This is a genomic window from Ensifer sp. Root142, from assembly GCF_001426785.1.
Lineage (GTDB): Bacteria > Pseudomonadota > Alphaproteobacteria > Rhizobiales > Rhizobiaceae > Ensifer > Ensifer canadensis.
This window is the reverse complement of sequence record NZ_LMFK01000047.1, coordinates 170,618-282,274: the sequence shown is the minus strand read 5'-3', so window position 1 is coordinate 282,274 and position 111,657 is coordinate 170,618. Positions and strand designations below refer to the sequence as shown.

The 111,657-nt window shown below is 62.1% G+C and carries 107 protein-coding genes and 2 pseudogenes (2 of these 109 only partly in view); 57 read left to right on the top strand and 52 right to left on the bottom strand.

The genetic code is table 11. The features are described from left to right. The 5 genes from recO to ASD52_RS33460 form a co-directional block, all read left to right on the top strand. Positions 1-704 carry the 3' portion of a DNA repair protein RecO gene (gene recO, locus ASD52_RS33480; protein WP_038576811.1) on the top strand. 43 nt of this gene lie to the left of the window's left edge, so the window shows 704 of its 747 coding nt (coding positions 44-747); the start codon falls outside the window, past its left edge; its stop codon occupies positions 702-704. A 63-nt stretch (positions 705-767) separates the two neighbouring features. Next, positions 768-1,277: a PaaI family thioesterase gene (locus ASD52_RS33475; RefSeq protein WP_057211453.1), complete on the top strand. Its 510-nt coding sequence runs from the start codon at positions 768-770 to the stop codon at positions 1,275-1,277. Positions 1,278-1,530: 253 nt separating this feature from the next. Then, positions 1,531-4,359 (top strand): DUF2339 domain-containing protein, encoded by a 2,829-nt coding sequence (locus tag ASD52_RS33470; protein ID WP_057226546.1) that lies wholly within the window; start codon positions 1,531-1,533, stop codon positions 4,357-4,359. Positions 4,360-4,368: 9 nt separating this feature from the next. Beyond that, entirely contained in the window at positions 4,369-5,025 is a 657-nt protein-coding gene (locus ASD52_RS33465; RefSeq protein ID WP_025426403.1) for an HD domain-containing protein, read from the top strand. 79 nt (positions 5,026-5,104) lie between these two features. After that, positions 5,105-5,953 carry an MOSC domain-containing protein gene (locus tag ASD52_RS33460; protein WP_025426404.1) on the top strand — a complete coding sequence of 283 codons (849 nt, stop codon included), beginning with the start codon at positions 5,105-5,107 and terminating at the stop codon, positions 5,951-5,953. A 29-nt stretch (positions 5,954-5,982) separates the two neighbouring features. On the opposite strand, the gene ASD52_RS33455 is transcribed toward ASD52_RS33460, so the two are convergent. Beyond that, complete coding sequence (locus ASD52_RS33455) at positions 5,983-6,906, bottom strand: phytanoyl-CoA dioxygenase family protein (RefSeq protein WP_038576814.1); 924 nt, start codon at positions 6,904-6,906, stop codon at positions 5,983-5,985. A gap of 129 nt (positions 6,907-7,035) precedes the next feature. Between ASD52_RS33455 and ASD52_RS33450 the strand changes: the two genes are divergently transcribed. The 5 genes from ASD52_RS33450 to nadC all read left to right on the top strand — a co-directional run bounded on the left by ASD52_RS33450 (position 7,036) and on the right by nadC (position 13,108). Beyond that, positions 7,036-7,902 (top strand): AraC family transcriptional regulator, encoded by an 867-nt coding sequence (locus ASD52_RS33450; RefSeq protein ID WP_025426406.1) that lies wholly within the window; start codon positions 7,036-7,038, stop codon positions 7,900-7,902. 106 nt (positions 7,903-8,008) lie between these two features. Then, a complete protein-coding gene (locus tag ASD52_RS33445; RefSeq protein ID WP_025426407.1) occupies positions 8,009-9,247 on the top strand; it encodes an MFS transporter in 1,239 nt (412 codons plus the stop codon). Positions 9,248-9,416: 169 nt separating this feature from the next. Beyond that, entirely contained in the window at positions 9,417-10,496 is a 1,080-nt protein-coding gene (gene nadA / locus ASD52_RS33440; RefSeq protein WP_025426408.1) for a quinolinate synthase NadA, read from the top strand. 55 nt (positions 10,497-10,551) lie between these two features. Next, complete coding sequence (locus ASD52_RS33435) at positions 10,552-12,150, top strand: L-aspartate oxidase (RefSeq protein WP_025426409.1); 1,599 nt, start codon at positions 10,552-10,554, stop codon at positions 12,148-12,150. A gap of 49 nt (positions 12,151-12,199) precedes the next feature. After that, a complete protein-coding gene (nadC, locus tag ASD52_RS33430; RefSeq protein WP_025426410.1) occupies positions 12,200-13,108 on the top strand; it encodes a carboxylating nicotinate-nucleotide diphosphorylase in 909 nt (302 codons plus the stop codon). Positions 13,109-13,221: 113 nt separating this feature from the next. Here the strand turns inward: nadC and ASD52_RS33425 are convergent, their stop codons facing one another. The 9 genes from ASD52_RS33425 to ASD52_RS33385 form a co-directional block, all read right to left on the bottom strand. Next, positions 13,222-13,464, bottom strand: a complete 243-nt coding sequence (locus ASD52_RS33425) for a hypothetical protein (RefSeq protein WP_025426411.1) — start codon at positions 13,462-13,464, stop codon at positions 13,222-13,224. Between the two features lie 256 nt (positions 13,465-13,720). Further along, the gene (locus ASD52_RS33420) at positions 13,721-14,701 is read right to left on the bottom strand and encodes an NAD regulator (RefSeq protein ID WP_107028447.1); all 981 of its coding nucleotides are present in this window, start codon (positions 14,699-14,701) and stop codon (positions 13,721-13,723) included. A gap of 1 nt (position 14,702) precedes the next feature. Then, positions 14,703-15,242, bottom strand: coding sequence for a tyrosine phosphatase family protein (locus tag ASD52_RS33415; protein ID WP_057226535.1), 540 nt, complete (start codon positions 15,240-15,242; stop codon positions 14,703-14,705). Between the two features lies 1 nt (position 15,243). Then, positions 15,244-15,852 (bottom strand): HD family hydrolase, encoded by a 609-nt coding sequence (locus tag ASD52_RS33410; protein ID WP_025426414.1) that lies wholly within the window; start codon positions 15,850-15,852, stop codon positions 15,244-15,246. Further along, positions 15,849-16,694, bottom strand: a complete 846-nt coding sequence (locus ASD52_RS33405) for a folate-binding protein YgfZ (protein WP_025426415.1) — start codon at positions 16,692-16,694, stop codon at positions 15,849-15,851. The genes ASD52_RS33410 and ASD52_RS33405 overlap by 4 nt, the downstream gene beginning before the upstream one ends. Positions 16,695-17,035: 341 nt before the next feature. Further along, positions 17,036-17,806 (bottom strand): hypothetical protein, encoded by a 771-nt coding sequence (locus tag ASD52_RS33400; RefSeq protein ID WP_025426416.1) that lies wholly within the window; start codon positions 17,804-17,806, stop codon positions 17,036-17,038. A gap of 16 nt (positions 17,807-17,822) precedes the next feature. Beyond that, positions 17,823-18,092: a hypothetical protein gene (locus ASD52_RS33395; RefSeq protein ID WP_025426417.1), complete on the bottom strand. Its 270-nt coding sequence runs from the start codon at positions 18,090-18,092 to the stop codon at positions 17,823-17,825. 159 nt (positions 18,093-18,251) lie between these two features. Next, positions 18,252-18,704, bottom strand: a complete 453-nt coding sequence (locus ASD52_RS33390) for a TIGR02301 family protein (RefSeq protein ID WP_025426418.1) — start codon at positions 18,702-18,704, stop codon at positions 18,252-18,254. Beyond that, positions 18,704-19,174, bottom strand: a complete 471-nt coding sequence (locus ASD52_RS33385) for an NUDIX domain-containing protein (RefSeq protein ID WP_025426419.1) — start codon at positions 19,172-19,174, stop codon at positions 18,704-18,706. The genes ASD52_RS33390 and ASD52_RS33385 overlap by 1 nt, the downstream gene beginning before the upstream one ends. 58 nt (positions 19,175-19,232) lie before the next feature. Between ASD52_RS33385 and ASD52_RS33380 the strand changes: the two genes are divergently transcribed. After that, positions 19,233-20,012 (top strand): SOS response-associated peptidase, encoded by a 780-nt coding sequence (locus ASD52_RS33380; RefSeq protein ID WP_038576820.1) that lies wholly within the window; start codon positions 19,233-19,235, stop codon positions 20,010-20,012. Between the two features lie 13 nt (positions 20,013-20,025). On the opposite strand, the gene ASD52_RS39195 is transcribed toward ASD52_RS33380, so the two are convergent. Further along, positions 20,026-20,172, bottom strand: coding sequence for a hypothetical protein (locus ASD52_RS39195; RefSeq protein ID WP_162174732.1), 147 nt, complete (start codon positions 20,170-20,172; stop codon positions 20,026-20,028). 522 nt (positions 20,173-20,694) lie between these two features. Between ASD52_RS39195 and cysS the strand changes: the two genes are divergently transcribed. From cysS to rarD, 8 genes are all read left to right on the top strand, one after another. Further along, on the top strand, positions 20,695-22,086 hold the full coding sequence (cysS, locus tag ASD52_RS33375) for a cysteine--tRNA ligase (RefSeq protein WP_025426421.1): 1,392 nt from the start codon (positions 20,695-20,697) through the stop codon (positions 22,084-22,086). Positions 22,087-22,196: 110 nt separating this feature from the next. Then, entirely contained in the window at positions 22,197-22,577 is a 381-nt protein-coding gene (locus tag ASD52_RS33370) for a VOC family protein (RefSeq protein ID WP_025426422.1), read from the top strand. Between the two features lie 12 nt (positions 22,578-22,589). Continuing rightward, positions 22,590-23,081 (top strand): GFA family protein, encoded by a 492-nt coding sequence (locus ASD52_RS33365; protein ID WP_025426423.1) that lies wholly within the window; start codon positions 22,590-22,592, stop codon positions 23,079-23,081. Continuing rightward, on the top strand, positions 23,078-23,554 hold the full coding sequence (locus ASD52_RS33360; RefSeq protein WP_057226533.1) for a GFA family protein: 477 nt from the start codon (positions 23,078-23,080) through the stop codon (positions 23,552-23,554). The genes ASD52_RS33365 and ASD52_RS33360 overlap by 4 nt, the downstream gene beginning before the upstream one ends. After that, positions 23,551-24,048, top strand: a complete 498-nt coding sequence (locus ASD52_RS33355; protein WP_025426425.1) for a GFA family protein — start codon at positions 23,551-23,553, stop codon at positions 24,046-24,048. The genes ASD52_RS33360 and ASD52_RS33355 overlap by 4 nt, the downstream gene beginning before the upstream one ends. Positions 24,049-24,050: 2 nt before the next feature. Further along, the gene (pip, locus tag ASD52_RS33350) at positions 24,051-25,013 is read left to right on the top strand and encodes a prolyl aminopeptidase (RefSeq protein WP_025426426.1); all 963 of its coding nucleotides are present in this window, start codon (positions 24,051-24,053) and stop codon (positions 25,011-25,013) included. A 26-nt stretch (positions 25,014-25,039) separates the two neighbouring features. Then, positions 25,040-26,656, top strand: a complete 1,617-nt coding sequence (gene cimA / locus ASD52_RS33345; RefSeq protein ID WP_025426427.1) for a citramalate synthase — start codon at positions 25,040-25,042, stop codon at positions 26,654-26,656. A gap of 234 nt (positions 26,657-26,890) precedes the next feature. Further along, the gene (rarD, locus tag ASD52_RS33340) at positions 26,891-27,829 is read left to right on the top strand and encodes an EamA family transporter RarD (RefSeq protein WP_025426428.1); all 939 of its coding nucleotides are present in this window, start codon (positions 26,891-26,893) and stop codon (positions 27,827-27,829) included. 176 nt (positions 27,830-28,005) lie between these two features. On the opposite strand, the gene ASD52_RS33335 is transcribed toward rarD, so the two are convergent. After that, on the bottom strand, positions 28,006-28,626 hold the full coding sequence (locus tag ASD52_RS33335) for a TIGR00730 family Rossman fold protein (protein ID WP_025426429.1): 621 nt from the start codon (positions 28,624-28,626) through the stop codon (positions 28,006-28,008). 243 nt (positions 28,627-28,869) lie between these two features. Between ASD52_RS33335 and ASD52_RS33330 the strand changes: the two genes are divergently transcribed. The 4 genes from ASD52_RS33330 (at position 28,870) to pssA (ending at position 34,449) form a co-directional block, all read left to right on the top strand. Continuing rightward, positions 28,870-30,636, top strand: a complete 1,767-nt coding sequence (locus ASD52_RS33330; protein ID WP_025426430.1) for a LysM peptidoglycan-binding domain-containing protein — start codon at positions 28,870-28,872, stop codon at positions 30,634-30,636. A 219-nt stretch (positions 30,637-30,855) separates the two neighbouring features. After that, the gene (locus ASD52_RS33325) at positions 30,856-32,748 is read left to right on the top strand and encodes an ABC transporter ATP-binding protein/permease (RefSeq protein ID WP_025426431.1); all 1,893 of its coding nucleotides are present in this window, start codon (positions 30,856-30,858) and stop codon (positions 32,746-32,748) included. Positions 32,749-32,862: 114 nt separating this feature from the next. After that, positions 32,863-33,561 carry a phosphatidylserine decarboxylase gene (locus ASD52_RS33320; protein WP_025426432.1) on the top strand — a complete coding sequence of 233 codons (699 nt, stop codon included), beginning with the start codon at positions 32,863-32,865 and terminating at the stop codon, positions 33,559-33,561. A gap of 9 nt (positions 33,562-33,570) precedes the next feature. Continuing rightward, positions 33,571-34,449 (top strand): CDP-diacylglycerol--serine O-phosphatidyltransferase, encoded by an 879-nt coding sequence (gene pssA / locus ASD52_RS33315; RefSeq protein WP_025426433.1) that lies wholly within the window; start codon positions 33,571-33,573, stop codon positions 34,447-34,449. 240 nt (positions 34,450-34,689) lie between these two features. Here the strand turns inward: pssA and ASD52_RS33310 are convergent, their stop codons facing one another. From ASD52_RS33310 to alr, 5 genes are all read right to left on the bottom strand, one after another. Next, on the bottom strand, positions 34,690-35,430 hold the full coding sequence (locus tag ASD52_RS33310) for an SDR family NAD(P)-dependent oxidoreductase (protein WP_025426434.1): 741 nt from the start codon (positions 35,428-35,430) through the stop codon (positions 34,690-34,692). 12 nt (positions 35,431-35,442) lie between these two features. Then, entirely contained in the window at positions 35,443-36,933 is a 1,491-nt protein-coding gene (gene purF / locus ASD52_RS33305; RefSeq protein ID WP_025426435.1) for an amidophosphoribosyltransferase, read from the bottom strand. Between the two features lie 144 nt (positions 36,934-37,077). Continuing rightward, positions 37,078-37,701, bottom strand: a complete 624-nt coding sequence (locus ASD52_RS33300; protein WP_025426436.1) for a CvpA family protein — start codon at positions 37,699-37,701, stop codon at positions 37,078-37,080. 134 nt (positions 37,702-37,835) lie between these two features. Beyond that, positions 37,836-39,239, bottom strand: coding sequence for a DNA repair protein RadA (gene radA / locus ASD52_RS33295; protein WP_025426437.1), 1,404 nt, complete (start codon positions 39,237-39,239; stop codon positions 37,836-37,838). Between the two features lie 158 nt (positions 39,240-39,397). After that, positions 39,398-40,537 carry an alanine racemase gene (gene alr, locus ASD52_RS33290; protein ID WP_025426438.1) on the bottom strand — a complete coding sequence of 380 codons (1,140 nt, stop codon included), beginning with the start codon at positions 40,535-40,537 and terminating at the stop codon, positions 39,398-39,400. Positions 40,538-40,691: 154 nt separating this feature from the next. On the opposite strand from alr, the gene ASD52_RS33285 reads away from it, so the two are divergent. From ASD52_RS33285 to ASD52_RS33275, 3 genes are all read left to right on the top strand, one after another. Beyond that, positions 40,692-41,549: an AraC family transcriptional regulator gene (locus tag ASD52_RS33285; protein WP_025426439.1), complete on the top strand. Its 858-nt coding sequence runs from the start codon at positions 40,692-40,694 to the stop codon at positions 41,547-41,549. 123 nt (positions 41,550-41,672) lie between these two features. After that, a complete protein-coding gene (locus tag ASD52_RS33280) occupies positions 41,673-42,326 on the top strand; it encodes an AzlC family ABC transporter permease (protein WP_051509157.1) in 654 nt (217 codons plus the stop codon). Then, the gene (locus ASD52_RS33275) at positions 42,323-42,628 is read left to right on the top strand and encodes an AzlD domain-containing protein (RefSeq protein ID WP_057226531.1); all 306 of its coding nucleotides are present in this window, start codon (positions 42,323-42,325) and stop codon (positions 42,626-42,628) included. Before ASD52_RS33280 ends, ASD52_RS33275 begins: the two co-directional genes overlap by 4 nt. 18 nt (positions 42,629-42,646) lie before the next feature. Here ASD52_RS33275 and ASD52_RS33270 read toward each other — a convergent pair whose 3' ends face one another. Beyond that, positions 42,647-44,149: a replicative DNA helicase gene (locus ASD52_RS33270; RefSeq protein ID WP_025426442.1), complete on the bottom strand. Its 1,503-nt coding sequence runs from the start codon at positions 44,147-44,149 to the stop codon at positions 42,647-42,649. Between the two features lie 328 nt (positions 44,150-44,477). Here ASD52_RS33270 and ASD52_RS33265 point away from each other — a divergent pair, with 328 nt between their 5' ends. From ASD52_RS33265 to ASD52_RS33255, 3 genes are all read left to right on the top strand, one after another. Continuing rightward, on the top strand, positions 44,478-44,921 hold the full coding sequence (locus tag ASD52_RS33265; RefSeq protein ID WP_025426443.1) for a MarR family transcriptional regulator: 444 nt from the start codon (positions 44,478-44,480) through the stop codon (positions 44,919-44,921). Between the two features lie 137 nt (positions 44,922-45,058). Then, entirely contained in the window at positions 45,059-46,627 is a 1,569-nt protein-coding gene (locus ASD52_RS33260) for an MFS transporter (RefSeq protein ID WP_234907722.1), read from the top strand. Positions 46,628-46,645: 18 nt separating this feature from the next. Then, positions 46,646-47,710 (top strand): HlyD family secretion protein, encoded by a 1,065-nt coding sequence (locus tag ASD52_RS33255; RefSeq protein WP_025426445.1) that lies wholly within the window; start codon positions 46,646-46,648, stop codon positions 47,708-47,710. Between the two features lie 73 nt (positions 47,711-47,783). Here ASD52_RS33255 and rplI read toward each other — a convergent pair whose 3' ends face one another. From rplI to ASD52_RS33225, 6 genes are all read right to left on the bottom strand, one after another. After that, positions 47,784-48,359, bottom strand: coding sequence for a 50S ribosomal protein L9 (gene rplI, locus ASD52_RS33250; protein WP_025426446.1), 576 nt, complete (start codon positions 48,357-48,359; stop codon positions 47,784-47,786). Positions 48,360-48,392: 33 nt separating this feature from the next. Beyond that, complete coding sequence (locus tag ASD52_RS33245) at positions 48,393-49,346, bottom strand: hypothetical protein (protein ID WP_057226528.1); 954 nt, start codon at positions 49,344-49,346, stop codon at positions 48,393-48,395. 195 nt (positions 49,347-49,541) lie between these two features. Further along, entirely contained in the window at positions 49,542-49,790 is a 249-nt protein-coding gene (gene rpsR / locus ASD52_RS33240; protein WP_025426448.1) for a 30S ribosomal protein S18, read from the bottom strand. A gap of 27 nt (positions 49,791-49,817) precedes the next feature. Next, complete coding sequence (gene rpsF / locus ASD52_RS33235) at positions 49,818-50,264, bottom strand: 30S ribosomal protein S6 (protein WP_025426449.1); 447 nt, start codon at positions 50,262-50,264, stop codon at positions 49,818-49,820. Positions 50,265-50,548: 284 nt separating this feature from the next. After that, positions 50,549-51,061 carry a ClbS/DfsB family four-helix bundle protein gene (locus ASD52_RS33230; RefSeq protein ID WP_025426450.1) on the bottom strand — a complete coding sequence of 171 codons (513 nt, stop codon included), beginning with the start codon at positions 51,059-51,061 and terminating at the stop codon, positions 50,549-50,551. A gap of 14 nt (positions 51,062-51,075) precedes the next feature. After that, complete coding sequence (locus ASD52_RS33225; RefSeq protein ID WP_057211451.1) at positions 51,076-52,119, bottom strand: aldo/keto reductase; 1,044 nt, start codon at positions 52,117-52,119, stop codon at positions 51,076-51,078. 249 nt (positions 52,120-52,368) lie between these two features. Between ASD52_RS33225 and fabD the strand changes: the two genes are divergently transcribed. From fabD to gmk, 7 genes are all read left to right on the top strand, one after another. Then, positions 52,369-53,313 (top strand): ACP S-malonyltransferase, encoded by a 945-nt coding sequence (fabD, locus tag ASD52_RS33220; RefSeq protein ID WP_025426452.1) that lies wholly within the window; start codon positions 52,369-52,371, stop codon positions 53,311-53,313. Between the two features lie 27 nt (positions 53,314-53,340). Further along, positions 53,341-54,078: a 3-oxoacyl-[acyl-carrier-protein] reductase gene (fabG, locus tag ASD52_RS33215; RefSeq protein ID WP_057211450.1), complete on the top strand. Its 738-nt coding sequence runs from the start codon at positions 53,341-53,343 to the stop codon at positions 54,076-54,078. A gap of 336 nt (positions 54,079-54,414) precedes the next feature. After that, the gene (locus tag ASD52_RS33210; protein ID WP_003531676.1) at positions 54,415-54,651 is read left to right on the top strand and encodes an acyl carrier protein; all 237 of its coding nucleotides are present in this window, start codon (positions 54,415-54,417) and stop codon (positions 54,649-54,651) included. 221 nt (positions 54,652-54,872) lie between these two features. Further along, positions 54,873-56,138: a beta-ketoacyl-ACP synthase II gene (gene fabF, locus ASD52_RS33205; RefSeq protein WP_025426454.1), complete on the top strand. Its 1,266-nt coding sequence runs from the start codon at positions 54,873-54,875 to the stop codon at positions 56,136-56,138. A 366-nt stretch (positions 56,139-56,504) separates the two neighbouring features. Further along, positions 56,505-57,695: an endolytic transglycosylase MltG gene (gene mltG, locus ASD52_RS33200; protein ID WP_025426455.1), complete on the top strand. Its 1,191-nt coding sequence runs from the start codon at positions 56,505-56,507 to the stop codon at positions 57,693-57,695. Between the two features lie 103 nt (positions 57,696-57,798). Continuing rightward, a complete protein-coding gene (locus tag ASD52_RS33195; protein WP_025426456.1) occupies positions 57,799-58,686 on the top strand; it encodes a YicC/YloC family endoribonuclease in 888 nt (295 codons plus the stop codon). Positions 58,687-58,689: 3 nt separating this feature from the next. Then, the gene (gmk, locus tag ASD52_RS33190; RefSeq protein WP_025426457.1) at positions 58,690-59,349 is read left to right on the top strand and encodes a guanylate kinase; all 660 of its coding nucleotides are present in this window, start codon (positions 58,690-58,692) and stop codon (positions 59,347-59,349) included. A 202-nt stretch (positions 59,350-59,551) separates the two neighbouring features. On the opposite strand, the gene rsmA is transcribed toward gmk, so the two are convergent. The 6 genes from rsmA to lptF all read right to left on the bottom strand — a co-directional run bounded on the left by rsmA (position 59,552) and on the right by lptF (position 67,145). Next, positions 59,552-60,379: a 16S rRNA (adenine(1518)-N(6)/adenine(1519)-N(6))-dimethyltransferase RsmA gene (gene rsmA / locus ASD52_RS33185; RefSeq protein WP_025426458.1), complete on the bottom strand. Its 828-nt coding sequence runs from the start codon at positions 60,377-60,379 to the stop codon at positions 59,552-59,554. Further along, positions 60,379-61,407: a 4-hydroxythreonine-4-phosphate dehydrogenase PdxA gene (pdxA, locus tag ASD52_RS33180; protein WP_025426459.1), complete on the bottom strand. Its 1,029-nt coding sequence runs from the start codon at positions 61,405-61,407 to the stop codon at positions 60,379-60,381. Before pdxA ends, rsmA begins: the two co-directional genes overlap by 1 nt. Positions 61,408-61,422: 15 nt before the next feature. Further along, positions 61,423-62,364, bottom strand: coding sequence for a peptidylprolyl isomerase (locus ASD52_RS33175; protein ID WP_057226526.1), 942 nt, complete (start codon positions 62,362-62,364; stop codon positions 61,423-61,425). A gap of 184 nt (positions 62,365-62,548) precedes the next feature. Then, complete coding sequence (locus ASD52_RS33170) at positions 62,549-64,897, bottom strand: LPS-assembly protein LptD (RefSeq protein ID WP_025426461.1); 2,349 nt, start codon at positions 64,895-64,897, stop codon at positions 62,549-62,551. Continuing rightward, entirely contained in the window at positions 64,897-65,979 is a 1,083-nt protein-coding gene (lptG, locus tag ASD52_RS33165) for an LPS export ABC transporter permease LptG (protein ID WP_025426462.1), read from the bottom strand. The genes ASD52_RS33170 and lptG overlap by 1 nt, the downstream gene beginning before the upstream one ends. Next, on the bottom strand, positions 65,976-67,145 hold the full coding sequence (gene lptF, locus ASD52_RS33160) for an LPS export ABC transporter permease LptF (RefSeq protein WP_025426463.1): 1,170 nt from the start codon (positions 67,143-67,145) through the stop codon (positions 65,976-65,978). The genes lptG and lptF overlap by 4 nt, the downstream gene beginning before the upstream one ends. A 325-nt stretch (positions 67,146-67,470) precedes the next feature. On the opposite strand from lptF, the gene ASD52_RS33155 reads away from it, so the two are divergent. Together ASD52_RS33155 and ASD52_RS33150 are read left to right on the top strand one after the other, a co-directional pair. Continuing rightward, positions 67,471-68,961: a leucyl aminopeptidase gene (locus ASD52_RS33155; protein ID WP_025426464.1), complete on the top strand. Its 1,491-nt coding sequence runs from the start codon at positions 67,471-67,473 to the stop codon at positions 68,959-68,961. Between the two features lie 41 nt (positions 68,962-69,002). Next, the gene (locus ASD52_RS33150) at positions 69,003-69,452 is read left to right on the top strand and encodes a DNA polymerase III subunit chi (protein ID WP_025426465.1); all 450 of its coding nucleotides are present in this window, start codon (positions 69,003-69,005) and stop codon (positions 69,450-69,452) included. Between the two features lie 76 nt (positions 69,453-69,528). On the opposite strand, the gene ASD52_RS33145 is transcribed toward ASD52_RS33150, so the two are convergent. After that, the gene (locus ASD52_RS33145) at positions 69,529-70,455 is read right to left on the bottom strand and encodes a Gfo/Idh/MocA family oxidoreductase (protein WP_025426466.1); all 927 of its coding nucleotides are present in this window, start codon (positions 70,453-70,455) and stop codon (positions 69,529-69,531) included. Between the two features lie 329 nt (positions 70,456-70,784). Between ASD52_RS33145 and ASD52_RS33140 the strand changes: the two genes are divergently transcribed. Beyond that, positions 70,785-71,627, top strand: a complete 843-nt coding sequence (locus ASD52_RS33140) for a GNAT family N-acetyltransferase (RefSeq protein WP_025426467.1) — start codon at positions 70,785-70,787, stop codon at positions 71,625-71,627. Positions 71,628-71,666: 39 nt separating this feature from the next. Here the strand turns inward: ASD52_RS33140 and ASD52_RS33135 are convergent, their stop codons facing one another. Next, a complete protein-coding gene (locus ASD52_RS33135; protein WP_057211449.1) occupies positions 71,667-73,556 on the bottom strand; it encodes an ABC-F family ATP-binding cassette domain-containing protein in 1,890 nt (629 codons plus the stop codon). A 324-nt stretch (positions 73,557-73,880) separates the two neighbouring features. On the opposite strand from ASD52_RS33135, the gene ASD52_RS33130 reads away from it, so the two are divergent. The 3 genes from ASD52_RS33130 to ASD52_RS33120 all read left to right on the top strand — a co-directional run bounded on the left by ASD52_RS33130 (position 73,881) and on the right by ASD52_RS33120 (position 75,075). Next, on the top strand, positions 73,881-74,168 hold the full coding sequence (locus ASD52_RS33130; protein WP_025426469.1) for a hypothetical protein: 288 nt from the start codon (positions 73,881-73,883) through the stop codon (positions 74,166-74,168). 69 nt (positions 74,169-74,237) lie between these two features. Further along, entirely contained in the window at positions 74,238-74,516 is a 279-nt protein-coding gene (locus ASD52_RS33125; protein ID WP_025426470.1) for a hypothetical protein, read from the top strand. An 88-nt stretch (positions 74,517-74,604) separates the two neighbouring features. Next, positions 74,605-75,075: a MarR family transcriptional regulator gene (locus tag ASD52_RS33120; protein WP_025426471.1), complete on the top strand. Its 471-nt coding sequence runs from the start codon at positions 74,605-74,607 to the stop codon at positions 75,073-75,075. Positions 75,076-75,097: 22 nt separating this feature from the next. Here the strand turns inward: ASD52_RS33120 and ASD52_RS33115 are convergent, their stop codons facing one another. After that, positions 75,098-76,183 carry a GGDEF domain-containing protein gene (locus tag ASD52_RS33115; protein WP_025426472.1) on the bottom strand — a complete coding sequence of 362 codons (1,086 nt, stop codon included), beginning with the start codon at positions 76,181-76,183 and terminating at the stop codon, positions 75,098-75,100. Between the two features lie 248 nt (positions 76,184-76,431). On the opposite strand from ASD52_RS33115, the gene ASD52_RS33110 reads away from it, so the two are divergent. Then, positions 76,432-79,098, top strand: a complete 2,667-nt coding sequence (locus ASD52_RS33110) for an AMP-binding protein (protein ID WP_025426473.1) — start codon at positions 76,432-76,434, stop codon at positions 79,096-79,098. On the opposite strand, the gene ASD52_RS33105 is transcribed toward ASD52_RS33110, so the two are convergent. Further along, the gene (locus ASD52_RS33105; RefSeq protein WP_025426474.1) at positions 79,039-79,551 is read right to left on the bottom strand and encodes a DinB family protein; all 513 of its coding nucleotides are present in this window, start codon (positions 79,549-79,551) and stop codon (positions 79,039-79,041) included. The genes ASD52_RS33110 and ASD52_RS33105 overlap by 60 nt on opposite strands. Before the next feature lie 141 nt (positions 79,552-79,692). Between ASD52_RS33105 and ASD52_RS33100 the strand changes: the two genes are divergently transcribed. Together ASD52_RS33100 and ndk are read left to right on the top strand one after the other, a co-directional pair. After that, complete coding sequence (locus tag ASD52_RS33100) at positions 79,693-80,382, top strand: glutathione S-transferase family protein (protein WP_025426475.1); 690 nt, start codon at positions 79,693-79,695, stop codon at positions 80,380-80,382. A 103-nt stretch (positions 80,383-80,485) separates the two neighbouring features. Next, positions 80,486-80,908, top strand: coding sequence for a nucleoside-diphosphate kinase (gene ndk, locus ASD52_RS33095; protein WP_025426476.1), 423 nt, complete (start codon positions 80,486-80,488; stop codon positions 80,906-80,908). A gap of 74 nt (positions 80,909-80,982) precedes the next feature. On the opposite strand, the gene ASD52_RS33090 is transcribed toward ndk, so the two are convergent. Together ASD52_RS33090 and ASD52_RS33085 are read right to left on the bottom strand one after the other, a co-directional pair. Beyond that, positions 80,983-81,495: a hypothetical protein gene (locus ASD52_RS33090; RefSeq protein ID WP_038575989.1), complete on the bottom strand. Its 513-nt coding sequence runs from the start codon at positions 81,493-81,495 to the stop codon at positions 80,983-80,985. Further along, complete coding sequence (locus ASD52_RS33085; RefSeq protein ID WP_025426478.1) at positions 81,492-82,049, bottom strand: CGNR zinc finger domain-containing protein; 558 nt, start codon at positions 82,047-82,049, stop codon at positions 81,492-81,494. Before ASD52_RS33085 ends, ASD52_RS33090 begins: the two co-directional genes overlap by 4 nt. A 68-nt stretch (positions 82,050-82,117) precedes the next feature. Between ASD52_RS33085 and ASD52_RS33080 the strand changes: the two genes are divergently transcribed. Then, the gene (locus ASD52_RS33080; RefSeq protein ID WP_025426479.1) at positions 82,118-83,014 is read left to right on the top strand and encodes a branched-chain amino acid ABC transporter permease; all 897 of its coding nucleotides are present in this window, start codon (positions 82,118-82,120) and stop codon (positions 83,012-83,014) included. A gap of 2 nt (positions 83,015-83,016) precedes the next feature. Here the strand turns inward: ASD52_RS33080 and ASD52_RS33075 are convergent, their stop codons facing one another. From ASD52_RS33075 to ASD52_RS33055, 5 genes are all read right to left on the bottom strand, one after another. After that, the gene (locus ASD52_RS33075) at positions 83,017-83,481 is read right to left on the bottom strand and encodes a molybdenum cofactor biosynthesis protein MoaE (protein ID WP_025426480.1); all 465 of its coding nucleotides are present in this window, start codon (positions 83,479-83,481) and stop codon (positions 83,017-83,019) included. Between the two features lie 4 nt (positions 83,482-83,485). Continuing rightward, positions 83,486-83,746 (bottom strand): molybdopterin converting factor subunit 1, encoded by a 261-nt coding sequence (gene moaD, locus ASD52_RS33070; protein ID WP_057211447.1) that lies wholly within the window; start codon positions 83,744-83,746, stop codon positions 83,486-83,488. Next, positions 83,743-84,330, bottom strand: coding sequence for a CDP-diacylglycerol--glycerol-3-phosphate 3-phosphatidyltransferase (gene pgsA, locus ASD52_RS33065; protein ID WP_025426482.1), 588 nt, complete (start codon positions 84,328-84,330; stop codon positions 83,743-83,745). Before pgsA ends, moaD begins: the two co-directional genes overlap by 4 nt. A 230-nt stretch (positions 84,331-84,560) precedes the next feature. Next, on the bottom strand, positions 84,561-86,585 hold the full coding sequence (gene uvrC / locus ASD52_RS33060; RefSeq protein WP_025426483.1) for an excinuclease ABC subunit UvrC: 2,025 nt from the start codon (positions 86,583-86,585) through the stop codon (positions 84,561-84,563). Beyond that, a complete protein-coding gene (locus ASD52_RS33055; protein ID WP_025426484.1) occupies positions 86,582-87,346 on the bottom strand; it encodes an SDR family oxidoreductase in 765 nt (254 codons plus the stop codon). The genes uvrC and ASD52_RS33055 overlap by 4 nt, the downstream gene beginning before the upstream one ends. A 363-nt stretch (positions 87,347-87,709) precedes the next feature. Between ASD52_RS33055 and ASD52_RS33050 the strand changes: the two genes are divergently transcribed. Then, positions 87,710-88,348, top strand: coding sequence for an outer membrane protein (locus ASD52_RS33050; protein ID WP_025426485.1), 639 nt, complete (start codon positions 87,710-87,712; stop codon positions 88,346-88,348). 50 nt (positions 88,349-88,398) lie between these two features. On the opposite strand, the gene ASD52_RS33045 is transcribed toward ASD52_RS33050, so the two are convergent. The 4 genes from ASD52_RS33045 to ASD52_RS33030 all read right to left on the bottom strand — a co-directional run bounded on the left by ASD52_RS33045 (position 88,399) and on the right by ASD52_RS33030 (position 91,181). Further along, a complete protein-coding gene (locus ASD52_RS33045; protein WP_025426486.1) occupies positions 88,399-88,989 on the bottom strand; it encodes a glutathione S-transferase in 591 nt (196 codons plus the stop codon). Positions 88,990-89,095: 106 nt separating this feature from the next. After that, positions 89,096-89,812, bottom strand: a complete 717-nt coding sequence (locus ASD52_RS33040; protein WP_057211525.1) for a ribonuclease T(2) — start codon at positions 89,810-89,812, stop codon at positions 89,096-89,098. A gap of 2 nt (positions 89,813-89,814) precedes the next feature. Then, the gene (locus tag ASD52_RS33035) at positions 89,815-90,261 is read right to left on the bottom strand and encodes a hypothetical protein (protein ID WP_025426488.1); all 447 of its coding nucleotides are present in this window, start codon (positions 90,259-90,261) and stop codon (positions 89,815-89,817) included. A gap of 47 nt (positions 90,262-90,308) precedes the next feature. Continuing rightward, the gene (locus ASD52_RS33030) at positions 90,309-91,181 is read right to left on the bottom strand and encodes a 23S rRNA (adenine(2030)-N(6))-methyltransferase RlmJ (RefSeq protein WP_025426489.1); all 873 of its coding nucleotides are present in this window, start codon (positions 91,179-91,181) and stop codon (positions 90,309-90,311) included. A gap of 69 nt (positions 91,182-91,250) precedes the next feature. On the opposite strand from ASD52_RS33030, the gene ASD52_RS33025 reads away from it, so the two are divergent. The 5 genes and pseudogenes from ASD52_RS33025 (at position 91,251) to ASD52_RS33005 (ending at position 99,041) form a co-directional block, all read left to right on the top strand. Next, on the top strand, positions 91,251-93,386 hold the full coding sequence (locus ASD52_RS33025) for a molybdopterin oxidoreductase family protein (protein ID WP_025426490.1): 2,136 nt from the start codon (positions 91,251-91,253) through the stop codon (positions 93,384-93,386). A 21-nt stretch (positions 93,387-93,407) separates the two neighbouring features. Next, positions 93,408-94,298: pseudogene (locus ASD52_RS33020) on the top strand (cation diffusion facilitator family transporter); the annotation flags it as partial. Positions 94,299-94,349: 51 nt separating this feature from the next. Next, positions 94,350-94,946 carry an NUDIX domain-containing protein gene (locus ASD52_RS33015; protein ID WP_025426492.1) on the top strand — a complete coding sequence of 199 codons (597 nt, stop codon included), beginning with the start codon at positions 94,350-94,352 and terminating at the stop codon, positions 94,944-94,946. A 103-nt stretch (positions 94,947-95,049) separates the two neighbouring features. Then, positions 95,050-97,659, top strand: coding sequence for a bifunctional lysylphosphatidylglycerol flippase/synthetase MprF (gene mprF, locus ASD52_RS33010; RefSeq protein ID WP_057211446.1), 2,610 nt, complete (start codon positions 95,050-95,052; stop codon positions 97,657-97,659). After that, positions 97,656-99,041, top strand: coding sequence for an AcvB/VirJ family lysyl-phosphatidylglycerol hydrolase (locus ASD52_RS33005; RefSeq protein ID WP_025426494.1), 1,386 nt, complete (start codon positions 97,656-97,658; stop codon positions 99,039-99,041). The genes mprF and ASD52_RS33005 overlap by 4 nt, the downstream gene beginning before the upstream one ends. 7 nt (positions 99,042-99,048) lie before the next feature. Here ASD52_RS33005 and purN read toward each other — a convergent pair whose 3' ends face one another. Both purN and purM read right to left on the bottom strand, forming a co-directional pair. Continuing rightward, on the bottom strand, positions 99,049-99,720 hold the full coding sequence (gene purN / locus ASD52_RS33000; protein ID WP_025426495.1) for a phosphoribosylglycinamide formyltransferase: 672 nt from the start codon (positions 99,718-99,720) through the stop codon (positions 99,049-99,051). Further along, positions 99,720-100,790 carry a phosphoribosylformylglycinamidine cyclo-ligase gene (gene purM, locus ASD52_RS32995; RefSeq protein ID WP_025426496.1) on the bottom strand — a complete coding sequence of 357 codons (1,071 nt, stop codon included), beginning with the start codon at positions 100,788-100,790 and terminating at the stop codon, positions 99,720-99,722. Before purM ends, purN begins: the two co-directional genes overlap by 1 nt. A 260-nt stretch (positions 100,791-101,050) precedes the next feature. Between purM and ASD52_RS32990 the strand changes: the two genes are divergently transcribed. The 4 genes from ASD52_RS32990 to ppx all read left to right on the top strand — a co-directional run bounded on the left by ASD52_RS32990 (position 101,051) and on the right by ppx (position 106,676). After that, the gene (locus ASD52_RS32990) at positions 101,051-102,172 is read left to right on the top strand and encodes an AI-2E family transporter (protein WP_038575993.1); all 1,122 of its coding nucleotides are present in this window, start codon (positions 101,051-101,053) and stop codon (positions 102,170-102,172) included. A 27-nt stretch (positions 102,173-102,199) separates the two neighbouring features. Then, a complete protein-coding gene (gene hdaA, locus ASD52_RS32985) occupies positions 102,200-102,889 on the top strand; it encodes a DnaA regulatory inactivator HdaA (protein WP_025426497.1) in 690 nt (229 codons plus the stop codon). Between the two features lie 65 nt (positions 102,890-102,954). Then, complete coding sequence (locus tag ASD52_RS32980; RefSeq protein ID WP_025426498.1) at positions 102,955-105,141, top strand: RNA degradosome polyphosphate kinase; 2,187 nt, start codon at positions 102,955-102,957, stop codon at positions 105,139-105,141. Positions 105,142-105,152: 11 nt separating this feature from the next. Beyond that, entirely contained in the window at positions 105,153-106,676 is a 1,524-nt protein-coding gene (ppx, locus tag ASD52_RS32975; RefSeq protein WP_025426499.1) for an exopolyphosphatase, read from the top strand. 59 nt (positions 106,677-106,735) lie between these two features. On the opposite strand, the gene ASD52_RS32970 is transcribed toward ppx, so the two are convergent. The 3 genes and pseudogenes from ASD52_RS32970 to ASD52_RS40500 form a co-directional block, all read right to left on the bottom strand. Next, on the bottom strand, positions 106,736-108,094 hold the full coding sequence (locus tag ASD52_RS32970; protein ID WP_025426500.1) for an esterase-like activity of phytase family protein: 1,359 nt from the start codon (positions 108,092-108,094) through the stop codon (positions 106,736-106,738). 206 nt (positions 108,095-108,300) lie between these two features. Then, positions 108,301-108,666, bottom strand: a complete 366-nt coding sequence (locus tag ASD52_RS40505) for an AraC family transcriptional regulator (protein ID WP_244497544.1) — start codon at positions 108,664-108,666, stop codon at positions 108,301-108,303. Positions 108,667-108,740: 74 nt separating this feature from the next. Further along, positions 108,741-109,196 (bottom strand): annotated as a pseudogene (locus ASD52_RS40500) (AraC family ligand binding domain-containing protein); the annotation flags it as partial. Between ASD52_RS40500 and ASD52_RS32960 the strand changes: the two are divergent. Then, positions 109,195-109,602, top strand: a complete 408-nt coding sequence (locus tag ASD52_RS32960; RefSeq protein WP_057211443.1) for a DUF2000 family protein — start codon at positions 109,195-109,197, stop codon at positions 109,600-109,602. The pseudogene ASD52_RS40500 and the gene ASD52_RS32960 sit on opposite strands and share 2 nt — an antisense overlap. Positions 109,603-109,605: 3 nt before the next feature. Here ASD52_RS32960 and ASD52_RS32955 read toward each other — a convergent pair whose 3' ends face one another. Further along, on the bottom strand, positions 109,606-110,652 hold the full coding sequence (locus tag ASD52_RS32955) for an adenylate/guanylate cyclase domain-containing protein (RefSeq protein ID WP_025426502.1): 1,047 nt from the start codon (positions 110,650-110,652) through the stop codon (positions 109,606-109,608). Between the two features lie 172 nt (positions 110,653-110,824). Then, positions 110,825-111,657, bottom strand: the 3' portion of a protein-coding gene (gene rnd, locus ASD52_RS32950) for a ribonuclease D (protein WP_038575996.1). It continues 319 nt past the right edge of the window; only the last 833 of its 1,152 coding nucleotides appear in the window; its start codon lies beyond the right edge, outside the window; it ends in the stop codon at positions 110,825-110,827.

Below are 111,657 nucleotides of genomic sequence, written 5' to 3'. Positions count from 1 at the left end.
ACGGCGAAAGCTCGGCCATCGCCGAAGTCATGACTGCGTCGCGGGGCCGGCATCTTGGCATGGTGCGGTCCGGCCGTTCGCGCACCATGCAGCCCGTCCTTCAGCCGGGAAATACCGTCGAATTGACCTGGCGCGCGCGGCTCGATGAGCATATGGGCGAGTTCCGCATCGAGCCGCTCGAACTCCGGGCGGCGCGGCTGATGGAGGCGGCCACGTCAGTCTATGGCATCCAGGCGCTGGGCGCGCTTTTACGCCTGCTGCCGGAGCGCGATCCGCATCCGCATCTCTATGAGGCGCTGGCCGTCATCGTCGATCACCTCGAGGATCCGGCCGATGCCGGTGAACTGTTCGTGCGCTTCGAACTTGCCGTTTTGAACGATCTTGGTTTCGGGCTTGATCTGACCGAATGCGTGGCGACCGGAACGCGCGAAGACCTGGCCTTCGTGTCGCCGAAGTCGGGCCGGGCCGTCTGCCGCGCAGCCGGCATGCCCTATGCCGACCGCATGCTCGCGCTGCCGGAGTTTCTCGCCGTCGAAGCGCGAAGTGCGGCCGACTATGACAGCCTTGCCGCCGCCTTCCGCCTGACGGCCTTCTTTCTCAACCGCCATGTCTATGAGCCACGCGGCCTCAAGGTTTCGTCCGCGCGCGATGGTTTCGTCAATGCGGCGCTCAAGGCATTGAGGCCTTCTTCTTCAGCCGCGTGATCGACAGCGCCGCGCGTCCGATCGGGCGTGTGAAAGAGGCTGTCACACCTCAAGGGAGTTTGCATGTTTCAAGAACTTTTCCCCGGCATGCCTGTATCCGGCATCGGCGTGCTTCCGCTGGATCGCGTTGCGCGCGACGGCGGCCTCAAGGTCATGCAGGATCTTTTGAAGGGCGACCTGCCGGCGCCGCCGATGTCGGCAACGCTCAAGTTTGGCCTGACCGAGGTCGAGGAGGGGCGGGTGGTCTTCAAGGGGCTGCCGACCGAGGAGCATCTGAACCCGCTTGGAACCGTGCATGGCGGCTGGACGGCGACGGTGATGGATTCGGCGCTGGGATGCGCAGTGTTCACGATGATGAAGCCCGGCGAGGCCTACACCACTGTCGAATTCAAGGTAAACCTGGTGCGGCCCTTGCTGCCCGGCATGGGCGAAGTCTTCTGCGAAGGCAAGATCGTCCACCGTGGCCGCACCATCGCCACGTCGGAGGCCTGGCTGCGTGATGCTGGTGGCAAGCTTCTGGCGCACGGGACGGAAACCTGCGCGATCTTCCCGATCGACAATCTGCGCCGATAGCAGCCGCCCTTTCCCCGACGCTGCAACGATCGTCGGCGCTCACATGGGCGCCGGCGGAAGTCGCATACGTGAGTGGGATGCCGTTGGCTGTGCCTCATAGCTGCTCGGCTGTCGCGACGCCGGCGCATCACGTGAATGAAACTTATACATTTCCGCGAAGAGATTGGGGCTCTCAACCGTCTATGCCTTTGGCGGTCGTGCAAAACTCTGTATGGTCGCGATCGGCCTGCGAATATTGCCGCCAGGGGAAAACATGATTGAAGTTATTGCCTTAGTCGCTTTTGTTCTGGCGCTCTCCGCCTTTTTCGGCGGCAGGAAGACAGCAGAACGGTTGGACAGCGAAGTCGCCGCGCTCAAGAAGGAGATCGCGCGATTGACGGCTGCGGCCGGGCTCGCAGCGCCGGAAGGCGATATCGCGTCGGAGCAGGCGGCAGCGCTTTCTGAACGCTCCGCCGATGCGGTGACCGACGATGATGAAGGCGTCGATGGGCTCTCGGCGAGCGCTCGCGAAGGCGCAAGGATCTTCGGCAATGCCGAACCGACCGAGCCCGAAACCGCATCCGACGAAGCCGTGGCCGCGAGCGTCGAGGCGACCTCCGTCGATGCAGCGCCATCCCGGCAGGTGGAAAGCCTGGAAAGCCGTCTCGGTGCCCGCTGGGCCGTCTGGGTCGGCGGCATCGCACTGGCGCTCGGTGGCGTCTTCATGGTCAAGTATTCGATCGACGCCGGTCTTCTGAGCCCTGCCGTCCGGCTGACGCTGGCCGCACTCTTCGGTTTGCTGCTGGCTGCGGCTGGCGAGGTCATTCGCCGTCGCGCCGTGCCCGTTATCGCCAACGAATTCCAGAATGCGATGATCCCCGGCATCCTCACTGCCGCCGGTGCCGTCACGTTGTTCGGGGTCGCCTATGCGGCTTATGACATCTATGGCTTCATCGGCACGGCGACGGCCTTCGTGCTGCTGGCGATGATTTCGCTCGCAACCGTCGGCCTGTCGTTGCTGCATGGGCAGGCGCTGGCCGGCCTCGGCTTGCTTGCCTCGCTGATCACACCGTTGCTGGTATCGAGCGATGAGCCGCGCCCCTGGGTTCTCTTCGGCTTCCTGTCGGTCGTGTGGCTCGCGACCTTATTGGCGTCGCGGTTGCGGCGCTGGATGGTCGTGCCGACGCTCGCCAATGTCGGCATCGGGCTCTGGGGGCTTGCCTATGTCACCGCGGTATCGCCCTTCGACGCGCTGCCGGTCGCCTTTGCGCTGCTGGTGATGATCCTGGGTGTCGGGCTGGTCTGGCCGGGTGCGATGGACACCGATGCGCCCAGTGAGCCGTTGCCTGAGCCGACGAACCGCCCGATTGCGGTTGCCGGCCCGTGGGAGAAGCTCTTCACGCCGGCCTATGCCGCCATCAGCGTTTCCGCGGCCATTGCCGCGACCGTGCTCGCTCTGATCTTCATCAGCCCGGCCGTCAGCGCCGTGGAATATCCCGTCAAGGAGTTCTTCGTCGTGGTCGCGGCCCTGGCCGCACTCGGCGCATGGCGGACGAATGCCGTCTATCCGGCCCTGCTGTCTGCCCTCGGCGCGATCGTCGGCATCGGCAGCCTGACGGCGCTGAGCGGCGTCCTTGCCTATCTCGACTCTTCGCTTGCCGGTGTTGCGCCGGAGATCGTTCTGCCCAGCCGAACCGCGACGCTGACGGCCTTGCTGCTGGCAACGCTGTTCGTGCTGTTCGGCGCATTCGTGCTCACCCGCCGCCTGCGCGAACACCCGCAGTTCGCTATCCTGTGGGCCGGCATTGCCGCCGTCGTTCCGGTTGCTCTGACCACGATGTCATTCCTGATGACCGGCAACTACACCTTCGATCTGCCGCACGACCTTTTCGCGCTCGTTGTCGGTGGTGGTCTGCTGGCGCTTGCCGATTGGCTCTATCGCCGTGACGGCGAAGCAGAGGGCGTGGATATCGCCTCGAGCCTTCTGGTTACCGGCTCCTTTGCGCTCTTCGTGATCGCCTTGCATGCCTGGACCGATGGCCTCGTCACCACCCTGGCGATTGCGCTGCTTGGGACTGCCTATGCCGGCGCGACCCGTGTTCGGACCTGGCCAATCCTGCCCTGGATGACCGGCGCAGCGGCGATCGTCGTTCTTGGCCGTATCGCCTGGGAGCCGACGATCGTCGGCGCTGAAAACCTCGGCACCACGCCGGTGTTCAATGCGCTGTTGCCGGGCTACGGCATTCCCGCGCTCTTGCTTGTCGCCTCTGCCTATCTCGTCCGATCCTGGCCGGATGTGCGTGTGCGCAACCTGCTGCAGGCCCTGGCGAGCCTCTTCGTGCTGTTGACGCTGGCGATCCTCGTTCGCCATGCCATGAACGGTGGCGTGCTCGACAGCGCCGTACCGACGCTTGGCGAGCAGTCGATCTACACGTTGCTGGCGATCGGTGCCTCGGGTGTGTTCATGACGCTGGACATGAAGTCACCAAGCCCTGTCTTCCGCTACGGCGGCATGGGGCTTGGCGTGTTCTCGATGCTCTCGGTTCTCTCAGCGCATCTCTTCGGGCTCAATCCGTATTTCAGCGGCGAACTCTTGGGGGCCATCCCGTTCTTCGATCTGCTTTTGATCGGCTATCTCCTGCCGGGCATCGGTTATGCGGGCCTTGCCTGGTATGCGCGCGGCAAACGACCATTGCCCTACGTCATGGCGCTCGCCGTCAGTGGCGCGATCCTCGCTTTTGCATGGGCAACGCTTTCCGTCCGGCGCCTCTGGCAGGGGGAGAACATCGTGGACTGGAAAGGCTTCCTGCAGGGTGAGACCTACACCTATTCGGTCGTCTGGCTGGTGCTCGGCGTGCTGCTTTTGGTGTTCGGCTCGCGCTTCAATGCCAAGAGCATTCGCATCGCCTCGGCCGTGCTGGTCTTCATTGCCGTTCTGAAGGTCTTCCTGATCGACATGTCCAATCTCGAGGGCTTCCTGCGCGCGCTCTCCTTCATCGGGCTCGGCGGCGTTTTGATCGGCATCGGGCTGTTCTACCAGAAGATCCTTTCGGGCGTCGGCGTGACGCGGCAGTCGTCTGCTGCGCCGACACAGCCGCAATAGGTTGATGCCATGACTCGTAATTTTGCATTGGCGGCGGCATTCGCGCCGCATGCTGATCTCGCCGCCGTTCTCCTGCCGCATGCTTTTGCGGCAGATGACGGTTCGCATGATGCATCCCACCTGATCCGGGTCTGGAAGAACGCCGCCCGCATCCATGCCGAAGAGGGTGGTGACGAACGCGTGCTCTCCGCAGCCGTGTTGCTGCACGATTGCGTTTCTGTCGAAAAGAACTCGCCGCATCGCACGCAGGCCTCAAGGCTTGCGGCTGAAAAAGCCGCCGACATCCTGCGCGATCTCGGCTGGTCGGCTGAAGCCATATCGTCCGTCGCCCATGCAATTCTCACCCACAGCTTTTCGGCCAGCATCACGCCCGAGACGATCGAGGCGAAGATCCTGCAGGATGCAGACCGACTGGATGCGATCGGCATGGTCGGCGCTGCCCGCTGCTTCTACATCGCCGGGCGCATGGGCAGCGGCCTTTACGATCCGCTCGATCCGCTGGCAGAGGATCGAGAGCTCGACGACAAGGCCTTTGCCATTGACCATTTCGAGACCAAGCTGTTCAAGCTGGCCGATGGATTTCAGACGGCTACCGGTCGCAGGCTGGCGCTCGAACGCCAGCAACGGCTGCGCGATGTGCTTGCCATGATGCTGGATGAAATCTAAGCCTTTCAATCCATTACCGCCGTCCTGTGAATCAGATCGCGAACGGCCTGAATCTGTTTCTCAACGTGGAGCGTTTTCGATGAAGGTGACCGGACTGAACATTCATCCGCTGAAGAGCGGCCGGGCGATCCCGCTTGAGACGGTCACCGTCAATCTCGATGGTTTCGAGGGCGACCGCCGTTTCATGCTGGTGGAGCCGGATGGGCGTTTCATCACCCAGCGCGAGCTGCAGACGCTGGCACAGGTCGAGGCAAACCACATTGATGGCGGCGTGCAGCTGAAGATGGGCGACAAGGCACTCATCGTGCGCTTCGATCCTGACCAGCGGCTCGACGTGCGCGTCTGGGCAAGCGACGTCGATGCGGCAGTGGCCGACGATGCAACAAACGAGACGCTGTCGGGCTGGTTCGGCCGGCCCGTCAAGCTTGCCCATATGGATGCTTCGGCGGAGCGTTTCGTCGGTGCCGAGTGGGCCGGCACGGCAGCACCCGTCGGTTTTGCTGATGGCTTTCCGGTGCTGATCACCACCACAGGCTCGCTTGCCGATCTGAACCGTACACTTGCGGAGAAGGGGCAGGAGCCCGTCGGCATGGACCGGTTCCGCACCAACATCCTGCTCGATTGCGATGAGGCCTGGGACGAGGATTTCTGGGAGAGCCTGGAGATCGGCGGCATCCGCTTCGATTTCGTCAAACCCTGCGCCCGCTGCATCATGACCACCCAGGACCAGATCACCGGCGAACGCATCGGCGGCAATCCGATCCAGGGCCTCGCCGAAAAGCGCATGTCGGCCGACCGCCGCGTGGCGGGCGTGCTGTTCGGTTGGAACGTCGTGCCGCGCGGCGAAGGAACCTTGAAGCTCGGCGACGAGGCGCGGATTGTCGACCGGCGCCGGGAGCGCTGGCCGATGAAGGTGCGCGCTTCCTGAACCGGCGGAAGCCACCTACGATCTCCGCCTCAGAACCAGGGCGTTACGCCGAGCAGCTTTGCCCCGAGGTCCGAGAGGTTGGCGGGCGTGGCGTTGTGCTTTTCCCATTCGCGCGGATCGCCCGGAAAGGCGTCGCGCTTCGGATGGTCGAGCTCCCGCCAGAGCCGCACGCGTTCTTCGCGTTCCGCTCTGTTGTTCCACTTGGCTGGATGCATGGAGATGTACTGTGCCATGCGAACCCTGCCATCGGAATGGTTGGGCCGGACGCCGTGGGCAAGCAGGCTGTTGAAAATCATCAGGTCACCTGCCTCCATCTCGATATTGACGGTCGAAAGGCCTGACATGTCGGGGTGCATGGGGTCTCTGTCCGCCGGTTGGGTCTTTTCCCAGGTGGCGAAGTTTTCAAACAGCTCAGGAACACACTGAAAGCCGCCGACATCGCCATCCTGCTTCTGCAGGCTGAGCACGCCCTGGACGCCGATCGGCAGCGGACGGATCGAGGTGTCGACGTCCCAATGAATGAAACCGTTGGGATTTCCCTTGACCCTTTTCGGCGGGTTGAGGTTGGCGCGGTCGATCGTCACCCAAAGATCCTCCCGGTCCCAGATATCGACGAAGGCACCATAGATGCGCGGTTCCTGGCGATTGTCCCAGAGATATTGGTGATTGTAGATCTCCAGCATGCCGGTGTTGTTGAGTTCCTTCATCTTGTGTTCGCGGCGCTGCGGCGCGTACCAGGTCGAAGGGTCGGCTGGATCCTTCTCGTCGAAGCGCCAGAGCAGTTCGACGAGCCGCTCGACATTGGCTGCCGGCACGGCCTGCCGGACGATCACGTAACCCTTGGTGATCCAGTGCTGCCAGTCCTCCTCCGAGAGCACGCGCAACGGGAGGCGCTTCTTGATGTCCTTCAGTTGGGTTTCGGCGGCGGCTGTGGGGTGGCTGTCTCTGAGCATGCGCAAGGCCTCCTGTGCATCTGCGTCTTTCTGTCGATGCAGGCAGATTAGGCGTTCCGTGGCTGGCATGTTGCCTTCGTACGGCAAAGATTGGTACTAATCTGGCGTCATGATCCAGATGAGCGCAATATGAAGGCCGTTCTGCAGAAGATCCCAAGGCCCACGGAAGCATCCTCCATCCTTCTCGACCGACGGCTTGACGATTGCATCCCGTTTCAGTGGCATCACCATCCGGAATTCGAGCTGACCCTTACGCTGAACTCGCGCGGCCAGCGTTTCGTCGGCGACCACATCGGCACCTATGATGATGGCGATCTCGTGCTGGTCGGGTCGAACCTGCCGCACACATGGCATTCCGCGTCCAAGGTCGATGAGGGGGCGCCCCATGTGGCGCTGGTACTCTGGTTCCACCCGGAATGGGTGGAGCGGATGCAGGACGGCTTTGTCGAGCTCGGTGGCGTGCGGGCAATGTTCGATCGCTCCGCGCCCGGCCTGCAATTCTCGCAAGGAGCAGCCCGTCGCGTTCGGCCGCTGTTCGAGCGCCTGCGTACGCTCGAGCCTGAAGAGCGGTTGCCGGATGTCCTTGCGCTGCTGACGATCCTTGCGCGGGACGAGCATGTAACGCCATTGTCTAACCGGGTCGTCGCGCCCTCGGGCAGGGCCGTCGATCGTGGTCGCCTCGACCGCGTGCTCGATCACATCCACCTCACCTATGCCGAAAGCCCTTCGATGGACGAGCTTGCGGATATTGCCGCCCTCAGTCTCTCGGGCCTGCACCGCCTGTTCCTGCGCCATCTCGACATGCCGATCTCGGAGTATCTGATGCGGCTGAGGATCGGCGAGGCCTGCGCGCTTCTATCCGGCTCCGGAAAATCCATCGCTCATGTGGCCGAGGCGGTCGGCTATCGCTCGATCGCCAATTTCAACCGGCAGTTCAGGGTCCAGAAGGGTATGACGCCACGACTGTTTCGCCAGCGGTTTCAGCATGTCCGATGAGTGGCTTCCGGCCTCATCAATTCCGGTGATCGCGTCGTCAATTTAATTGGCTTTTATCTATTTTAGCGTCCGCGTAGGGTCGCGCTTCGTCATCAGGAGAAAACCCATGTCCGCCATTTCGGGAGCATCCGCGCCGTCGAGCGTTCGCCAGGAAATGCCTTGGCTGATTATTGTCGCCGGCTCGCTCGTTGCGATGCTCACCTTCGGTCCTCGCTCGGCGATGGGCTTCTTCCAGCTGCCGATGCTTGCCGAGACCGGTTGGGACCGCACGACCTTCGGTCTGGCAATGGCGTTGCAGAACCTCTGCTGGGGGCTGAGCCAGCCCTTCTTCGGCGCGATCGCCGACAAGTTCGGCACCTGGCGCGTGCTGACCATGTCGGGGCTTCTCTACGCCTCCGGCCTGTTCATCATGGCCCACGCCAATGCGGCGATCTGGTTGCACATCGGTGGCGGCGTCTTGATCGGCATGGCTGTCGGCTCCGGTTCGTTCGGCATTCTGCTCTCCGCATTCGCCCGCAACGTCACGCCGCACCAGCGCTCCATGGCCTTCGGCATCTGCACGGCGGCAGGGTCCGCCGGCATGTTTCTGTTCGCGCCTCTGAGCCAGGGGCTGATCTCCGCCTATGGCTGGTCGGACAGCCTTGTCTATCTCGGGGTGTTGATGTTGCTGGTGCCGTTGTTCGCCATTCCGTTGCGTGGAAACGCTTCCTCCGGCCGGCAGACGGAAGCGCAGTACAAGCAGTCGATCGGTCAGGCGCTGAAGGAAGCGCTCGGCCACAAGAGCTACCTGCTACTGGTCTCCGGTTTCTTCGTCTGCGGCTACCAGGTGGCCTTCATCACCGCGCATTTCCCTGCTTATATCGGCGACATCGGCATCGACGCCCGCTATGCGGTAATCGCGCTGGCGCTGATCGGGTTCTTCAACATCATCGGCTCGCTGTCGGCCGGCTTCATCGGCCAACATTATTCCAAGCCCTATTTCCTGGCGCTGATCTACATTGCCCGGTCGGTCGCGGTCACCGCCTTCCTGCTGCTGCCGCAATCGCCGACCTCGGTCATTGTCTTTGCAATCGTCATGGGCTTGCTCTGGCTTTCGACCGTGCCGCCGACAAACGCGCTCGTTGCCATCATGTTCGGGACACGCCATCTCGGCCTGCTCGGCGGCATCGTCTTTCTCTCGCACCAGGTGGGTTCGTTCCTGGGCGTGTGGATGGGCGGATACCTCTATGACCGCTTCGGCTCCTATGATCCGGTATGGTGGCTAGGCGTGGCGCTCGGCCTGTTTGCGGCCGTCGTTCATTGGCCGATCGAGGAGAAAGCCGTTCCCCGGCCTGCCATGGCCTGAAGAAATCCGTGAACGGGGCGTCGCAAAATGCGACGTTCCGTTCTTGAATTCTGTCACAAAACTTTCTAAATCAATCCATGCGGCTTTGCCGCTTTTGTTTTGGTTCAATTATGCTCATTTTGAGCATAATTGAAGAGCCGCCCAGGAGAGGGGCGGAGAGGAGATCTCGATGACGCGCCTTGACACCCGCACGCAGGCCGTGGCGAACCCGGTTCTTGTAAGCGCCGCCCAGCGCTTCGGCGTCATCGAAAGACCCGAGCTTGCTTTCACACCCGCAGTCGCGCGCGAGACGGAGCATCTTTACGAGAAGGTGAAGGATTTCATTCCGGCGATCGAGTGGCCGGTCTATGCGCCTTACGTTCACGCCATCAACCGGCTGAAGAAAGAGCGCAACGCCGTCATCCTCGCGCATAACTACCAGACGCCCGATATCTTCCATTGCGTCGCCGATATCGTCGGGGACTCGCTGCAGTTGGCGCGCGACGCCAGCAAGGTCGATGCCGAGATCATCATCCAATGCGGCGTTCACTTCATGGCGGAGACCTCCAAACTGTTGAGCCCGGAAAAGACCGTGCTGATCCCTGATGGAAAGGCCGGCTGCTCGCTGTCGGAATCGATTACCGGCGCGGATGTACGGTTGCTGAAGCAGCGTTACCCCGGCGTTCCCGTCGTCACCTACGTCAACACCTCCGCCGACGTGAAGGCCGAGACGGATATCTGCTGCACCTCGTCGAACGTGCTTGCGGTCGTTGAGAGCTTCGCATCGGACACGGTGCTGTGCATCCCGGACGAATATCTGGCCATGAACGTCGCACGCCAGACCAACAAGAAGATCCTGACCTGGAAGGGCCACTGCGAGGTGCATGAGCGCTTTACCGCCGCCGAACTGCTGGCCTACAAGGAAGCCAATCCGGGCATCGAGATCATCGGCCATCCCGAATGCCATCCGGATGTGATTGCCGTTTGCGATTTCGCCGGCTCGACATCGGGCATGATCAACTACGTCAAAGACCACCGGCCGTCGAAGGTCCTGCTCGTCACCGAATGCTCGATGGCATCGAACATCCAGGCCGAGATCGAAGGCGTCGAGTTCATCAAGCCCTGCAATCTCTGTCCGCACATGAAGCGCATCACGCTGCCGAAGATTCTCGACAGCCTGCTCACCATGACGGAAGAGGTTCTGGTCGATCCGGCGATCGCCGATCGGGCGCGCCTTGCAGTCGAACGCATGGTCAACCTCAAGCAATAACACCTGCCGGGCGAAAGGCCCGGCATACAAGCATGCGCTGGAGGAGAGCCGCACCATGCTGAGAGATCATTTCCGTCCGCAATCCTTCAACGGGATTGACGATATCGTCATCGTCGGCGGCGGCCTTGCCGGCCTCTTCTGCGCGCTGAAGCTCAGCCCCCGGCCGGTAACCATTCTCGCCGCCGCACCGATCGGCCACGGCGCCTCGTCGGCCTGGGCGCAAGGGGGGATCGCTGCGGCGATGAGCCCGGGCGACACTTTCGAGAAACACGTCGCCGACACGTTGACGGCGGGGGCCGGCATCGTCGACGAGAAGATGACGCGCATGATGGTGGCCGAAGGTCCCGCGCGCATTCACGATCTGCTGGAATATGGCGTACCCTTCGACCGCGATCTCGAAGGCAAGTTGATCCTGTCGCGCGAAGCTGCCCACTCCGAACGCCGCATCGTGCGCGTCAAGGGCGACATGGCCGGCAAGGCGATCATGGAAGCGCTGATCACGGCTGTGCGCAACACCCCGTCGATCCGCATCATCGAAGGCTATGTGGTCGAAGAGCTGGTGCGCGAAGGCCGCTTCATCTCCGGCGTCATCGCCCGGCCGGATGCCGGCCAGGCGAAGAAGCGCGTTTCGTTTCCGGCGCGGGCCGTGGTTCTGTGTTCCGGTGGCATCGGCCACCTCTATGCGGTGACAACCAACCCTTGGGAAGCTTGCGGCCAGGGTCTCGGCATGGCGGCGCGGGCAGGGGCGATCATCGCCGATCCGGAATTCGTCCAGTTTCACCCGACGGCGATCAACATTGGCAAAGACCCGGCGCCGCTTGCGACCGAGGCGTTGCGTGGCGACGGCGCCCAGCTTATCAACTCGGCCGGGCATCGCTTCATGCTTGACATTCACCCGGACGGCGAGCTTGCCCCACGCGACATCGTCTCGCGCGGCGTGTTCGCCGAGGTCCAGGCCGGTCGCGGCGCCTTTCTCGATTGCACCAAGGCGGTCGGCAAGCATTTCCCGGACATGTTCCCGACAGTCTATGCCTCGTGCATCGGTGCCGGCATCGATCCGGTGACGCAGCCGATCCCGGTCGTACCGGCGGTGCACTACCACATGGGCGGCGTGCTGACGGATGCTGAGGGCCGCACCTCGATCGACGGTCTTTGGGCAGCCGGCGAAGTGACGTCGACCGGCGTGCACGGCGCCAATCGGCTGGCCTCCAATTCGCTGCTGGAAGCGGTGGTTTTTGCCGCCCGCATCGCCGAAAACATCAAGGGCACCCTGCCGACGCCGCAGCTTACCCAATGGGGCGACAATGCCGGCGAAAACGACGACCCGGTCACGGTCGAAGACAGCCCGCAGCTCACGATCCTGCGCAGCCTGATGAGCGACTGCGTCGGCGTGGTGCGCACGCGCGAAAGCCTGTTGCGGGCGATCCGCGAAATTTCGGCGCTCGAGCGCGACAACACCCGCATGCGCTTCACCAACATCATCACCACCGCCAAGCTGATCGCCGTCGGCGCCCTTCGCCGCACCGAGAGCCGTGGTGGCCACTACCGCGCCGATTGCCCGACGGAACAGCCGGAATGGCGGCGCAGAACCTACCTGACGCTTGCGGAAGCGAACCGTCTGGCGGCCGACGTCGCGGAAGCCGAAACGGCCTGAGCATGGCGCGCAATAGTCACTTGAGAATAGAGACAGGACCAACGACCAGATGACTGCAGCCCTTCGCCCCGAACTGCCCGCCCTCATGGTCGAGGATCAGGTGCGTGCCGCCTTGCTCGAAGATCTCGGTCGCGCCGGCGACATCACCACCCTGTCGACGATCGGGCCGGAACTGTCGGCAACGGCTGGCATGAACGCCCGCGATCCCGGGGTGATTGCCGGGCTTGAGCTGGCGCGGACAGCGTTCCGCTTCGTCGATCCGTCCATCGTCTTCGAGGCTCTGGTTTCGGACGGAGATCGTGTGACACCGGGAACGGCGATTGCCCGCATCTCTGGTCGCGCCCGCGGGCTTCTGTCGGCCGAGCGCGTTGGCCTGAACTTCCTCATGCATCTCTCGGGCATTGCCACCTACACCGCGAAATTTGCCGACGAGATTGCCCACACGCGCGCAAAGGTCTGCTGCACCCGCAAGACGATCCCTGGCCTGCGCGCGCTGGAGAAATACGCCGTGCGTCTCGGCGGTGGCTCCAATCATCGCTATGGCCTCGACGACGCCGTGCTGATCAAGGACAATCACATCGCCGTCTCCGGCGGCGTTGCCGGCGCCGTCCATGCGGCGCGCGCCTATTGCGGTCATCTGGTCAAGATCGAGATCGAGGTCGATGGCCTCGACCAGATGCGCGAGGCGCTGACTGCGGCACCGGACGTCATCCTGCTCGACAATATGGGACCGGTGCGCCTGCGCGAAGCCGTCGCCATCAACGCCGCCCATTGGCAGCTTGGCGACGAGGCCTATGCCGCAGACCCGCGGCGCACGCGCCTGGAAGCTTCCGGCAACGTCAGGATCGACACGGTACGTGCCATCGCCGAGACCGGCGTCGACTATATCTCGACCTCCAAGATCACCATGGCCGCTCCGACGCTCGACATCGGTCTGGACGTAGCGATCAAGCACTGAGGCGCTCCGACGCGTAAGCGCCGCGATAATGCTTGAAGCGCGCCGCATAGGGCCCTGAATCGATTCCGGTTTAAGGAGTTGTTTAGTGGCCGTCGGCGCAGTTGAGGCCGACGCTAGCGCTGCATGATGAAGGGGCAGACGACGCGTTTGTCGATGGTGATCTCCGTGCCGCAGTCATAGCGACAGATCTTGAACTGCCCTCGCATGTCCTGGCCGTTGAGGTTGCAGATCGTCACCTGGCCGCGGCCCATCTGGTTGTTCTTGAAATAGTCGGGGATCGCCTTGTTCCCCTGCGGGTTCGGCAGGAGAGGCTGGTCCGTCAGGAGGCTGGTGAGCAGCGCAAGCGCAAGCAGCATGTGTTCTTCCCTAAAGCATTTCCAGAAAAAGTGCGGAGCGATTTTCCGTTCGGAAATGCGTTAAAACAAAGAGGTAGAGTGCTTCTTTGACTCCGTTTCAACCGGAAGCGCTCTAGCCGGCCACAGAGCCGGCACCATATCCAATTGAACGAATGTAGCGCGCATTGGCCGAAGTGTTAGATGCAGTCCGCACATTAAACCCGCCGCAACGATGTCATCGCCAGCATAAATCCCCAGTCGTTTCTGCCTGCGCGTTTCATGCGGAGGATGAGCGGCCGCCCACCTTGAGGCCGGGTGCGGGCCGTTCGTCGAGGATTTGCCGGCGGAAGCGGAACAGCGCCGCAGGCCTGCCGCCGGTCGACGCCAGCGTCATGCCGGTCGGCTCGACCAGCTCCGCACCTTCGACCAGACGCCGAAAATTCTGCTTGTGCAGGTGGCGGCCGGAAATGGCCTCTACCGTTGCCTGCAGATCGGTGAGGGTGAATTCGGGCGGCATCAGTTCGAAAATGACCGGCCGATATTTGATCTTGCCGCGCAGGCGGGCGATCGCCGTTGCGACGATGCGGCGGTGGTCGTGGCGCATGGCCTGCCCGGCGGCAGCGTTGTCCTGCTCCCGGCTGCGGCCGTCAATCACCGCTTCGCGCACGAGACCGGCCTCGTAGAGCAACTCGTAACGCTCCAGCACCCGTTCCTCGTCCCAGGGGAAATCGTCGAGGCCGAAGGCAAGCCGGATGCGTGCGCGCCGCTGCGCGCTTGGCGCCATGCGCTCGTCGTCTGATGTGGCAAGCTCCCACCGCGAGAGCGCGGGCAAAATCAGCTGGTCGAGGATGGCAGGGCGGCCCTGCCGCCAATCCTCCCACGGCAGGTAGCCGTACCAGTCGCGCCAGTGCGCGCCGGCCTCGGCCAACCGCTCGGTGTTCTCGGTATCGGTTCGCGTCAGGGCGAGATAGCCGACCGAGACCATGTGCTTGCCTTCTTCGCCCGGCAGGCGCTGCCGTCCGCGGTCGCCGAAGGTGTAGAGCTGCTCGATATAGCCGAGCTTGAGCGCCGTGCGTTTTTCCACGCGGTCGCGCAGACTGGTCTCGAAGGTGCGGTGAAGAGCAGGGTCGAAGGGGCCGAAGGGCAGGCTGTCCCTCGCGTCGCCATCCGCCTCGTTGACGGCCAGGATGCGCGGGCTGCGGCTGACGACGGCAACGATGGCCGCGTTGAGACCGATTTCGACGGTGACGGCCCGCATCTCAGTCGCCAACATTGGCTCCCTCGGCTACAAGCGGCAGCACGAAGGGAACATTGCCGTCCGTGTCCGCACCGCGGCCGATCGAGCGTACGGCAGCGACCAGCCGCCCGCCGCGCGACAAGACAGTGTCGCCGATTTCGACAAGCCGCGTATTCGGCGTCGCATAGGGAGAGGCGAACCGCAGCCGCTCGACCAGTTCTCGGTCGTCCTGCTCAGGCTCCACCGCAAGGGCGGCGATAAGGGCAGCGGCCGGCGACCTCGAAACGCCCATCCAGCAATGAACGAGCATCGGCCGCGAACGGTCCCAGCCCTTGGCGAAGACGACGATCTGCTGGACGTGCTCTTCCTGCGGAGCGATGAGCCCACCGGTACCGGCGAAGCTGATATCGTTCATTCCCAGCGTCAGGTGCCGCGCCTTGGCAATGACGGCCGGACGGTGGAAGTCCTGGCCCTTGGCGACCAGGCTCAGCATCTCGGTGCAGCCGTGGCGCACAGCCATCTCGGCGATGCGGGCAAGCGGCGATACGACGATCTGGGGCATCTCAGGCATCCACCTTCGCAGCGGCGCGTTCCGCCTCGAGCGTGGCAAAACGCTCGGTAAACAGACGCTGGGCCTCTATGGCCGGCAGGGGGGCGATCAGCAGGCTGTCGCGGGTGATGCCGCGCGGCTGCCCGAAGAACTTTCGCGCCTCCTCGGTCGAAAAGCCGGCAAGCGCAGTCGCCTCGAAATAGGCGGCAATATGATCTGCCTTCTTGATCCGGTCCTTCAGATCCTTGGCGCAATGGGCAGGCAGACCGAAGCGCAGGTGAATGGCGCTTTCCAGCCTCTTTTCGACCAGCTTGTAGCCGCCGCCGACCACGGCCTTGAAGGGGGAGATCATATCGCCGATCACATACTCCGGGGCGTCATGCAGCAGCGCCATCAGGCAGTCGTCGGCGTTGCACTTGTAGCTCCGGCGAAAGATGTCCTCGACGATGAGGCTGTGCTGGGCGACGGAGAAGGCGTGGTCCCCGGCCGTCTGGCCGTTCCACCGGGCAACGCGGGCAAGACCGTGGGCGATGTCGGTGATCTCGACATCGAGCGGTGACGGGTCGAGCAGGTCGAGCCGCCGGCCGGAGAGCATGCGCTGCCAGGCGCGTGCCGAGGTCACGCGCTTGCCTCGTCGGCGGTGGTTGGGAAGGCAAGCCCGGTCCATTCCGGCAGGGTCAACGTCACAGTCACGTCGCCCGCGAGCAGGTCGACGCCGTTGGCCATCGCTTCGCCGGCCTTATCGATGCGCACGATCGCGAGGGCCGAAGTGCCACGCACTGTGCCGAGCGTGCCGATCGACTTGCCGTCTGCCGTTATCGCTGTGCCGGTCGGCGGGAGCGCCGATGCACCGGCGACGATTACGACGCGACGGCGCTGCGTGCCGCGGTGCTGCATGCGCGAAACCACTTCCTGACCGACATAGCAGCCCTTGCGGAAGGAGAGCGCACCATTCTTGTCCATTAGCACATCATGCGGGAAGGCGTCCTGCAGCGCATAATCGGGGCCGGAAACGGCAATGCCGGAGACGATCCGGAGTTGGTCGAGGTCGGCATTAGAGGCTGAGTCCGCTTCGCTCTCACCATAGAAGCGGAAAACGGTGGCGCCGGCCTTCTCGAAGCGGTGGTCGCGAAATCCCTCGGCCAGCGGCTCGTCGAAGGCAATGACAGTGGGTGTGGAGGTGTCGAGCGACAGGGTCACCGCCGAGCGCAGCTTGTACATGGTCAGCCGCTTCAGAAGCGCTTCGGCCTGATCCGCAGTCGTTTCCAGCCTGAAGCCGTCGCCGTCGCGGGAAATCATGAAATCGAACAGGATCTTGCCCTGCGGCGTCAGCAGCGCGCCTGGCCTCGCCTCGTCAGGGGCGAGGGCATCGAGATCGGTGGTGATCAACCCCTGGAGAAGATCTTCCGCATCCTTGCCGGAAACGGAGACGATCGCGCGGTCGTCGAGGCGAACTCTGGGCATGGCTCGATTCCTGTTCACATTGCCGAACAGGTAGGATGTTCAGGGATGAACGGCAAGCGTATCGCCGGCGCTTAGAGCACTTCATCTTTAAACGGAAGCAATTCTGTTGGCTCAAAACGGCCGTTCCACACGAAGGATGGCGCTGAGCGATGCGGATCCATCGGGCAAGCCATCCGACACAGTGGGCGGCCGTTTTCAGCCAACCCTAAGGGCCGGATGAATTTCGGCCATTACCGGCGGCGGCCGTCTCGACCGCAGCTTCTGCTGCGCTCTTTGCCAGCCGCCTTGGTCCTGGCCGAAATTCCTTCCGGCAGAATGCTTCTGTTTAAAGATGAAGTGCTCTAGTCGCCGGCGATGAAAAATTTCCACTTCCCGTCGGGCATGATGCCGACACGATAGAAGTTGTAACTGCCGAATTCTTCCATGTCCGCGAAATCGCCTGCCGTCACCAGCCGGAAGAGGTCGACTTTCTCAGGGGCGGTCAGCGAGGCCAGCGGCTTTTCGGCGAAATAGGGCCAGACATAGGCTTCCTGTGGCGTACCTTTGTCGACCTGGACGAAGCTGGTCGAAAGAACGTCGAGCAGGATTGCCAGGATCTCGACGCCATCCTGGTCGCCCGACAGGCTTTTCAGGATCGCGATCGGATCTTCATCGGCGCTGACGCCAGTGACCTGGGTCTGGGTCGGGCCTTTGCCGAGCAGGGGCCGCAGCCGCTCGATATCGCCGGAGGCAGCCGCCTCGACGATCAACTCGCGCATGCGCGCCACAGGCGCCGGTATCTTGGAGACGTCGCTGAGCACTTCTACGGGTTCGACCGTCTTCGGCTCTTCGGCGGCCTGATCTTCCTTCGTTATGGTAACCGTCTTTTTGATCAGCGGGTCCGGCATCGGGATTTCGAGCGGGAGCTTTTCTTCCTGATCCGGTTCGTCGTCCACAGGTTCGGCTGGCGGAGGAGGAGTATTCTGGTCGCTTGCGACTGCGTTGGGCGCTTCCTGCAATTCGCTGAGCGCGAATGCGGGCGACATCATAACCGGAACGCAGAGAGCGACACCGGCCAGAAGCAGCGTAACAAGGCGAACCGGAGAGGTCCGGTTGGCATGGTTCCGGCTCATAAGGGCAGTCCTGATATTACTGAAGCGAGCGTTGGGGCGAAAATTCACCGGCGAGCATGCGCTCGCGAAGCGAATTGAGCATCGCTTCCGCACCTTCTTCACCATGAAGCCGAACGGTTTCCCGCATGGCTAGAGCGATGGCCGCATCGGCGATGATTTCTGGCTCGATGCCATCAGCCATGCCGTCCGCCCAGGCCTCGTTCTGGTGTTCCAGCGCTGCCTGCATTTTCTCGTGGACGATCATGTCATCGATGTCGGTCAGGCTTGGTTCCATCATTCGTTCCATGCGACTTCCATTGCTGCAAGTGGCTCACTTTAACGTCGTCCGGCTGAACCCCAACTGAACGACTGTGACCCGGTTGTCACTTCTTACCACTCTCTTAACGAACTTAGCAGCCTTTTCCCGAAACGACACGGGGTCGTGAGAAAAGAGGTTAATTTATTGCTAATTTCCAAAGCGAGCGACGATTTCTGACGCAAGTGTTGCTCCTTCGGCACGATATCGCTGTTCCGCGACGATCGCCGGCTGCGTGCAGGTCGTGTAGACAGAGGCAAAGGTGCGATACCCCCGGTTGAAGGCGGCGGTCATCCGCTCGCGCCTTTTTTCCTCGTTGGCCGTTTCCTTGTCGATCAGCTGCTGCATCGAGCGCCGCCAGACATCCTCGGGCTCTTTTACGCAGAGATTGCGCAGATAATGGACCGATCCAAGCACCTCGGCGAGGCGAATCAGCCGTTGGTCATAGGGTGTCGGCTTCTCCTCGACGACAGCAGGTGCGGGTGCTTGCGTCTGCGTCTTGTCCTGCGGAGGTGCAGCCGTCTTCTGCGACGCAGCGGCCGTCGCCGTGGCAAGCAGCAGTGTTGTCACAGTCAGGCGGATGATGGTCGGGCCGAATGTCATCATCCCTTCAAGTCCGAATCGACGGCTGTTTCAAGGCATCCGCCCGTCTTTGCGTTGGCTGCAGCCTGGGCGGCCAGTTTTTCCACGCATTCGCGAACACTGTCGGGAATGGGAAGCGCAAAGATCTTGTCCGGCGTGAACCATCCGAGGCCGGCTGCGTCGTCGCTGGCAACAGCGACAGCCTTCGCGTCCGCCTGCGCCTTGAAGACGGAGAGGAAGAAATGCCGACCCTCGGATTCTTTGCCCGGCAGATCGTAGGTTTCAAACAGCACGGGGTTGTCGGCACAAATGCCGGTCTCTTCCTGCAATTCGCGCAGGGCCGTCTGCTCCGGCGTCTCTCCCGGCTCGGCCCGGCCGCCGGGAAAAGCGTACATGTCGGCCGACGGCGGATTGGCGCGCCGCACAAGCAAGTAGCGGCCATCGCGTTCGAGAATGACGGAGGAGGCGAGTTCGGGCTGTTTCGGCATGATGGAATCAATTTCGATCGGTATCGTTGACCCATCCTACGTGAAGTGCCACATCCATGTCATGTGCGGACGTTTTGCGCTGACGGCGACCCCGGAAGAATTGATGGAGCTGTTCGGCCTGCTGGAAAGCGACGACTTTCCGGTGCGCTTCAATATTGCGCCGACGCAGCCGATCATCGTCGTGGTCGCCGCGGATCGCGCCGGGCCGGGCAGCAATCTGCCGGAGCGCAAGGCCCTTCTCGTTCGCTGGGGCTTCACGCCCGGCTGGGTCAAGGACCCCAGGGACTTTCCGCTGCTGATCAATGCCCGTGCCGAGACGGCGATCGAAAAGGCATCGTTTCGCGCCGCGATGCGCCATCGGCGCGTTCTCGTCCCGGCATCCGGCTTCTATGAATGGCATCGCCCCGCAAAGGGCAGCGGCGAGGCGTCGCAGGCCTATTGGATCCGTCCTCGAAAAGGGGGCATCGTCGCCTTTGCCGGCCTGATGGAGACCTGGTCTTCCGCCGATGGCTCCGAAGTCGACACTGCTGCAGTGCTCACCACCAGCGCCAATCCCGCGATTGCCCCCATACATGACCGCATGCCGGTGGTGATCCAGCCGGAAGATTTCGCCCGCTGGCTGGATTGCAAGACGCAGGAGCCGCGCGACGTCCTCGATCTGATGGTGCCGGCGTCGGAGGATTATTTCGAAGCGATCCCTGTATCCGACAAGGTCAACAAGGTGGCGAATGCGGGGGCCGATATCCAGGAGGCGGTCATCCCGCAACTGGTGCCGAAAGCGCCCGTGAAGGACGACAAGAACGGGGACAAGCCCGACGACGGGCAGATGTCCCTATTCTGAATCTCATGGGTACTTAGGCCGTCTGCTTCTTCAGCTTGGCGGTGGGCTTTGCCTTCACCTGCAGGGCAGCGGCCAGCACGGCCTTGAGACCAAGCGGACGGTACTGTTGAACCAGATCGGCGGGTGTCTTGGCGATGTCGGTGGTCTTGGCGGTCTTCACGTGCATGCACTCCTTGATGCTTTTCCTGGACCGGAAACGCCTCGTTCTCGCTTGCCTACTGCATGTTTCCTTAAATCGTATCCGATTCAAGGATAAGAACATGCAGCAATTCAAAGGGCTACAGCGACCTTGGCGCGTCCGATAAGACGCGCGGCGCTGTAGGCGACAACGACGCTCCTCCTCATTTTCTCCGGAGACAGGAACCGTGGCGCAGGGCCAAGCTGCACCGCGAATCTCTTTCCCGCGTGGCGATCCCAGATAAGCCAAATCGTGACAAATCCATGACCATGCCTCAGCTTGGATAGTTGGCTGTGCTTCGCATGCGGCTCACCACTTGACCGGCGCCATGCGACGCGCGATAAGTGTGGCCATGAAAACGGTTACCTGCATTATCTGCCGGAAGATTATTCGCTAGCGCTTCGCTGGCCTGGCCGTTTTCGTCTCCCGAAATCCAAGATGACAAACGTGCGGGCCTCCCGGGCGCCGTATTTCTGACGGTCGCATGCGTATTGGAGATTTGGAATGGGCGGAGTGCCGACACTTAAGCTGTACAACACGCTGACGCGGGAGAAGGTCGATTTCCGGCCGATCGATCCTGACAATGTCCGCATGTATGTCTGCGGCCCGACCGTCTACGACTATGCCCATATCGGCAATGCGCGTCCGGTCATCGTTTTCGATATCCTGTTCCGGCTGCTGCGCCATGTCTATGGGCCGCAGAGGGTGACCTATGTTCGCAACATCACCGACGTCGACGACAAGATCAACGCGCGGGCCCTGCGCGACTATCCCGGCCTGCCGCTGAACGAGGCGATCCGGCATGTGACCGAGAAGACCGAGACGCAGTTCCTCGAAGACGCCAAGTCGCTCGGCTGCCTTGATCCTGATGTCGAGCCGCGCGCCACCGACAATATTCCGCAGATGATCGACATCATCGACAAGCTGATTGCCAAGGGCCATGCCTACAAGGCCGGTGGCGAGGTGCTGTTCGATACCAGATCGATGCCGGATTACGGGCAGCTTTCCAAGCGCAATCTCGACGAGCAGCAGGCCGGTGCCCGCGTCGCCGTCGAGGTGCACAAGAAACACCCGGGCGATTTCGTGCTCTGGAAACTCTCGGCCGACAACGAACCGGGCTGGGAAAGCCCATGGGGCAGGGGGCGTCCGGGCTGGCACATCGAGTGCTCGGCCATGAGCGGGCGTTATCTGGGCGAGGTCTTCGATATCCACGGCGGCGGGCTCGATCTCATCTTCCCGCACCACGAGAACGAGATTGCCCAGTCGCGTTGCGCTCACGGCACGGATGTGATGGCGAATGTCTGGATGCACAACGGCTTCCTGCAGGTCGAAGGCCGCAAGATGTCGAAGTCCGAAGGCAACTTCGTCACCATCTACGAATTGCTGCACACCGAAAAATTCGGCGGCCGGAAGTGGCCGGGCGACGTGCTGCGCCTTGCCATGCTGATGACCCACTACCGCGAGCCGATCGATTTCTCGATCAAGCGCCTGGAGGAGGCCGAGCATCTGCTGTCGAAATGGCCGGTGCCGGGCGACGCCAAGGGCGAGGTCGATCCGGCCATCGTTACGGCGCTGTCCGACGACCTGAACACGGTGGCGGCGGTTCAGGCGCTGCATGCGCTGGCGCAGAAGACCGCCAGCGATCCAAGCCTGAGGGGCAGCTTTGCCGCCAGCGCGTCGCTGCTCGGCATCGTGCCGCAGGCGGTCGAACTCGACGAGGCCGTCGTGCACGAAGTCGATGGCCGCGTCAGGGCACGTCTCGAATTGCTGAAGGCCAAGGATTTCGCTGCGGCCGACAGAATCCGTGACGATCTGCTCGCCCAGGGCATCCAGTTGAAAGACGGCAAGGACCCGGCGACTGGCGAGCGCCTGACGACCTGGGAAGTGAAGCGATGAAGACGGCCTGCCATCCCCTATTGCCCTTGGATGCCGACGGTGTCCGGGCAGGGGACGGCGGTCGCAGCTTGACGGCATGAGGAGAGGCGCATGAAGGAGGAGTTCGTGCAATGATCGATCATACTGGTATCTCGGTTGCGGATTTCGACAAGGCGAAGTCGTTCTACGACGGGGCGTTTGCGCCGCTTGGCGCCTCCCTCCTGATGATGGTGCCGGCCGAGCACACCGGCGGCGTCAAGGTCGGCGGTTACGGTCGCGAACGTCCGGTCTTTTGGTTGCATGAGGCGGCCGCAGGTCCGGGCAGGCACTATGCTTTTACCGCACGCAGCCGCAGCGAAGTCGATGCCTTCTACGACGCAGCTCTTTCTGCCGGCGGCCGCGACAATGGCAAGCCGGGACTGCGCCCGCACTACCACCCGGATTATTATGCCGCCTTCGTCTTCGATCCCGACGGCAACAACATCGAGGCGGTCTGTCATGTGTCGACTTGAGGAGACGTTGCGATGAGTCTCGACAACAGGCCGTATCATACCGGCGGCTGCCAATGTGGTGCCGTGCGTTTCCGCGTCGAGGGCGTTCTCGGCGACGCTTCCGTCTGCCATTGCCGCATGTGCCAGAAGGCGAGCGGAAACTTCTATCTGCCGTTGGTGTCGGTGCGTGGCGCTACCGTCAACTGGACGCGTGGCGAGCGCAAACGCTTCCAGTCGTCCAATTTTGGCTGGCGTGGATTTTGCGGTGATTGCGGCACGCCTCTAACCTATGAGGCGCCCGATGGCATGGCGCTGGCGATTGCTGCCTTCGACGAACCTCAGGGGATCGTGCCGACAATCCAGTGGGGCATCGAGGCTAAGCTGCCCTATGTCGATCAAGTGCCTGAATTGCCGGGGGAGGAGACGTTGGCCGATGCCGACGCCGTGGCATTCCTTGCCGATCTCGTTTCCTACCAGCATCCTGATCATGACACCGAAACCTGGCCCCCGGAGGACGAGAAATGACCGATACAGTGCGAACAGGCGGATGCCAGTGCGGCGCGGTCCGTTTCCGCATTCGGGGACAACTCGGCCGTCCGTCGATCTGCCATTGCCGCATGTGCCAGAAGCAGTTCGGCGCCTTCTTCTCGGCGCTGGTGACAGCGCCGACGGATGGCGTCGAGTGGACGCGCGACGAGCCGAGCTACTTCCAATCCTCGGTCAATATCGATCGTGGTTTCTGCCCGAAATGCGGCACGCCGATGATCTACCGCCATCCCGGCGGCATGGAAATCGCCATCGGCACGTTCGATGATCGCAGCGATCTGGCCCCGCAGATACAGGTTAATTATGCCTCGCGGCTCCCCTGGGTCGAGACCATCTTCGACCAGCCGGTGCTGACGGATCCGGATTTCTATAGCAGGCAGGAGAGTGTCATTTCCTTCCAGCATCCCGATCACGACACCGAGCAGTGGCACCAACCGGGAGTGTTCCGATGACGATTTCGCGCATCTTTACCGGCGGCTGCCAGTGCGGAGCGATCCGCTACCGCGCCGAAGGCGTGCTGGCGGATGCGCATATCTGTCACTGTCGCATGTGCCAGAAGGCCGCCGGCAATTATTTCATGCCGCTCGCCAACATCGCGCGCGACAATTTCGACATCACCCGCGGGCAACCCTCATGGTTTCGCTCCTCGCATCTGGTGCGCCGCGCCTTCTGCCACGATTGCGGAACGCCGCTCTTCTATGACATGCCGGACGAGGATTTCCTCAACATCGTGCTCGGCTCGCTCGATGATCCAGACGATCTGCCACCGGTTTATCAGTCTGGGGTAGAATCGCGCATGGTTTGGTTCTCGCGGCTTGCGAAGCTTCCCGAAAGGCAGACCGACGACGGCACCGAGCTTTCCGCCACCCGGCACCTGCTCGTGCTCGAAACGAACCGCCAGCATCCCGATTACGATACGGTGCACTGGCCACCGATGAGAGACTGAAGATGACTGCTCAATTGCGTACGCTCTACCCGGAAATCGAACCCCATGCGTCGGGTCACGTCGACGTCGGCGACGGTCATTCGGTCTATTGGGAACGGGTAGGAACGCCAGGCGCAAAACCGGCGGTGTTCCTGCATGGCGGGCCGGGCGGCACGATCTCGCCCAACCATCGCCGGCTGTTCGATCCCAAGCTTTACGACGTGACGCTGTTCGACCAGCGCGGTTGCGGCATGTCGAAGCCGCATGCGGAGATCGAAGCCAACACCACCTGGCACCTCGTCGCCGATATCGAACGTCTGCGCGAGATGGCAGGGGTCGAGAAATGGCTGGTGTTCGGCGGCTCCTGGGGATCGACCCTGGCACTCGCCTATGCGGAAAAGCACCCGGGTCGGGTGACGGAACTGGTGCTGCGCGGCATCTATACCCTGACCAAGGCCGAGCTCGACTGGTACTATCAGTTCGGCGTCTCGGAGATGTTTCCGGACAAATGGGAGCGGTTCATCGCGCCGATCCCGGAGAATGAGCGGCACGAGATGATGCGTGCCTATCACCGGCGCCTGACCAGCGACGACAGGGCGACGCGTTTGGCAGCTGCCCGGAGCTGGAGCATATGGGAAGGTGAGACGATCACGCTGCTTCCGGAACTGTCGACCAGCGGCCGTTTTGAGGAGGACGAGTTTGCCGATGCCTTCGCGCGCATCGAGAACCACTTCTTCGTCAATGCCGGCTGGATGGACGACGGCCAATTGCTGCGGGATGCCCATCGTCTGCATGGCATCCCCGGCGTGATCGTCCAGGGCCGCTACGACATGCCATGCCCGGCAAAATATGCCTGGCAGTTGCACAAGGCCTGGCCCGAGGCTGAGTTCCACCTGATCGAGGGGGCAGGGCACGCCTATTCCGAACCCGGTATCCTCGACCGGTTGATCCGCGCCACTGACAAATTCGCCGGCAAGACCGAATAACGACTGAGCATTATTGGAAACGAGCCATGACCAGGGAACGCATCTACCTCTTCGACACGACGCTACGGGACGGGCAGCAGACGCCCGGCATCGACTTTTCCGTCGAGGACAAGATCGCGATTACCACCCTGCTCGACGATTTCGGCATGGACTATGTCGAAGGCGGCTATCCCGGGGCAAACCCGACCGATACGGAGTTCTTCAAGCGCAAGCGCACGAAGAAGGCCTCCTTCGTCGCCTTCGGCATGACCAAGCGCGCTGGCGTTTCCGCCTCGAACGACCCGGGCCTTGCCGCCCTGCTCGAAGCAAACACCGACGCGATCTGTCTCGTGGCCAAGAGCTGGGATTACCACGTGGCGGTGGCGCTCGGCTGTTCCAACGAGGAAAACCTCGACAACATCCGGGCTTCCGTCGCAGCCGTTGTCGGCGCCGGCCGCGAGGCCATGGTCGACTGCGAGCATTTCTTCGACGGCTACAAGGCGAACCGCGCCTATGCGCTTGCCTGTGCGCAGACTGCCTTCGAAGCGGGCGCACGCTGGATCGTGCTTTGTGATACCAATGGCGGCACCCAGCCGCACGAGGTGCGCGAGATCGTTTCGGCTGTTATCGCCGCCGGTGTGCCCGGCGCCAGTCTCGGCATCCACGCCCATAACGACACGGGGCAGGCGATAGCCAATTCGCTTGCAGCCGTCGAGGCCGGCGTCCGCCAGATACAGGGAACGCTGAACGGCATCGGCGAGCGGTGCGGCAACGCCAATCTGGTGACGCTTATCCCCACCCTCGCGCTGAAAGAGATCTATTCCAGCAGGTTCGAAACGGCGATCGATTCCGACCGCCTGCAGGAACTGACGAAGCTCTCGCATGCTTTCGACGAACTATTGAACCGCTCGCCGGACATGCAGGCGCCCTATGTCGGTGCCTCGGCCTTTGCCACCAAGGCCGGCATTCACGCCTCGGCGCTTCTGAAGGATCCACGCACCTACGAGCACATCGCCCCTGAAAGTGTCGGCAATCTGCGCAAGGTCATGGTGTCCGACCAGGGCGGCAAGGCGAACTTCATCAACGCGCTGAAGCGGCGGGGGATCGTGGTTGGCAAAGACGATCCCAAGCTCGACAAGCTGATCGCGATCGTCAAGGAGCGCGAGGCGACCGGTTATGCCTATGAGGGCGCCGATGCGAGTTTCGCGCTGCTGGCCAGCCGCATCCTCGGGACGGTGCCGGATTTCTTCCACGTCGAAAGCTTCCGGGTGATGGTCGAACGTCGGTTCGACGCCAACGGTCATCTGAAAACCGTGTCGGAAGCGGTCGTCAGGGTCGTCGTCGATGGCGAAACCATGATGTCGGTGGCCGAAGGCCACGGGCCGGTCAATGCGCTCGATCTGGCCCTGCGCAAGGACCTCGGCAAATACCAGTCGGAGATCGAAGACCTGGAGCTTGCGGACTACAAGGTCCGTATCCTCAACGGCGGGACCGAGGCGATCACGCGCGTTCTGATCGAATCGACCGATGGCACGGGCGCGCGCTGGTGGACGGTCGGCGTCTCCGACAACATCATAGATGCCTCGTTCCAGGCGTTGATGGACAGTATCATTTTCAAGCTGTTGAAGAATCGCGACCATGTCGGACTGATCGCCGCCGAGTAAGCGCCTGCTTCAGGTGAGGGAGAGCATAGGCACCCCGCTGGGCGTCGTTGCTCTTGCCTAAAGTATGAGCAAAATTCACCATCCGTTCACGGAAATGAATTGGTGCATTGATGGTCATTGGAGTACGACGCCCCATGGAAGGGTTCGTCGGCCGGTAAGGCTGCACCTTCGATTGCGACCGGAGCGGGCGTCATCGCCAAGACAGCCTCCGGCGACTACATCAGGAAAAATGTCATGGCCGAGCCGAACGCGAAAGTACCCGCAGAAAACACCGATTCCGCCAAGGGCTTCGCCTTTGCGCTCACGGCCTATCTGCTCTGGGGATTCCTGCCTTTCTTCATGAAGGCGATCGCCCATATCCCGGCGCCGGAAGTGGTTGCGCACCGCATCGTCTGGTCGGTTCCGCTCGCGGGCCTCGTGCTGGTGTGGCTTGGGCGCACGGAAGACGTCAAGGTCGCCCTTCGTTCACCGCGCATGTTGCGCATGGCGGCTCTCACTGCCGTGCTCATCACCATCAACTGGGGTATCTATGTCTGGGCGATCGGTGCTGGTCGCGCGATCGAGACGGCGCTCGGCTATTACATCAATCCGCTTTTCTCGATTTTCCTCGGCGCTCTGTTGCTGAAGGAAAAGCCAAGCCCGGCGCAGATGGTGGCGATCGCGCTGGCCGCTGCCGCCGTTGGCGTACTCGCCTTCGATGCCGGCGGTCTGCCCTGGGTGTCGATCGGGCTCTGCCTCTCCTGGGGCTTCTACGCCTTTTTCCGCAAGACGCTGCCGATCGGGCCGAACCAGGGCTTCTTCCTCGAAGTGCTGCTGCTCAGCGTTCCAGCGATCGGCTACATCATCTGGCTCGAGGCGACCGGCCAAGGGCACTTCGGCGACACGGGCATGACTGACGTGCTGTGGCTGATGTCCTGCGGCATTGTCACCGCGATCCCGCTGATGATCTATGCCAATGGCGCCAAGCTGCTGCGGCTGTCGACCATCGGCATCATGCAGTATATCGCGCCGACGATGATCTTCCTGATTGCCGTCTTCGTCTTCCACGAGCCTTTCGGCACCGCAAAGCTGATCGCCTTCGCACTGATCTGGGCCGCATTGGTTATTTATTCCGGCGCCATGCTGGCACAGAGCCGCGCCCGTCGCGCCGAACAGGTCAGCCCGGCCGAATAAGACACTACAGCGCCGCGCGTCGTGTTAGACGCGCAAAGGCCGCTGTAGCACTTTGAATTGCTGCATGTTTTTATCCTTAAATCGAATGTGATTTAAGAAAACATGCAGTAGGCAAGAATGGAAAAAGGCGCGTCCGTCAGGCGCGCCTTTTCTGATTTTGGGGGTGTAACACAGGCCTAAAGGCGGGAGATGATCTCGGCTTCGCCTTCGCGGCCGTTTGCGCCGCTAGCGGCCGCAAGGATCGCCGGCACGATGTCCTCGGCCTTGTCGACGACAAGCGGCTGGACGAGGTGGGCCGTGTGAACGAAGCCTTCAGCGCGCATGTGCTGCAGCAGGTCCAGCATCGGCTTCCAGAAATCGTTCATGTTGCCGAAGACCATCGGCTTGCGGTGACGACCGAGCTGCGCCCAGGTCATGATCTCGACGATCTCTTCCAGCGTGCCGATGCCGCCCGGCAGGGCGACAAAGGCGTCCGCCCGCTCGAACATGGTGTGCTTGCGCTCATGCATGTCGGCGGTGACGATCAGCTCGTTGAGCTGGCCGAGCGAATGGCGCGTCGCTTCCTTGTCCATCAGGAATTCCGGGATGATGCCGGTGACCTCGCCGCCATTGGAAAGCACGCCGCTGGCGACCGCTCCCATGATGCCGCGCGTGCCGCCGCCATAGACCAGACGCAGGCCATGGTCGGCGATCGAGCGGCCGAGCGCGCGGCCGGCTTCCATGTAAATCGGGTCGCGCCCGGGCTGCGAACCACAGTAGACGCAGATGGATCGAATCGTGCTGGTTTCAGTGCTCATCCGGTCAAAAAGCATTGCAGCGCAGCAAGGGTCAAGAAAAATGAGGGGAAAGCTTGGTTCGCGGCGCCTGCAGCAGGGGCGGCTGCTTGTCTGCTACACTAGGAAACGCTAGCAATTTCAGGGATCGATTGAAGAAATTGGGCGGGTAGCTCGCAGTTGCGCTATAATGACCGCGCAAGCCCCGCGCCTTAGGCCGATGAGAGGGCATGCGCGGAGCGTCGCTCCGCTCCTGTGGAGAGTGGCATGATCAAGAACAAGGCCGGCTGGGTGGCCCTTACTGTCCTTGCGGCAGCAACAGCGTTGATGGTTTTTGTAGTTCAACCGAATTTGCGTGACGGCAAGGAAGCCTCGGCCGATGGCACGGCAAACGCTCCGGCCCAAACCGGTGACGCGGCATCGTCGACCGGCGGGCCTCAGCCCACTTCGGACTCGGCGAAGTCCGATGACGCCAGCAAAATGGCGGAGCCGCAACAGGCGGCAAGCGCCGCTGACGCGAAATCACCGGTCGAGGATGCATCTATTCCCGGTTTTGACGTGCTGCGCGTCGAGCCCGATGGTTCGACCGTTGTTGCCGGCCACGCCGCACCCGGTTCCAAGCTGGAAATCCTCAACGGCGCGACGATCGTCGGAACGGCTGATGTCGGCGTGACCGGCGATTTCGCCGCCGTCTTCGACAAGCCGCTTCCGGCCGGGGACTACCAGCTGACCCTGCGCGCGGTCGGCGAAGACGGCGTTGCCAAGAATTCGCAAGAAGTCGCAACGGTTTCCGTTCCAAAGGACCCGACCGGCCAATTGCTTGCCATGGTCTCTAAGCCCGGCACTGCCAGCCGGCTGCTCACCACGCCTGACGCGCTGGCGGGCGTTGCGCAGACGGCTGACGCGCCTGCTTCGCAGCCGGCCGCGGCGACATCCGCCGATGTGGCGTCTGCAACGCCGCAGACGACGAGCGACGCAACGGCGGCAAAGCCAAACGGCGCTGCAGGGCTGCAGGTCACCGCCGTCGAGATCGAGGGCGCCAAGATGTTCGTCGCCGGTAGCGCAAAGCCCGGTGCCGTCGTTCGCATCTACGCGGACGACAAGCTGCTCGGCGAAATGAAGGCGGATGACAAGGGCCACTTTGTCGTAGACGGTCAGATCGACCTTGCGGTCGGCAGCCACATCATCCGTGCAGACATGTTGAGCGAGGACGCAAGCAAGGTCGTCATGCGCGCATCGGTGCCGTTCGACCGCCCGGCCGGTAGCCAGGTCGCAGCTGTTGCCGGCCCGGTTTCGGCCGCCGCGACAGCCGGCCTCGACGGGCTGCGTGCCGAAGCCGGCAAGGCGCTCGCGCTGCTGAAGGGGCTTTTCTCCAATGGCAAGGTGCCGACGGGCGAGCAACTCGCGGCAGCACGCTCAGCAAGCGAATTCGCACTGAAGTCGCTGGCCGATTTCAGGCTCGCCGACAATTCCGATCAGGCGCTCGCAGGCGAGGTCGCCCGGACAGCAAAGGCTGCTGCCGATGCGCTGGCCGTGCTGAAGGAGGCCCCGCAGGATGCCTCAAGTGTCGCTGCGGCCCTAACCAAGGTCGAAGCCTCGGTCGGTGCAATCCTTGCTGAACGCGGCAGTGTCACGCCGGCGGTTGCCAACACCATCGCATCGGGCGAGATCGCCGAGGCTTCCGGCGCGTCGAAGGTCAAGGGTGCCGGCAGCTCGATCACCAATGACGTCGCCGCTGCGCAGCCTTCCATGGCCTCGACTGAAACCCAGGCTCAGCCGGCAACGGTGGAGCAGGCGCCGCTGAAGGAAAGCAAGAGTTCCGTGATCATCCGTCGCGGTGATACGCTCTGGCAGATCTCACGGCGTGTCTATGGCGCGGGTGTTCGCTACACCACGATCTACCTCGCCAACCAGGCACAGATCGAAAACCCCGATCGCATCCGCCCTGGCCAGGTCTTCGGCGTTCCCGATCAGGCACTTTCCGATGAAGAATCGCGCGAAATTCACAAGAAGCACATGAAACACGAGCAATAGGCTGTTCATCGACATCATCGCATTGCGGCAGTGTCGACGGAGACCTATTTGTCAAAGAAGGCGGCGTCTTCAACGAGACGCCGCTTTTCATTGGATGGCGATGATGTGCCCCGATGTCCTTGCCCAAAGGTTCGAGGCGCGGAGCCGCAACTGCGCGACGCCGGTGGATTGGCATGACCGTCCGCCCGGGCGTGCGAAAGAGTGAAGGCGGATCAAGACGTGGCACCTCAGAACCAGACGAAGACGATTTCCGCCGATACGAGCAACCCGTTTCGAACCATCGTCAACCTGTGGCCCTACATGTGGCCTTCAGATCGGGCTGATCTGAAGCTTCGAGTCGTCTGGGCGACGATCATCCTGGTGATTGCCAAGGTCGTCCTCATCCTCGTTCCTTATTTCTTCAAGTGGGCGACGGATGCGCTGAACAACAAGCCGGATGCACTGGGCTTCCTGCCGCAGTTCCTGGGCGGCGCAGTCATGCTGGTGCTTGCCTATAACCTCGCGCGTTTGCTGCAGGCGGGGCTCAACCAGTTGCGCGACGCGCTGTTTGCCAGCGTCGGGCAGCATGCGGTCCGGCAACTCGCCTACAAGACCTTCGTGCATATGCACCAGTTGTCGCTGCGCTTTCATCTCGAGCGACGCACCGGCGGCCTGTCGCGCGTGATCGAGCGCGGCACCAAGGGCATCGAGACCATCGTTCGCTTCACCATTCTGAACAGTGTACCGACGCTGATCGAATTTTTGCTGACCGCCGTGATCTTCTGGTGGGGCTACGGTTTCAGCTACCTGCTGGTCACGGCCATCACCGTCTGGCTCTATATCTGGTTTACGGTCAAGGCGAGCGACTGGCGCATCGCCATCCGCCGCTCCATGAACGACAGCGACACCGACGCCAACACCAAGGCGATCGACTCGCTCTTGAACTTCGAGACCGTCAAGTATTTCGGCAACGAAGAAATGGAAGCCAAGCGCTTCGACAGATCCATGGAGCGCTATGAGAAGGCGGCGACCCAGGTCTGGACCTCGCTCGGCTGGCTCAACTTCGGCCAGGCGATGATCTTTGGCGCTGGCACGGCAGTCATGATGGTCATGTCCGCGCTCGCGGTGCAGCGCGGCGAGCAGACGCTCGGGGACTTCGTCTTCATCAACGCCATGCTGATCCAGCTGGCCATTCCGCTCAATTTCATCGGCTTCGTCTATCGCGAAATCCGCCAGGGGCTGACCGACATCGAACACATGTTCGATCTGCTCGACGTCGAAGCCGAAGTGGTCGACCGCCCGGATGCGCGGCAGCTCGCCATTGCAAACGGCGCCATCGCCTTCAAGGACGTGCACTTTGCCTATGATGCAGCGCGACCGATCCTGAAAGGCATCAGCTTCGAGGTGCCTGCCGGCAAGACCGTTGCCGTCGTCGGCCCGTCGGGGGCCGGCAAGTCGACGCTGTCGCGGCTTCTTTATCGCTTCTACGACGTGCAACAGGGCACGATCACTATCGACGGGCAGGACGTGCGCGGTGTGACACAGAAGAGCCTGCGCGCCGTGATCGGCATGGTGCCGCAGGACACCGTGCTGTTCAACGATACCATCGCCTACAACATCCGCTACGGACGCGTTTCGGCAACCGAGGAGGAGGTTGTCGCTGCGGCTGAGGCGGCACAGATCGCGACCTTCATCCAGTCGCTTCCCGAAGGGTTTCAGGCAATGGTCGGCGAGCGCGGCCTCAAGCTTTCGGGCGGCGAGAAGCAGCGTGTCGCCATCGCCCGTACGATCCTGAAGGCACCGCCGATCCTCATCCTCGATGAGGCAACTTCCGCGCTCGACACGCGCACGGAACAGGAAATCCAGTCGGCGCTCGACGTGGTTTCCCGCAACCGCACGACACTGGTTATCGCCCACCGGCTTTCGACGGTCATCAATGCCGATGAGATCATCGTGCTCAAGGATGGCGTCATCGCCGAGCGCGGCACGCACGGGGAACTGATCGATCGCGACGGACTTTATGCTTCCATGTGGAGCCGCCAGCGCGAGGCGACCCAGGCGGAAGAACAATTGAAGCGTGTGCGCGAGAGCGACGACCTCGGTATCGTCACGCGTGGCGAGCCGGCCCTATGACGGCCATGTCTTGTCGCTGATCGCGACGCGTTTTGTCGCTGTCGGGCGGGCAGCGTTGCCGCGGGCGGCATTTCGCGCTAGGTCACGTTCCACAGCAAATTTGGAGTAGAGTTCATGAGCTTGGTCAATACGGTGCGCAACACGCTGGTCCCGGTGCACAAGGAAGGCTATCGCTTCATCGCGATCTTCTTCGTCGCGTCGCTGGTGCTGGGCTTGCTGTGGGAGCCGCTGATGTGGATCGGCTTCCTGCTCACCGCCTGGTGCGCCTATTTCTTCCGTGACCCCGAGCGCATGACGCCGATCGACGACGATCTGGTGATCAGCCCGGCCGATGGCCGCGTTTCGTCGATTGCCATGGTGACGCCGCCGGAAGAGCTGGGTCTTGGTTCCGAACCGATGCTGCGCATCTCGGTCTTCATGAACGTCTTCAACTGCCACGTGAACCGTGCGCCGATGACCGGCACCATCAGCCGCATCGCCTACCGCGCCGGCAAGTTCGTCAACGCCGAACTCGACAAGGCCAGCCACGAGAACGAACGCAACGGCCTCGTCATCCAGACGAAGCATGGTGAAATCGGCGTCGTACAGATCGCCGGTCTGGTTGCCCGCCGCATCATCTGCTGGAAGTATGAAAACGGCTCGCTCGACGCCGGTGAGCGTTTCGGCCTCATCCGGTTCGGCTCGCGCCTCGACGTTTTCCTGCCTGATGGTGTCGAGCCCCGCGTCAGCCTCGGCCAGACCGCGATTGCCGGTGAAACCGTGCTTGCCGAATTCGGCTCGGCCAAGGGCCCGGTCATCAGCCGTCGCGCATAAGGAGCCCCTATGGAAGGTCCTCAACAGGAAAACCCAGCCGAACCGCCGAAAGTCGCGGGCGAGGCGAACGGTTCAAGCGATACCGGTCGCGGCCCTCGACTGCGCGAGATACCGCTGCGCCTGATGATCCCGAACATGATCACCGTGCTGGCGATCTGCGCAGGTCTCTCCGGCATTCGGCTCGCCTTCGAAAACCGCATCGAGCTCGCCGTTGCCATGGTGTTGCTTGCGGCCTTTCTCGACGGTATCGACGGTCGCGTCGCGCGCCTGCTGAAGGCGACGTCGAACTTCGGCGGCCAGATGGACTCCCTCGCCGATATCATCAACTTCGGCGTGGCGCCGGCGCTCGTTCTCTACGTCTTCATCCTGGATCAGGCCCGCTCGATCGGCTGGATTGCGGCGTTGATCTACGCGATCGCCTGCGGCCTGCGATTGGCCCGCTTCAACGTCATGGCCGAGCGCCAGTCCAAGGCAGCGTGGCAGTCGGAGTATTTCGTCGGCGTGCCTGCGCCGGCGGGTGCCATGCTGGTGCTGCTGCCGGTCTATCTCGGCCTGCTGGGCTTGGCACCTGAGCGCACCTTCGCGCTGATCGCATCGGGCTACACCGTGCTGATTGCCTTCCTGCTGGTCAGCCGTCTGCCGGTCTGGTCGGGCAAGTCGGAAAACAGCCGCGTTCGCCGCGATCTCGTCCTGCCGGTCATTCTCGTCGTCGTCTTTTATGTCGCGACGCTGATGACCTACACCTGGGAGACAATGGCGGTGACGGCGCTTGGCTACCTGATCACGCTGCCGTTCGGCGCGCGCTCGTGGCAGCGCAAGTATGGCGGCGACTGGCCCGCCCATCCCGCCCATGGCGGCGACGGCCTGCCGGGCGACAAGGTCGACTGAAGCATGTCGCAAAAGTGCGCGGCGGTTTTGCGATAACAACATGCGCAAAACGAGAGCTTAAAGCGCGGTAAGCGAATCCTACAGCGCCGCGCATCTTATTAGACGCGCGGCGCTGTAGCGCTTTGAATTGCTGCACATGCAGTAGAGATCGCGGCGCGCATTAACGCTGAATGTCAGCGCAAAATAAAAAGGCCACCGTGGAAACACGGTGGCCTTTTTGATCTCGGCTTTGTGGTGACGTCACTCCGGCAGGCGGTAGTCGACGATCTTCTTTTCGCGAACGATGTAAAGCTTGCCGGTCTCGGTCTGGTCCGGGCCGACCAGTGGCAGAAGCTCCGCCGCGACCTCGGAGGGGTGCGGCACGGTCTCCGGATCTTCACCGGGCATCGCCTGGGCGCGCATCGCGGTGCGGGTTGCGCCCGGATCGACGCTGAGGATGCGCAGCGGTAGTCGCTGTGTCTCTCCGGCCCATGTGCGGGCGAGCGCTTCGACGGCGGCCTTGGAGGCAGAGTAGGGGCCCCAGAACGGCTTGCACTTGTGGGCAGCGCTAGAGGAGAGAATGAGCGCACGTCCGGCATCGGACTTGATGAGCAACGGCTCGAGCGTGCGGATCAGGCGCCAGGTGGCATTGACGTTGATGTTCATCACCTTCTCGAACACCTTGGCCTCGACATGGCCGATCGGCGAGATGGTGCCGAGCACGCCGGCATTGGCGACCATGATGTCGAGTTTGCCCCAGCGCTCGTTGATCGCGCCGCCGAGCTTGTCGATCGCAGCCATGTCGGCGAGATCGAACGGAACGAGCGTTGCCGAGCCGCCGACCGCCTTGATCGCGTCATCCAGCTCTTCGAGGCCACCGACGGTGCGGGCGCAGGCGACGACGTGGGCGCCAGCCTTGGCGAGTTCGAGGGCCGTGAAATAGCCGATACCGCGCGATGCGCCGGTGACGACGGCGACCCGGTCTTTCAAATTGATCGTCATTTTATTGTCTGATTATCCGTTGCTGGCGAGAACCGAGAGTTTGCGGACATTGCTGGCGCCTTCCTGGTCGAGAAGGCGGGTCGGATAGTCCCCGGTGAAATAGTGATCGGTGAACTGCGGCGACTTGAGATCGCGCTTGATGCCGCCCACAGCCTCGTAGAGGCCGTCGATCGACAGGAACTCGAGCGAGTCCGCGCCAATGAAGCGGCACATGGACGCAAGGTCGGCATGCTGGTTGGCGAGCAGCTTGTCGCGGTCCGGCGTGTCGATGCCGTAGAAGTCCGGATGGAAGATCATCGGGCTGGCAACACGCACATGCACTTCGCGTGCACCGGCATCGCGGATCATCTGCACGATCTTGACCGAGGTGGTGCCGCGAACGATCGAATCGTCGACGAGCACGACGCGCTTGCCCTCGATCATCGCGCGGTTCGCCGAGTGCTTCAGCTTGACGCCGAAGGCGCGGATCTGCTGCGTCGGCTCGATGAAGGTCCGGCCGACATAATGGTTGCGGATGATGCCGAGCTCGAAGGGAATGCCGCTCTGCTGTGCGTAGCCGATTGCGGCGGGCGTACCGCCATCGGGAACCGGGACGACGACATCGGCCTCGACAGGGGCTTCCTTGGCCAGGTTCTGGCCCATGTTCTTGCGCGCCACATAGACGTTGCGGCCGCCGACGACCGAATCCGGACGGGCGAAATAGACGTATTCGAACAGGCAGAGCCGCTCCGGTTGCGGAGCCAGCGGCTTGCGCGAATCGATCGAGATCGAGCCGTCGGGCTGGATCTCGCAGATGATGATTTCGCCATTCTCCACGTCGCGCACGAACTTGGCGCCGATGATGTCGAGTGCGCAGGTTTCCGAGCAGAAGATCGGCTTGCCGTCGAGGTCGCCCATGACGAGCGGGCGGATGCCGTGCGGGTCGCGGGCGGCGATCAGCTTGGTGCGTGTCAGCGCCAGCATCGAGTAGCCGCCCTCGACCTGCGCGATCGCATCGGCGAAGCGGTCGGTGGTCGAAGCGTGCTTGGAGCGGGCGATGAGGTGGAGGACAACTTCGGTGTCGGAGGTCGACTGACAGATGGCGCCGTCCGAGATGATCTGGCGGCGCAGCGTCAGGCCGTTGGTGAAGTTGCCGTTATGGGCAATCGCGATGCCGCCTTCATGCAGCTCGGCAAAGAGCGGCTGGACGTTGCGCAGCGCCACTTCGCCTGTCGTCGAGTAGCGCGTGTGGCCGATGGACATGAAGCCCGGGAGCTTCGCGAGCGTTGCGGGATCGGTGTAGTGATCGCCGACGAGACCCATGCGCTTTTCGGTGCAGAACTGCTTGCCGTCGAAGGTGACGATACCGGCGGCCTCCTGGCCGCGATGCTGGAGCGCATGCAGGCCGAGCGCCGTCAGCGCCGCCGCATCCGGGTGCCCCAGGATGCCGAAGACGCCGCACTCTTCGTGCAGGGTATCGCCATCGAGTTCGTCATGGATTTCCGTGGATCTCAGATCGGTCATCACAGTCGCCTTTGCTCCGTGCCGGTGCGCATATCGTGATCAGGCCCGCCGTCTTCAAGCGATCTTAGCTGAAAACGGACACAAGCGTTATTCCCAAAAGGACAAAGCCCGCGCAGCGGGCTTTGTCGGCAGTTCTTCCATGTCTCAGCCGTTGGTGGCCGGGGCGTCGTCAACGGGCGCCTGGTCGGGCGAACCCGACGGTGCCTGTCCGGGCGTGCCGGCCGGGGTCTCGCCTTCGCCTTCGCCGGTCGTGTCCTTGCCGCGCAGGCGGTCGAGGATGGTGGCGTCGGCTTCCTCGGGCAGAAGCGCGATCAGCTTGTTGCCGAGATTGTCGAGAAGCGGCTTGGACTTCGCCTGCGTGACCCAACCCGGCTGCTGCTGCGGAGCGACCAGCCAGTTGAAGAACAGCATGGCGACGACCACGAGCAGGATGCCGCGCGCGGCGCCGAAGAGAAAGCCCAGCGTGCGGTCGAGCGCGCCGATGCGGCTGTCGATGATGAAATCGGCGACGCGCATGGTGATGAAGGAAATGATGATCAGCGCAACCAGGAAGATCACTGCCGCCGAGCCGATCAGCGCGACCGTGTCGCTGCTGGTATACTGCTTGGCATAGGGCAGGAGGTGCGGGTAGAGGAAGTAGGCCGCCGCCGCCGCGCCAACCCAGCTGGCAACCGACAGGACTTCGCGTGAGAAGCCTCGGACCATTGCCAGGATTGCTGAAAACAGCGCGACGCCGAGAACGATACCGTCGAGAATTGTAATGGGCATTTTGTCCTTACTCCGAACCCGGTTCGTCCGGGTCTCCTCAAGCCTATCCGCCGTCGGCCCTGCCTGATGTTCAGGGCATTGTTATGAGCCTGCTCAGAAGGCGTCCCGTGGAGCCGCTTGCAGCACCCGCACCTTCAATCTGCATCCTCTGCCGGTCTCAAGGCGTTTCGCGATCCCGCGATGCGCGCCACCAGATCCGGCAGGCTTTCCAACTCGCTCCACCGGCCATTGCCGTTCTTCGGCAATTCGGTCGAGGCAGCTGGCAGAACAGCCTGCGAGAAACCGAGCTTCTCGGCTTCCTTGAGGCGTTGAGCGGTATGCGCAACCGGCCGGATGGCGCCCGACAAGCTGACTTCGCCGAAATAGACGCAATCAGCCGGAAGGGCAAGCCCGGCAAGCGACGAAACCAGTGCGGAAGCCACAGCCAAGTCGGCGGCAGGCTCGGAAATTCGGTAGCCGCCGGCGATGTTGAGGTAGACGTCGTGCTGCCCGAGCCGCACGCCGCAATGGGCTTCAAGCACCGCAAGGATCATCGAGAGGCGGGCGGAGTCCCAGCCGACGATGGCACGGCGCGGCGTGCCGAGCGAGGTCGGCGCCACCAGCGCCTGCACCTCAACCAGGATCGGCCGTGTTCCCTCCATGCCGGCAAAGACGGCGGCCCCCGGCGATTTTTCGTTGCGCTCGCCGAGGAACAGTTCCGATGGATTGGCGACCTCGCGCAGACCCTTGTCCGACATCTCGAAGACGCCGATCTCGTCCGTCGGCCCGAAGCGGTTCTTCACTGTTCTCAAGATGCGGTAGTGATGGCCGCGGTCGCCTTCGAAATAGAGCACGGCATCGACCATGTGCTCGACCACGCGGGGACCGGCGATCTGGCCTTCCTTGGTGACGTGGCCGACGAGCACGACGGCGGTTCCCGTCTGCTTGGCAAAGCGGATCATCGCCTGCACGCCGGTCCGCACCTGGGTCACCGTGCCGGGCGCCGAATCGACGATGTCGCTCCAGAGTGTCTGGATCGAGTCGATGATGACGAGATCGGGGCGCTTGCCCTCGGCAAGCGTCGCGAGAATGTCCTCGACGTTGGTTTCAGCTGCCAGCAGCACGTCGCTGTCGGCAGCACCCAGCCGTTGGGCGCGAAGGCGCACCTGGGCCACGGCCTCTTCACCCGAGACATAGATGACACGGTGTTTCTGGCGCGCAAGGGCCGCTGCCGCCTGCATCAGCACTGTCGATTTACCGATGCCGGGATCGCCGCCGATGAGGAGGGCAGAGCCGCGAACGAAGCCGCCGCCGGTGGCGCGGTCGAGCTCGGATATCCCGGTCTGGATGCGCGGGGCGTCCTCGATTTCACCCGATAGCGTGGTGAGCGCAACCGGGCGCCCCTTCTTCGGCGCGCGGGACGGGCCGCCGCCGATGCCGGCTGTCGGGTCGTCCTCGATGATCGTGTTCCATTCGCCGCAGCCCTCGCACTTACCGGCCCAGCGGGTATGGATGGTGCCGCAGTTCTGGCAGACGAATTGTGTGCGGGCTTTCGCCATCGGCAACGACTTTCACAGTGCGGAGACTTTCGACGTGCCGTCTGTGGCGGCACTGCCGGTGATCGGAGAATCACTTTTGCCTTCACATAATGCCGCGAAACGCGGAACAAAAGGTGATTTTCGACGACGGACTGTAAAGTATCGGTGCGAAAGCCGGCTCAGACCGCGCCGATATAGTGGCGGTCGTAGCGATGGCCGAGGCTGGTCAGCATCTCATAGCCGATCGTGCCGCCGGCGCGCGCCACGTCGTCCAGTGCGACATGCCGGCCGAACAGCTCGATATAGTCGCCGGCGCGCACCGCGTTTTCCGGCAGGTCGGTGACGTCGAAGAGGCTGAGGTCCATCGTCACCCGGCCGACATGCGGCACCTTCTCGCCGTGCAGAAAGCCGAAGGCGCCCGAAGGCGTCGCCTGGCGCAAGGTCACGCCACCGCCCGAGACGGAGCGGTGATAGCCATCGGCATAACCGACGGCGACGGTGGCGATGCGGCTGTCGCGGTTGAAGCGGGCAGACGCTCCGTAGCTTGCGTGCCCGCCGGCGGCGACGTTGCGTACCTGAATGATGCGGGCTTCTGCCGTCACGACCGGCTTCATCGGATTGGCGACGTCATTGACCGCTTCGCCGCCATAGACGGCGATGCCCGGGCGCGTCAGGTTGAAATGGTAGTCGTCGCCCAGGAACACGCCGCCGGAGTTTGCCAGGCTGGCATCAACGCCTTCGAATGCAGCAGAGGCTTCGCGGAAGCGTTGCAACTGATAACTATTGAGCGGGTTGCCCGGATCGTCGGCGCAGGCGAGGTGGCTCATGATCAGGACCGGCGAGAAGCTCGCCGGGCGGGCCGGATCGTTGGCAAGAGCGACGGCTTCTTCGACCGACAGCCCCAGGCGGTTCATGCCGGTATCGACATGCAACACGCAAGGGTGGTCGCCGCGCTCGGACAGCGCCGCCATGAAAACGGCAAGCTGCTCCTCCGAGTTGATCACCGGCACGAGATCATTGTCGAAGAACAGCACCTCATTGCCGGGCCACATGCCGGCCAGAATGTAGATCCGGCCTTCCGGCACCAGCGGCCGCAGGTCAGCACCTTCTTCCGCATTGGCGACGAAGAAATCGCGGGCACCGGCGGCGTAAAGCGCTGGCGCCGCCTCGTCGATGCCGAGGCCGTAGGCATCCGCCTTCAGCACCGCAGCGGCACGGGCCTTGCCCGAGCGGGCATTCATCGAGCGCCAGTTGTCTGCCAATGCGTTGAGGTCGATCGTGAGCCGGTTGGAGGCGGAGAGGAATTCTGGACTGAGCATGCCTGGCACTCTGCGTGGACGATGAAGGACCAATACAGCCAACCACGCTTGCCCGCAAATGCCGTCCTGTCGGATGGCGGCATTCGGTTGGGCGGCGAGGGCGAAGAGCACTTTTATGCAAGACGCTGGTCGTGGCGGACGTTAGGATCGCCACATGCACACGATTTCGCAGGAACAGGCCATCGATGTCATGCCGCTGGAAGGCGCGGAGCGGACCCGATTCTGGCGGGACCTCCGGTTCGATGGCATGGAATGCCTGACCGCGACTTTCATTACGCACGAATTTGCGCCGCACGCGCACGACACCTTCAGCATCGGCGCGATCGAGGCCGGCTCGCAGATCAGCAAGATCAGGGGCGAACGATCGCAAGCGGGGCCCGGCGACTTCTATCTCATCAATCCAGACGAGATCCATGACGGTCACCCAGGTGGTAGCGGTTACCGCTATCGCATGGTCTATCCGAGTACCGAATTGCTGGTGAACATTCTGGAAGATGTCACCGGGCGGCCGTTCAAGGGAACGCCGTCCTTTTCCAAGCGCATGCTGTGCGATCCGGATCTGGCCCACTCCTTCTATCACGCCCACAAGGCGCTGGAGCACGCGACTGGCGCGCTCGAAGCCGAGGAACGCATGTTCGGCGTGCTCGCCACCATGTTCGAGCGGCACGGCAGCACGATCATCGTGCCGGTCGAAACGAAGGAGCAGTCCGCGGTCCAGCGGGCGCGCGACTATCTGACCGAGAACTACGCGCAGGATATCGGCCTGGAGGAGCTGGCCAAGGTCGCGGGCCTCAGCCGGGCGCATCTGATCCGCGCCTTCCGGCGCCAGTTTCACATCACACCGCATGCCTTCCTGACTGACAAGCGCGTGCGGGCGGCAAAGACACTGCTGCGGCACGGCTGGTCGGCGGTCGATACCGCCTATCAGTGCGGGTTTGCCGATCAGGCGCATTTCAGCCGACACTTCAAGGCTCGAACCGGCGTCACGCCCGGCGCCTTCCGCGCCGGTTGATCACTTTCGTTCAATACGCCCCGCTCGGGCCGGTTTAGGTGTGCTCCGTTCGTTATCGATCGGGAGGCATGAACATTGAGCGACACGGGATTCGGTCCAGACTTTCGAGCCGGAGCCATGGCGATGGCGCCGCTCATCGTGGCGGTCATGCCGATTGGGCTCGTCTTCGGCGCAGTTGCCGCCGGCAAGGGGCTTTCGGGCGCGGAGGTGACATTGATGAGCGCGCTGGTTTTTGCCGGCGGCTCGCAATTCGTGGCCATGGACATCTGGACGCATCCGGCCTCTTGGGCGGCACTCGCTTTCTCCGCCTTGCTGGTCAATGTCAGGCACGTGCTGATGAGCGCGTCGCTCGGCGCCAAGCTCCAGGGGTTCTCAGGCCCGACGAAATACGCCTCGATGCTGCTGCTTGCCGACGAGATATGGGCAATGGCGGAGATGCGCGCGAAAGAGGGCAGGCTGACGCCCGCCTGGTTCGCGGGAATCGCCGTGCCGTTCTACTTCGTCTGGGTGACGACAAGCCTTGCCGGCGCGTTGCTGGGGGCCTTCCTTGGCGATCCGAAGGTGACGGGGCTCGACTTCGCCTTTCCCGCGGTTTTCATCGTGCTGGTGATGGGTTTCTGGAAAGGCCGTGAGACCGGGGTTGTGCTTGCCGCAAGCGCCGCTGCCGCGGTGCTGACGCATCAGTTTCTGCCGGGTGTCTGGTACATCGCCGCTGGTGCTGCTGCCGGGGTTGCGGTCGCGCTTCTTGCCGGCCGTAGCCAGGAGGTGCACGCATGACCGTCGATCCGAACACGCTTCTGGCCATCGTCGCCATGGCAATCGCAACCATTGCCACCCGCATCGGCGGCCTGGTGCTCATTCGGTTTGTGACGATCGGAGAAACGCAGAAGCGGGCCCTGGAGGCGATCCCGCCGGCCGTGTTGATGGCGGTGATCGCGCCGACGGTGCTGGTCACCGGGCCGGCGGAAACGATCGCTACGGTGGTAACGGCACTCGTCGCCATGCGGTTGCCGTTGCTCGCCGCTGTCGCGGCCGGCGTCGTGACCGTGGCGATCTTCAGAATGTTGCTGGGGGCGTAAAGACGCCCCCCGACTTTCTCAGTGTTCTTCGTATTGGGTGAAGGACGGATCGGCCAGATCGGTAAAGCGGGTGAATTCCGACTGGAAGGCGAGCTTGACGGTGCCGGTCGGTCCGTGACGCTGCTTGGCGATGATCACGTCGGCCGTGCCCTTCACCTGTTCCATCTTCATCTTCCACTCGTCGTACTTCGGATCGAATTCGTCGCGAGGCTCGAGGTTCTTCACGTAGTATTCCTCACGGAACACGAAGAGCACGACGTCGGCGTCCTGCTCGATCGAGCCCGATTCGCGAAGGTCGGAGAGCTGGGGGCGCTTGTCTTCGCGGCTTTCCACCTGACGGGAGAGCTGCGACAGCGCGATGATCGGCACGTTCAGCTCCTTGCCGAGTGCCTTCAGGCCGGTGGTGATCTGGGTGATTTCCTGCACGCGGTTGTCGCTCGATTTGCCCGAGCCGGTCATCAGCTGAATATAGTCGACGACCAGGCAATCGAGGCCGCGCTGGCGCTTGAGGCGGCGCGCACGGGCGGAGAGCTGGGCGATCGAGATACCACCGGTCTGGTCGATGAACAGCGGAACTTTCTGCATCATCTGCGAGCAGGCGACGAGCTTTTCGAAGTCGGCTTCGGAGATGTCGCCGCGGCGGATCTTCGAGGAGGAGACTTCGGTCTGCTCGGAGATGATACGCGTTGCCAGCTGTTCGGACGACATTTCGAGCGAGTAGAAGCCGACGACGCCGCCGTTCTTGGCCTTGAACGAACCGTCCGCCTGAACCTCCGGGTCGTAGGCGGCGGCAATGTTGTAGGCGATGTTGGTGGCAAGCGAGGTCTTGCCCATGCCGGGACGTCCCGCAAGTACGATCAAGTCCGAGCGCTGCAGGCCGCCCATGCGGGCGTCGAGCGACAGGATGCCCGTCGAAATACCCGACAGGCTGCCGTCGCGCTCGAACGCCGCGCCGGCCATGTCGATGGCAAGCGCGACCGCATCGTTGAAGGACTGGAAACCGCCGTCGTAGCGGCCGGTTTCGGCGAGCTCGAACAGGCGCCGTTCCGCGTCCTCGATCTGGCCCTGCGGCGGCATGTCGAGCGGTGCGTCAAAGGCGATATTGACCATGTCCTCGCCGATGGTGATCAGCGAACGGCGCAGCGCCAAATCGTAGATTGCGCGGCCGTAGTCTTCGGCGTTGATGATCGAGACGGCGCCGGCGGCAAGGCGGGCAAGATACTGCGCGACCGTCAGGTCGCCGACCTTTTCGTCGGCCTTGAGGAAGGTCTTGATCGTCACCGGGTTGGCGGTCTTGCCCATGCGGATGATGTCGCCGGCAACCTCGTAGATGCGGCGATGCAGGGGTTCGAACAGGTGGACCGGCTTCAGGAAGTCCGAGACGCGATAGAACGCATCATTGTTGACGAGGATCGCGCCGAGCAGCGCCTGTTCGGCTTCAAGGTTGTTCGGCGCCTCGCGGTAATGCTGGTCCGATTGGTCCTTGCCGATAGGGGCGAGCTTTCGCGCTGCGTCGTTCATGGTCGTTCGTCTCTGCCTCTTCTGGTGTGCACCCGGTTTGCTGTCTGCGTCTCTGCGGGTCAAGTGCAGCAGTGCCACAGTCGCAGACCATGTGGCGCGGCCCATCGCATTTGCCCGTTGTTCGACTGATCCACAGGCCGACATCACGAAAGTGCAAAAAATAAAGTCCGCATGAAGAACGACGTTGACGCCGCGAATCGCTGCAATCGGCGACTGCGCCAATTCTAGCGCCGTTTGCCCCCTCTCAAAACGCCGTCTTGAAAATTGCCTTGGGATGGATTAAATAGGAGCAGAATAATTAGCATGCTACTAATATGGAAAAGGTACTATGTATCAGCCCATCGTCAATCGCGAACTGTTCGACGCCTTGTCGATGGTCAATCGTAAGCTGCGGGCTGTCTTCGATGCCAGGGTGAAGGAGCGTGGCCTGACCCTGGCTCGGGCGAGGGCGCTGTTTGCGCTAACCAAGAAGGATGGCTTGAACCAGCGCGAACTGGCCGACGAACTGGATATCGAGACGCCGACGATCGTGCGCCTGCTGGACGGAATGGAAAAGCAGGGTTTCATCGAGCGCAGGGTCGAGGTGTCGGATCGCAGGGCCAAGCAGATCCACATGACCGAACTTGGGCGCACCATCGCCGACGAGATCCTGAAGCTTGCCGACGAGATCCGGGCAGAAGTGCTGCAGGGCGTCGGTGAAGACGAGGTCGCGGCGGTGCTGAAGGTCGTGCGCACCATCGCCGATAACGTTCAATCGCTGGCGAAGGAATGACATCGATGAGTGCCGCCGCAAGGCCCGCAGCAAACGACAACAGGACAGCCCTTGGCGACGACGAGGCGGAGGCGCCCTCTGGCGAGCCAGCACAACAGCAAGTCACGGCCACCGCAACGATGCCCGTGCCACGGCCGATGAGCGTTGCCAGGTCCGCGACCTACGTCGTCTGCTCGGCGCTACTGTTCCTCACCCAGGGCCTCGGCATGAATCTGGCGCTCGCCAATCTTACCCAGCTGCAGGGATCACTTTCCGCCACCTCGATCGAGGCCGCCTGGCTTTCGGCAGCCTACATGGCGCCGAATGTCTCTCTCTCGATCGCGCTCGTCAAAATCCGGGCGCAATACGGACTGCGCCGGTTCGCAGAAATCGGCATTGTCGGCTTTGTTATCGTTTCGCTGATGAACGTCTTTGTTTCCGATCTGCAGTCGGCGATCGTCGTTCGCTTCATCAGTGGCATCGCGGCGGCCCCCATGTCGACGCTCGGTTTCCTCTATATGCTGGAGGCCTTCCTGCCGGCGCGCAAGCTGACGGTCGGTCTTGCCCTGGCGCTGACCTGCACGACCATTTCGGCACCGATCACCCGGCTGATCTCGCCGAAGCTGATCGAATACGGCCAATGGCATGGGCTCTATACGCTCGAGATGGCCCTGGCGCTGATGGCGCTGCCGATCATCTACCTGCTGCCGCTGACGCCGGTGCCGCACGCCAAAGTGATCCAGCGCACCGATATTCTGAGCTACCTGCTGGTGGCTGTCGGCTTCGGCTGTATCGCCATCGTGCTGACCATGGGGCGGCTCTACTGGTGGTTCGAAGCGCCGTGGCTGGGTGTGCTCCTGGCTGTGGCGATCGTGGCGCTGACCAGCGTGGTGCTGATCGAACTCAATCGTGAACTGCCGTTGATCGACGTTCGCTGGCTCGCCTCCAGGGAGATCCTGCATTTTACCGCGGTGCTGCTGGTCTTTCGCCTTGTCGCCTCGGAGCAGTCGGCGATCGCGGCAAACTTCTATCAGCTGCTCGGATTGCAGTTCGAGCAGGTCGCGACGCTTTATTGGGTCATTCTCGGCGCATCGATCGCCGGCGGCCTTTTGTGCGCCGCACTAATGAATCCTGACCACGCCGAGTTCGTGCATGTTCTGGCGCTGAGCCTGCTGGCTGGCGGTGCCTATATCGACAGCCAGGCGACCAATCTGACACGACCCGAGCAGATGTATATCAGCCAGGCCATGATCGCCGCCGGAACCGCTCTGTTCCTGCCGCCGGCCATGGCCAGCGGCTTCAAGGCGGCGCTGATGAAGGGGCCGAGCTACATTCTCAGCTTCATCGTCATCTTCCTGTTCACCCAAAGCATCGGTGGCCTGATCGGCACCGCGACCTTCGGAAGCTTCGTCACCCTGCGGGAGAAGTTCCATTCCAATGTGCTGGCCGAGCAGATCGTGATGTCGAACCCGCTCATCGCCCAGCGCCTCAGCCAGCTGGCCGCAAGCTATGGCCGGGTGATCGGCGACAGGACCTTGCTGAACGGCGAGGGCGTGGCGTTGTTGGGGCAGCAGGTTACCCGCGAGGCCAACATTCTCGCCTACAACGATGCCTTTCTGCTGGCGTGCGGCATTGCCCTTTGCGCGTTGGCCGGTCTGCTGGTGCATATCCTTTACAAGCGGATCGCGGCGCGCCTTGCGCCTCCCGCACCCGCCTTCTCTTCTTGACGAACAGAGTTGACGACCATGCTGAAATCCTTGCGCTCACCCACCACGATCATCGTCTTGCTCGCCGGCCTCTCGGGCCTCGCCCTGGTTCTCTATGCCTGGCGACTGCCGCCGTTCCCCAGTTCCGTCGAGATGACGGAGAACGCCTATGTCAGGGGTTACCTGACGGTCATGAGCCCGCAACTGTCAGGTTATGTCGCCGAGGTGCCGGTGCACGACTACGAGGAGGTCAAGGCCGGGCAATTGCTCGTCAGGATCGACGACCGGATCTACGCCCAGAAACTGGCCCAGTCAGAGGCGACACTTGCCGCCCAGAAGGCATCGCATGCCAATTCGCGTCAGCAGGAACTGTCGGCCAAGGCCGGTATTGCTGCCAGCGCAGCACAGCTGGACAGCGCGAAGGCTGCGTTCAACAGAGCGAGCGCATCTTGGGACCGAATCCGGCCGTTGGCGGAGAAGGGCATCTCGACACGCAGCGAAGCCGATCAATCGCGCGCAGCGTTCGAACAGGCACAGGCCGCCGTCAACCAGGCCGAAGCGGGGCTGGAGGTTTCGCGCCAAGCACTGGCCACCACGCTTGGCGCCCGTGCCGGTCTGCAGGCTGCCGTTGCCGGCGCCGAGGCCGCCGTCGAACTGGCCCGGATCGATCTGGAAAACACCCGGATCGTCGCTCCCCGTGACGGAAAGCTCGGCGAGATCGGTGCGCGCCTCGGCCAATATGTCACCGCCGGCTCGCAATTGCTCGCCGTCGTGCCGCATGATGTTTGGGTGCTTGCGAATTTCAAGGAAACGCAGCTCGACGGCATGAAGGCCGGCCAGCCGGTGACCATTTCGGTCGATGCGCTGCAAAGGAACACGCTGACCGGGCACATCGAGCGCTTTGCGCCTGCCGCCGGCTCCGAGTTCAGCATCATCCGCCCGGACAACGCCACCGGCAATTTTACCAAGGTCGCCCAGCGCGTGGGCGTCCGGATCGCCGTCGATCCCGGCCAGCCGCTTGCCGATCTCTTGTCGCCCGGCCTGTCGGTCGTCGTACGTGTGGACAAGGATGCAGCACCTGTGGCCGAGCTTGCCCACAGCTGAAGTCAAGCCGACAGCAAAGAAAAAGCCCGGGTCCAAGGATCCGGGCTTTCGCATTCAGAATGGCCTGTAAGGCTTATTCTTCTTCGCCTTCGAATTCGGCTTCCGGGTTGAAGAAGTCTTCCGGCTTCAGGGCATCTTCGTCAACGCCGTAGATGGCGTCGGCCGAGGTCAGGCTTTCGCCCTTTGACTGGCGCTCAGCTTCTTCAGCCGAACGGGCAACGTTGACTTCAACCGCGATTTCGACTTCCGAATGCAGGTGCAGCGTGACGTTGTGCAGGCCGATCGACTTGATCGGGTGGTTCAGGTCGACCTGGTTGCGGCCGATGTTGAAGCCTTCTGCAGCCAGCACTTCGATGACGTCGCGAGCGGCAACCGAACCGTAGAGCTGGCCGGTTTCGCCAGCGGAACGGACGATGATGAAGGACTTGCCGTCGAGGTTCTCGGCAACCTTCTGGGCTTCCGACTTGCGCTCGAGGTTACGGGCTTCGAGCGTCGAACGCTCGGATTCGAAACGGGCCTTGTTAGCAGCGTTGGCGCGCAGTGCCTTGCCGAGTGGCAGCAGGTAGTTGCGTGCGAAGCCGTCGCGAACCTTTACGGTTTCGCCCATCTGGCCGAGCTTTGCGATACGTTCGAGAAGAATGACTTGCATGTTCGTTTCCTTTCAGAGTTCAGTTTTCGTTGGTCAGTTTTTTTCCACCGGGGTGACTGCGATGGTGCGTCGCGTATCGGTCAGGCCCGTGAGGAGGAAGAAGATTGCCGGGATCGTGAACACGAGCACCGACAGGTATGCGATCCACAGCACGGGAAGCCGCCAGGACTTGCCGCGCGTGCGGAAATGGAAGGATGCGAAGCCGGCGAGCAGGAAGCCTGCACCGAAGGTTCCGCAGACCAGCGCGCCGATCGTGGCAGGCGCGCCACCCAAGAAGGTCAGGACAAGGCCGCCGAGAAAGATGAAGATCGCATTGCGGTGCATGCGCAGCGTCGACGGAATGTCTTCGCGGGGGCGCAGCGACCGGCCCGACATCTGCACGATGCGGGTGGCGACATAATAGGCGGAAAACAGCATCACCACCCAGACGGCGCCCTGGATGAGCGGCAGCGCCAGCGTGAAGATCGACTTGATCTGGGAGATCGCCGCAGCATCGGGGTTGTAGAGCGGTTCCTGCGCCTTCACCGCCTGAATGACGATGTCGACCATACGGTCGGACACATCAGAATCATATCCGACGATGAAGCCGACGATGATCATGCCCGCGGTCACCAGGCCGGCGAGGTGGCTGAGAATGTCGGAAAGCGGGTACCAGGCAAGCGCGCCATCAGGTCCGCCGAGCTCAGTGGCCGGGCGCGCCAGATTGGCGAGATGGCTGAGCCAGCCGGCCGGAATGAGCGTCACGACGAGAATCAGCAGCGCGAAATAGGGCGAGACCAGAGCGGCGGCAGTAGCGCCGGCGCTGACGATGGCCGTGATGGCGGCCGCATTGCCCCAGCCAAGACCGGCAATGAGAATGGGAAGCGCCGAAGCGGCATAAAGAACGATCGCAAGCGACGACTGCGTATTCGCGCCCATCGACAGAAGGGCACCGGTAAAGCCGGCGAGAACGCCGGTCAGCAGCGATGTCTTGTTCAACTTGTTCACGTTCGCTGTCCTGCTTCGTGCAGTTAGGGGATGGCCAAAGGCTCAACCCCAACATGGGATTTCCGAGTGTTTCCACACGGGTTCCGATCCGCGCCCAACGCGGAAGGGAGAGGGCAAGGCGATCACCCAAGGGGAGCGCCTTGCCCTAGAGTCGGTTTCCGTTGAGTCAGGCGACCAACGGAACGTCAGCCGTTCTTACGAAACGACGTAGGGCAGCAGGCCGAGGAAGCGGGCGCGCTTGATCGCCTGGGCGAGTTCGCGCTGCTTCTTCTGGGAAACGGCCGTGATGCGGGAAGGAACGATCTTGCCGCGCTCGGAAATGTAGCGCTGCAGAAGACGGATGTCCTTGTAGTCGATCCGCGGAGCGTTTGCGCCCGAGAAGGGGCAGGTCTTGCGGCGACGGTGGAACGGGCGGCGAACCGGAGCGGAAGAAACTTCAGCCATTGTCTTTAATCTCCTAAAGCTTCTTGATTAAGCGCGGTCTTCGCGCGGACGACGCGGGCGGTCTTCGCGGTCGCCACGGTCCGGACGCGGACCACGGTCACCGAAGCCACGCTCCGGACGGTCGCCATCGCGGCGCGGACGGTCGTCGCGGTCGCGCTTCTGCATCATGGCAGACGGGCCTTCTTCGTGCTTCTCGACGGCAATCGTCATGTAGCGCAGGACGTCTTCGTTGATGCGCATCTGGCGCTCGATTTCATGAACGGCCGCTGCCGGAGCATCGATGTCCATGAGAACGTAGTGAGCCTTGCGGTTCTTCTTGATGCGGTAGGTGAGGGACTTGAGGCCCCAGTTCTCGACGCGACCGACCTTGCCGCCGTTTGCTTCGAGCACGCCCTTGTACTGCTCGACGAGACCGTCGACCTGCTGCGGCGTGATGTCCTGGCGGGCCAGGAATACGTGTTCATAAAGAGCCATTGTGGCTTACCTTTCTTGCGTTAATCAGCCCGGACATCGGCGGCTAAGCCTCAACGACTGTTCTTATTGGCTGACAGGCAGCCGGCAAGAAAGTGTTGTATCGAGACGGTCGAGAGCGGAGACACGGGAGGCCGGAAAGACTTGCAATCCTAACGGCTCCCCTCGAGGAAGCCGGCCCTCCGTTCAGCCACCAGCCAGAAGACCGGGCATTTCGAACAGCGCGCTTATACGCATATTTCATCGAAAGGCAAGGCTTGCGCGGTCTTTTCGCCACGCTTTGCCCTTTAAGCGGCTCCCTTGAGCTTCTTCCACTGGCGCAAACGACCTCGCGCATTGGCATAGGGCGAGGACGTGTTGAACTGGATCATCCGGCCGAGCGGCCATTTGCCGTACCACGCCTGTCCGTAGAGGGTCTGATCGTCACGCGCCTCGATCAGTGCGACCAATGCGTCCTTGCTGGCCGCGAGGCGAGACAGGAGTTCCGAAGGCGGGAGCGCTCGGTAGTCGCCGTAGAATTTCTGCGCGAGACGACCGAGCTCGTTCCACTTGTACCCCGTTTCCGGAAAGTCGACCGGCAGACCTTGCTCGTCCCATTCGATCCATTTGACCACCAGTTCGCCCCAACCGGTGAGGTAGGCGACGAGGTCGCCGACGCTCATCATCGTGCCCTTGGCGTGTCCATCGAGCGATGGTTCGGCGAATCCCGCCGGCGGAATGCCATCGAGTTCGCGCTCGAGCTTGGCGAATTCGGTCTCGATGGCGTTCAGCAATTCCGCTTTCGTCTGGGGCACGGCCATCTGCTGTTTCGCGCTCAGATCGGCATCGGATAGAGCCGGTGCAGGCGACGAATGCCGTTCATGACATCCTGCGACAGCGTCATTCCGGCAGCGCCGAGATCCGTCTTCAACTGATCCATCGAGGTTGCGCCGATGATGACGGACGCCATGAACGGGCGGGCGAGGCAGAAGGCGATCGCCAGTTGCGACGGGTCGATCCCGTGTTCGCGGGCAAGCGCCACGTAGCCGGCGACGGCCGGTTCCTGGTGTGGCGTGAAGCGACCGCCGAGATCGCCGTTGATCGCAAGGCGCGACCCAGTCGGCCTGGCGCCGTCAAGATACTTGCCGGTCAACAGGCCGGCGGCGAGCGGCGAATAGGCGAGCAGCCCGACGTCCTCGTGGTGTGAGAGTTCGGCAAGGTCGAGGTCGTAGGCCCTATAGAGAAGATTGTATTCGTTCTGGATCGAGGCAACGCGCGGCAGCCCGTGCCGCTCCGCCATGTCGATCAGCTTCATCGTGCCCCAGGCGGTGTCGTTGGACAGGCCGATCGCGCGTACCTTGCCTGCCTTCACCACGTCGCCGAGCTTTTCGAGGATAGCCTTCAGGTCGGCGGCCACATGGGCCTTGTTCTGCTTGGCGGGCTCATAAGACCAGGCGTTGCGGAAATGGTAGTGGCCGCGGTTCGGCCAGTGGATCTGGTAGAGATCGATGTATTCGGTCTTCAGCCGCTTGAGGCTGGCGTCGACCGCCTCGCCGATGCCCTCAGGGGTGATCGGGCCGCCGTTGCGGATGTAGGGGCGGCCGGAGCCAGCGACCTTGGTGGCGACAACGACGTCGTCACGGCGGCCGCGCTTGCCCAGCCACTCGCCGATGATGCGCTCGGTATTGCCGTAGGTTTTGGCGGAAAGCGGGGTCGTCGGGTAGAGTTCGGCGGTGTCGATGAAGTTCACGCCTTTGTCGAACGCATAGTCGAGTTGTTCGTGCGCCTCAGCCTCGGAATTCTGAGAGCCCCAGGTCATTGTGCCCAGGCAGATTTCGGAAACCTTGATGCCGGTCCGGCCAAGCGTGTTGTAACGCATGCAGTGATGGTCCTTGTGAAAGGCGAGCCTCGACCCGGGAGGAAAGGGGTGCCCGCGGCAGAATTGGGTGAAGGCCGCAAGCCCAGGGGACGGTCGATCGGGCAGGGCGGCGATGCGCGGCAAACTTACGCCTTGATTGGCGAAGATCAAGGGCAAAAGGCCGGCTGAAGCCCGCAAAGCCGGGCCCGCGCGCTTGACTCGCCGGTCAGGAATGTGAATGGAGAGGAAAACCAGGGAAGGGACAATCCCATGAGTATTGCATTCACGTTTCCGGGCCAGGGCAGCCAGGCTGTCGGCATGGGCAAGGATCTGGCGGACGCGTTTCCGGAAGCAGCGGCAGTGTTTGCCGAGGTCGACGACGCGCTCGGCGAAAAACTCTCCGAGATCATGTGGAACGGCCCCGAGGAAACGCTGACGCTGACGGCGAACGCCCAGCCGGCGCTGATGGCGGTATCGATGGCGGTGATCCGTGTGCTCGAAGCCAAAGGCCTCGATCTGAAGAGCAAAGTCTCGTTCGTGGCCGGACATTCGCTCGGCGAATATTCGGCGCTCTGTGCCGCCGGAACCTTCTCGATCGCCGACACCGCGCGCCTGCTGCGCATCCGTGGCAACGCCATGCAGGCGGCCGTGCCCGTTGGCAAGGGCGCGATGGCGGCCATCATCGGTCTTGAGCATGCGGACGTCGACGCGATCTGCCGCGAAGCTTCTGCTCTCGGCTCCTGCCAGATCGCCAACGACAATGGCGGCGGTCAGCTGGTGATCTCCGGCGAGAAGGCGGCCGTCGAAAAGGCTGCGGCACTTGCATCCGAAAAAGGCGCCAAGCGCGCGCTGATGCTGCCGGTCTCTGCGCCCTTCCATTCGAGCCTGATGGCGCCTGCCGCCGAGGCAATGCGTGAAGCGCTTGCCAAGGTCGAAAAGCACAATCCGTCCGTGCCCGTTATCGCCAACGTCCTGGCCGCTCCCGTCAGCAACGCCGAAGAGATTGCGCGCCTTCTCGTCGAGCAGGTCACCGGCCAGGTTCGCTGGCGCGAGACGGTGGAATGGTTCGCCGCCAACAACGTCACGACGCTTTATGAAGTGGGCTCCGGCAAGGTTCTTACCGGGCTTGCCCGCCGGATCGACAAGTCAGTCACCGGTATTACTGTCAACACGCCTGCCGATATCGACACCGCGCTCTCGGCGCTTCTGGCCTGAGTGCTCCAGTTATAAGGAATCAATCCGATGTTCGATCTTTCCGGCCGTAAGGCTCTTGTAACCGGTGCATCCGGTGGTATCGGCGAAGAAATCGCCCGCATGCTGCACGCTCAGGGCGCAATCGTCGGCCTTCACGGCACGCGCGTCGAAAAGCTCGAGGCGCTTGCCAACGAACTCGGCGAGCGTGTCCAGCTGTTCCCGGCCAATCTTTCCGATCGCGCCGAAGTCAAGGCGCTCGGCGAAAAGGCCGAGGCTGAACTGGGCGGCGTCGACATTCTCGTCAACAATGCCGGCATCACCAAGGACGGCCTTTTTGTTCGTATGAGCGACGACGACTGGGACAATGTTCTGGAGGTCAACCTGACCGCCGTGTTCCGCCTGACCCGCGAGCTGACCCATCCGATGATGCGCCGCCGCTTCGGCCGTATCGTCAACATCACGTCGATCGTCGGCGTCACCGGCAATCCCGGCCAGGCCAACTACTGCGCCTCGAAGGCCGGCATGATCGGCTTTTCGAAGTCGCTCGCCCAGGAAATCGCCACCCGCAATGTCACGGTCAACTGCGTTGCGCCCGGCTTCATCGAGAGCGCCATGACCGGCAAGCTGAACGACAAGCAGAAGGAAGGCATCATGGGAGCGATCCCGATGAGGCGCATGGGCACCGGTGCCGAGATTGCATCTGCCGTCGTTTATCTCGCTTCGAACGAGGCAGGCTATGTCACCGGCCAGACCATACACGTCAACGGCGGCATGGCAATGATCTGACGAGGTGTCCGGGGCCTGCATGCCACGCACGCGAAACGGGCGTGATCTTGGCCTGCAATGCTCCGGCACACCACCGGCCAAATGCCTGAAATTCAATGTTGAGCAAGCGATTGTCAGGCATTTTCGCACTTTGCGGCAGACTTAAACCGTGTTAATCGGGCCATGACTGTTAGCAGTCGACCGGCCCCGCCAGGTGTCCGGCAGCCTTGGCTGCCTTGGGTTTGCCGCGGTTCTGGTTGGATGGATTGCCCGTTGGACCGTCTTGGTCTATCAGGCTTATTGAGAGTACCGGTGCCAGAAAGGCGCCCAGAGAAACGAAGGTCGAGGAACTCCGACATGAGCGATATCGCAGAACGCGTAAAGAAAATTGTTATTGATCATCTTGGCGTCGACGCCGAAAAGGTCAGCGAAGGCGCAAGCTTTATCGATGACCTCGGCGCGGACTCGCTCGACACCGTCGAACTGGTCATGGCATTCGAAGAAGAATTCGGCGTCGAAATCCCGGATGATGCCGCGGATTCGATCCTGACTGTCGGCGACGCCGTCAAGTTCATCGAAAAAGCTCAGGCCTGATCTTTTGCGATCAAGCCATTGGCGGGCCGCGTTCAGCGGCCCGTAATCAGCCCAGGGGAAGTGGGCTGTCTCGCGCTGGGCGCGGGTTTTCGATCAGCAAAGCGGTCCCGCATTTCCCTCTGATCGTTGCTACAAGAACTTAAAATGGATGCACGGATCGGGTTCGTCACGCGTGGTCCGATCCGGCTCTGAAATTGAACAGTCAGGGTGGGTCGCGGACTATGAGACGTGTCGTTATCACCGGTACCGGCATGGTATCTCCCTTGGGTTGCGGAACCGAGGCAACTTGGGCGCGCCTGATCGCGGGCGACAATGCTGCGCGCAAGGTCACGGAATTCGAAGTCGAAGATCTGCCCGCGAAGATCGCGTGCCGCATTCCGTTCGGCGATGGCTCGAACAACACCTTCAATGCCGACGACTGGATGGAGCCGAAGGAGCAACGCAAGGTTGACCCCTTCATCGTCTATGCGATGGCCGCTGCCGACATGGCGCTGGCCGATGCCGGCTGGAAGCCCGAAAACGACGAAGACCAGATTGCAACCGGCGTCCTGATCGGTTCGGGCATCGGCGGTCTCGAAGGCATTGTCGAAGGCGGCTATACGCTGCGCGACAAGGGGCCTCGGCGCATTTCGCCCTTCTTCATTCCCGGCCGTCTGATCAACCTTGCCTCGGGTCAGGTCTCGATCCGCCACAAGCTGCGTGGTCCCAATCACTCTGTGGTCACCGCCTGTTCGACCGGCGCCCACGCCATCGGCGACGCAGGCCGCCTGATCGCGCTCGGCGATGCCGACGTCATGGTTGCCGGTGGCGCCGAATCGCCGATCTGCCGTATCTCTTTGGCCGGCTTTGCCGCCTGCAAGGCGCTATCCACGCAGCACAATGATGATCCGCAGAAGGCATCGCGTCCCTATGATGTCGACCGCGACGGCTTCGTCATGGGCGAGGGTGCCGGCATTGTGATCCTTGAAGAGCTGGAACACGCCAAGGCGCGCGGCGCCAAGATCTATGCTGAAGTCGCCGGCTACGGTCTCTCTGGCGATGCTTACCACATTACCGCGCCGTCCGAGGATGGCGACGGTGCCTACCGCTGCATGCAGATGGCGCTGAAGCGCGCCGGCCTGACGGCGGCAGACGTCGACTACATCAACGCCCATGGCACATCGACGATGGCCGACACGATCGAGCTTGGCGCCGTCGAGCGGCTGGTCGGCGAGCATGCCTCGAAGATCTCCATGTCGTCGACCAAATCGGCGATCGGCCACCTGCTGGGCGCCGCCGGCGCTGTGGAAGCGATCTTCTCGGCGCTGGCGATTCGCGACGGCGTCGCACCGCCGACGCTGAACCTCGACAATCCCTCCGTCGAGACCAAGATCGATCTCGTACCGCATGTTGCGCGCCAGCGCGAAATCAACGTCGCGCTGTCGAATTCCTTCGGCTTCGGCGGCACGAACGCTTCGCTGGTTCTGCGCCGCTACACCGGCGTTTGATATTGCCGAATTATCAACGGGGCGATGCATGTCACTGGCCCGTTGATCCTGCTTTTGCCGCATTGCTCGCTACAAGCATGTAGCAGGAGGACGTGTCGGCCCTTTTCAGGGATTGGCGCTGCCTGACGGCTATGTTCGCGCAAGGCACATCTGACAGTTTGTTGTATCGCTATTGCCGGGCGCATGCTGGCTGTCTTCGAGCGAAAACGCCGTTGACCGGCGGGTGCGCCGAGACCATTTATTCCACTGCCAATCCAAGGGGATGGCTGCGGCTCAAACGTTTTGTTTTATACCTGCCACGGTCCAGGCCGAAATTCGCACCGCGGCAGCTAGAATGAGGATGCGAATTTCGGGTTCGGGACAATCGTGAGCGACTCTAACGAGAACGGCGCGGCGCAATTCGGCCGCAGCGACACCGGGAACAACGGGCCGATCATTCCGAAATCGGCCAGCGAAGCCTTGCGCCCCGAGAAGGCGCCGCAGCCGCCTACGAAGCGTTCGCGCAAGGCGCGCAGCCAGGTCGTGATCTTCCTGAATTTCGTCATGACCGTTATCGTCTTCGTCGCGCTCGCAGCGGCCGGTACCGTCTATTATGCGATGCATCAGTACGAAAAAGCAGGCCCGCTCGAAGCCAACAAGAACTTCATCGTCAGAAGCGGCGCCGGTATCAGCGAGATCGCCAGCGGCCTCGAGCGTGGCAACATCATCACCGATGGCCGCGTCTTCCGGTTCGTCTCGGAGGCTTACCTGGACAACGACACACTGAAGGCCGGCGAGTACGAGATCAAGGCTGGATCATCGATGCAGGAGATCATGCAGCTCCTGAAATCCGGCAAGTCCATTCTCTATTCCGTGTCGCTGCCGGAAGGTCTGACCGTCAAGCAGATGTTCCATCGCTTGTCCGATGACGAAGTCCTCGTCGGCGACCTGCCGCAGGAGCTGCCTGCCGAAGGTTCGCTGAAGCCTGACACCTACAAGTTTACGCGCGGCACCAAGCGCGTCGAAATCGTCCAGCAGATGGCGGCTGCCCAGAAGGCGCTTGTCGACCAGATCTGGGAAAAGCGCGATCCGAACCTCCCGGTCTCGACTGTCGAGGAGTTCGTGACGCTTGCGTCGATCGTGGAGAAGGAAACCGGACGCGCCGACGAGCGCCCGCGTGTTGCCTCGGTCTTCATCAACCGGCTCGACAAGGGCATGCGCCTTCAGTCCGATCCGACGATCATCTACGGCATTTTCGGCGGTGACGGGAAACCGGCGGACCGGCCGATCCTGAAGTCGGACCTCGATAAGGATACGCCCTACAATACCTATATCATCAAGGGCCTGCCGCCGACGGCGATCGCCAACCCGGGCCGCGCCGCACTTGAAGCCGTTGCCAATCCGTCGCGCACACCGGAACTCTACTTCGTGGCCGACGGCACGGGCGGCCACGTCTTTGCCGTGACATTGGATGAACACAACGCCAATGTTCGCCGCTGGCGCAAGGTCGAAGCCGAAAAGGCAGCCGAAGCGGCAAAGGCCGCCCAGGACGCGGCAACGACGGCACAGCCTCAGTAACAACGGCCTGCATTGTGGACGGACTTGTCACGGCGCGGATATCCCTTGCGGGATACCGCGCCGTCGCCTTATTGCTTTTCCAGAAAATGCCACGGAGGTGAGGATGCCGCTCCAATCGATGACCGGCTTTGCCCGGAGAGAAGGCAGCAGCGGCCGGCATCGCTGGGCCTGGGAATTGCGCTCCGTCAACGGCAAGGGCCTCGATGTCAGGCTTCGCCTGCCGCAGGGACTTGAGCGGTTCGAGCCGGATGTGCGCCGGCTCACTGCAGAATTTTTCTCAAGAGGCAATCTGCAGATCAGCCTGTCCGTCAGTGGAGCGGAGAGCGCTGTCGAAGCGGTGGTGAACCAGGCGGCGCTGACGGCTGTCCTGACCTTGCGCGAACAGCTCGGAGACCTCGTCGATCCCGCACCGCTCAAGTTCGACACGCTGCTGGCGATCCGAGGCATTGTCGACTTCCGTGAGCCCGAGGAGAGTGAAGCGCAACGCGCGTCCCTCGACGACGATATCATGACGGGCCTCAAGCTTGCTCTCAGCGATCTGCGCAGCATGCGCGCCGAAGAGGGCGGGGCGCTCTGTCAGATCCTGCTGGCGCAGGTCGGCAGCATCGAAGCACTGACGGCAACAGTCGAGAATGATCCCTCGCGCAGCCCGGGGGCAATTGCCGAAAGGCTGGCGCAGCAGGTGGCGCTGGTGATGGGCAGCGGCTCTTCGCTCGATCGCGACCGGCTGCATGCCGAAGTGGCACTGCTTGCGACCAAGGCCGATTTGAGAGAGGAGCTGGACAGGCTTGGCTCTCATATTGTCGCTGCCCGCGACCTCTTGTCGAAAGGCGGGCCGGTCGGCCGCAAGCTTGATTTCCTGGCACAGGAATTTAACCGCGAATCGAATACGATCTGTTCCAAATCGAATGCGGCAGTGGTCTCCGCCGCCGGCATCGAGTTGAAAGTGGTGATCGATCAGTTCCGCGAACAGGTTCAAAATCTGGAGTAACGCATGAAACCGGCGACCCCTTCGCCCATCAAGATCGCCCGCCGCGGGCTGATGCTGGTCATTTCCTCACCCTCGGGTGCGGGAAAGTCGACGATCGCGCGCAATCTGCTGGAAGCCGATCCCGATATGAGCATTTCGGTAAGCGTGACCACGCGTCAGCGCCGTCCGAGCGAAATTGATGGACGGCACTATCACTTCAAGTCTATCCGCGAGTTCGAAGCATTGCGGGCGACCGACTCGCTGCTGGAATGGGCTGAGGTTCACGGCAATTTCTACGGCACACCGCGCGACGCCGTCGAAGCGGCGATGGCTGCAGGCCGCGACATGCTTTTCGATATCGACTGGCAGGGCGCACAGCAGCTTCAGGAGAAGATGGCCGGCGACGTCGTCTCGATCTTCATCCTGCCGCCGTCGATGGCCGAGCTGCAATCGCGGCTGCATCGTCGCGCCGAGGACAGCGAGGAAGTGATCGCCACGCGTCTGGCCAATTCACGTGCAGAAATCGAGCACTGGCGCGAGTACGACTATATCGTTCTCAACGACGATCTCGACCGCGCCTTCTCGGCGGTACGCGCCATCGTCGAGGCCGAGCGCCTGCGCCGAGATCGCCGCCCGGGCCTGTTCGAATTCGTCAATGGACTTCTGACGGAAAACCCGTTCTGACCGGAGGCATGGCCGGCAATCCCGGCCATCCGTAGATATTGCTATCGCGGGTACGTTTGCCGCTCCCGCAAAGCCGCAGCGCCCTTTCGGGCGACATGCGCTAGAGCGTTTCCGGTTTAAGCGGAGTCGCAGAAACGCTCTATCTCCTTGTTTTTATGCATTTCCTGACGGAAAACCGCTTCGCACTTTTCCTGGAAATGCTCTAGAGGCAGTTTGCCAGCCGACAGAATTCTTCCACGGAGAGCGTTTCGGCGCGCCGCTGTGGATTGATGTCGGCTTTTGCCAGCAGCGTTTCGCCACCAAGCGGCTTCAGGCTCTGGCGGAGCATCTTGCGGCGCTGGCCGAAGGCGGCGTGCGTCACTTTCTCCAAAGACGACACCGCGCAGGGGATCGGATTGGCGACCGGCTCCAGATGCACGACCGAGGATGTCACCTTGGGCGGGGGCGTGAAGGCCTGCGGCGGCACGTCGAAGGCCATGCGGGCGTTCGTTCGCCAGCCACACAGAACCCCCAGACGCCCGTAATGATCGTCGTCAGCGTCGGCCACGATCCTCAAGCCTACCTCGCGCTGAAACATCAGTGTCAGCGACTGCCAGAAGGGCGGCCATGTCTTTGGCAGCAGCCAATTGACCAGAAGCTGCGTGCCGACATTATAGGGCAGGTTGGCGATGATCTTGACCGGGCCACCACCGGTGATCTCCTCAAAGTCAATCTTGAGCGCGTCACCCTCGATGACATCGAGACGGTTCGGATAGTGGCCGGAGATTTCGGCAAGCGCCGGCAGGCAGCGCGCGTCCCTTTCGATCGCCACTACCTTCTTTGCGCCAAGTGCTAGGATTGCTCGCGTCAGGCCGCCCGGGCCTGGGCCGACTTCGATGACTGTCACGTCCTCGAGCGGGCCGGCCGTCCGGGCAATCTTCTGTGTGAGATTGAGATCGAGCAGGAAGTTCTGCCCGAGCGCCTTCTTGGCGTCGAGGCCATGGCGTTGGATGACATCCCGAAGCGGCGGGAGCCCGTCGAGAGCGGCCATCAGACGATAACTCCTGCGGTATTGTTGGAAAGTTCTGCCGCGAGCTTCAAGGCTGCGAGCAGGCTGTCGTCCCTGGCAATGCCCTTTCCGGCGAGGCTGAAGGCGGTGCCATGATCGGGCGACGTGCGGATGAAGGGGAGGCCGAGCGTGACATTGACGCTATCGTCGAAACCAAGTGCCTTGGCGGGGATGAGCGCCTGGTCGTGATACATGCAGATCGCCACGTCATAGGTCGCACGCGCGCGGTCGTGAAACATCGTATCGGCGGGCAGAGGCCCGGTTGCATCGATGCCTTCGGCGCGCAGCCGTTCGACGACCGGACGGATAATGGCATCGTCTTCGGCGCCCAGCGCTCCACCTTCGCCGGCGTGGGGATTGAGCCCGGCGAGTGCCAGCTTCGGCCTGTCGAGGCCGAAGCGCGTGCGAAGATCCGCCGCGGTAATGGTGCAGGTTCGATAGATCAGATCTGCCGTGAGCTGGGCGGGCACGTCTTTCAGCGGGATGTGGATGGTCACCGGCACGGCACGAAGCTTGGGGCCGGCCAACATCATCACCGGCAACAGGGGCTCGCCGGTGGCCTTCTCCGCGAGATCAGCAAGGTATTCGGTATGGCCGGGGAAGCGGAAGCCGGCTTCGTAGAGCACGGCCTTGGCGATCGGGTTCGTGACGACGGCTGAAGCCTCGCCATCCATGACCAGCTGTACCGCTGTGTCAATCGACCCCGTTACGGCCGGAGCGTTGGCAGAATCGGCCTCGCCAGCAATGACGGGAGAAGGGCAGCGCACCGGCAGAACGGGCAAGGCGTCGGCAAAAATGGAGACGGCATCCCGGCAATCGGTCTCGCGGATCGCAACCGTATGCCCGAGCAATGCTGCCCGCGCCGCGAGAACTGTGGGGTCACCGATGAAAAGGAATGGCGGGGTCGCGCGTTCACGGCGGCCAAGCCAGGTGGTCAGGCTAAGGTCGAGTCCGATCCCGGCAGGATCGCCCATGGTCAGGGCAAGGGGCCCGCCGGTCGTGTCACGCATTTTTGCCCGCTGATCTTACTTGTTGACGATCTGCGCCTTCTTGCGCAGTTCTTCGAGGTACTTTTCGCTGTTCGGGTCTTCACCGCCGGCCTTCTTCTTGCCGATGTCCTCGGCGCGGAAGACGATTTCGGCTGCGGTGTCGTCATTGACCTGGCGCTTCTTGCAGATCGCCAGGAATTCGACGCCCTTTTCGGTCACGCGTGTTCCCGTCGTGTTGCCGTCGCCGGCCTTCTCGACGAGCGGCTTCCACTCGTCCGGCAACTGCTGGACAAGCATGCGGCCGAGATCGCGGATAGAAACGTCACGGTAGTTTGCCGCGAAAACCTTGGCGGTATCGCATCCCGGGAACTGACCACGCGCTGCGTTGGCTTCCGCCTGACGCTTGCCGGTGATGGCGCCGCGCTTCTTCTCCGGAATGACGAAGATGACCTGCTTGAGATAGTATTCCGTTGTGACCGGCTTGGTGCCTCCGCCTTCCATCATGCGCTTGACGAGATCAGCGCCTTGCAGGCGACCTGAGTTGCCGAAACGGAAGTTGACGGCGCGAGGCCAGCTCATCTGCACCGCGATGAACTGCTTGAAATGGTCGGAACCAACGCCGGCTTGATCGAGAATCTTGCCGAGCTGCTCCGGCGAGAGCTTGTTGCCGGCTGCAAAGCGCGCATAGGCCGCGTCCACGTCCTGCGTACTGACCGACTGGCCGATCCGCGCGATCTCGCCACGCTTAAGCACCTCGTCGACGAGCTGCTTCTTGGCTTCTTCTGCGCCACCAGCCTGGCGTTGCAGGCGAAGGAAGGCGACGCGCTTGGCAACGTCGCCGGAGGTGATCACGGTGTTGTTGACCGTTACCGTCACCTGGCTTGCAGCTTGCGCGCTGGCGCAAACGGCAATGCTCAGGCTGCCGGCCAAAGCCAGTGCCGAAAGCGTCCTCAAGATCGACATTTTCCCGCCCATCATCTTTTCCTGTCCTTCGCGCGGGCGAAGCCTGGTGCTTCGATCCGCAGCCCGGCTCACGCCGTTGTTCTATCTTGTCGGAGGGAATGCATAATACATGCGGCCAAACGATGACAAGACCGTTTGGCCGGCCCGACAGCGGGCAGAGGGGCAAACATGTGGCGAATGCCCCTCGGATCGAAGCGTATCAATAGTAGTCCAGCTCTTCGAACTTCGTGTCGCCGACATTGACGTCGCCAAGCGTACGGAAGCTGATGCGGGCGCCGATCGACCAGTCGTTCGCAATCGTGTTGTCGGTATCGCGTTCCTGCTTGTAGACGAGCGAGAACAGCGTGTCTTGATCGTCATAGGTGATGCCGAAGCCATTGCGCGAGATGACATCGTTGTTGATGTCGTAGGTTATCGCGCCGAAGACGGACCAGTAATCGTGGAACCTGTAGGCCGCCGCGGTCTGGATTTCGTCCTGGTTGTCGAGCGAGCCGTAAAGCGGCTGCGCCTCGATGCGCGTATAGGTCATTGCCGCCTGCCAGGTAAGGCCAAGATACCCCACGGTGGCATCGGCGCGACGCAGCGCCAGGTCCTCTTCATCGAGACGGCCGGAAAGGCTGGCCATAAGGCCAGACGGCGCATCGACACCGAACATGGCGACGTAGTCGGACCGTGTGCTCTCGAGGCCCGAATTCGCTCCCGCCTGGACCAAGTCTTCCGTTGCGAACGAGTTCAAACCGCCAAGCTGGTAGGATTGGCCGACGATGCCGCGCAAGCCGTAGCCGCTGTCGAATGTCCCGGTATAGCGAAGACCGACGTTGGCGCGCGTGCCGCCTTCGATGCGGTCGAAGCCGGAGTACTTGTCGCGATCAAACAGGTTCGTCGCGTCGAAGACAAAGCTCTGCGCATCTTCGTTTGGCAGGCCACCGGGATGCTGCTCGTCGGGACGGGCATAGATCTGGGCGATCGGCTCGAGTACGTGGCTGCTGTTGTCGCCGACGAAGAGGATCGGATAGCGCGCTTCGAGGCCCGCCGTCAGCATCCGCCGCGTCGCGGCGTCGCTGTTGTCATAATCCCCGGCATAACCAGGCCCCGGATCCGTCATGTTCAGGCCGAGCGCATCACCGCGCGCGGCAAGCAACGGCGTCAGCACGAACCCGCCCGGAGCAATGTAGGTACGCTTCCATTCGAGTTCGGCCGTGAGGCGGTGCGACGTGCCCTCGAGACCTAGGTACCTGTTGACGTCTGGAACGGCGTCAAGGTCAAGCCGGTTTCGCTTGATGTTGGTGAGGTTCACCGTCGCCGAAAGTTCGCCTCCCAATACCGGCTCTGGCGCCTTGTAGGAATAATCCAGAACCTGCGCGGTAGGCTGCTGGTTTTCAGCGATGCTGTTCGGATCTGCGTCCTGGATATCGAAATAGAAGGCGCGCAGGTCGAAGAAGTTCCGCTTGCCAAGCCCGGTCAGATACGCCTGGTTGACGTAGGTCGTTCCGTCGAAAGTCGACAGTTCGTAGGTCTTGGCGAAGTTGTTGTCGGATTGGACGAGGACGTTCCAGCCGAAGCTCCAGCGCGGATTGATCTCGAATACGCCCCTGGAAGCGACCATGCCGCGGTTCGTTTCAAGCGCGTCGACCGTACCAGGCGTGAAGCGGCTCTTGTCGAGCTGGCTGATGCCGGCGAAGCGCAAGGTGTGAAGGCCGTTGTGGAAGCTCTGGCGAAACTCGCCTTCGAGCAGGAAGCCTTGGCGGCTCAGGCCCGTCACGGTGGCGGTCGCGTCCATATAGGGCGAGATCGCCCAATAGTAGGGGACGCCCACGCCTGCGCCGAGCTTCTGTGTGTACTGAAACTGCGGGAACAGGAAGCCGCTCTTGCGCTTGACCGTATGATCAGGCAGTTCCATCACCGGAATATAGGCGATGGGCTTGCCAAAAAGCTCGAAACGGGCGTTTTCCAGCCGTATCGTCCGCGTACGTCCATTCTGGACGACGCGCTGGGCCTTGATGTGCCACAGCGAACGGTGATCGGGCTTCGTCGTGCAGGGCGTGCACGCGGTGTAAACGGCCTCGTTGAGGATGAATTCTTCGCCGTTCCGCCGTTCGCCGCTGGTCGCAGCAAGCCGTGTCAGATCGGTCGTCTCTATCCGCAAGGCATCAATGAAGCCGTTGCCGAAGTCATCGGTGACGTCCATCTTTTCGGCATAGACGACATTGCCGCCCGGCTCGATCAACTGGATTTCACCGGTGGCATGAATGCGGCCCGATTTCTGGTCGTATTCGACCTGTCGGGCCACCATCTTGTAGCCGCCGTAATCGATCTGCACGTTGCCGCGCAAGATGACCTTTTCGGCGTCCTTGTTATAGACAAGCTCATTGGCGGACAGAAGCAGCTTGGCATCTTCCGGCATGTTCGGGCGCAGCGAATCAAGGCGCTCCGACGTCTGCTGCGCGAGCGCGGGTGCACTCATTCCCATGGCAAGTGTCTGCAGCGCCACTCCTGCGAGCAGGGCAGCGTTGATCAGCTTTGTACGTTTGCGGTTGCCTACCGCCACTAGCCATCCTCCTGATTTAAAAGAATCGTCGAGCCCAGCGCCATCGCTACAACAACTGGCAACCAGGCTGCAACGAAGGGAGGTACAATACCGCTGCTCCCGAATGCTTTGACAAGCACGGTGACGACATAAAGCACGAAGCCCGACAGGATTCCACCGAGAATCACCGAGCGCGATTGGTTGAACCGGCTAAATTTCAGCGACACGCACGCAGCGATCAGCGTCATGGCGACAAGCAGCAGCGGCAGTGACAACAGGGAGTGGAATTGGGTTTCCATGCCGTTTGTGGAAAAGCCGAAGGAGCGCGCCACCTCGATCTTCCGCGGAAGGTCGAAAAACTGAATGGAATCAGCCTTTGCAAGCCTTTCCTGAACAAACTCTGGCTTCAGATTCGTGCGGAGTTGTGCCGTTTGCAGACGGCGAGGCAGCTGTCCGCTGCTTGTTTCCGTTACGCCATTAAGAAGCCAGTAACCATCTTCGAGTTTAGCGGAGGCGGCATCCTGTCTCAGAATGATCGAACCCTGTGGATCAAAGTGGATGACGGTGACGTTCAGAAGTGTGGTGCCGCCATCCTGAACCGAGCGTGCGCCGATGATCGTATCGGTGCCTTCATAGATCTGTCGCAGCCAGGGAATCGAGCCGGCATCCGAGGTGCGCGATGACCCGAGGGCAGCAAGCAGGGTCTCTTCCTTCTTCGTGCCCCAGGCTGCGAGCGGGTTTAGCGCAAGCACGGCGAGTACGCCGAACAGGAAGGCGCCAAGCACGAACGGGCGCAGGAACTGCCACACCGAAATGCCCGCGGCGCGGGTAACCACGAGCTCGTAGCGGCGGTTGAGCGAGATCAGAGCCGCCATCGCCGAGAAGAGTGCCACGAAGGGCACGGTTTGTTGCAGGATGGTCGGGATCCGGAACGCGCTGATCAGCAACGCGCCGGTGACCGAATAATGCGGAAGGTTGGACAGGCGGCTCGCCTGTTCGCTGAAGTCGATGATGAAGACCAGCGAAAAAATGCCGACCAGAAACCAGAAGGTCGTGACAGCATAACGGGTCAGAAAGTAGCGGCCGAGTGTGGTGAAAATCATGATGCGTTGCTCCCGTCAGATGAGGGGCGCACGAGGCGAAGGCGAACCATCAGCTCGGACAGCTTTTCCTGCCAGGTCATCGGAATGTCGAGACGCCGGTTGCTGGCGAGTTGGTGAATGGCGAGCGCTCCGGTCGCAAGGGGCACGATATACATCAACGGAACGAACCAGACGGAATCCTCGGCGCTGTTGCCCGCATAGAACGTCATCCATCGGATGACGAGGGCAGAGCCGAGTGCGCTGACCATCGGATGGACGCGCGCCTCGCGGTGCGAGCGTGCATCACTGCAGAAGACAAGCGCGATCAGGCCGAACACCAGCGGGAACGTCCATTCCGTCAGGCGGCGGTGCAGTTCGGCGGTGAAGGCAAGCGGGTTGCCCTGGTAGACAGAATCATTGGGATCCGGATTGAAAAGATTGGGAAGGTCGCGATCCTTGGCGCGTATCGTCGCTTCGCGGGTCGCCTTCGTCATGTCGGCCAGATCGAAGGCGTAGGAATCGAATTTGATGATCGACACGCCGCCGTCCGGCAGTTTGCGTTGGACTTCGCCGTCCTTCATGACCAGCGCCGAGCTTTTCTCGTCCACGGCACCTTCGCGCGCATAATAGACGAGCTCGAAAGCCGGGTTGCGCGAATCGGCAACGAAAATCCCCTCAAGCACACCACCGCCGCGCCGGCCGCCAACCTGGACATAGAGGCCGTCAGTAATCTTGCGGAAGGCGTTCTCCTGGACGACCGAGGAAAGCAGGTCGGCGTTGGCCGTTGCTAGCATCTTGCGCACAGCGACGCGCGAATAGGGCTCGACAAAATTGTCGACCACGAACGACAGGACGCTAAGGCCAGCGGCGAGATAGATGATCGGCCGGATGATGGTCATGCGCGAGCTTCCGGCCGCGTTCAGCACCGTCAGCTCCGAATCGGTATTCATCGTCGTGAGCGTCTGGGTTACGCCGATCACCAGGGCGAAAGGCAGAATGATCGGCACGACCGACGGCAGAATGAGCGTTGCCAGCTTCAGGAAGGCGAAGACGGACTGCCCGCTATCGGTAACCAGGTTGACGTTGGTCAGGGCCTGCGTCGTCCACACGATGCCGAGCAACGGCAAAAGCGTAGCGAGGAACATGGTCAGGGCACGCCGGAAAATGTAGCGTTCGATCAGCTTCATGTCCGTTTCCGGTCCAAATCCATGCTCATGTTTCTGTGCCGCACCGCCGCATCGAAACGCCTGTTGCTGCCGCCGCCATCAGCGGGAACCGAGCTTCCGTCTCACGTCCGGCGCTGCTCAAATCGTAAAGCAACTGGGATAATTTAAGACGAAGAACCTCGGTTAACCGCATGTAAACATCTGCGGGCATCTTGCCAAGCCGTTGAAAAGCGAGAAGGGTGCCGACCACAGCTTTGACGGTGGTAGACGCAGCGAATGTTTGTCACTGTCACCCCCCGGTAACAGGGCGGGTCGTGTAAGACCGAAAAATGCCCGGAGTTTTGTAATGTCTATGAAATTTGAGTTCACCTTCGCCAAGTCCCATCGCCCGGCGGGTGGTGTTGCGGTCCTCCTGAAAGCCGCCGCAGGACAGGCGGCGGGCGCCGATGTCGCCGATCCGGAAGGCGTGCTGGCCAAGGCGGCGAAGGTCAAGAAGTTCAGCGGCAAGGCATTCTCCACCCTCGATATCATTGCCCCGCATGGCTCGCCCGCGGACCGGATCGTGGTTCTTGGTCTTGGTGACACCGATGCATTGACCGATCACGATTGGCTGAAGGCAGGCGGCGCGGCAGCCGCAAAATTGCGTGGAGCCGACAAGGCCACGATCTTCATCGACGTCCCCGACCTCGATGTCACCGGCAAGGCGGCGGCCGACTTTGCGCTCGGCATGGAAATGAACGCCTACAGCTTCGACGGTTACAAGACGAAGAAAGCGGACGACGATGCCAAGCCGGCAGGCAAGCCGGTCAAGGTGACGATCGTTACCGGCGCGGTGATTGCAGCGAAGAAGGCTTTTGCGACGGCGCAGGCGGTCGGCGAGGGCGTATTTCTCGCCCGCGACCTGGTCAACGAGCCGGCAAACGTCCTCGGTCCGCTGGAGTTCGCCGCCAAGGCGAAGGAGCTGGAAAAGCTCGGCGTCGAGGTGGAAATCCTCACCGAAAAGGAAATGAAGAAGCTTGGAATGGGTGCGTTGCTCGGCGTTGCCCAGGGCTCGACGCGTCCGCCGCGGCTGGTCGTGATGCAGTGGAAGGGCGGCAAGTCCAAGGATCGCCCGGTCGCCTTCGTCGGCAAGGGCGTCGTGTTCGACAGCGGCGGCATTTCGATCAAGCCCGCGGCCGGCATGGAAGAGATGAAGGGCGACATGGGTGGTGCTGCCGCCGTCACCGGCTTGATGCACGTGCTCGCTGCCCGTCACGCCAAGGTCAACGTCGTCGGCATCATCGGGCTTGTGGAAAACATGCCGGATGGCAGCGCACAACGCCCAGGCGACATCGTCACCTCGATGTCAGGGCAGACGATCGAGGTCATCAACACCGATGCCGAGGGACGTCTCGTTCTGTGCGATGCACTTTGGTATTGCAACGACCGCTTCAAGCCGCAGGCCATGATCGACCTTGCGACGCTGACAGGCGCCATCATGGTTGCGCTCGCGACCCATCACGCCGGCCTGTTTTCGAATGATGACCGCCTGGCCGGCCAGCTGTTGGCCGCCGGCATTGCCACGCAGGAGCGCCTCTGGCGCATGCCGCTCGGCAAGGAATACGACAAGATGATCGACAGCAAGTTTGCCGACATGAAAAACACCGGCGGACGTCATGGCGGCGCGATTACGGCGGCGCAGTTTCTGCAGCGTTTCGTCAAGGATACGCCCTGGGCGCATCTCGATGTCGCCGGAACCGCCATGGGCTCGCCGACCGACGAAGTCAATCAATCCTGGGGCTCCGGCTTCGGCGTTCGCCTGCTCGATGAGCTGGTCCGCGCGAGCTATGAGTCCTGAGCGGCATCGTGAGCCGCGGTGAAGGTCGTGGAGAGATCGGTGTGATCGAGGTCCTTTTCTATCACCTGACGGAATCGAAGCTCGAGGACGCACTTCCACCGCTGCTCGATAAAAGCGTCGAGCGCGGCTGGAGGGTGGTGGTGCAGACGGTCGATGCCGAGAGGCGCGATGCGCTCGATACGCATCTCTGGGTTTACAGGGACGAAAGTTTCCTGCCGCACGGGACAGATGCCGGGGAACTCGCTGCCGAGCAGCCGGTTCTCCTGGTGGCGGACGATGGCAATCACAATGCCGCAACCGTTCGCTTCGTCGTCGACGGTGCCAACCCGCCACCGGTCGATACTTACGAGCGGATCGTCTTCATGTTCGACGGCTACGACCAGGAACAGCTCGAAGCCGCTCGCGGTCACTGGAAGCGGCTGAAGGGTGAGGGCCACAACCTCACCTATTGGCAACAGAACCGTGACGGACGCTGGGAAAAGAAGGCCTGAGCGACGCAAGAACGGCTTCAAGAAGACAAAGCCCGCGGCAAACCGCGGGTTTTGTTTTTCGATCCTGTCCGGACGCCTAGTCGTGGAAGGCTTCGACGAATTTGCGTCGGCCGAGCATGAAGGCATCGGCGACATGGCGCAGCGGCGCCAGATCGACGTCCGACGTCTTGGCCCTGATGATTTCGGCGAAGCGCTTGTAGAGCATCGGATATTCCTGCTCCGGCTCCTCATGCACAATCTTGCCGTCGACCGAGAGCTTTGCGCCACCTTCCGAAAGCACCATTTCGCCTGATGCGGTCTGCGCGACGATGTCCCAACTCTGTTTACCGGTCTGGCGCCAGTCGAACTCTGCCGAAACCGCCAGCTTGTTCGCGTCGGTGAAGGCGATCGTGGCGGCGATCGGGGCGTCGCGGTTCTCCGGGAATTCCAGCGTGGCTGCGGTTATGAACAGCGGCCGTGGCAGGATATGCGTTACGATCGACAGCGCATTGATACCCGGATCGAAGATACCGAGGCCACCGGCCGCCCAGATCCATTCCTGATTCGGATGCCAGTGCCGCACGTCCTCCTTCCAGATGATCTTCACATCGTGGATTGCGGTCGCGGTGAGAAACGACTTCGCTGCCTCTACTGCCGGTGCATAGCGCGAATGCCAGCTTGCAAACAGTGACAGCCCCTTAGATGCAGCCAGAGCCTCCAGATCCGCGACTTCGCTCAATGTGGCGCCTGGCGGTTTTTCGAGGAAGACATGTTTGCCGGCCTCAAGGGCCGTGCGCGCGGCCTCATACCGGTATTGCGGTGGCATGCAGAGCGATACCGCGTCGATTGCGGGAACGGCCTCCAGCATCGCTTCGATCGACTTGAAATTATCGATGCCATCGACGGTGCCGTGGCGGCTCGCCGCAGCAATCAGGTGGTAGTCGTCGTTCTTGGCAATGGCCGGCAGGTGCTGGTCACGAACGATCTTGCCGACGCCGACAAGCGCGATTTGAATTGGAGGCATGGTGTTTCGCTCATATTAGTATGATTTATTGTCGGTTCTTGTAGCAGATTGCGCGGCGCGGGCAAGCACTGCCGAAGAGACGCGAGCCCGGTTTGCTGAACGCCAAACAAACGGCAACGGACCCATTCTTTCTGGCCTCCTGTGCCCTACAGCGCCGCGCGTCTTATCAGACGCGCAAAGGTCGCTGTAGCACTTTGAATTGCTGCATGTTTTTATCCTTAAATCGAATAGGATTTAAGGAGCATGCAGTAGCTTCTACAATCCATGATGCCAATCCACATGTGCAGCAAACGCGACACGCGCGGTGACCGGCAGAACGAGGAGAGATTATGCACCACGAAATCCGCCATGCCAGCCGCCACGAACTCGATGCCATCATCGATTGGGCGGCCCGCGAAGGCTGGAACCCGGGGCTCGACGATGCGGCGGCATTCTGGGCGGCGGATCCGGAAGGATACTGGGTGACGGAGCGCGAGGACAAGCTCGCAGCCGCCATATCGCTGGTGCGCTACGACGAGAACTATGCCTTCCTTGGCTTCTACATAACGGCACCGGATTTCCGCCGGCAGGGTATCGGCGGCCAGATGTGGCAGCACGCCTTGGCGGCGGCGGGACAACGCATTGTCGGTCTCGACGGTGTCGTTGCCGAGCAGGAGAACTACCGGCGGTCTGGCTTCGTTCTCGCCCACGCCAATATCCGCTATGGCGGCATCGTCGACGCGGTCGAGCCTCCGGGTACGGACCTGGTGGAGGTTGCGCCGATCCACATGCCGATGCTGATCGACTACGACCGTCGCTTCATGCCAGCCCGGCGCGACACTTTTCTCACCGAATGGCTGAGACCGGGCCGTACGCGACGAAGCGTCGTGCTGCTCCGGGACGGTGCGATTGCCGGCTACGGCACCTTGCGCGCCTGCCGGCAGGGCTACAGGATCGGTCCGCTCTTTTCCGAAAGCGAGACGGCAGCCGACCTGGTGTTTCGAAAGCTGGCTGCGACGGTGAAGGGCGAGGAGATCCACCTGGACATTCCCGAGCCGAATGCCTCGGCGCGTGCGCTCTGCGAGCGCTACAACATGAAACCGGTTTTCGAAACGGCGCGGATGTATCGAGGCGTCGTGCCCGATCTGCCGCTCGCCCGCATCTACGGCATCACCACCTTCGAACTCGGCTGACCGGCGACGTGCCGGGACAGCCATTTCGAAAGTGTCGGATCAGATGGCCATCGCCTCTTCGTACTCGGACGAGAGCTCGAGCCATTGTTCCTCGGCATGCGCAAGTTTGTCGACTGCGTCGGAGCGTTCCTTGGCCTTCTGCGCGGCCTTCGCCGGCGACTTTTCGTAAAGCGTTGGGTCGGCGAGTTCAGCGTCGAGCGCTTGAATCACTTTCTCCAGCTTTCCCGTCAGCGATTCGATTTCGTTGATCTTTTTTCTGAGAGGTGCCAGCGATGCGCGCTTGTCCGCGTTGGCCTTGCGCTGGTCCGCCTTTGACAGGGAATCGTCCGCTCCGGCTGCCTTGGGTTTGTCCTCCTTGGCCTTAGGGCCGCCGACGATCAGGCTCCGATAGTCTTCCAGGTCGCCGTCGTAGCTCGTCACCGTTCCGTCCCGCACGAGCCACAGCCGGTCGGCGGTCGCCTCGATCAGGTGGCGGTCGTGCGAGATCAGGATCACGGCGCCGGAATAGTCGTTGAGCGCGGTGATCAACGCATTGCGGCTGTCGATATCCAGATGGTTGGTCGGCTCGTCGAGGATCAGCAGGTTGGGCGCGTCGAAGGCAGCCAGCCCCATCAGCAGGCGTGCTTTCTCGCCGCCCGAGAGGTCCTTGGCAGGCGTTTCCATCTTCTCGGTCGCCAGGCCCATCTGCGCCACGCGGGCGCGCACCTTGGCTTCCGGTGTTTCCGGCATGCGACGACGCACATGTTCGACGGCGCTTTGGGTCGGGATCAGATCATCCAGCTGGTGCTGCGCGAAGAAGCCGACCTTGAGGTTCGGCGCGATCTTCAACTCGCCGGATTCTGGCGCCAGCCGCCCGGAGATGAACTTGGCGAAGGTCGACTTGCCGTTGCCGTTCGAGCCGAGCAGCGCGATGCGATCATCGGTGTCAATCCGCAGGTTGAGGCGCTTGAGGATCGGGTTGCCGGGCTCGTATCCGACGGTTCCGCCGGTGACGGCGATAATCGGCGATGCGGCCTCTTTCTCCGGCTCTGGGAAGGAGAAGCCCTGAACGTGATCCTCGATCACGGCCGCAATCGTACCCATGCGCTCCAGTGCCTTGACGCGGCTCTGCGCCTGGCGGGCCTTGGTGGCCTTGGCCTTGAAGCGGTCGATGAAGCTCTGGAGGTGCTTTCGCGCCGCGTCGTTCTTGGCCTTCGCCTTCATCTGCAACTCGTCGGCTTCCGCCTTCTGTCGCTCGAACTGGTCGTAAGGCCCGCGATAGTAGGCGAGCTTCTTCTGGTCGAGATGCACGATGGCGTTGACCGCCGTGTTCAACAGATCGCGGTCGTGGCTGATGATGATGACGGTGTGCGGATAGCGGCGAATGTAATCTTCGAGCCAGAGCGTACCTTCGAGGTCGAGATAGTTGGTCGGCTCGTCGAGCAGCAGCAGGTCCGGCTCGGAGAAGAGAACGCCTGCGAGCGCCACGCGCATCCGCCAACCGCCGGAGAAGGAGGAGGCAGGGCGCAGCTGCGCTTCGTGATCGAAGCCGAGGCCGGCGAGAATGCTCGCCGCACGCGCCTCCGCCGAGTGGGCGCCGATATCGGCGAGCCGGGTCTGGATTTCTGCAATACGGTGCGGGTCGGTCGCGGTCTCCGCCTCGGCGACCAGCGCCGTGCGTTCCTTGTCCGCCTTGAGCACGATCTCGATCAGCGGTTCCTCGGTGCCGGGCGCTTCCTGTGCGACCTGGCCGATCCGCGCATTCTTGGGCAGCGAAATTGTGCCGGCTTCCGAAGCGAACTCACCGGTAATGATACGGAACAGCGTCGACTTGCCGGCACCGTTTCGTCCGACTAGCCCGGCCTTCGTGCCCGCCGGAAGCGTCACGGATGCGTTTTCGATGAGGAGACGGCCCGCGATGCGGGCGGAAAGGCCGGAAATCTGGATCATTGCGGCCTTTTGCCCGGACTTGAGCCGGAAGGCAAGAGGTGCGTCGCGACTGCAGTTTCGGCCCGGCGCGTGGATGTCTGGTTCGCGGATTTCAAGGGGCCATTGTTATCAATTCATGAACAACGCGTTCCGACAATCGATACTACACATCCTCATCGTGAGGGACCATCTGTTTAAGCGAAGGGCAGCGAAAGCTCTTCCGACCGCCTCGATCGACTGAACGCCATCGGCAAGGCCACCGCGTTCCAGGAAAGACCGATCCGGCCAAACGTAGTTTTGATGAAACCCTCGTTCAAGCGAACGAGCCTCCCAGGAGCAAAGACGATGAAAACCACGATCCACACCGCACTCGCCGCAGCTCTCGTTGCAACAGCCGTTCTCGGCGGCGCCTCCGCCGCCTTTGCCGGCGGCAGCTATTACGAAGGCATCAGCCCGACCCCGCTGTTTACCGAACGCGCTCCCAAGGCCGCCGGTAGCTCCGCCTTGAACATCCGCGGTTCGGAAGCCGGATATGTCGACCGTACGTCCACCGGCTCGGTCCACAATTACGATGCCAGGCCGCAGGTTGTTCAGGGCGGCGAAGGCGAATACTACCAGGGCATCTCCCGCTAAGGCGCATTCCGTCTCCGGTCATGGGGCTTCCAGCCCCATGACGCTCCATCCCCATCAAGGAAAACTCCCATGAAAAAGTCCATCGCAACGCTTCTCGTTGCAGCGGCAACGTTGGCCGGCGCATCCACCGCCTTTGCCGGCGGCAGCTACTATGAAGGCGTCAGCCCGAAGCCGCTCTTTACCGGTCGTGCAGACGCTTCGGCAGGTGCCGGCGTGTCCGCAAACACCGTCGACGGTGGTGATTACTATGCCGGTATCGAGAACAAGGCGGTTGACGCCGCGGCGACAGGCGCGATTGCCAACGGCAATGCGAAGGCCTTCGGCAAGACCGGTCAGGACAGTCAATAACCCACGCCAAACGGACGACCAGATAACCCGGTCCCGCCAAGCGGGGCCGGGTTATCTCGTTTTGGCGTTGCCAATGAGGTGATTTGCCATGACAGAAAAAATTCACGTCGCTGAGCGGCTCTTCGAACTCTACCACTGCGTCCACCGCCTGGTGAACGCGTCCATGAGTGAAGAAGGCGTCTCGCTCGCGCGCAGCAAGTTCCTGTTCTATCTCAGCGAACTCGGGCCATGTCGCTGCGCCGACATCGCTTCGGCACTCAGCTTTGCCCCGCGAACTGTCACTGAGGCGATCGACGGACTTGAGCGCGACGGGATGGTCGTCCGCGAGCCGGATCCCGAGGACCGGCGAGCAAAGATCATCTCGATTACCGACCTCGGCCGGGCCGGCCTCGAAGCGGCGCTCCGGCCACGTCGTCAGATGATCGAAGAGCTTTTCTCGGCGCTCGATGACAATGAGCGCACGGATCTTCATCGCCTGCTCGGTCGGCTGGGTGACAAGGCTTGCGAAATCGGCACGAGCCGGATGGCCGTGCATGAGCGGCAGTCAGAAGCGGCATGAACCCTGGAGATCGCGACGCGCTTTAGGCAGCGTGCGGCGAATAGATCTTCGCCCGTTTGCCGCCAAGCTCCGGCGTATAGGCAAGAATTCCCGAGCGCGATCCCGTTCGGGCGGCCGCAAGCGCCAGTTCGGCCTGCTGCATGACGTCGGCTGGCGTCGCCATCGGCTGGGCCGTCGCGATGCCGGCCGAGAGCGAAAGGGTTTCGGTCGTGAAAGCACGGCCGGGCAGGGCGACGCGCAGCGCCTCCACCGATTGCTGGATGCGCTGCGCAATTGCTTCGGCGTTCTCCTCTGTGACGTCGCTGCAGAGGAACGCAAATTCCTGGCCGCCGACGCGTGCGACGAAGTCACTCTTCTTGATCGACTTGCGAAACAGCGTCGAAAGTTTGCCGAGCGCCTTTTCTGCCGCGCTGCCGCCGTGCTGCTCGGCGATACCGCGCAACCCCTCGACTGACACGACAAGCAGGGCAACCGGCTCGGTTATGCCTTCGGCTTCCAGCATTGTTCTCAAACGCGCCGCCAGGGCCAGGCGATTGGGCAGGCCGGTGGCGGGGTCGCGGGTCAACGGTTTGCGGCTTTCGGCGAACTCGCCTTCCAGCGCTGCAAAGCGCTCGGCGCTTACCTGCAAGGCTGTTTGAAAAGCCTGTTCTTCATTCATCAGCAGGCCGGCCGCATCCCGCAACCTCGCTGCGTCGTCGGCAAACTCCGACAGGCCGGCAACCGGGTCGGCGACCAGGCGGTCTTTGAAGCGGTCGAGCTGGCTTCTGAAGGCGTGTTTCTGCGCCAGGCTGTGCCTCAGCTGCAGAGCAAGTTCGCTCAGGGCCTCCTGTGCTGCTGCCCTTGCCCTGTCGGCGGCAAGTGCCCCGTGAGCCACCAGATGATGCTTGAGGCCGAGTTCGTCGAGGGCGTCCTGCTGCGGCGTGGCGCCGAGCGCCGCCAGATCGCGCGAAAGCTGCGGTAGCCGGCCGGACAAGGCTTCATAGACAAGTTCATAGTTGCGTGGCAGTGCCGCGATGCCAAGCTGAGACATGGATTGCGCCACCTTCAAAATGATGGTGGTGCTTTTCGTCTGCGATCGGCCGGTGTTCGCGGCAACTTGCCTGGTCATTCCGTGGTCGTCCTCGATGCCTGTATGGGATCCGAAAACACTATGGCGGCGCTGCGTTTAAGGGAGTCTGAAGATACCAGGCGCGATACCAGATCTGCCCGGTATGGTTGTCGAAATCCCACCGCAGGAGGGACTGGCGCAACCGATTGGAGCGGAAAGTCGAAAGTTGCTGTTTTAGTTCATGTTTATAGTTGACGGAGCTTGTCAACAATTATATCCCGCCTTGCTAAATCGGGCGGGAGGCTCGAATGCAGAGTGATGGTTTGACAATGCCCCCTTCATTCATCGCGGATCTTGCGGCGTGGGGCGAGCGTCCCGCTCTGGTTCTTCCCGGTCGGCGTTTCGTCAGCTACCGCGACCTGCACGAAAGGGTCGACCGTCAGGTCGCACTTTTTCCGCGCACCCGCGCGCTGATAAAGCTTGAGCCCGAACTCTCCGAACATGCCATCATTGCCTATCTCGCAGCGCTTAAGGCCGGACATGTGGTTGCCATGCAGGCGCCGCGCGCCGCCGGCACTGCGGCCTGGACGGACATGTTCGAACCGGACTGTGCCTATTGCCGGATCGACGGCCGTTGGCGAACCGAACATCTGGGGGGCAGTGACAAGCCGTTGCATCCGGACCTCGGCCTCCTGCTGTCGACCTCTGGCAGTACCGGGTGCGGCAAGGCGGTGCGGCTTTCGGCTGGCAATGTTTCGGTCAATGCCCGCTCGATTGCCGAATATCTGGAGCTTGGCGCCGACGATCGCAGCTGCTTGATCCTGCCGCTGCATTACTCCTATGGCCTTTCGGTGCTGAACGCCCATCTGACTGTCGGCGCCAGCCTTTACGTTCCCAGCGGCTCGATCCTTGATCCAGGATTCCTTGACGGTCTTGCGGCCAGCGGCTGCACCAATCTTTCCGGCGTGCCCTATTCCTATGAACTCCTGGAAAAGGTCGGCTTTCGCGACCGTGCGTTCCCGCAACTGCGTTTCATGACGGTTGCCGGCGGACGTATGGCGCCGGAGCGCGTTCGTGCCTATGACGAGCATCTTCGCGCCCAAGGCGCCGCTTTATTCGTCATGTACGGTCAGACCGAAGCGACGGCCCGCATCGCCTATGTTCCCCCCGCGCGGCTCAAGGGCAATGAAGACCGGATCGGCGTCGCCATTCCCGGTGGCATGCTATCGATCGCGGATGATGAGGGGCGAGCGATTGCCGGTGCCGGTGTCGCCGGCGAACTTGTCTATCGCGGCCCCAATGTGATGATGGGCTACGCCTCGTCGCGGCAGGACCTGGCCCGCGGCGCAGACCTTGACGAACTGCATACGGGCGACCTGGCGGTCCGCGAAACCGATGGCCTTTTCCGCATCGTTGGACGCATGAAACGCATGTCCAAGATCGCTGGCCTGCGCATCGGCCACGATACCCTCGAGCACGCGCTCGAGCGGCGCGGTGTTGTGGCGGCAATCGTCGGCGATGACGAAGGGCTGCATGCCTTCTTTCAGGGCGAAGGCCGACTCGAGGACGTGCGCCGCCTGCTCGTTGCCGCGAGCGGCCTGACACTTGCCCACATCATGGCCACGCACGTGCCGGAAATCCCGAGGTTGCCATCGGGCAAAGTCGACTATGGTGCCCTGAGCCTTGCAGCAAAGCAGGCGATCGCCGCCGGCCACGGCGATCGCGAAGGTATCGAAAGCCTCTTCCAGCAAGTGTTCTATCCTGCACGGGTGAAGCCGGAGGATAGCTTCCTCTCGCTCGGCGGAGATTCGCTGCGTTTCGTGCAGCTCTCGATTGGTCTCGAAAAGGCGCTTGGACAGGCTCCGGAGATGTGGGAGGCCATGCCGATCGCAACACTTGCGGCGCTGGAAAAGCGAGAAACGGCGACGGCAAGGATCGGAATGGATCTGATCATCCGTGCCTTGGCTATATTGCTCGTCGTTCTTCACCACGAAACCCTGTGGCCGCTGCCGGGCGGATCGGCTGCCATGGTTATCCTTGCCGGTTTCAGCCTCGCCCGATTCCAGATGGGGCCGCTTCTGGCCGGTGGTGGCTTGGCTATTCTGCGACCACTCACGCAGATCCTCGTGCCCTATTATCTCATTGTCGGCGCCTATGCCGCCGTTTGGGGCGAAGTCCCCTGGGCATCGATCTTCCTTGTCGGCAATTTCGGTTTCGCCGATCCGGAGACCCGTGGCATGGTGCCCTACCTCTATTGGTTCATCGAAGCCTATTGCCAGATGATGCTGGTCTTCGTGGCGCTGTTCGCGATCCAGCGCTTCCGGCGGCTTGCTGCTCGGCAGCCCTTTGCGATGGGCATGCTGTTGCTCGGCGTGGCGCTGATCGCCAGGCTGGCCTTGCCGATACTCTGGCCGATCGGCAACCGGCAGATCTTCACCTTGCCATGGATCTTCTATCTCGCTGTGATCGGCTGGTGCGCCGCGATCGCCGAAACGCATCTGCAGCGACTGCTTCTGGTGGTCGCGGGAGCTGGCGCCTTCCTGTTTTTCGGCCTTTACGAGGGCGTCTGGATCGGCACGAAGATCAAGTATCTGCTGTTGATCGCCGTGCTCGTTGCTCTGGTCTATGCGCCGCGCGTCAGCGTTCCGCGCTGGGCAGCGCAGCTGGTGCTGCCGCTATCGGCTGCCGGCTTCCATATCTACATCCTGCACCGTTTCGTGCCGGAGCTGTTGATGACGCCGCTGCAGCCGCATCTCCCAACGGTGCTCTTTTCCACAGTCTCGATCGCAGGCGGCATCGCGCTTGGCCTCGCCGCCTGGCTCTTGCAACGCCAATTGCTCAAGGCGGCTGTGAACGGAAGGCCCAAGCCCGGACTGTCGCTTAATCATCTGCGGCCGAGTGCCAGATGGGCTGTTTTAGTTCGCCCACTTTTCGCCTTCGGTCCACAAAAAGAACGCGAGATCCAGCACAATTGATGGACGCCCAAGCGCTGTCAGCGTCGCGTGCACCTGGCCGCGGTGATGGGTCTGGTGATTGAAGACGTGGGCGAGCGTTGGCCCGAGCTTCTGCGTGACGATCACTGGTGAGCTCAGCGTCGTGTAATTGAAGGTGGCGGCAAACCGCGCCTCATCGAGCCCGTAGATCCAGGCAATCATTCGCGCATCTTCCCGTTCGCGTGCGCTGGTAAGGCTGGCGAGATCTTCATGGAGCATCGTATCCAGCGCTGTCGGCGCGTCGCCTTCGCCGGTGAAACGTTTCATCCAGATCCGATCCGCGGCAAGGATATGATTGAGCGTCGCAAGCGCTGACCCGAAGAATGCACCCTTGCTCTGCCTCAGTTCGCTGTCCGGAAGTTCTGCGGCCGCTGCGTAGAGCCGGCGGTTGGCCCAGATGTTGTAGTCGGCGAACATGCGAAAATGATCGAGCATCTGTTTCTCCTTCGTGGTCGCGAAGTTAGCGCAGATCCGCATTCCTGTGGCGAATGCCACCCATGAAATTTAATCATTTGATCGTTCGATCCGTCTGGCGTCGAATGAGGTGAGACGATCCAATTTTCGCCGGGAGATCACGTGAGCAGGAAACTCTATTCGCTTTGCGGTGCCGACAGGGCCCGACCTTTTTCACCGCATGTCTGGAAGACCAAGCTGTCGCTTGCGCATAAGGGGCTCGACTTCGACGTCGTTCCGATCGGCTTTACCGAGATCCCCAAGGTAGAGGAAGGCGCCACCAAGCTCGTGCCGCTTCTGCGCGACGGCGACCGGCTGGTACAGGACAGTTTTGAGATTGCCGTCTATCTCGACGAGAACTACCCGGATCGGCCGTCGCTGTTTGGCGGACCGGGCGGCATGGCCATGGCCCGCTTCATCGAGGGCTGGTCGCAGACGACGCTGCATCCGGCAATCGCTCGCATCATCATCAAGGATATTCACGACAGGCTCGATCCGGTCGATCGGGTCTATTTCCGCGAAAGTCGCGAGGCGCGCTTCGGCACTTCGCTCGAAGCGGTGGCTGAAACCGGAGGCGCGGCCCTTGCGACCTTCTCCGACAAGCTTGAGCCGCTGCGCCATATGCTGAAGTTTCAGCCCTATCTCGGCGGCGAGCGGCCACTCTTTGCCGACTACATCGTCTTCGGTGCGCTGCAATGGGCGCGTATCGTTTCGCCGCAACGCCTGCTTTCCCAAGGCGATCCGGTCACAGACTGGTTCGAGCGTTGCCTCGACCTGCACGATGGCATCGGCCGCTCTGTGACAGCGGCGTGAAACCCGCAAGGCTCGCGGCGAATCGTGAGTGAACCCCCTTGTTTTGCGCGGAATTGGCGGCTAATGAACCGCCACTTCTCAAGAAAACAAGGGAATTGAGCCAATGGCGATTGAACGTACCTTTTCGATGATCAAGCCGGACGCAACGAAGCGTAACCTGACCGGCGCCATCACCAAGATGCTCGAAGACGCCGGCCTGCGCGTCGTTGCTTCCAAGCGCGTCTGGATGAGCCGCCGCGAAGCTGAAGGCTTCTACGCCGTTCACAAGGAACGTCCGTTCTTCGGCGAACTCGTCGAGTCCATGTCTTCGGGCCCGACCATCGTTCAGGTTCTCGAAGGCGAAAACGCCATCGCCAAGAACCGCGAAATCATGGGCGCCACCAACCCGGCAAACGCTGATGAAGGCACGATCCGCAAGGTTCACGCCCTTTCGATCGGCGAAAACTCGGTTCACGGTTCGGACGCTCCGGCAACGGCTGCTGAAGAAATCGCATACTGGTTCTCCGGCACCGAAATCGTCGGCTGAATTCAATATCTGCATTTCCGGCCATAACGGCTTGAAATCACTCGATTGACCGGAGCGGAAACGCTCCGGTTTTTTCATATCGGGCACTTTGCCGTTTCAAAATGCTCCGGCGCCTTGCCGTCCCGGAAGACCGCCGGATTCTTGTCGTATGCCGGACCCTCGACCAGTGGCTTCGCCGGCAAGATATCTTGGTCGACATCGGAGGTGACGGTGGTCTCCAGTTTCTGCAGCGTTTCGCCCGCAGGTCCTTTCACCTCGATCGTCACCGCATAGGGCCTTTCCTTTTTCACACAAGTCAGATCGGGACTTTCCAGCACCACTCTGTCGAGCTTTGGAAAGAGCTTGCGCGTCACCTTGAGCGACTCGCCGCCCACCGGGTTCTCGAATGTCGCGATGACAATGCTACCCTCGGGCACGGGCTCCGTCTTCTGGAGCGTGATCGTGTAGACGGCATAGGCGAGGCGGTAGTTGAAGATGAACATCTTGCCAGTCAGCTTTAGCGGATCGGGGCCGGTCTCCCGTTGGCAGCCGGCGATCAGCATCACCGTCATCATGGCCGCAAGCGTTGCAATCGTCCGTATTATCATTGTGCCTCCTCCTTGCTGCGGCGATAGTGACGCTTGGCCTTGCTGCGGTTGCCGCAGACGGCCATGTCGCACCAGGTCCGGCTGCGGTTGCGGCTCCTGTCCAGAAATAGCCAGCCGCAATTGGGGCAGATCTTCAGCCGATCGGGTTCGGGATTGGCGACGAGGCTGAGTGCGGAATGGGCCGTAGCGGTGTCGAGCGCGACGGCGTCTCCACCGTTGCCGGCACCACGCAACACCGCGGCGATCGCCTCGAGCAGGTCGGCCATCAAGTCTACCCGCTGCTCGGCCTCCGCCTGCGCCCGAAAATGCCGATCCGTTGCCTCGCGCAACGTCAAGAGCCTGGTGCGGTTCGGCTCGGCAACGGGCAACAGCGTGCCAAAGCGTTGGCTCTCGGCGCAGAACCGGTTGGCGGCTCCGGCGAAGCCGTCGAGCGCCGGGACGTCGGCAAAGCGATCGATCCGCCTCGCGGGATCAAAGCGCAGGATGACGGAGTTGGCGACATCCAGCGCCAGCGCGCCGCCGGCAAATCGGTGTGCGGTCCAGGTGAAGGTCATGAACAAATCCTAACTGGTAAATGTGATTTTACCAGTTATATTGATGTTGTCACGCTCCCGGATGCGCCATGCTCTATTTCCTGCAGCAGATCGCCAATGCCGTCCCTATCGCCGCGCTCTATGCTGCGCTGGCATTCGGCTATGCCATCGCCTTTGCCGTGACCCGCCGGGCCGATCTCACCTACGGTGCTCTCTTTGCCTTCGCCGGCCAGATGTTCGTGCTGTTTGCCAATTTCGGCTGGAACCAACTGTGGCTGGTGCTGCCGGTAGCGCTCGGCCTCGGCGCCGCAGCGGGCCTCACACTCGGCGTCGGGGCAGGGCTTGTCGCCGGGCGCTATGTGATGCGCCCGCTTGCATTCTCGTCGGCCAACACTGTCGTCGTCGCGTCGCTTGGCTGTCTTCTGGTGCTGATGGAGACCGCGCGGCTGGCGTCGGAAACGAAGAGCCTGTGGCTGCCACCGTTTCTGAACGGCAACATCGTCTTCTGGTCCGATGCCAAGTTCCCGGTGACGCTGACGGTGATCCAGTTGCTCAACACGCTGTTGATGGTGGCGCTGGTCGCGAGCGGTCACTGGTTTCTGGCGCATAGTCGCGCCGGGCGGTCGTGGCGAGCGGTGTCAGAGGATCGTGGCGCTGCTGCCCTGTGCGGCATCGATGCGGCGCGTGTCTATATCGCCGCCTATGGCGCCGCGTCGCTGATCGCCGCCTGCTGTGGCATCCTGGCCGCGTCCTACTATGGCAACATGGATTTCGGCACCGGGCTAACCTTCGGGGTCAAGGTGCTGTTCATCGCGGCGATCGGCGGCCAGACCTCGCCGCTTTGTGCCGCGCTCGGTGCAGCAGCGATCGGCCTGCTCGAAACGCTCTGGGGCGCGTATGGCCCGATCCTCTGGCGGGATTTCGCGATCTTCGGCTTCCTCGTCATCGTGCTCGCGGTGACGCGGCAGGAGAAAATCATCCCCTGATGTCAGCGTTTCCAGCGATCACGCGCCGTGTCGTCGGCATCCTTGGCGCTGACCCAACCGCCGGCCGTTCCGTCGCTCGAGTGCTCCTTCTTCCAGAAGGGAGCGGAGGTCTTGAGGAAATCCATGATGAAGTTGGCGCCATCGAAAGCCGCCTGCCGGTGCGGCGAGGCGGTGATCACCAGCACGATGTTTTCGCCGGGATTGATCTTGCCGTAGCGATGGATCGCCGTTGCCGCTTGCAGCCCGAAGCGTTCGACCGCCAGCCTGCAGATGCGTTCGATTTCGGCTTCGGCCATTCCAGGATAATGCTCTAACTCGAGAGCGGTCAGCGTGCCCGCTTCGTCGCGGCAGAGGCCCGAAAACGTCACAACCGCCCCGATGTCAGGGCGGCCGGAAGAGAGCTTGGAAACCTCGGCCGAAAGATCGAAGTCCTCGCGCTGCACGCGCACGGTGACGGCCGCGCCCATGGCGTCAGCCACCGGTCATCGGCGGGAAGAGAGCGATCTCGCGCGCGCCGGCGATCGGTTCGCCATGCTCGACATGCTCCTGGTTGATCGCTGCGCGGATGACGTTCTGGTGCTCGAGCGCCGTCTCGTATTCTTCCCCAAGGGTTTTCAGATGCGCAAGCAAATCGGCAATGGTGACGACGTCGGCCGGGACTTCCAGCGTTTCCTCACCCTTGCCAATGCGTTCGCGCACCCAAGAGAAGTAGACGAGATTGACGGTGCTCATTCGTTGACCACATGTTTCAGGCCGGCGCGGAAATAGTCGTAACCGCTGTAGAGCGTGATCGCCGCGGCAATCCACAGCAGAACGATACCGGCCTCGGTCGTATAGGGCAGGATCTTGTCGCCAGCGGGGCCGGCCAGCAGGAAGACGATCGCCACCATCTGGATCGTCGTCTTCCACTTGGCGATGCGGGTAACCGGGACGCTGACCTTCAGCGCTGCCAGATACTCGCGCAGACCCGAAACGAGGATCTCGCGGCACAGAATGATGATGGCGGCCCAGATCGACCAGCCGGCAATCGTGCCGTCGGCGGCAACGAGCAGCAGGATCGAGGCGACCAGCAGCTTGTCGGCGATCGGATCGAGCATCTTGCCGATGTTCGAGGTCTGCTTCCAGATGCGGGCGAGATAACCGTCGAAGAAGTCGGTGATCGAGGCGATGGCAAAGAGAGTGACCGCCGTCCAGCGCGCAAAATCCGAACTGTGCAGCCGGCCTTCGACGAAGAAGCAGAGCACGATCAGCGGCACGATCAGGATTCGGAAATAGGTGAGCAGGTTGGGGATGCTGTAGGCGACGGGCGTGGGCATGGATTCGGGTTCTCTGTCTTCCTCGGAGGTACAGAATGACTTTGCGACCCTCAGGTCAACAAATCATTGTGCGAAGGTTGTCATAATTGGCGCATCTCACCTGAACGCCCGGTGAATTGCCACTGCATAATTCCTTAAATCGGTATCGATCGGGGGGCGAAACGATGCGGCAAGGTTGAACCATTACAGCGTCTTCCGCGTGTCCTCTTCGACATGCTGCGCTGCAACGGTCATTTTGCCGCGTCCTCATGGAAATGCTCGTAGACCAGCCGGGCGACCGCTTCGGAAATGCCGTTGACCGCCATCAGGTCGTTCATGCCGGCGCGGGAAACGGCCTTGGCGGTACCGAAATGGGTGAGCAATGCTCGCTTGCGCGTCGGCCCGATACCGGCAATCTCGTCGAGCGGGTTCTTGACCATCTCCTTCTTGCGCCGCGCGCGGTGGGAGCCGATGGCAAAACGGTGCGCCTCGTCCCGTAGGCGCTGGATGAAATAGAGCACCGGATCTCGCGGCGGCAGGGTGAAGCTGTCGCGCCCGAGCGCGAAGAAACGCTCGCGCCCGGCGTCGCGGTCGACACCCTTGGCGACGCCGATCGCCGTCACGCAGTCTTCGACATCCAATTCCCTCAGGATCGTGCGGACAGCCGTCATCTGTCCCTGGCCGCCGTCGATCAGGATGACGTCCGGCCAGGCCGGGAAGGCTGCATCTTCGGCGACCTCGGCAGTCCGGTCCGGTTTGCCTTCTTCCTTGAGCAGGCGCGAGAAGCGGCGGGTCATCACCTCGCGCATCATGCCGAAGTCGTCGCCGGGCGTGATGTCGGTCGATTTGATGTTGAACTTGCGATACTGGCCTTTGACGAAACCTTCAGGGCCGGCGACCACCATGCCGCCGACGGCATTGGTGCCCATGATGTGGGAGTTGTCGTAGATCTCGATCCGCCGTGGGGCGCGTTCGAGCTTGAACGTTTCGGCAAAACCTTCGAGCAGTCGCGACTGCGACGCGGTTTCAGCCAACTTGCGGCCATGCGCCTCGCGGGCGTTGGCAAGCGCGTGATCAACAAGATCCTTCTTTTCGCCGCGTTGAGGCACCTGGATCGACACCTTGTAGCCCGACTTTTCGCTGAGCGCCTGGCCGAGCAGTTCCTGCTCCTCGACTGCCTCGCACAGCAGGATCTGCCGCGGACAGGGCTTGTCGTCGTAGAACTGCGCGAGGAAGGCCGAAAGCACCTCTGCCGTCGGCAGCGATGGGTCCGCCTTCGGGAAATAGGCGCGGTTGCCCCAGTTCTGCCCGGTGCGGAAGAAGAACACCTGGATGCAGGAGGTTCCGCCCTCGTGGTGGATCGCAAAGACGTCCGCCTCTTCGACGCCGGCCGGGTTGATGCCCTGGTGGCTTTGAACGTGGCTGAGTGCTGCGAGCCGGTCGCGATAAAGTGCGGCACGTTCGAAGTCGAGGTTTTCCGCAGCCTCGCCCATCGCCGCCGCAATCGTCGCTTTCACCGCCTGGCTCTTGCCGGAGAGGAAGTCCTTGGCCTCGCGCACAAGTTCGGCATAACCCTCATTGCTGATTTCGCCCGTGCAGGGCGCCGAACAGCGCTTGATCTGGTGCAGAAGACAAGGACGCGTGCGTGTCTCGAACACACTGTCGGTGCAAGTTCTCAACAGAAAGGCGCGCTGCAGCGAGTTGATCGTGCGTCCGACGGCGCCCGCCGATGCGAAGGGGCCGAAATAATCGCCCTTTCGGCTGCGTGCGCCGCGATGTTTGTAAAGGGCGGGCGCACGGCTGTCGCCGGTGACCAGAATATAGGGAAAGGACTTGTCGTCGCGCAGAAGCACGTTGAAACGCGGCCGGAGCCGCTTGATCAGGTTGGCTTCAAGCAGAAGCGCCTCGATCTCCGTGCGGGTGGTGACGAACTCCATGTTCGCCGTTTCGCGAATCATCCGCGAAATACGGTTGGAGTGGCCGCGCCCCTGGGCGTAGTTGCCGACGCGCTTCTTCAGGCTGCGTGCCTTGCCGACATAAAGGACGTCGCCGGCCTCATTGAACATGCGATAGACGCCAGGGCCGTTCGGCAGCCGCTTGACGAAGGCCTGGATCAGTTCGGCGCCCTTGAGGCCCACGACCTCGTTGCGATTCTCCGCCCACTCGATCGCCGGGCCTGCGGGCACGCCTTCAGGCGCCTCGATCAGGTCGTCGTCGTCTTCGATGTCATTGCCGTCATAAAGGATGCCGCCGTCAGTCGGCACGCGTCCGTTCATTCCACTATCTCCCTGATATCAGGCGTTTCCCAGGCGAGGTGCTGGCCGCCATCCAGCGCGATCATCTGTCCGGTAATCGACGGCGTGTCGAAAAGGAATCGGATCGTCCGCCCGAATTCGCCGAGCGCCGGACCGCGCTTGAGGATCACCGCATCGACCTGAGCCTGGAAATCGCGAGGATCCTGCCGCTCGTTCGGCAGTGTCGGCCCGGGGCCGATGCCGTTGACGCGAATATCCGGCGCAAGTGCCTGAGCCATCGTTTGTGTTGCCGTCCACAGTGCGGACTTGGACAACATATAGGAATAAAAACGCGGGTTTGGAGACCAGACGCGCTGGTCGATCACATTGACGACGAGGCCGGAGACGCCGCGTGGCAGCTGGCGGGCAAAATCGCGGGCGAGCAGGGAGGGTGCTTTTACATGCAGGGCGAAATGCCGGTCCCAGACGGCTTCGTCGAAAGCGTCGAGGCTATCCTTCTTGAACAGCGAGGCATTGTTGACGATCAGGTCGATCGGTCCGAGCGCTTCGTTGGCTTGCGCCATCAGCGCCAAGGTTTCCTGTGTGTCGGTAAGGTCCGCCTTCACGGCAACGGCTGCGACCCCGGTTTTGACAAGCGAAGCCGCAAGCGCCTCCGCCTCATCGAGCGAGCCATTGGCGTGGATTGCGACCGCGAAGCCGTGCGCCGCGAGGTCTTCAACTATAGCCTTGCCGATCCGTTTGGCGCCACCGGTTACGAGTGCCGCCTTCAGTGATTTCTTCACGTTTCATCCCGCTTTTCGAATCTTCGCGCCAGCGGACGAAGATATAGGCAAGAAACGCCGCCCTGAAACTCTCCCTGACGATTCATTTCGCAAAAATTAATGGAATTCGCGTAAATTGTATTATTTTGAAGCCATATAGTATATCTTTCGTTAATCTTGAAAGATGGTTAATAAAACTCCTGTGGCGTGAAAGCAACATCAAACTTTGGGCGTGATTGTGCCACCAAAATTTCACATTTTGGCTCTTGTGAATCCTCATTTGCTGGCCAATTTCAGCTCAACCGGGCGGGTTAATTGAAGTTGTCCGATGTTTCATTGCGGGATCCCAACCCTCGAGGCATCGGTTCGTAAAGGAGAATATTTATGCGTACGTTCACCACCACCCTCATGGCTTCGGCCGTATCCCTCATCGCCTTCCAGGCCGCCCACGCTGCAGACGCGATCGACGAAGTTCCGGCGGCTCCGGCGGCTGAATACACCGAGCCGGCTGCGAAGAACTGGTCGGGCGCTTATGTCGGTGGTACCGTTGATTGGCGCCATGGCGAAGCCGACGCGACCGGCAACAACCCCGCGGTTGGATTTGGCGGCGGCCTCTATGGCGGCTACAACGTTCAGAGCGGCCAAATGGTTTACGGTGGTGAAGCCGATATCGGCTACGCCGGCAACGATTCTCATTCCAGCAACCGCAGCGTTACGCAAGGTGTGAACGGCTCGATCCGCGGCCGCGTCGGTGTCGATCTGAACCCGGTCCTGGTTTACGGCACGGCCGGTCTCGCCGTCGGTAACGCCAAAGTTAGAACTCAGGCTGGCGCCGACGACAAGACCATGGTCGGATGGACGGCTGGTGCTGGTGCCGAAACCTTCGTGACGGACAACATCACCGCCCGCGTTGAGTATCGCTACACGGACTACGGCTCGAAGGACTTCCATATGGGCGGTACGAGCGTCTCGACCGGTTACGATGAGCAGAGCGTTCGCGTCGGTATGGGTGTGAAGTTCTGATCGGCTTCTGCCGGATCAAAGAAAGAAGGCCGGGGTGACCCGGCCTTTTTTTATGCTTTGAATTTGGAATAATCCGGAAAGTGCTTTTCGAACTTCGCCGGCCAGTTCTTGAGCTTGGCGCGACCCCGCTGCCATTCGCCGCTGAAGCGCAGCTCAATGTAGCGCAGCAGTGCCGCGAGCGCGAAATGCCCCGCATGCAGCTTGGCTCCGGTCTTGGGTAGGTTTTCGTTCAGATGGTCGAGGCCGCGTTCGATCTTCGTCCATTGCATGTCGATCCAGGGCTGATGGACCTTTTCCGGCGGGTGGATGCGCTTCTCGTAGACGATCGCCAGCAGGCAGTCACAAATGCCGTCACACAGCGCCTCGAGGATTTCGATATCCAAGCGCTTGCCGGCATTCTTCGGGTAGAGCTTGCCTTTCGTTCCCCGGTCGATGAAGTGCATGATCGTGCGGCTGTCGTAGATAGACTTGCCATCGCCGGTAATCAGCGTCGGAATCTTGCCGAGCGGATTGCTGCCGATAAGCTCTGGCGAGTTGGCATTGGTATCGGTCAGCACGCTTTCAACCGCAAACCCGGCATAATGCGCGGCCATGCGGACCTTGTTGGAGTAGGGGGATGTGGGCGAGTAGAGTATTCTCATCGAGCATCTTTCACTTTCGCGCGCACCGCCCGAAATCGAGTACGGAAGGCCACACGCAGTTTCAAAACATAGGAGCGGCTCCCGCACCCATTGGCAAGGTATCGGCCTAGGATGCTGGAGGCAGTGTCACGGTGTCTCTTCGGCAGGCCTGGCGATCCACTTCGGGGCAGGGCCGGAAGCTCAGCGCCTTGTCGAAGCAGATCCTGATTTCCTCCAGCCGCTTGCCCTCGCAGGTAACAGCGACGGCGTTTGTCGTCATGCCCGGATTTCTGGCCACGAACGCGGCCTCGATGGCGCTGACGGACATCGAATTTTCGCGACGCGCAGCACCGAGTTCCGCCGGCAATGCAACGCGCTCGCGCGCTGCACGTGTCACGGCGAAATAGTCCTGCTGGCTGAGGCCCGAGCAGGTGCCATGTTTGCGCCATTGATGGCCGATCAGCCCCATCGAAGGAATGAGATCGAGATACTGGCGGCCGAGCGCTTCCGGCACACGATCGGATTGGCGCGTCGGGCAGAAATCGGGGTACCCTCGCTCATCCTGCGGCCACAGCCCATGTACGATCAGCCCGCGGTTGCTGCCGATCTTGCACTGTCCGATTTTGCCTGATGGGTCGTTGTCATCGCACCAAGTCGGCGACCAAGAGAGTGAGAGGACGTAGAAATCAAAGCCCTGGCCGACGGGGAGGGCGACATCCGTTTTTGTGTGGCCTGCAGTTTGCAATGGCGGCTTCTTCTCGGCGCTGTCTTCGCTGCAGCCGACAAGTGCCAACACAACGAAAAGCGCCGGCAGGAGCCGGCGCTGTCGGCAATACCTCGGCATGGTCAGCGAAGCGAAGCGCAATGTGCGCCGTAGACATACCAGGGATCGAGGCCGCCGACGCAGAACTCGATGCTCCGGCCGATGCCGGCAAAGCCCCAGTTGCGCTCGATGAGATAATAGAGCGGCCGCTGGTCGCCATCCGTCATGACGGCAGTCGCGCGGCAATACTCGCGCTCGACGCGGTGCGTGTAGTCGCGTAGTTCCAGCCGGTTCTGGCCCATGTTGCGGATCTCGGCGATCGAGAGATTGGCGTGCAGATAGTTCGCCGCCTTGTATTCGAACCGCGAGGTGATGAAGCCGAGAACCGAGGCGTCGCCACAGACGCCCGCGCTATAGGACGTCGGCTGGTCGCGGTAGGTCCCGAGATAGTCGGCCGCCGAAGCGGCGGGCGCTGTCGTGGCGGCGAAGGAAAGCGAGGCCAGAAGCGTTGCGGCGAGCTTGCGAGTCATGGGCGTCTCCCTGGATCGTCTCGCAAGATTGCGGCTTTAAGAGCCTTTCAGTCAAGGCCCCGAGTTGCTGCTTCTTCCCCACGCAGCCAGAAGCAGCGTGCCGAAGCGAAACGGTCTTGTCCGAGCCGGGTTTTCAAGAAGGGCAACAGCACGTCGAGTTCACTCTTGAGCGTGAAGGGTGGGTTGACGATGATCAGGCCCGAACCCGACAATCCCGTGGTGTCGCGGTCGCTGCGCACGGCAAGCTCGGCGCAGAGCATTTTCGGGATGTTGAGCGCCTTGAGTGCCTCATGGAAGGCCTTGATCGGCGCATTCTTCTTCAGGGGGTACCACAGGCAGAAGGTGCCGCCGGCAAAGCGTCGATAACCCCTGGCGAGGCCGTCGGCGAGCCGTTCGTATTCTCCCTCGATCTCGAAGGGCGGGTCGACCAGGATGAGGCCGCGCTTTTCCTTGGGCGGCAGGTGAGCGCCAAGCGCCAGCCAGCCGTCAAGCTCGGTGATCCGGCTCTGGAAGTCGCCGTCGAAGAGCCGGTGCAGCGTCTCGTAGTCATCAGGGTGCAATTCCATCGCCGACAGACGGTCCTGCGGGCGAAAAAGCATGCGAACCAGCTTCGGAGAGCCGGGATAACGCGTCAGCTCCGAACCGGTGTTGAGCTCGCGAACGGTCGCCAGATAGGGTTCGAGAATAGCTGCGACCGGCGCTGGCAGATCACCCTCGAGCAGCCGGCCGATGCCGTCGCGCCACTCGCCGGTCTTCTGCGCTTCTTCGCTCGACAGATCGTAGAGACCGATGCCGGCATGGGTGTCGAGAACCCGGAACGCCTTCTCCTTTTGCTGGAGATAGGTGACGAGCCGTGCCAGCACCGCATGCTTGAGAACATCGGCGAAATTGCCCGCGTGATAGATATGCCGATAGTTCATGAGGGCCGCCGATGGCTGTGATCAATTGTTTCGATGGATGCGCGTTTGGCTCTTTGAGCCCGATTGTCGATGCCATATAGAAAAGCCATGAACGTTGCGACCCCCATCAAAGCAGAAAAGTCGATCGGCCACTCCGTCTGTCCGCACGACTGTCCCTCGGCTTGCGCGCTGGAAGTGGACCTGACGGCCGAAGGCCGCATCGGCCGCGTGCGCGGTGCCGCCGCCAACACATACACCGCTGGCGTCATCTGCGCCAAGGTCGCGCGCTATTCCGAGCGCATCTATCATCCTGACCGGCTGATGGTGCCACAGCGGCGCGCCGGAGCGAAGGGCAGCGGCAACTGGCAGGAGATTTCCTGGGAGGCGGCACTCGACGAGATCGCCGACCAGTTCGTCAGGGCCGAGCAGAAGCATGGGGCCGAAGCCATCTGGCCCTATTTCTACGCCGGTACCATGGGGCAAGTGCAACGCGATTCCATCGACAGGTTGCGCCACGCCAAGCGCTATTCCGGCTTCTTCGGCTCGATCTGCACCAATATGGCCTGGACCGGTTTCTCGATGGCAACCGGCTCGCTGCGCGGCCCCGACCCGCGCGAGATGGCGAAGTCCGACTGCGTGGTGATCTGGGGGACAAACGCGGTCGCCACCCAGGTCAACGTCATGACCCACGCGGTGAAGGCCCGCAAGGATCGCGGCGCCAAGATCGTCGTCATCGACATCTACGACAATCCCACGGTCAAGCAGGCCGATATGGGCCTGGTGCTGAGACCGGGCACGGATGCGGCGCTCGCCTGCGCGGTGATGCATGTCGCCTTCCGCGACGGTTATGCCGACCGCGCCTACATGGCCGAATTCGCCGATGACCCGACCGGGCTCGAAACGCATCTGAAGTCGCGCAGCCCCGAATGGGCGTCGGCGATCACCGGTCTGTCCGTCCAGGAGATCGAGGCGTTCGCGAAACTCGTCGGCACGACGCCGAAGAGCTTTTTCCGCCTCGGTTACGGCTTTACCCGCCAGCGCAACGGATCGGTGGCGATCCATGCAGCCGCCTCCGTTGCCACGGTTCTTGGATCGTGGAAGCACGAAGGCGGCGGGGCGTTTCATTCCAACAACGACATCTTCAAGCTCGACAAGCGTGAGCTTGTCGGCACCGCATTCCACGATCCTGATGTGCGCATGCTCGACCAGTCGCAGATCGGGCGGGTGCTGACCGGCGATGCCGAGGCGCTGCGCCATGGCGGCCCGGTGACGGCGATGTTGATCCAGAACACCAATCCGGTGAACGTCGCCCCGGAACAAAGGCTGGTGAAACGCGGGTTCCTGCGGGACGACCTGTTTGTCGCGGTGCACGAACAGTTCATGACCGACACGGCGCAGCTTGCGGATGTCGTGCTGCCGGCGACGATGTTCCTGGAACATGACGACCTTTATCGCGGCGGCGGCCATCAACACATCCTGATTGGGCCGAAGGTGGTGGAGCCGCCATCGACCGTGCGCACCAATCTCTTCGTCATTGAGGAACTGGCGAGGCGCCTCGGCGTCGCCGATCATGCCGGCTTTGGGTTGAGCGAGCGCCAGCATATCGACCGGCTGCTTGCCAACTACGGCATCGGCTATGACGAGATGAAGCGCGAGAAGTGGCTCGACTGTCAGCCGGCGTTCGAGGACGCGCATTATCTCAAGGGCTTCGGTCATCCCGACGGCAAATTCCGCTTCAAGGCGGACTGGACCGGCACGCCGGCGCCGAACCGTCCCCCGAAGTCGATGGGTCTGCAGGGGCCGCATGCGGCACTGCCTGAGTTCCCTGATCATGTCGACCTGATCGAGGTCACGGATGCGAAACACCCCTTCCGTCTCGCTACCTCGCCGGCGCGCTCTTTCCTCAATTCGACCTTCGCCGAGACCCCGTCGTCGATCCAGAAGGAAGTCCGCCCGATGGTAATGATGCATGCGGATGACGCCGCCTCACTTGGCGTCGGCGACGGTGATATCGTCAAGCTCGGCAACCAACGCGGCGAAGTGCGCCTGCATGTGGTGGTCGGCGGCGGCGCGCGGCGCGGCGTGGTGATCGCTGAAGGCCTGTGGCCGAACGGCGCCCATCTCGACGGGGAGGGCATCAATGTGCTTACTGGCGCCGATGCAGTTGCGCCCTATGGCGGCGCGGCTTTCCATGACAACAGGGTCTGGGTGAAACCGGCACCCTGACTCTAGCCACCGGATGCCTTCATGAGCGGCGACCATCAACATGCGGATGTCAGCAACACGCCAGTCTCGCGTCTCTGGGGTGCGCTCGGGCTGACGGGCGGCTTCATGCTGGCCGAGGTCGTCGGCGGCATTCTGACCGGCAGCCTGGCGCTGATCTCGGATGCGATGCATATGCTGACCGACGCGGCGGCATTGGCCATCGCGCTGGTCGCCATCCATGTCGGCCGCCGGCCGTCGGATCTGCTGCGCACCTACGGCTATGCCCGCTTCGAGATTCTCGCGGCGGCCTTCAACGCCCTGCTGCTGCTCGCCGTCGCCTTTTACATTCTCTACGAGGCCTGGCAGCGCCTGTCGCTGCCGCAGGAAATCCAGTCGGGCGGCATGCTGCTGATTGCCGTCATCGGTCTTGTCGTCAACCTGATCTCCATGCGGCTTCTGACCAGCCACAAGGACGAGAGCCTCAACGTCAAGGGCGCCTATCTCGAGGTCTGGTCGGACATGCTCGGGTCGCTGGCGGTGATAACAGGCGCGGCGATCATCTGGTTTACCGGCTGGCAATGGGTCGATTCGTTGCTCGCCGTTGGTATCGGCTTCATGGTTTTTCCGCGCACCTGGGTGCTGCTGAAGGACTGCGTCAACATTCTGCTGGAAGGCGTGCCGCCTGGCATGCGCCTGGCCGATATCCATGCGGCAATCACGACCGTGCCCGACGTTGCCTCGGTGCATGATCTGCATCTCTGGGCGATCACCCAGAGCCAGCCGTCGCTGACGGCGCATGTCGTTCTGGCGGAAGAGGCCGACGGCGAGACGGTGCGGCGTGCGATCGAACAACGGTTGCGCGACGAGTTCGACCTGCACCACACGACCTTGCAGATGGAACGCGAAAGCTGCGCCCCTTCGGAACACATTCACTGACGGTCGACTGCGACCACATCCTTTCCTCTCCCGACCAAGGACCCCGCCATGACGAACCACCACGATCCCCGTGTCAGGATCATCGAGCGGCGCACGCTCTCGGACGGTTTCATTCATCTGGAAGAAATCACCCTTGAGCAGGACATGTCAGGCGGCGGCACGGCGACGCTCACGCGTGAAGTGCATGATCACGGCAGCGCCGCGACCATCCTGCTGTTCGATCCGAGGCGTGAGAGCGTCGTGCTCGTCCGCCAGCTGCGCGTGCCGGTGCTGCTGCAGGGCGATCCCGCCTATATGATCGAAGCGCCGGCCGGCCTGCTCGACGACGATACGCCTGAAGTCGCGATCTGCCGTGAGGTGCTGGAGGAGACCGGCTACCATGTCGACAAGGCCACTCACCTCTTCGATGCCTATATGAGCCCCGGCGCGCTCACCGAGCGCACCAGCTTCTTCGTTGGGCTTGTTGATGTCACAGAAAAGGCCGGTGATGGCGGCGGCCTGGCGCATGAGGGCGAGGATATCGAGGTTCTCGAAATTCCCTTTGATGAAGCGGTCGCCATGATCGCGACCGGCGAGATCTGCGATGCCAAAACCATCATGCTGCTGCAGTGGGCCCAGCTGAACCGCGGCAAGCTCACGGCATAAGACCTTGTTTTATAAGAGAACAATACATTACGGATATTTCACTTTTTGATCGTTCTCGGGTAGGCTACAGCGCTGATGTCTTCATCAATGACATGGGCAACCCATGACGTCCTCCCTTACGGAACGTGCAGCCAACGACGATCAGCAGATCGAGGTAGGATGGAGACCCTTTCTGCGCCGTAACCGGCGCTATCTGCAGGCACTTGCGACATTGCTGGTGATCGCCCTCTTCGGGTTGGCGATCTTTCATCTGACCTCCGAAGTGCAGTACGGCGACGTGGTCCAGGCGCTTGCAGATACCAGCTGGACCTCTGTCGCCGCGGCGGTGTTCTTCACCGCCTTGAGCTTTTTCGCGCTCACCTTCTACGATGTCGGCGCGCTTGATTACGTCAGGCGCAAGCTGCCCTATGCCGATGTCGCGTTGACGGCGGCCTGCGCCTATGCGGTCGGCAACACGGCCGGCTTTGGCGCCTTGAGTGGCGGCGCCATCCGCTACCGGTCCTATTCGCGGCTGGGCATCGAGCCGGAAAACATCGCCCGGATCATCGCCTTCGTGACGCTCGCCTTCGGCCTTGGGCTTTTGACGGTCACGTGCCTGAGCCTGCTCGCCGTCGGCGAATATGTGGCGCCCTTGACGGGTCTTAACCCCTTCTGGCTGCGGATGATCGCGGTTGCCATTCTCGGCGTCGTGCTCGCTGTCTTCGTCAAGGCGCGTGACGGTCATGAGGTCAGCCTCGGGCGCTTCACACTGCGCCTGCCGGATTCGCGCACCTCCTCGCGCCAGTTCCTCGTCACGGCGCTGGATCTGGCGGCATCGGCGACGGTGCTCTACGTGCTGCTTCCGGCGGGCACAATCGGTTGGCCCGCCTTCCTGGCGATCTATTCGCTTGCCGTCGGTATCGGCGTTCTCAGCCATGTTCCGGCCGGGCTCGGCGTCTTCGAGACGATCATCATCGCCACGCTCGGTCACAGCGCCGATGTCGACACGATCCTCGGTGCGCTGGTTCTCTACCGTGTCATTTATCACGTGCTGCCGCTGCTGATCGCGATCGCGGTTGTCATCGGCACCGAGCTTCGTCAGCTTTCCGGCCATCCCGTCGCCTCCAGCGTGCGCCGTATCGGCGGCCGTATCACGCCGCTTCTCCTGGCAACACTCGGCATCGTGCTGGCGATCATGCTGGTGCTGTCGAGCGTCACGCCGACGCCGGATGAGAATCTCGCCTTCCTCGAGGGTCTGCTGCCGCTGCCGATCGTCGAGGGCGCGCACTTTCTGGCAAGCTTGCTCGGCCTTGCGCTCGTCATCGTCTCGCGCGGGCTCGCACAGCGGCTCGATGGCGCCTGGTGGGCGTCGGTCGCAATCGCCGTTGCCGCACTGCTGCTTTCGCTGATCAAGGCGATCGCGCTGGTCGAGGCCGGCATGCTTGCCTTCTTTCTCGTCGGTCTCCTCGCCAGCCGCCGTCTGTTTGTTCGGCCGGCTTCGCTCTTCGGCCAGGCGCTGACGCTGCCGTGGTTGACGGCACTCGGGGTGATCTGCCTGGGTGGGCTGGTCGTCCTGCTGTTCGTCTATCGCGACGTCGAATACAGCCATGAACTCTGGTGGCAGTTCGAATTCTCTGCCGAGGCGCCGCGCGGCCTGCGTGCGCTTCTGGGTGTGACGATCGGCGCCAGCGCTGTTGCCATCTGGAGCCTGATGCGCCCGGCGGCCTCAGGCGCGGAGCCGGCAACCGACGATGCCATGGAGCGGGCATTGGCGATCGTCGAGGCGCAGGACATGTCCGATGCCAATCTGGTGCGCATGGGAGACAAGAGCCTGATGTTTTCCGCCGATGGTCGCGCCTTCATCATGTATGGCCAGCGCGCCCGCTCGTGGATCGCGCTGTTCGACCCGGTGGGGCCGGTCGATGCCTGGCCGGAACTGATCTGGCAGTTCTTCGAGAGGGCCCGCGCCAGCGGCTGCCGCGCGGTGTTCTATCAGGTTTCGCCACTTGGGCTCGCCTACTATGCCGATGCGGGACTTCGCGCCTTCAGGCTCGGCGAGCTCGCCCATGTCGATCTCGCCCGTTTCGAGATGAAGGGCGGCAAGTGGGCCAATCTGCGCCAGCAGGTCAGCCGCGCCCAGCGCGACGGGCTGGAGTTCAAAATGGTGGCTCCAGCAGACGTTCCGGCGATCATGGGCGAATTGACGGCGATTTCCGATGCATGGCTTGCCCATCACAATGCCAAGGAAAAGGGTTTTTCGCTTGGGGCTTTCGATCCTGAGTATCTGGCCGAACAGCCGGTCGCGATCCTCACCTACGAGGGACGGATCGTCGCCTTCGCCAATATCCTGGTGACGGCAACCAAGCAGGAAGGCACCGTCGATCTCATGCGCTTCTCGCCGGATGCCCCCAAGGGATCGATGGATTTCCTGTTCGCGAAGGTGATGGAATATCTGAAGGCCGAGGGGTACCGGACCTTCAATCTTGGCATGGCGCCGCTGTCTGGTATGTCCTCGCGCCAGATCGCGCCGGTCTGGGATCGGGCAGGGCGAACCTTCTTCGAGCACGGCGAACGCTTCTACAATTTCAAGGGACTTCGCGCCTTCAAGTCGAAGTTCCACCCCCATTGGCAGCCGCGCTATCTCGTGGCGAGCGGCGGCATCAATCCGATCCTTGCCTTGATGGATGTAACATTCCTGATCGGCGGCGGCCTCAAGGGAGTGATGAAGAAATGATGCGGATCCCGATGATCTGGAAGCCTCTGGCAGGTGCCGCCCTTCTCGCCATCGCGACGGTTGCACCGGCTTTAGGGCAGGAGACGGCGGCGACCTACGACACCGGCATGATCCCGGCACCCCATATCCTCGTCCCGAAGGACAAGGCATCCGCCCTTGTAGTTCTGCTGTCCAATGCGGATGGCTGGAGCGACAAGGAAGATGCGGTCGCTCGCGCCCTTGTCGACGACAAGGCGGTCGTCATCGGTATCGACCTCAAGGCCTATCTTGCCTCGCTCGCCAAGGACGACGGCGACTGCATCTACACGGTGTCGGATATCGAAGCGTTGAGCCAGCAGGTCCAGCGCGTCCTCAAGAGCGATGCCTACCTCCCGCCGATTGTGGCCGGGGTCGGAGCGGGCGGGGCCATGGCGCTGGCCATCGCCGCACAGACGCCGGCTGCGACCATCGGCCAGACGCTTGCGGTCGATCCGGAGGAAGGCGTTGCGCTGACGAAGCAGCTCTGCACGCCGGCGGAGAAGACCTTGAAGGCCGATCGCATGGTGTACGGCCTGACGGACGGTGCCCTGCCGGACCCGATCTCCGTCGTCTTTACGCCGACGGCATCCGACGACGGCCGAAGCCATGTGGCTAAACTCATCGAAAAACACCCTGATATCACGCAGGAAGACAGCGACGACGAAGCCTATGCGGCGCTATCAGGTCATCTGACGGATCTGATCGACAGCGAGAGCGCGGCAGACAATCCATTCGGCTTGCCCCTGACGGTGCTCGATACCAAGCCGACACGCGACACCATGGCGGTGATCTATTCCGGCGATGGCGGCTGGCGCGATATCGACAAGCAGGTCGGAGACGTCCTGCAGCAGCAAGGTGTCCCTGTCGTCGGCATCGATTCTCTGCGTTATTTCTGGTCCGAGCGCGAACCGCAGGCGACGGCCGACGATCTCGCCAAGGTGATGAGCTACTATCGCAAGCGCTGGAACGTCCGCAATGTTCTCTTGATCGGTTACTCCTTCGGTGCCGATATCCTGCCACGCACTTTCAATCTGCTCCCGCCCGCAGAGCGCGCCCATGTGCGGCAGGTCACGCTGATGGCGCTATCGCATCAGGTCGACTACAAGATTTCGGTGCTTGGCTGGCTCGGCGCGGCCGGGCAGGGCGATGGCGGCGATCCGCTCGACGATATCAAGCACATCGACCCCTCTTTGGTGCAGTGCATTCACGGCACCGAGGAAGAAGACGACGCCTGCCCTGACCTGAAGGGCGCGGGCGTCGATGTCGTCGCGATCGAAGGCGGTCACCATTTCGACGAGGACTATCCCGCCTTGACCCGGCGTGTGCTCGACGCGCTCGACCGGCGGTTGGCTTCGGCAAAGTAGTGGTGGTTTATACGGCCGGCGAAATCAGAGTTGAAGACGCGGGCACGGGACTGATGCCCTGCGTGACGACCCGTCCGTCTTCCATCCAGGCTTTGCCTTCCGCCAGCAGCCTGAGCGCCATCGGATAGGTGCGGTGCTCGACCGTCAGCACGCGAGCGGCAAGGGTGTCGGCCGTGTCGCCGTCGACAACCGGTACGACCGCCTGCGCGACGATCGGACCCTCATCCATGCCCTCGGTGACGAAATGCACCGTACATCCCGCCACTTTCACGCCGGCGTCAATGGCGCGCTGATGGGTGTGGAGACCCGGAAAGAGCGGCAGAAGCGACGGATGAATGTTGATGATCCGGCCTTCGTGGCGCTGGATGAAGTTCGCCGACAACAGCCGCATATAGCCGGCAAGGCAGATAATATCGGGAGACAGCCGCTCGAGTTCGGCAAGGACCGCCGCCTCGTGCGCATCCTTGCTGTCGAAATCCTTGCGAAGGAACGCATAGGTTGGGATGCCGAGCGCTGCAGCCTTGGCAAGGCCTCCGGCATCGGCCTTGTCGGCAATCACTGCGACGATCTCGGCCGGAAAACCAGGCTCGGCGGCAGCTTTGGCCAGCGAAAGCATGTTGGAGCCGCCGCCCGAGATCAAGACGACGACTTTTTTCCTGCCTGCCGTCACGTCGTTCATCATAGGGCGAGGCTGCCCTTGTAGATCGTGCCATGCGCGCCTTCGGCGCGGGCAACCATGCGGCCGAGCGTGAAGACGGTTTCGCCCTCGGCTTCCAGCACGGCTGCAACGTCCTGCGCCTTTTCCGCCGGAACGACGGCGATCATGCCGACGCCGCAGTTGAACGTGCGCAGCATTTCGTTGGCCGCGACGCCGCCGGTCTGGGCAAGCCAGGAGAAGACCTTCGGCGCCTTGATGGCGTCGAGATCGATCTCGGCTGCAAGATGCTTCGGCAGCACGCGCGGAATGTTCTCGGGGAACCCGCCGCCGGTGATATGCGCCAGCGCCTTGATCGAGCCGGTTTCGCGGATCGCCTTCAGGAGCGGCTTCACATAGATGCGCGTCGGCGTCATCAGGAGATCGGCAAGCGTGCCTTCACCAAACGGGGCAGGTGCATCCCAGGCAAGACCCGACAGCGCGACGATCTTGCGAACGAGAGAGTAACCGTTGGAGTGAACGCCTGACGATGCAAGGCCGAGGATGACGTCGCCTTCACCAATGTCACCCGCTGGAAGCAGCTGGCCGCGTTCGGCCGCACCGACAGCGAAGCCGGCAAGGTCATAGTCGCCTCCGGAATACATGCCCGGCATTTCCGCGGTCTCGCCACCGATCAATGCGCAACCGGATTGGCGGCACCCGGCGGCAATGCCGGCAACGATTGCGGCACCCTGATCGGGATCGAGCTTGCCCGTGGCGAAATAGTCGAGGAAGAACAGCGGCTCGGCACCCTGGACCACCAGGTCGTTGACGCACATGGCAACGAGGTCGATGCCAACGGTGTCGTGCTTGTTGGCGTCGATGGCAATCTTGAGCTTGGTGCCGACACCGTCATTGGCGGCAACGAGCACCGGGTCGGTGAAACCGGCGGCCTTCAGGTCGAACAGGCCGCCGAAGCCGCCGATCTCGCCGTCGGCACCCGGGCGCCGGGTCGAGCGCACATGCGGCTTGATTTTCTCCACCATCAGATTGCCGGCATCGATATCCACGCCTGCGTCACTGTAGGTGAGGCCGTTCTTTCCCGACTGGCTCATGCTGGTTCTCCAAGGCTGGTCGCGCGACAGGTATTTTGCGGATGCGATTGGCACGATGGGCAAGGGAGTGCAAGCCGACAGCCTGCCTTCTCGGCCTTTTTTCAACATTTTGCCCATATCCCACCGGCAAGAACGGTATGGAGGGTTCAATTTACCGGGCTGAGAAGCACGCGGACTTGACCGGTGCGCGCCACGCCACCTATCTCCTCATACAGAATATGATGCGGTAAAGGCATGCTTGGCGTGTTACGGGGAACACCATGGACATAAAAGTCAGCGGTTCGGGACTACAGCGCCAGGTTATCTTCTGGCTGCTGGTGCTCGCCGCCTTCATCGCCTTCCTGATGGTTTTCAGCTCGATCCTGCTGCCGTTCCTCGCGGGCATGGCACTGGCCTATTTCCTCGACCCGGTCGCCGACCGCCTTGAGCGCCTCGGCCTCAGTCGGCTGATGGCGACGGTGGTGATCCTCATCGGCTTCGTGGTGATCTTCGCCCTGTCGCTGATGATCATCATCCCGGTGATCTTCACCCAGGCCGCCGACTTCATTCAGAAGATGCCCGGTTACATCTCCAAGCTGCAGGCGCTGTTGACCGACAGCCAGTCGACGCTGCTGCCACAATGGCTGGCGGACCAGATGACGGCGATCAAGCAGAATTCAGCCAAGCTTTTGGAGCAGGGCGCGAGCTTCCTCGGCACGTTGTTCCAGCAGCTCTGGAACTCTGGCATGGCGCTGCTCGACATTCTGTCGCTGTTCGTGATCACGCCGGTCGTCGCCTTCTATCTGCTGCTCGACTGGGACCGGATGGTCAACCGGGTCGATAGCTGGGTTCCGCGCGACTATGTCAGCGTCGTCCGCCAGATCGCCCGGGACATGAACACGACGATCGCCGGCTTCGTTCGCGGCCAGGGCTCGCTCTGCATCATCCTCGGCCTTTACTATGGCATCGGCCTGTCGCTCGTCGGTCTCAATTTCGGCCTGCTGATCGGCCTCTTTGCCGGCATGATCAGCTTTATCCCCTATGTCGGATCGATGGTCGGTCTGGTGCTGGCCGTCGGCGTCGCGCTTGTACAGTTCTGGCCCGATTATCTCTGGATCGGGCTTGTCGCTGCCATCTTCTTCAGCGGCCAGTTCCTCGAAGGCAACATCCTGCAGCCCAAGCTGGTGGGCAAGAGCGTCGGCCTGCATCCGGTCTGGCTGATGTTCGCGCTTCTTGCCTTCGGTGCCCTCTTCGGTTTCGTCGGGCTTCTGGTTGCGGTTCCCGCGGCCGCCGCCATCGGCGTGCTTGTTCGCTTCGGCATCCAGCGATACCTTGATAGCGATCTCTACCATGGGCATGGAAAGGTCGCGGCGAAGAAGGCAAAGGGCAGTCAGCCCGGCTGATAGTCCCATCCTTGTCCCGAGTACAGCATGACAAAACGTCCCTTCGAACAACTGCCTCTGGCATTCGACCACGACCCGGCAACGGGTCGTGAGGATCTGCTCGTTTCCGATCGGTTGAGCGCGGCGATCGCGATCGTCGATCACTGGCCAGACTGGCCGTCGCCGGTTGTCATCATCGCCGGCCCGATCGGTTCCGGAAAATCGCATCTCGCCAGCATCTGGAAGGAGAGGGCGGGCGCGCGGGCGATCCACCCGGTTGCGGACTCGGATGTGGCGTTGATCGCCGCCAACGGTCCTGTGCTGTTCGAGGATGCCGACCGTCAGGGGTTCGACGACACCACCCTGTTTCATGTCATCAACAGCGTTCGCCAGCATGGCACGGGCCTCTTGATGACCTCGCGCCTGTGGCCGATGTCCTGGCCGGTCGTTCTTCCGGACCTGCGCTCGCGCCTGAAAGCAGCAACCGTCGTCGAGATCGGCGAGCCCGACGATGAGTTGTTGACGCAGGTATTGATCAAGCTCTTTGCCGATCGCCAGCTTTTCATCGACGAAAGGCTCGTCGGCTATATCGTCCAGCGCATGGAACGCTCGCTCGAGGCTGCCCAGACGATCGTCGAACGCATCGACAGGCTGGCACTCGCCCGCGGCGTCAAGCTGACCCGATCGCTTGCCGCCGAAGTCCTGGAAGAGCTTGGAAATCAACGCCATTCCGATTGATTGTCACAGTTCCGTCGTCAAACTGTTATAGTTCCTGCATGCGAAGAAATGGGGTCTGACCGGTAATGGATAATGCGACGTCTGCGGTGAATGAGAACAAACAGGCCGCGGAGGAGCTAGACCTGCTCTCCAGCCCGGAACGGTTCATCAATCGCGAATTTTCGTGGCTGCAATTCAATCGCCGCGTGCTTGAGGAGACCCTGAACACGGCGCATCCGCTCCTGGAGCGTGTCCGCTTTCTGTCGATTTCGGCCGCCAACCTTGATGAGTTCTTCATGGTGCGCGTCGCCGGCCTCGAGGGCCAGGTGCGGCAGGGGCTCGCCATGCGGTCGCCTGATGGCAAGACGCCGGCCGAACAGCTCGAAGACATCCTCAAGGAAATCGACAACCTGCAGATGGAGCAGCAGGCGTCGCTCGCCGTCCTGCAGCAGTATCTGGCCAAGGAAGATATCCTCATCGTCCGCCCGGCGTCCTTGTCGGCGCAGGACAAAAGCTGGCTTGCCAACGAATTCGACCAGGCGATCTTTCCGGTGCTGACGCCGCTGTCGATCGACCCGGCGCATCCGTTCCCGTTCATCCCGAACCTCGGGTTCTCGATGGGCCTGCAGCTCGTCAGCAAGACCGGCCGTGAGCCAATGACGGCGCTCTTGCGCCTGCCGGTGGCGCTCGACCGCTTCATCCGCCTGCCCGATTTCAAGAACGTCATCCGCTACATCACGCTCGAAGACATGGTCAGTCAGTTCATCGAACGGCTGTTCCCAGGCTACGAGGTCAAGGGCTCGGGCACGTTCCGCATCATCAGAGACAGCGATATCGAAGTCGAAGAAGAGGCCGAAGATCTGGTGCGCTTCTTCGAAACGGCGCTGAAGCGTCGTCGTCGCGGATCGGTGATCCGCATCGAGCTCGATTCGGAAATGCCCGCTTCGCTGCGCCAGTTCGTCGTTCAAGAACTCAGCGTTCCGGAAAACCGCGTCGCCGTTTTGCCGGGGCTTCTGGCGCTGAACACGCTGTCGGAAATCACCAAGGCGCCGCGCGACGATCTGCGCTTTGAACCTTACAATCCGCGCTTCCCCGAGCGCGTGCGCGAACACGCCGGCGATTGTTTTGCCGCGATCCGCGAAAAGGACATGGTGGTCCACCACCCCTATGAGTCCTTCGACGTCGTGGTGCAGTTCCTTCTGCAAGCGGCGCGCGATCCGGAAGTGGTCGCCATCAAGCAGACGCTCTACCGTACCTCGAACGACAGTCCGATTGTGCGCGCGCTTGTCGACGCTGCCGAAGCCGGAAAGTCCGTGACGGCGCTGGTCGAACTGAAGGCCCGCTTCGATGAGGAAGCCAACATCCGCTGGGCGCGCGACCTGGAGCGCGCCGGCGTGCAGGTGGTCTTCGGGTTCATCGAACTCAAGACCCATGCCAAGATGTCGATGGTGGTGCGTCGCGAAGAGGGCCGGTTGCGCACCTATTGCCACCTCGGCACCGGCAACTACCATCCGGTCACGGCGAAGATCTACACTGACCTGTCATTCTTCACCTGCAACCCGGTCATCGCCCATGACATGGCGAACATCTTCAACTTCATCACCGGTTACGGCGAGCCGGAAGCCGGCATGAAGCTGGCGGTTTCGCCGCACACGCTTCGCCCCCGCATCCTCAAGCATATCGAGGAGGAGATCGAGCACGCCAAGGCCGGCCGGCCTGCGGCGATCTGGATGAAGATGAACTCGCTCGTCGATCCGGAAATCATAGACGCGCTCTACAAGGCAAGCCGTGCCGGGGCTGAAGTCGACCTGGTGGTACGCGGCATCTGCTGCCTGAGGCCGCAGGTGCCGGGGCTGTCCGACAATATTCGTGTCAAGTCCATCGTCGGCAGATTCCTTGAACATTCCCGCATATTCTGCTTCGGCAACGGTCACGGCCTTCCATCGGAGAATGCGCTTGTCTATATCGGCTCGGCGGATATGATGCCGCGAAATCTGGACCGGCGGGTTGAGACGCTTGTGCCTCTTATCAACCGGACTGTGCACGAACAGGTACTTTCGCAGATCATGCTGGGCAATCTCATCGATAACCAGCAGAGCTACGAAATTCTTCCCGACGGTACGTCTCGCCGGATGGAAGTCGGCAAGGACGCCGAACCTTTCAACGCGCAGCACTATTTCATGACCAATCCCAGCCTCTCCGGCCGGGGTGAAGCCCTGAAGTCCAGTGCACCGAAGCTGATTGCCGGCTGGAAGAGCAGCTGGCACAAGTAAAACGGAATTGCATGGTCGAATCTGAAGCGCAGGGGCGTCTGCCCGGCATCCGCCCGGTTTCCGTTGTGGATATCGGCTCCAACTCCATTCGCCTTGTCGTCTACGAAGGCCTGAGCCGCGCTCCGGCCATGCTGTTCAACGAGAAGGTCATGTGCGGTCTGGGCAAGGGCATCGATGCCACCGGACGCATGGACGAGGAGAGCGTCGAGCGCGCTCTCCGGGCGCTGCATCGCTTTCATGCGCTGTCGCAGCAGGCGCGTGCGACCTCCATGTATGTTCTGGCCACCGCAGCCGCTCGCGAGGCGAGCAACGGACCTGCCTTCATCGAGAAGGCCGAGGCGATCCTCGGCCACAAGGTGCGCATCCTCACCGGCGAAGAGGAAGCCTATTTCTCCGCCATGGGCATCGTCAGCGGCTATCACGACCCTGATGGAGTGGTCGGTGACCTTGGCGGTGGCTCGCTGGAACTTGTCGAGGTCAGCGGCACAAAGATCGGCAAGGGCATCACCCTGCCGCTCGGGGGTATCCGCCTCTTCGAGCATAGCGGCGGCTCGCTGCCGAAGGCTCGCACCTGGGTGCGCAAATTCATGAAAAGCTCGCCGGTGCTGAAGACCGGCACCGGCCGCACCTTTTATGCCGTCGGCGGCACCTGGCGCTCGATCGCCAAGCTGCACATGGAAATCCGAAACTATCCGCTGCATATGATGCAAGGCTACGAGATCTCCTACGACGAGGCGATGGCGCTGCTGCCGGAGGTGATCGAGCCGAGGAACATCAAGCCATCGGCCTATGCGACGATCTCCAAAAGCCGCCGCAGCCTGCTTCCCTTTGGCGCGATCGCGATGCAGGAAGCACTGTCGATCATGAAGCCGGAGCGGATTTCGTTCTCGGCGCTCGGCGTGCGCGAAGGCTATCTCTTCTCTCTGCTGAACGAGAGCGAGCGTGCGCAGGATCCGCTGCTGACCGCCGCCGGCGAAATCGCCATCCTGCGGGCGCGTTCCCCCGAGCATGCCCGCGAACTTGCCGACTGGACCGGCCGCATGGTGCCGTTCTTCGGCGTCGAGGAAACCGAAGAGGAAAGCCGCTATCGCCAGGCTGCCTGCCTGCTCGCCGATATCAGCTGGCGCGCCCATCCGGACTATCGCGGTCTGCAGGCGCTGAACATCATCGCCCACTCGACCTTCTCCGGCATCACCCATGCGGGGCGGGCCTATATCGCGCTCGCCAACTACTATCGCTTCGAAGGCCTGAACGACGATGGCGCGACCGGCGCACTGACCGGCATTACCACGCCGCGACTGCTGGAACTGGCGAAACTGCTCGGCGGCCTGCTGCGCGTCGCCTATCTGTTCTCGGCGTCGATGCCGGGCGTGGCGAGGAATCTGACCTTCCGCAAATCGTCCCTGCCGGATGTCGATCTGGAGATCGTCGTGCCTGCGGCCTATTCGGAATTTGCCGGCGAGCGCCTCGACGGACGGCTGCAGCAGCTCGGCAAGCTGACCGGCAGAAGATTGGCGTTCCAGTTCGAGAGCTGAACGCACTCAGATCTTTGACGAAGGGGCGCGCGGACGCAAATCCGCGCGCCCTTTTTTGATTATTCGGCTTTCAAGAATTCGCCGACTTCGAGCAGAACGAACTCGTTGTCGTCGGCCTTATCAAGCGCCCGGCCGGCCGAGAACGGCAGGTTGTTGTCATTGCCGACGATGATGTGCGTGTCATCGACGCGATCGACGTTTTCGATCGTCACGAACGGCATGTCGTAATAGCCGTCACCACCGCCCTGGCGCTTCTTGTTGTCGGGGTCGGCGATCTTCAGGAGGTCGATGTAACCGATCTTGCGGACGGCCTTGCCGACATTGCTGTCATCGAAGGCAATCTTGTAGACACGTTTCACCTTCGAGCCGACGGCAAAGCAATCCGGCTTCGGATCCTTCGGATCGGCGCAGGCCTTGTCGAGCGTGCCCGCGCCGTTGTCGCGTTCGATCACCAGTGCCGTCTTGTCGTCGAGCATGTTGAAGTCGCCGATTGCCTCGCCGCCTTCGGCCAGCGGATAGAGCCAGCTGCGGCCCGTCCAGGCCTTGGCTGCGACATCGAGTTCGATGACGCGTAGTGTCGGACGGCCATCGGCCTGTTCCACGGTTTCGCTGTCGGTCCAGATCGGCCCTTCGAGCAGACCGTAGAGCTTGGAGCCGTCCTTCGACAGTGCCATGCCTTCATAGCCGCCGGAGCGCTTCAGGTTGAAGGCGGGTGTCTTCTTCGACGGATCGCCCTGCAGTGTCAGGGTCGGATTGTCGGGCGACATAACCGGCTTGCCGTCAACTGTTGTCGCGATGACGTCGGTCAGCTTGCCGTCGACATCGAATTTCAGGATATAGGGACCGAATTCTTCCCCGACCCAGAAGCCGTCGGCGACCGGCTGGATCGACTCAACGTCGAAGTCAGCGCCGGTCAGGTAGCGCTTGTCGGAACCTTCCATGACGATCGGGAAGGGGGCCTTGCGGTCCGGGTCGGTGAGGAACAGTGTTTTCAGCGCCTCGACCTTGCCGGCGTCCCAGTCCATCTTCACGTGGTGCAGCATCAGCATGGCATCGGTTGAGTTCAGCTTGTTGCCGAAGCCGTTGTCGGAAAGGCTCCAGAAGGTGCCGTCTTCCATGGCCCTGATGCCGGAGAAGCCCTGCATCGGCTGGCCGTTGAACGGCAGTGAAAGGCCGGTCGGGCGCACGCCATCCTTGCCGGGCACGGTGCCGAGCGCGTCAGCGCGCTTGCGGTCCGCCGTGGTGAATTTGCCCGATGTCTTCAGGTATTCCGGTGCGTCGGACGGTGCTGCCAGGATCGTGTTTGCCGGTAGGATCGCATGTGCCTTCAGGGTTGCGGGAAAGGCCTTTTCCTCGGCCAGGACGGTCGTCGTCATCAAAAGTGTGAGCGCCGCAGCGGCGAGAAGCGTTTTGGTCATGAAAGTCACCGTGGGTTGGATGCCAAAGTACGGGAACCCGATAGGCGGCTTTGATGACGGTTGGGTGATGCTTGGCTTACAGGCTGGTGAAGCTTTGATGACAGACGAAAGGCGCTGCGCCCGAGGGGAGAAACTCGCCGAGTTCGAATTGTTGCGCGTGACCGGACACTGGTTCCGGGCCGCAACGACCCAGCGGCGCCGGTGCTTCAGCCGGCGAGCGCCAGGCTCGCCCAGCGCCCGGGCGTTACACCGTAGGCACGTTTGAAATGGCGGGTGAAATGGGCCTGGTCGGCAAAGCCGGTTTCGAGCGCGGCACCTGCCAGGCTGTGACCGGCGGCAATCATCCGGCGCGCCTGCTCCAGCCGCCGCATCAGAAGGTAGCGGTGCGGGCTGGTGCCGAGAACCTTGCGGAACTGGCGGGCGAGGGTGAAGCGATCAAGGCCGCTGACGGCCTCGAGTTCCTGCGAGTCGACCGGGCGATCGAGGTTGGCTTTGAGATAGTCCGTCGCCTCGAAACCGCCCGCTTGGCCGACCTGCCGGCAGCCTTGCTTGTCGTGCCGGCATGGCGGCACAAGCCTTCTGCAATGCGTGTAAGAATGTCGTCGAGCGCGAGTTCGTCAATACCGCCGTCGAGATCCATGACGGCCTCGCCGATCGCCTGGCGCAGGGCCACGTCACCAACAACCGGGGCGGCTATGATGGGCAAGGCGCCGCCACTGTCGCCAAGCGCCGCGATCAATCGCTCCGGCTGCAGATACATCATCCTGTAGCGAAGCGTCGCTTCCGTGCCCGCGCCGCCATCGTGCAGTTCGTCGGGGTGAATGATGATGATGCTTCCAGGCGTGCTGTAGCGGCTCTCGCCACGATACTGGAAGGTCTGGATGCCGCCAAGCGTCACGCCAAGCGCATAGGTGTCGTGGCGATGCGGCTCGAAGACCTTGCCGTGCAGCCGGGCCTCGATGCGCTCTATGCCGTCCACCGGTGCCGCGACGCGGATGCCATCGCCCGGCGATCCGCACAATCGTTCAAGATTGATCGCTGCGTCCTCGGTTAAGGCCTCCTTGGGCACGCCCTGATGTCCTGAAATGGAGATACCCGTCATGTTCGACACCAAGTTTGCGATCGTTTTGCGCGACGATCTGGCCACCTGGCAGAAGCTGAACGTCACCGCGTTTCTGGCAACCGGCATCGCCGGGCAGAAACCGGCGATTATCGGCGAACCCTATCGCGACGGCGCCGGCCACATCTACAACGCTCTGAGCGTTCAGCCGATCATCGTGTTATCGGCAGATGGTGCGACGCTTGGCAATATTCAACGCCGTGCGATCGAAAGGGAAATACAAACCTCTGTTTATGTCGATGCGATGTTTTCGACCGGCCACGACAGTGCCAACCGCGCGGTCTTCGCCGAAACGCGACCCGACGGCGCGAAGGTCGCCGGCATCGCCATTCATGCCGACAAGAAGCTGGTCGACAAGATCACCAAGGGTGCAAAACTGCACGGTTGACGGCTAATTGACAGCCACTGGCGGTGCAGGCGTGCCCCCGGCCCGAAGCGCCAGGACGCCGAGCTTCTGCCCGCGTCCCTTCACGGCGTGCTCGCCAAGATCTTCCACGCGGACATAGTGCGGCAGCCGCATCTTGCGGGCGAGGTCGGTGGAAATCAGCACCTGATGGTTCAGTGACTTGCACAGGCCTTCGAGGCGAGCGGTGGTGTTCACCGTGTCGCCGAAATAGGTGATCTTGTGTTTGTCGACGCCAATTTCCGCGGCGACGATGGTGCCGCCATGAAGCGCTGCCCGTAGGCGCGGAACCTCGCCGAACTCCTTGCGCCAACGGTGGGCGCCGGCTTCGATCTCTTCGAGAATGTCGAAAACGCAGTGCACGCAGGCGGCGTTTTTGACAGCACGGTCGAAGGGCCAGGTAATCACGGCCGCGTCGCCGACATAGTCGTCGATCGCGCCGCGATAGCGCAGTACGGGGTCGGCAAGTGTTGCAAACAGCTTGCTGAGATATTCCTGCATCCTGAGATCGCCGTATCGCTCGGCATAGGCGGTGGAGCCGGCAAGATCGATGAAGAGGAAGACGCGCTCCTCCTGCATCGGCTTGCGATAGCGCCCGGTCAAAAGGCTCAGAAACACGTCACGGCCCAACAGTTCGCGCACGCGAAGCGCGAAAACGATCGAGCCCGAGACCGCCAGGGCGAACAGAAGCGCCGTGCTTGAGGGGACGACCGCGTCCTTCCAATCCGCGTCTATTTGCCCGCTCATCTGCATCAGGAAGCCGGCGACGCCGTAGCCCAGCTCGATAAACACCAGATAGACGGCGATCGAAGCGAGGAAGAAAGCGGGCGTCGAATAGGAATGGATCTTGCGGTTGAGACGCCGGAGAATGATGCGCCGTTCAAAGGCGAGGATCGGGACGCAGACGCACAATGCGTACGTGGCGCCGATCAATCCGCCGCCACCGTCGAAGGCGATCGTCGCATAGATGGCGCCGGCGCTACTGACGATCAACAGCAGCAAAATTCCCTCGAACATGGAGAAACGCCAGCGCATGCGGAAGAGCCTCGAACCCGGACAACGAAGAAAAAACGCGTCGGACACCCTGGTTGTCGCGTCACGCGTCAGCGCTCTGATGTCTGCTCGACGCGATTGCGAATCAGTCCCGCTGCAGGGCCTTGGCTAGAGCCGGATTCGGGCGGAAAGTTGTTGTCCGCCCGTCCGTTTTTCAGTCACCGATTTCCATCGCTTCGATCTTCTTGTCGACGAAGCGCAGAGCCACTTCACCATTGATCAATTTCAGTGCCGTATCGCCGAACAGCTCGCGCCGCCACCCCTTGAGCGCGCCGACATCGGCGTTCTCGCCCTCGGCGGCGATCTTGTCGAGATCCTCGCTGTTGGCGATGATCTTGGCAGCCACGCCCTGCTTCTCGGCGATCAGCTTCAACAGCACCTTCAGCATTTCGGTGGCGGCGGCTGCGCCTTCAGGTGTATGGCTCTGCCGCGGCAGCCGTGGCAGGTCGGTCTTGGGGATGGCGAGCGCTTCGTTGACCGCCTCGATCAGCGCAGCCCCGGCGCTCGATCGTTCCCAGCCCTTCGGAATGGTTCGCAGCCGCGCCAGCGCCTCGGTGTCCTTCGGCTGCTGCTGCGCGACTTCATAGATCGCATCGTCCTTGATGATACGCCCGCGCGGAACGTTGCGGTTGCGTGCCTCGCGTTCACGCCAGGCTGCGACCTTCTGCAGCACGGCAAGCTCGATCGGCTTCTTGACGCGCATTTTCAGGCGCTGCCAGGCATCGTCCGGGTGCAGGTCGTAGGTATCGCGGGCTTCGAGGATCGCCATTTCCTCGGAAAGCCATAGCGAGCGGCTTTCGCGCTCGAGCTGCGCATTCAGGTACTGATAGATGTCGCGCAGATGCGTGACATCGGCCAGCGCGTAATCGAGCTGTTTCTCGGTCAGCGGCCGCCGGCTCCAATCGGTGAAGCGCGAGGACTTGTCGATCTGCTCGCCCTTGATGCGGTTGACGAGCTGGTCATAGGAGACGCTGTCGCCGAAGCCGC

What these genes read in the sequence shown, in the direction of transcription:
- ASD52_RS33475 (WP_057211453.1), top strand. Translation starts at nt 768, where the DNA reads ATGTTTCAAGAACTTTTCCCCGGCATGCCTGTATCCGGCATCGGCGTG.
- ASD52_RS33470 (WP_057226546.1), top strand. Translation starts at nt 1,531, where the DNA reads ATGATTGAAGTTATTGCCTTAGTCGCTTTTGTTCTGGCGCTCTCCGCC.
- ASD52_RS33465 (WP_025426403.1), top strand. Translation starts at nt 4,369, where the DNA reads ATGACTCGTAATTTTGCATTGGCGGCGGCATTCGCGCCGCATGCTGAT.
- ASD52_RS33460 (WP_025426404.1), top strand. Translation starts at nt 5,105, where the DNA reads ATGAAGGTGACCGGACTGAACATTCATCCGCTGAAGAGCGGCCGGGCG.
- ASD52_RS33455 (WP_038576814.1), bottom strand. Translation starts at nt 6,906, where the DNA reads ATGCTCAGAGACAGCCACCCCACAGCCGCCGCCGAAACCCAACTGAAG.
- ASD52_RS33450 (WP_025426406.1), top strand. Translation starts at nt 7,036, where the DNA reads ATGAAGGCCGTTCTGCAGAAGATCCCAAGGCCCACGGAAGCATCCTCC.
- ASD52_RS33445 (WP_025426407.1), top strand. Translation starts at nt 8,009, where the DNA reads ATGTCCGCCATTTCGGGAGCATCCGCGCCGTCGAGCGTTCGCCAGGAA.
- nadA (WP_025426408.1), top strand. Translation starts at nt 9,417, where the DNA reads ATGACGCGCCTTGACACCCGCACGCAGGCCGTGGCGAACCCGGTTCTT.
- ASD52_RS33435 (WP_025426409.1), top strand. Translation starts at nt 10,552, where the DNA reads ATGCTGAGAGATCATTTCCGTCCGCAATCCTTCAACGGGATTGACGAT.
- nadC (WP_025426410.1), top strand. Translation starts at nt 12,200, where the DNA reads ATGACTGCAGCCCTTCGCCCCGAACTGCCCGCCCTCATGGTCGAGGAT.
- ASD52_RS33425 (WP_025426411.1), bottom strand. Translation starts at nt 13,464, where the DNA reads ATGCTGCTTGCGCTTGCGCTGCTCACCAGCCTCCTGACGGACCAGCCT.
- ASD52_RS33420 (WP_107028447.1), bottom strand. Translation starts at nt 14,701, where the DNA reads ATGCGGGCCGTCACCGTCGAAATCGGTCTCAACGCGGCCATCGTTGCC.
- ASD52_RS33415 (WP_057226535.1), bottom strand. Translation starts at nt 15,242, where the DNA reads ATGCCCCAGATCGTCGTATCGCCGCTTGCCCGCATCGCCGAGATGGCT.
- ASD52_RS33405 (WP_025426415.1), bottom strand. Translation starts at nt 16,694, where the DNA reads ATGCCCAGAGTTCGCCTCGACGACCGCGCGATCGTCTCCGTTTCCGGC.
- ASD52_RS33400 (WP_025426416.1), bottom strand. Translation starts at nt 17,806, where the DNA reads ATGAGCCGGAACCATGCCAACCGGACCTCTCCGGTTCGCCTTGTTACG.
- ASD52_RS33395 (WP_025426417.1), bottom strand. Translation starts at nt 18,092, where the DNA reads ATGGAACGAATGATGGAACCAAGCCTGACCGACATCGATGACATGATC.
- ASD52_RS33390 (WP_025426418.1), bottom strand. Translation starts at nt 18,704, where the DNA reads ATGACATTCGGCCCGACCATCATCCGCCTGACTGTGACAACACTGCTG.
- ASD52_RS33380 (WP_038576820.1), top strand. Translation starts at nt 19,233, where the DNA reads ATGTGCGGACGTTTTGCGCTGACGGCGACCCCGGAAGAATTGATGGAG.
- cysS (WP_025426421.1), top strand. Translation starts at nt 20,695, where the DNA reads ATGGGCGGAGTGCCGACACTTAAGCTGTACAACACGCTGACGCGGGAG.
- ASD52_RS33370 (WP_025426422.1), top strand. Translation starts at nt 22,197, where the DNA reads ATGATCGATCATACTGGTATCTCGGTTGCGGATTTCGACAAGGCGAAG.
- ASD52_RS33365 (WP_025426423.1), top strand. Translation starts at nt 22,590, where the DNA reads ATGAGTCTCGACAACAGGCCGTATCATACCGGCGGCTGCCAATGTGGT.
- ASD52_RS33360 (WP_057226533.1), top strand. Translation starts at nt 23,078, where the DNA reads ATGACCGATACAGTGCGAACAGGCGGATGCCAGTGCGGCGCGGTCCGT.
- ASD52_RS33355 (WP_025426425.1), top strand. Translation starts at nt 23,551, where the DNA reads ATGACGATTTCGCGCATCTTTACCGGCGGCTGCCAGTGCGGAGCGATC.
- pip (WP_025426426.1), top strand. Translation starts at nt 24,051, where the DNA reads ATGACTGCTCAATTGCGTACGCTCTACCCGGAAATCGAACCCCATGCG.
- cimA (WP_025426427.1), top strand. Translation starts at nt 25,040, where the DNA reads ATGACCAGGGAACGCATCTACCTCTTCGACACGACGCTACGGGACGGG.
- rarD (WP_025426428.1), top strand. Translation starts at nt 26,891, where the DNA reads ATGGCCGAGCCGAACGCGAAAGTACCCGCAGAAAACACCGATTCCGCC.
- ASD52_RS33335 (WP_025426429.1), bottom strand. Translation starts at nt 28,626, where the DNA reads ATGAGCACTGAAACCAGCACGATTCGATCCATCTGCGTCTACTGTGGT.
- ASD52_RS33330 (WP_025426430.1), top strand. Translation starts at nt 28,870, where the DNA reads ATGATCAAGAACAAGGCCGGCTGGGTGGCCCTTACTGTCCTTGCGGCA.
- ASD52_RS33320 (WP_025426432.1), top strand. Translation starts at nt 32,863, where the DNA reads ATGAGCTTGGTCAATACGGTGCGCAACACGCTGGTCCCGGTGCACAAG.
- pssA (WP_025426433.1), top strand. Translation starts at nt 33,571, where the DNA reads ATGGAAGGTCCTCAACAGGAAAACCCAGCCGAACCGCCGAAAGTCGCG.
- ASD52_RS33310 (WP_025426434.1), bottom strand. Translation starts at nt 35,430, where the DNA reads ATGACGATCAATTTGAAAGACCGGGTCGCCGTCGTCACCGGCGCATCG.
- purF (WP_025426435.1), bottom strand. Translation starts at nt 36,933, where the DNA reads ATGACCGATCTGAGATCCACGGAAATCCATGACGAACTCGATGGCGAT.
- ASD52_RS33300 (WP_025426436.1), bottom strand. Translation starts at nt 37,701, where the DNA reads ATGCCCATTACAATTCTCGACGGTATCGTTCTCGGCGTCGCGCTGTTT.
- radA (WP_025426437.1), bottom strand. Translation starts at nt 39,239, where the DNA reads ATGGCGAAAGCCCGCACACAATTCGTCTGCCAGAACTGCGGCACCATC.
- alr (WP_025426438.1), bottom strand. Translation starts at nt 40,537, where the DNA reads ATGCTCAGTCCAGAATTCCTCTCCGCCTCCAACCGGCTCACGATCGAC.
- ASD52_RS33285 (WP_025426439.1), top strand. Translation starts at nt 40,692, where the DNA reads ATGCACACGATTTCGCAGGAACAGGCCATCGATGTCATGCCGCTGGAA.
- ASD52_RS33280 (WP_051509157.1), top strand. Translation starts at nt 41,673, where the DNA reads ATGGCGCCGCTCATCGTGGCGGTCATGCCGATTGGGCTCGTCTTCGGC.
- ASD52_RS33275 (WP_057226531.1), top strand. Translation starts at nt 42,323, where the DNA reads ATGACCGTCGATCCGAACACGCTTCTGGCCATCGTCGCCATGGCAATC.
- ASD52_RS33270 (WP_025426442.1), bottom strand. Translation starts at nt 44,149, where the DNA reads ATGAACGACGCAGCGCGAAAGCTCGCCCCTATCGGCAAGGACCAATCG.
- ASD52_RS33265 (WP_025426443.1), top strand. Translation starts at nt 44,478, where the DNA reads ATGTATCAGCCCATCGTCAATCGCGAACTGTTCGACGCCTTGTCGATG.
- ASD52_RS33260 (WP_234907722.1), top strand. Translation starts at nt 45,059, where the DNA reads ATGAGCGTTGCCAGGTCCGCGACCTACGTCGTCTGCTCGGCGCTACTG.
- ASD52_RS33255 (WP_025426445.1), top strand. Translation starts at nt 46,646, where the DNA reads ATGCTGAAATCCTTGCGCTCACCCACCACGATCATCGTCTTGCTCGCC.
- rplI (WP_025426446.1), bottom strand. Translation starts at nt 48,359, where the DNA reads ATGCAAGTCATTCTTCTCGAACGTATCGCAAAGCTCGGCCAGATGGGC.
- rpsR (WP_025426448.1), bottom strand. Translation starts at nt 49,790, where the DNA reads ATGGCTGAAGTTTCTTCCGCTCCGGTTCGCCGCCCGTTCCACCGTCGC.
- rpsF (WP_025426449.1), bottom strand. Translation starts at nt 50,264, where the DNA reads ATGGCTCTTTATGAACACGTATTCCTGGCCCGCCAGGACATCACGCCG.
- ASD52_RS33230 (WP_025426450.1), bottom strand. Translation starts at nt 51,061, where the DNA reads ATGGCCGTGCCCCAGACGAAAGCGGAATTGCTGAACGCCATCGAGACC.
- ASD52_RS33225 (WP_057211451.1), bottom strand. Translation starts at nt 52,119, where the DNA reads ATGCGTTACAACACGCTTGGCCGGACCGGCATCAAGGTTTCCGAAATC.
- fabD (WP_025426452.1), top strand. Translation starts at nt 52,369, where the DNA reads ATGAGTATTGCATTCACGTTTCCGGGCCAGGGCAGCCAGGCTGTCGGC.
- fabG (WP_057211450.1), top strand. Translation starts at nt 53,341, where the DNA reads ATGTTCGATCTTTCCGGCCGTAAGGCTCTTGTAACCGGTGCATCCGGT.
- ASD52_RS33210 (WP_003531676.1), top strand. Translation starts at nt 54,415, where the DNA reads ATGAGCGATATCGCAGAACGCGTAAAGAAAATTGTTATTGATCATCTT.
- fabF (WP_025426454.1), top strand. Translation starts at nt 54,873, where the DNA reads ATGAGACGTGTCGTTATCACCGGTACCGGCATGGTATCTCCCTTGGGT.
- ASD52_RS33195 (WP_025426456.1), top strand. Translation starts at nt 57,799, where the DNA reads ATGCCGCTCCAATCGATGACCGGCTTTGCCCGGAGAGAAGGCAGCAGC.
- gmk (WP_025426457.1), top strand. Translation starts at nt 58,690, where the DNA reads ATGAAACCGGCGACCCCTTCGCCCATCAAGATCGCCCGCCGCGGGCTG.
- rsmA (WP_025426458.1), bottom strand. Translation starts at nt 60,379, where the DNA reads ATGGCCGCTCTCGACGGGCTCCCGCCGCTTCGGGATGTCATCCAACGC.
- pdxA (WP_025426459.1), bottom strand. Translation starts at nt 61,407, where the DNA reads ATGCGTGACACGACCGGCGGGCCCCTTGCCCTGACCATGGGCGATCCT.
- ASD52_RS33175 (WP_057226526.1), bottom strand. Translation starts at nt 62,364, where the DNA reads ATGATGGGCGGGAAAATGTCGATCTTGAGGACGCTTTCGGCACTGGCT.
- lptG (WP_025426462.1), bottom strand. Translation starts at nt 65,979, where the DNA reads ATGATTTTCACCACACTCGGCCGCTACTTTCTGACCCGTTATGCTGTC.
- lptF (WP_025426463.1), bottom strand. Translation starts at nt 67,145, where the DNA reads ATGAAGCTGATCGAACGCTACATTTTCCGGCGTGCCCTGACCATGTTC.
- ASD52_RS33155 (WP_025426464.1), top strand. Translation starts at nt 67,471, where the DNA reads ATGTCTATGAAATTTGAGTTCACCTTCGCCAAGTCCCATCGCCCGGCG.
- ASD52_RS33145 (WP_025426466.1), bottom strand. Translation starts at nt 70,455, where the DNA reads ATGCCTCCAATTCAAATCGCGCTTGTCGGCGTCGGCAAGATCGTTCGT.
- ASD52_RS33140 (WP_025426467.1), top strand. Translation starts at nt 70,785, where the DNA reads ATGCACCACGAAATCCGCCATGCCAGCCGCCACGAACTCGATGCCATC.
- ASD52_RS33135 (WP_057211449.1), bottom strand. Translation starts at nt 73,556, where the DNA reads ATGATCCAGATTTCCGGCCTTTCCGCCCGCATCGCGGGCCGTCTCCTC.
- ASD52_RS33130 (WP_025426469.1), top strand. Translation starts at nt 73,881, where the DNA reads ATGAAAACCACGATCCACACCGCACTCGCCGCAGCTCTCGTTGCAACA.
- ASD52_RS33125 (WP_025426470.1), top strand. Translation starts at nt 74,238, where the DNA reads ATGAAAAAGTCCATCGCAACGCTTCTCGTTGCAGCGGCAACGTTGGCC.
- ASD52_RS33120 (WP_025426471.1), top strand. Translation starts at nt 74,605, where the DNA reads ATGACAGAAAAAATTCACGTCGCTGAGCGGCTCTTCGAACTCTACCAC.
- ASD52_RS33115 (WP_025426472.1), bottom strand. Translation starts at nt 76,183, where the DNA reads ATGACCAGGCAAGTTGCCGCGAACACCGGCCGATCGCAGACGAAAAGC.
- ASD52_RS33110 (WP_025426473.1), top strand. Translation starts at nt 76,432, where the DNA reads ATGCAGAGTGATGGTTTGACAATGCCCCCTTCATTCATCGCGGATCTT.
- ASD52_RS33105 (WP_025426474.1), bottom strand. Translation starts at nt 79,551, where the DNA reads ATGCTCGATCATTTTCGCATGTTCGCCGACTACAACATCTGGGCCAAC.
- ndk (WP_025426476.1), top strand. Translation starts at nt 80,486, where the DNA reads ATGGCGATTGAACGTACCTTTTCGATGATCAAGCCGGACGCAACGAAG.
- ASD52_RS33090 (WP_038575989.1), bottom strand. Translation starts at nt 81,495, where the DNA reads ATGATAATACGGACGATTGCAACGCTTGCGGCCATGATGACGGTGATG.
- ASD52_RS33085 (WP_025426478.1), bottom strand. Translation starts at nt 82,049, where the DNA reads ATGACCTTCACCTGGACCGCACACCGATTTGCCGGCGGCGCGCTGGCG.
- ASD52_RS33080 (WP_025426479.1), top strand. Translation starts at nt 82,118, where the DNA reads ATGCTCTATTTCCTGCAGCAGATCGCCAATGCCGTCCCTATCGCCGCG.
- ASD52_RS33075 (WP_025426480.1), bottom strand. Translation starts at nt 83,481, where the DNA reads ATGGGCGCGGCCGTCACCGTGCGCGTGCAGCGCGAGGACTTCGATCTT.
- moaD (WP_057211447.1), bottom strand. Translation starts at nt 83,746, where the DNA reads ATGAGCACCGTCAATCTCGTCTACTTCTCTTGGGTGCGCGAACGCATT.
- pgsA (WP_025426482.1), bottom strand. Translation starts at nt 84,330, where the DNA reads ATGCCCACGCCCGTCGCCTACAGCATCCCCAACCTGCTCACCTATTTC.
- uvrC (WP_025426483.1), bottom strand. Translation starts at nt 86,585, where the DNA reads ATGAACGGACGCGTGCCGACTGACGGCGGCATCCTTTATGACGGCAAT.
- ASD52_RS33050 (WP_025426485.1), top strand. Translation starts at nt 87,710, where the DNA reads ATGCGTACGTTCACCACCACCCTCATGGCTTCGGCCGTATCCCTCATC.
- ASD52_RS33045 (WP_025426486.1), bottom strand. Translation starts at nt 88,989, where the DNA reads ATGAGAATACTCTACTCGCCCACATCCCCCTACTCCAACAAGGTCCGC.
- ASD52_RS33040 (WP_057211525.1), bottom strand. Translation starts at nt 89,812, where the DNA reads ATGCCGAGGTATTGCCGACAGCGCCGGCTCCTGCCGGCGCTTTTCGTT.
- ASD52_RS33035 (WP_025426488.1), bottom strand. Translation starts at nt 90,261, where the DNA reads ATGACTCGCAAGCTCGCCGCAACGCTTCTGGCCTCGCTTTCCTTCGCC.
- ASD52_RS33030 (WP_025426489.1), bottom strand. Translation starts at nt 91,181, where the DNA reads ATGAACTATCGGCATATCTATCACGCGGGCAATTTCGCCGATGTTCTC.
- ASD52_RS33025 (WP_025426490.1), top strand. Translation starts at nt 91,251, where the DNA reads ATGCCATATAGAAAAGCCATGAACGTTGCGACCCCCATCAAAGCAGAA.
- ASD52_RS33015 (WP_025426492.1), top strand. Translation starts at nt 94,350, where the DNA reads ATGACGAACCACCACGATCCCCGTGTCAGGATCATCGAGCGGCGCACG.
- mprF (WP_057211446.1), top strand. Translation starts at nt 95,050, where the DNA reads ATGACGTCCTCCCTTACGGAACGTGCAGCCAACGACGATCAGCAGATC.
- ASD52_RS33005 (WP_025426494.1), top strand. Translation starts at nt 97,656, where the DNA reads ATGATGCGGATCCCGATGATCTGGAAGCCTCTGGCAGGTGCCGCCCTT.
- purN (WP_025426495.1), bottom strand. Translation starts at nt 99,720, where the DNA reads ATGAACGACGTGACGGCAGGCAGGAAAAAAGTCGTCGTCTTGATCTCG.
- purM (WP_025426496.1), bottom strand. Translation starts at nt 100,790, where the DNA reads ATGAGCCAGTCGGGAAAGAACGGCCTCACCTACAGTGACGCAGGCGTG.
- ASD52_RS32990 (WP_038575993.1), top strand. Translation starts at nt 101,051, where the DNA reads ATGGACATAAAAGTCAGCGGTTCGGGACTACAGCGCCAGGTTATCTTC.
- hdaA (WP_025426497.1), top strand. Translation starts at nt 102,200, where the DNA reads ATGACAAAACGTCCCTTCGAACAACTGCCTCTGGCATTCGACCACGAC.
- ASD52_RS32980 (WP_025426498.1), top strand. Translation starts at nt 102,955, where the DNA reads ATGGATAATGCGACGTCTGCGGTGAATGAGAACAAACAGGCCGCGGAG.
- ppx (WP_025426499.1), top strand. Translation starts at nt 105,153, where the DNA reads ATGGTCGAATCTGAAGCGCAGGGGCGTCTGCCCGGCATCCGCCCGGTT.
- ASD52_RS32970 (WP_025426500.1), bottom strand. Translation starts at nt 108,094, where the DNA reads ATGACCAAAACGCTTCTCGCCGCTGCGGCGCTCACACTTTTGATGACG.
- ASD52_RS32960 (WP_057211443.1), top strand. Translation starts at nt 109,195, where the DNA reads ATGTTCGACACCAAGTTTGCGATCGTTTTGCGCGACGATCTGGCCACC.
- ASD52_RS32955 (WP_025426502.1), bottom strand. Translation starts at nt 110,652, where the DNA reads ATGCGCTGGCGTTTCTCCATGTTCGAGGGAATTTTGCTGCTGTTGATC.